Below are 112,092 nucleotides of genomic sequence, written 5' to 3' on the forward strand. Positions count from 1 at the left end.
AGTTTCGTTAAATTCTAATTCATAAACACGATTTTCATCATTATTGGAATTTGGCTCGTAAGTCATCAATCGTTACCTTTACCGTTTTTTGGTTTTGCCGTTCGTTTGCCAATTTGATGAGTTCTTGGTCGTCCAATGCGTCCAACATTTTTTCGTATAAAGACGCAGGTACGCAATAAAAAGCAGGGGTATTGCGATTTAAAATCGCCACAGGTTCGCCATTGGCGTGGGCGAGTGTGTCCATGGGGCTTTTCTTTAAATCGCTGATACTGGCAACATAACGGCTATGGATTTGGTTTAGCATAATGGTATTTCTTTATTAAAAATATTTTAAAAGTCTTTGTATGATATTTTTAAAAGTACTTTTTGTCAATCTTTTTCCCAAAATTGCCACCTACCCCAACTTATGCTAAACTATAACCTTTTGCAATTAGGAATTATCATGAAAAAACTCACGCTCATCATCGCCCTATGCCTACCCCTAACGCTTGTGGCGTGCAGTGCCAATAACGGTCAAGGTGTACGTCCTACTGCCAGCGTGTTGATTGGAAAATGACATTTTGGAACAAATCATGAAAAAAAATTTTTATCATCTTATTTTATCATTGGGATTGATGACGTTACTGACAGCTTGTCAGAGCAAAGTAACGCTCTACTATTATCCAGTACCGCCAGAACAAACTCAACCTACAAGCGAACTTCGCCTCCTACAAAACATCCACGAACACACCCTAGACAATGGCTTGCAAGTCGTCATCAAAGAAGACAAACGAGCCCCTGTGGTCATGACCCAGATTTGGTATGGCGTGGGGGCGAATGACGAGCCTGTGGGTAAGGGCGGACTGTCGCACTTTTTAGAGCATTTAATGTTCAAGGACACGCCCAAGGTATCCAGCGATGAATTTAGCCGTCTTATCAGTCATTATGGCGGTAGCAACAACGCCTACACCAGTTCGGATGTTACCGTTTATCATGAGATTTTGCCCGCCAATCGCTACGCCCTAGCGTTGGAGCTAGAAGCCAATCGCATGAAAAACCTGCTGTTTAAACCCGAACAGATAGAGAGCGAACGCCAAGTTGTCCAAGAAGAACGCCGTTCTCGTACGGACGACAACCCCATGGCAAAAGCGTGGGAGCGGTTCTTACCATTCGTCTATGGCGACACGCCACGGGGTCGCCCCATTATCGGGAGTATGGCGGACATTGAGAGCTTGACCATGGATGACCTAAAACACTGGTACGCCACATGGTACGTCCCCAACAACGCCACGCTTGTCATCGTGGGCGACGTGGACAAAGACGAAGCCCTAACCCATATCAAAAAATATTTTGGCGACATTCCCAAAGGCGACCCCGTACCCGCCCGAGACCCTGCCCAATTCATCCATGCCGATGACCTCAACGCAGGCAAAGGCGGTGTGAGCGAACGCCATGTCGTCATCAAAGAAGCTGTCCAAGTCCCCACGCTGATTTTGGCATGGCAAGCCCCGACTTTATCTAGCCTAAAACTCACCAACCGCCACACCGCCGACAATGAGCGAGAGCTGTTGGCATTGGGGTTGTTTGATGGCGTGCTAAGTGGCGGAGCGTCTGGGCGATTTGCCAAAAATTTGGTCAAAAAAGAACTCGTTACGTCTGTACATAGTAGTTACGACAGTACAGGCTATGGGGACGGCTTTTTTATGGTCATGGCAACGCCAAAAGCAGGGGTGAGCCTTGATGAAACCAAACGCCTTGTTCTGGACGAGATTAAACGCACCATGACCGACCCCATTGACCAAAAAGAGCTTGACCGTTCTATGGTTGCCACAAAAACCGCCTTGGTGTTTGCGTCCGAAGGTGTATCAGGGCAGGCAAGTTTATTGGGAATGCTAAAAAATGAAAATATCCCTTTTGGCAAAATCCAAGAAGAATTGGCAATCCTGCCCACCATTAGCACCGATGAAATTAAAAACGCAGGCAAAAAATACCTAAGCGATGAGCGTATGTATAGTGCCTATATTTTGCCAAAAGATGAATAATAGATTATTTTTGGGGTTTGAAAAGTTGATAAAAATTATGGGTAAAATTTAAATAGATTTCCTGCAAAACCCTAAATTAAAGAAAAAATCGTTCATGGTGAGCTTGTCAAACCATAAAGGTTTTCCGCACCCACAGGCATAGCTCAGGGCGAACGGAAAACTAGTTTTGCAGGAAGTTTAATAAAAAATTAAATTTTACCAAAATCATTTTATTTAAAAGATAAATTGATATTAAATTTGGATATTTAAAAAATGAAAATAATATTTTTCCAAAATTAACCATGACAATCAATTTAAATAAAAATGATTTATATAAAATCAACAATTAAAACCCCAACCCAATATCAGGAAATCTCATGAAAAAACTTACCCCAATTGCCTTAACCTTATTGCTTATCAGCCACACCACATGGGCGGACGGTCATCACCATGCCCCTGTCGCCCCAAGCGATAAGCCCTTGCCCATGCTTGACAGCCTAAAAGATGACAAGCCACTGGACTTAAAAATCCCACACATGGAGCGGTTTGACGTGGACGGCGTGCCTGTGATTTTTACGCCCATTGATGAGCTACCGATTTTGGACATCAGTTTGACCTTTAAGGGCGGTTCTGCCAAGGACGACACTATACGGGCGGACGGCTACGGCATTGCTGGCATGACCGCCACCATGATGACCCAAGGCACAACCCACCTAGATGAGAACACGTTTGCCGAAAAAGCCGAACTGCTCGGCGTGGTGTTTGGGGCGACTGCCTACCGAGACACGTTTGTTTATGCGTTTAGAAGTTTGTCGGACGACAAAGAGCTGTATCCTGCCCTTGATTTGTTTGTCGACATGATACAAAACCCCCGTTTTGATGAAACTATCCTAAAACGCAACCAAGCCCAAGCGGACATCGGTTTTGAGCGTGCCAAACAAAACCCAAGCCATCTGGCAAGTGTTGAATTTTTAAAAACCCTATACGGCACACACCCCTACGCCATCCCCACAGGCGGAACACAACAGAGCGTGGCGAGCATTAGCCGAGATGACCTAATCGCCTATAAAAACAAATACTTAACCAAAGGCAACGCCCACATCGCCATCACAGGCGACATCAGTGCCGATGACGCACGCACCATCGCCAAACGCCTGATAAATGCCTTGCCCCAAGGCGAGAGAGCCACCGACTTGCCCACGCCCATCGCCCCCAAGCCACAGCACGTCCATATCCCCTATGACAGCACCCAAACACACGTCTATATCGGACACATGGGCGAAAAAGAGACCAGAGACCCTGTGGAGCTACAAAATCGCACCAATTTTAGCCTTGCCAACAGCGTGCTGGCAGGGGGCGATTTTAATGCGTATCTCATGAAAGAAATCCGAGACAAGCACGGCTACACCTATGGTATTACGGGCGGTATGACGACATTTGATGAGCGGGGTTATTATCGTATCAGTTTTTCTACTCAGACCGACAAAGCCAAAGAAGCAATCATCAAAACCTTACAAGTCATTGAAAACACAAGAAAAAATGGCATAAAAGACAGCGAATTTAACCTAGAACGCACCAGTCGCAAATACGCCTATCCCATGAGCCTTGCCACCAACTCCGCCATTCACAGCACGGCAAGCCATTTGGGTTATGATAATTTGCCCGACAGTCATATCACTGATTATTTGGTGCGACTAGACAAGGCGACATTGGATACGGTCAATCAATCGCTAAATACCTATATCCGCCCTGATGAATTTATCATCGTTACCATTGGTAAAGAAAAACCTGATTTATCAAGTTTGTTTAAACAAGATAATAAAAAAGGGTTGAAAAAGGTTGATTAAAATATTGTTTAAAAAGAAATGAGTTATTTTTGGATAAATGCGTAGGGGAAAATTTAAATTTTTCTAATGTAACATATCAATTTGGATAAATTAAATTTACCCCATGTATCTAAATCGTAAATTAACCATACCTATTTTTTAAATAAAACAAAGATAAAATTGGCAAATAAAAATCAATAGAATGCTGAAATCATTTTATAGTTGCCAATTTATTTTTAATAAATCATTTAAAAGGCGATTTCATGCGTTTTTTTGTAGATATGCCCCTAGCCGTACATGATACGATAACCCTGCCTGATGACGTGTATCATCATTGGACGAAAGTTTTGCGAGCAAATATTGGCGATACTGCCACGCTCTTTAACGGGCAAGGGGGCGAATATACCGCCACGCTCACCCACATTGACAAAAAGTCCGCCCATGTGCGTATAGATGACTTTAACCCTGCCAATCGCACCCTGCCTTATCGTGTTACCCTAATCCAAGCGATGAGTAAGGGCGAGCGTATGGATTATACCATCCAAAAGGCGTGCGAGTTGGGCGTGTCCGCCATACAGCTCATCACCACCGAACGCTCCGAGCGACTCAGGTATGAACGTGATAACAAAAAACTTACTCATTGGCAAAAAATCGCCGTCTCTGCCTGTGAGCAATGTGGGCTAAATATTATCCCTGTCATTTTACCCCCTGTTACGCTGTCGAGCTATCTAGCAAGTTGTACCGATGAGCTAAAAATCGTCATGAGCCTATCAGACGACACGCACCGCTATGTCCCAAAAGCCCCCTTGCCGTCCACGATAGGCATATTGGTCGGTTCAGAAGGCGGGCTGTCTGATGATGAGATAGATGCGTGCCATAAGCATGGCTTTTTGTCGTGGACGATAGGCGAGCGGATACTTCGCACCGAGACGGCAGGGGTGGTGGCGTTGGCAGGATTGCAGGTGGTGGGGCAAGTGGGCTAAACTAAACCGTTGCCGTTACCACAATCTCAATAAGCCAGTTGGGATTGACCAAATTCGCCTGAACCGTGGCACGAGTGGGCGGAACATTGCCTGCTATCCAAGCGGTGTATTCGGCATTAAATTTGTCAAAATCATCTAGGTTTTTGATAAAGACTTGGGCGGTTAAAAGGCGAGATTTGTTCGTGCCTGCTTTGGCAAGGGCTTTGTCAATATTTGCCAAGACTTCACGGGTTTGCCCGACAATGTCAAGGCTGTCATCATCAGGCACTTGCCCTGCCAGATATACCACACCATTGTAAATGGCGATTTCGGTAATGGTTTCGTTGCTGTCTAGTTTGGTGATTTGATTCATAACTTTTCCTATTAAAAGTATTTAATTAAAATAAGTGACTAACATTAAACTCTGCCACACCCCACCATTCACCCCAATGGCAAAAATAAAGTTTGCCATTGTCATAAGTTATTGCACTTATTTTTGAATGAATTTCGCCATCGTCATTTAATTGTGGCTCATAATCTTTAATGACGATTTCTTTTTCAATTTGTCGTGTTTCTGCATTAAAAACATAATAACGAAAATTCATTCCATCAGAAAACAACCACAATGTATCGGTAATTTTTTCCAATCCATCATAATACATTTCATCGTCAAATTGATAAGTATGCAATACCTTAAAATCAGGATAAGAAGTAATATGAATAAAACTGTCATAAAAATTTAATAAAACCGCCTTTTGATTATTATCAAAACAAAATAAAAAGGACAAATCATCATCTAATGGTTTTTGGATTTGCAGTTTGCCATCAGCCCATTTTACCAAATAATCAAAACAACCATCTTGACCATAGGCAAAACTTAACATTATGGCATTGTTTTCTGGCAATTTGGTTATCAAAAACTCCGCCCAGCCATAATCATCATCAACACTTTGACTTGTCAATAAATTACCTTGATAATCATAAAGCAAAATGGTAATTTTATGTTGATGATTTCGCTCAATTAACCAAACCCATTGATTAGTAGGGCATAATTTAGCATAATAAATTGACAAATCTAGTTGCCACAATAAAGTTCTTTGAAACTTCGGTATGGTAAAGTCAAAAAACTTAACATACCCTACTTCTTCATTCCAAGTGATTGCTTTTTGATTGTGGTTATCCATATCAAAGCAATCTTGTTTTGGATGAAACTGATTGGGATTAGCCGCAAATTTTGGATTAAAATCCACTTTTTGATAAGCATTAATCACAATGGGCTTGAGCGAATGGTTCATAAATTATCTTATTTATAACGGTCAATATTTAACCCATCAATCTTAATCTCGGTTAGCTGACCCATAATAATATCACAAAGCAGTTTACCAGACCCACACGCCATCGTCCAGCCCAGCGTGCCGTGTCCTGTGTTGATAAATAGATTATCAAACTTGGTCGCCCCGATAATCGGCGTACCGTCTGGGGTCATTGGACGAAGCCCCGTCCAGAATTCTGCTTTTGGCAAATCACCACCATCAAACAGGCTTTTTGTGACCATCTCTAAGGTCTCACGGCGAGCAGGATTTAATGACAAATTAAAGCCCGACAGCTCCGCCATACCACCCACACGAATGCGATTATCAAAGCGGGTAATGGCGATTTTGTAAGTCTCATCGAGCACGGTAGAAACAGGGGCTTTTGTTTCGTCCACGATTGGCACGGTCAAAGAATAACCTTTGACAGGATAAACAGGCAAATCAAGCCCCAAATCCTTTGCCATCGCCCGAGAATAGCTTCCGAGTGCCAAGACAAAACCGTCTGCCGTCAAGGTTTCGCCCCCTGCAACCACGCCTGTCACTTTTTGATTTTCAGAGATAATTTTGTCAATGACGGTGTTAAATTTAAACTCCACGCCCAAAGTTTTAGAGTGTTCGGCAAGGCGTTTGGTAAATAAATTACAGTCGCCCGTTTCATCATTGGGTAATCTTAATCCACCCAAAAGCTCGGCACTGGCATAAGCTAGGGCAGGTTCGGCACGCACAAGCCCATCTTTGTCCAAGACTTCATAAGGCACACCACACTCGTCCAAAACTTTGGTATCCAGTTTCATCGCTTCAAGCTGGGCAGGTTTACGAAACAGCTGTACCGTGCCACCTGTACGATGTTCATAGCCAATGCCAATCTCATCACGTAAGGCACGGATGCAATCACGGCTGTACTCTGACACTCGCATCATGCGTTCTTTGTTGATTTCATACCGCTTTGCATTGCAGTTGGCAAGCATTTGTTTCATCCACGCCAGTTGAAAGCCTGTGCCATCAGGCGTGATGGCAAGGGGAGCGTGCTTTTGCATGAGCCATTTGACCGCTTTCATTGGAATGCTTGGGGCAGCCCAAGGGGTTGAGTAACCAGGGGAGATTTGTCCAGCATTGGCAAAACTTGTCTCCATCGCCACATCCGATTGGCGGTCTATGACGGTAACTTTTGTCCCTGCTTTGGCAAGATAATAGGCGGTGGTCGTGCCAATCACGCCCCCACCCAAGATAATGATGTCCATAAAATACCTTGATGATGACTTGTAAGTAAATTAGGGTGTGCCTACCTTTGGTATTTGCAATGAAAAATGCCTGTTTAAAAAAGAGCAGGGGAGTCGCACGTTTTTCAAGGAAAAAACCTGAGACTGTGAGTCTTCTATCAGACAAGTTTTTGACTTCGAGCCACAAGATTTAGCCATTTTTCATGCAAAAATTGATTAAAATTGTCAAATTTTCATCGTATTTTATAAAAATGTTATCAATGGTAGGCACGCCCTAGTATGTTTTGCCCAGTTAAAGTCTGTAATTAGGGTGTGCTTATAAATAGTATAACAAGCTCTGATGGCAAAGAAAAGGGCTTTTAAGTCAGCTTGCCAAATACACCGCCATCGCCATGCCATTATTGACCATGTGCATGAGTATTGCCATGATGAGTCCGTATTTGACACGAATATAGCAAAACAGCAACGCCATGGCAAAGATGACCGCCATGCCAAGCAGGTCGTATTGCAGATGAACGAGCGTAAAGAGCAGACTGCTTATGAGACTTGCCATGAGTGTGGACTTAGCGATGGTAAAACCGACCAGACGGATGGGGATTTGCTCGGCACGATGACGATGAAGCAGTCCGCCAAATATCAGTCCCCGAAACACCAGCTCTTCGTAGATGGGGGCGACCACCACGATGGCGAATATGAGCAGGGGTAGGGACTCATCTGTGATAAGCCCATCCAAAAAATCCATGGGTGAGCTGTCCAAGGCGGTCAAGACAATCTCACCTACCGCCATAAATGCTATCATGCCTATTAGACTGACGACAAAACCCCGAACGCCTATCGCCTTTATCCCAAAAAACTGCCAAACAGTCCCCCAGTGATGAGCTGATGGGGGCTGATGGGGCGTGCCGTGGCGTGCCGTTTTGCTTTTAAATAGCACCAAACCTACGGCAAACAGCGTAAAGGCTAGGGCAGTGATGACAACCGAGATGGCGACCACCACGCCGTTATTGGAGCCGAGCATGATGAGCGTGGCAACATCCAGACTGCCTGCCTGTTCATAATAAGCCAATGAGCCGATATACACGCCAATGATTTGTAAGGCAAACATGCCAAACAGGCAAAATAAGCACAGCCCCACCACGCCCACTGCCGAAAAAGAAATGGCAGGGCGTGGGGATGGCTTGGTCATCTGTGGGTCGGTTAGGTCATGATGGGGCATTTAGCGAGCCTTGATTTGTTGGGCGATGGTGTCTAGCACGAGATGGGCGGTGCTGTCGGGTGTCTCCAAAGGGAACATGTGCGAGCCGTCCACATAGATGACTGGCACACCCCAACGGTCGTGGATGGCGTGGTATGAACCCATGTGGGTGAAGTGGCTGTCCTTGCCAGCGATGAGCGTGGTGGGGCGGTAGATGGTCAGTGACTTCGCCCAGTATAGGGATGGAATGGTGCGAAAGATGGCAAGCTCGACCGCCTTGGGGATGGCGAGTATGAATTTGTCGTCTTTGGCGGTCAGTCCATGCTGAATGTAGCCGTCAAAGGTGCGTGCGTCAAAGGCTTTAAACAACCCTTTTTGACGTAGGCTGTCATGGGCAGTCTGCCTGCTGTTAAAGGTGTCTTTGCGGTATTTGGATTTGCTGGCAGGCGAGATTTTATCGACAAAATAGTGATGAAATCTGGGCAAGGGGCGTAGGGCGTTGTCCATGACTTTGGATAACTGATAAGCTAGGCTCATCTTGCCCATGAGTAGGGATGGGTCAAGGGCGATGACTTGACTGATGTGCGTAGGGTCTTTATCACACGCCTGCATGGTCGTCACCGCCCCCACAGAATGCCCCACGGCAACCAGCTGTGGCACGCCGTGTTTGTCGCACACCTCACGGATGTTGTCTAGCACTTGCTCGGTCAGTCCCTGCCAGTGGTTGTCAAGTGGATAATCAGGGTGCGTGCCAAAGAGCTCAATACACTCAATGCTAAACACCTGCTCCCAATGCTCAAATAGCGGTGCATAGACCTGACTGGGAAAGCCATTGGCATGGACAAAGTGCAGTACAGGCTTGCCTGTCAAGGTAGATGTGGGCAGGGTATCAAAAGGCGTGGTCGTCATGGGTCATCCTATCAAGTGTCATGGGATTGGGTCATTATTGTGTTTATGAGAATAAATGTCAAGAAATTTACACACAAAAAAACCCAACCGCTTTCACGATTGAGTTAAAACATGGTGGGGACGGAGAGACTCGAACTCTCACGGGTCGCCCCGCTGGAACCTAAATCCAGTGCGTCTACCAATTTCGCCACGTCCCCTTTTGGATGCCAATTATACAGTAATATAATAAGATGTCAAGCTTTTTTCAAAAAGATGGTCTGACCACAAAGATGTGCCTTGCAACGTGAATGACATGGTAATTTTCGTCCGTGGCAACCTGCTAAATTATAAAGAAATTGCTCCAAAGACATAATTTAGGTCAAAATGAAAGTTAATGTTGTAGAAAATCTATTAGAACCTCCAATTTAGCCCTACCATGAAATTACGTCCCATTTGTGGAATATAAGGCAAATAGGTTTCGTGGGCATAGACTTTTTGGTCTAACAAATTATTGGCTTTAAAGAAAATCGAATATTCTGATGCACCAATTGCATTTTGATAGTCCACGCCAATATTGACTAAATGATGTCCTTTGGTTGGGCTTTCAAAATTGGAAGTTTTCTTTTGTTCAAAAGTTCTGACATACTCCACATTGGCGGACCATTTTTCATCAAAATTGGCATTTAATTTTGCACCCAATCGCATCGGTGGCAAGCGTGGCGTATAACGGTCATCAGGTTTGATGTAGGTTTTGGTATCAGGATTGCCAAACCAACCCTTCTTAAAATCACTGACAATGGGTGGTAAATCGTGCAATTTTCCATTCACATAATCGCCAAAAATCGACCCATAATAAGTGTCATTAAATTGATAGCCGATTTTCCCTTCAAAGCCGTAAAATCTGGCAGGACTCTGGTCATAGCGATTGATGCGTAATTGTAATGGGTGAGCGACTTTGGCAGTGCCCAAGTACTCATTGATGGTATGCAAATAAATATAATTATCAAAATCATACAGATAGCCTGACAGTTGATAATCCAATTTATTGCCCTGATAGCTTAGCCCCAGTTCATAATGCTTGGCACGCTCTTTGCTTAAATGGCGATTACCAATTTCAAAGGAATTGGTTGCAAGGTGCATACCGTGCGTATAAAGCTCTTGGCTATTGGGTAGTCTCTCTTGCTTGCCAATATTTAAGGACAATTTATAATTAGGCAAAAATTGATAATGTACGCCCAACGCATAAGAATGAGCAGTTTGTTGATGTGGTTTGGCAGCATCTTTACCATAAGCAATCACCTGTTCTAATTTTTCTGGTGTGAGGCGAGTATGGCGACGGCGAGTTACCTCTTCAATATAATCCAAATCATAATCCATAGCCACTTTTTGTTTTTCAATACGGCTTGCCAATTCAACTTGTAATTTGCCTGTATCGTACTGCCCCATTGCAAAGATACTTTGATTTTTTAAATTATTTTGCGTTAATAACGGTAATTTTCGCCACTCGGTCTGTGGTGATAATCCTTGATTATCCTGCTGAATATATTGTACACCCCACAAGGCTTTTAGGCGGCTACTTAAATCGTGAGTTAATTCAAGGCGTGCCACTTTGCCTTTGTTGATGAACGAAGTACTCACCACATCGCCCTCTTTTTCATCGTGCTGATAATCTACATAGCCAATATTACCACGAATTTTACTCACCCAAGAGACAGGATTATTCCATTGTGTGCGTAAATCATAACGGCGAGTGGTTAAATCAATATAAGGTGGTGTGTTGTGGTCGTGTTTTTTGTGTACACCGTGTGAATGGTTAAAATTTTCGTGGGCGTGCGTGGCACAATCTGGACGAGGATTGATGTAGTTAATGTCATCTTCATCAAGCAATTGCGGATACCTTGCCAAATAAGGCTTATCTCGCAGACTGTCGTGGGTGGAAATCACACCACACCCTTCATATAGATGATTGTGGGCAGGCAAGCCATATTGGTCTTTGCGTTCGCTGATAGCAACGCCAATGTAGCCTTTATCGCCAATCCACGATAAGCCAACACTGCCTGCTTTGGAATCTGCCCAGCTTTCTGGTAAATTGTTGTGTGGCTCTTGTTTTAGACCTGCCAAATCTTTATCCAAAATGGCTTTTTGTTTAAGATACCCCGCCTCATCTTGAATAAAATAAGTCTTATCACGCCAAGATAAAGGTGTTCCTGTTTTTAGGGCATTCCATTCTTTTTCTAGGCTTGCCAAACGCTGTGGGGCTTTGACATAACGGTCTAGGGTTTCCCAAGTATCAAACTTTTGTGCAACATAATTGGGCGTATAATAGTTGCCTGCACTTTTGTGCAGACCCTCTGCATGCACCACCCAATGATTACCAAGCTGTGCACTAATACCGCCTGTGGCAAGTTTTTCGTTATTCCCTGTGTTAAATCTCACGCCAACTTCCCCCTCAATAGGCTTGGCAGGTAATTGTGTTGGAATTTTATTATCAACAATATTAACCGCCCCTGCCAAATTACCTGATTTATACAACAAGGTACTTGCTCCACGCACGACCTCAGCACGATTGGCAAGCACAGTATCCACCATTACAGCGTGGTCTGGCGATAAATGTGCCATATCAATGACATCTGCATTGTTTTGTAAAATGGTAATGCGTTTGCCCTCTTGCCCACGAATGATGGGGTTTGAAGCACCGCCACCAAATTGATTGGAATGAATGCCTAGCTCGCCATCTAAGGCATCGCCTAGCGTGGTTGCTCGTTGTTTTAGCGAGCCTTGTTTAATGAGTAAGTCGCTAATGCCCTTATTGCCAAAAGCTGAGCTTTGTAGATTGGTTCTGATGACGATGGTTTCATGTGCTAATTCTACAGTTGGCACGCCATCGTCGTCTTCTGGTGACGTGATTGTTTCATTAGCCATTGCTGTCTGACTTAAAATCAAGAAAATGGTTAAAGATAGGTTCTTGTAATTAAACATAATAAATCTCCTATATGATAGGATATATTATAACATAATAATAAATAATGTTACAGTGTGTATCTAAATATTTTTAGAAATTCTTAAGATTTAAATGTATACGAACATTGTGGTATAGGAGTTGTTTTTTTGATGCAAAACCTAAAATATGGTTAATTAAACTCAAGATGTACCATCTTAAGTTTTTCGTTCGTGGTGAGCTTGCCTGCCCATGATGGAAAACCGTTCTGCCTGCAGGCTTAGCTCAGGACGAACGGTTTTGGTGGTTTTTGAAGTTAAATAGCTATATTTATCATTTGCAAATAGTGCCATAAAGTCTCAGCACGCCCTAATGATTTGGAGTTTGTCATGAGACCCATTTGTTTGAACTTGGTCTTAAGCTTGCCAAAAAGTGGATTTTGTCATGATTTAATGAATTTGCTATGAACGAAAATTGCATTGCTCAATGGTGTGTTTTGTTGTAATTGGTAATTAAAAAGACCTATCATAAGATAGGTCTATAACAAAGGTTGGGCTTATTAGAATTCGTAGGTTAGCGATAATGCGTAGTTACGACCTGGTGAGGTGTATCTCTCCATGCCATCACCACTCACCATAGCATTGATATTTCTAGCACCCATAAAAGTTCTTAATGTCTCCCAACTATGGTATTTTTCATTGAAGATATTATAAACACCTGCTGAGACACTAAATCCATTGTTAAAACGTTTGGTACCATATAGGTCAAATAGGGTATAGGATTTACTGTATGGTAGGTAGTCGGAGACAGTAACGGTATTGTTTGGACCGTCAATTTTGGCATCACTTGCTTTCTTTGAGTCAACATAACGTAAACGTCCATGAATATCATAGCCATCGTCAGCGGCATAATAGTCAAAGCCGACGACACCGTTGGCTGGCATATTAGCGATAAGATTTGTTCCTCGACTGGTGCTATCTTTGCTAATGGCATACTCGCCCATTAGTTGCAATGTGCCATTTAGTTTGGACATTTCGGAAATATCCCATGTGCCACCGATACGTCCACCATAAGTCTTGGCAGAGTCCACATTATAGTAATTAATGGTGTCATAGCCAACGCCACCAAAATCTCTATTTTCAATTTTGATGTTAATAAAATCCTTATAATCTACATAGTATCCGCCTAACTTAACACTAAATGTATCAAACTCGCCTTTGAATTCTAATTCATGGTTTTTTGAGGTTTCGGGTTTAAGACCGTGTATAAATCCAGGTTCTTCACGTACACCCATACCACTAAACGCACTATAAAGCTGAGTAACGGTTGGCATTAGAAAACCAGTGGAATATTTATAACTAGCTTTCCAATTATCATTAAGCTGATAACCAAAGCCGATTTTATAAGTAACAGCATCTTCTTTGTAGGGGTGATTGTTTGTAAATGCTTGTTGGAATTTTTCTCGGTAGGACCGAAAATCAGCTACTTCTGCATAACACGCAGCTAATTTAGCTGGATTGTAAAACCATGAACTAAAACCATAGGATTGATCACAGATATTATTGTTGCGACCAGTATTATTCTGCAACAATCCATAACCTGCATCTGGGAATCTGCTAAATAATGATTTTTGATAATCTGTAAATTCTGGTTTGTATTTATAATTATCATACCTTACCCCAAGTTGTGCATCTAATTTGTCATTTAGTCGGATATCATCAGAGACCACAAATGAAAAAATATTACGCTCTATGTTGGGTATGTAGACAAATGTGTCATTAGCAAGACTATCAGAACCATTACACATCCATTTGCTACTACCTGGACAAATGTTTTTATTTTGGGGTGTTGCAGAATAGTCTTTATTAGCATACTGGAAACTGGTGCTAAATTTATGTGAGCCAAATTTATCAAAGTCGATTGGGAGAAAATCAGTGCTTAATCGAAATTGTTTGGTGGTGTCAGATGTTGGGCGATGTTCTGCGGTGTAAGCATCGTTTAAATCAACCAAGCCAGTACGCCAACTTGTAAAACGTACATCAGTATGAGCAATTCCTTCCACTTTTTGATGAGTAAATTCAATGTTTGTCTTATCTAGCCATTGGCTATATTCGGGTAGATAGCGATAGTTGATACCATAACTTTCCATATTTGCTTCGTCATAAGCCATACGGCGTTGGCTTGATAATGTGCCTTTGGTGATAGCATAACTATGGTCTTTTCGACTAAGATAATTGCCAAATATACCAAAGCGATGTTCGTCATTGACATGATAGTAGATTTTAGCCAGAAGATTATCGCTTTTATAATCGCTTGGGTCGGGGAGTAGTCCTCTTGTTCCTACTTCATTAGCAGGGAAATTGTAATCAATGGCTAATTTGTCAGAATTATGTCCCTCCATGCGATGATTTTTGAGCTCATGACCTTCACGGCGAACATAATTAACCAGTCCTTCTAGGTTTTCGGTACTAGCTGCTAGACCAACAGCTGCCATTTTTTCTTCATTTTTACTGGTATAACCAATTTTAGCATACCCACCAAAATTATTGCCACTTCCAATAAGATCGGAGGGTTCTTTTGAAGTGTAATTAACGGCACCTCCCAGCGAGCCATTACCTGAGGCAAGAGAGTCTGCCCCTGTCTGAATGCTAATATTTCTCATAATTTCAGGGTCAATTGCAAGACGACCACTATACATATAACCGTAAGGCATATATATTTGATTGACTTCTAATTCAGGTAAAGCCATGCCATCGACACTCATGGATACTCGGTTTTCATCAACGCCACGAATAGCAAAGCCCTTACTGCCAAAACGACCCGTCTCGGCAACTGCCACTTCGGGGTTGTAACGCACTAAATCACGGTTATCTTGCACCATCTGCTCATTGAGCTTGCGGCGTGTGACTATCTCTTCGCCCACTTCCTCTTGGGGTGTGCGACTAATGGTAATCGTCTCATGTCCAAGATGCACTTCGGGTTCTGGGCTGTCATCAGCATGAGCCTGTATGGTGTGGCACATCATGGTGGGAATGAGTAGGGCGAGCAATGATTTTTTGGGAAAGTTGTATTGACGCATAGAGTCATGCCTATAAAAATAAAACAAAAGTCCTGTGGGTATTATCAAGCTGTAAGAATACATACAAAATGACAACAAACAAGGCATTTTACCTTAAAAAATTATCTTTGTAAATAATAACAGTTATTATCTTTATATTTATTTGTAAAAATCTAGCAAATGCTTTTATTTGATGTTTGGGTGTTTATCGCTTAAAAAAATAAGCGTATGATGATGGATAAAAGGGAAATGCAGCTTGGCAGTTTACTTGAAATTTGCCGACATAACCGCCATAATATAAGGATGGTTTTTAATGATATAAAAGTACGCTAAGAGTAGGCAATCTTATGGCAAAGCAATCCGACAAGCAGGCAGAGCAGGGCGTGATGACAGATGATGTGTCTGTCTCTGCCCAAACGCCTAAGCAAGACAAACCCAAACGCACCCGCAAGAAAAAAGACCCAGCAGATGTCGCCCTTGATGTACAAGTAGGCGATGTGCCAGCGGTGAGCGACACCGCAGGTCAGCCAAAAAGCACAAAAGCAAAAGCTAAGGCAGACCAAAACAAGCCAAAACAAACCAAAGCCAGTCAGACCAAAAACACCGAAGATACTGACAATCAAGTCAAAAGCCAAACCGACAATCAAACTGCCAAGCCAAAACGCACCCGCAAAAAAGCGGTCAAGGTAGACATCAGTGAAGAAACTCATGCACAGCAGGGCGATGAGTCAACCACAGATGAGCGGGGTAGACCACGTTTTGGTGCCAAAGAAGCCATTTTGGAATTTGTTGAAGTGGAGAGTGGCTCGCTCGTCCTGCGAGAAGTGGGGACGGATGAAGCGTTGGTGAGCATTGCCTTTGCTGATAAGATCAAGGACATGGTTGGAGCCGAGCATATCCAAAGTATCGGTCAGCACATGATTTCGGCGGCGATAGCCACGGTCATGGAACGCCAAATGCGACAATACCATGCCCATGTCTATGACGAAGCTCCCAAACGATTTAGTTGATTGGTTGGTTAGGGCGTGCCTGCCCTTTATAACACTATTTACAACATAGAAATATTTTACAAATAAATCAATCGTTTTTGCATGAAAAATGGCTAAATCTTGTTTTTCATCGTCAAAAACTTGCTTGATAGAATAACTATCAACCTCAAGTTTTTTCCTTGAAAAACGTGCGATTTCCCCTATTTTCATTGCAAATACAAAAGGCAGGCACGCCCTAAAAGTGGGGCGGTTGTCCCATTTTGTTTTTATTCCTTGCTTTTTTCTTTATAATATCAGATTGTCCAAGAGATAATTTACCCAAATTAGGAACATCATGTCCAAGATTCATATCACACATCCCAAACCCACCCAAAAACCCAAAAAAGCACTCATTTGGATTGACCTAGAAATGACAGGGCTTGACACCCAAAAAGATGAGATTATTGAGATTGCGACCATTGTTACCGATGACAATCTTAACATTCTTGCCGAAGGTCCTGTGTTTGCCATCAAAGTCCCCGATACGGTGCTAAACGGCATGGACGAATGGTGTACTCGCCAGCACCGAGAGTCGGGTCTTACCGACCGTGTCCGCCGTAGTACGGTAACATTGGCAGATGCCGAGCAGGCGACCATTGAATTTTTGTCAAAGTGGGTGGATAAAGGGGTGTCACCCATGTGTGGTAACTCCATTTGTCAAGACAGACGGTTTTTGGCAAGACAAATGCCCACGCTTGAAGCGTTTTTTCATTATCGTAACTTAGATGTGTCTAGTGTCAAAGAGCTGTGCTATCGCTGGCGACCTGATGTCGCTCGTGGCTATCAAAAGGGCGGTACGCATTTGGCATTAGATGATATCCGTGATTCTATTCGTGAGTTACGTCATTATCGTGAGCATTTTTTTAAATTGTTGGATTAATCTTTAAATTGTTAGATGAATTTGGTGCGGTAGTCATTCTCTGCTTTGAATAAATAAATGACGTTGTTAAAAATCATTCGGCTGATGATATTGGCAGGCGTGGTGTTGGTGCTTGGGTTTTTCTCTTATCAGACCCACACCGAGCCACAGGTTCGCTACAACAGCTTGATTCATCGGCTGACTTATCCGACCGATTTGCGAGTGCGGTATCGCATTGGCGATGTGGACGAGCGTTTTGGGCTAAGTCATGACGAAGTCAAACGCCTTGCTCATGAAGCGGTGATGATATGGCATGACGGCACGGGTCGGCAGTGGTTTGTCTATGATGACAGTGCAAAAGTGAGTATCAATCTCATCTATGATGAGCGACAAATGGAAACCACGGCACGCCAACAAATCAAGCAAGAGCTTGACACGCTACAACAAAATCACAGGCGAGACTCGGACAATCTGGCACGCCAAAGACAGGCGTTGCACGATGAGTTTAGCCGTCTGCAAACCGAGCTGACCGCTTGGCAAGAGCAATATAACCACACCATTCATCTCATTAATCATACCCATGACCCAAACGAACGCCAACGCTTGCTAGGCATAGAAAAGCAGTTGCGAGCCAATCAGCAAGCCCTAAATGCCAAAATTGACGCTTATCAGCTCTCCCAAGACGCCTTTAACCAAGCGGTAGATGACATCAATCATAAGGCGGGGCATATCAATCACGCCATTGACCATGTCAATGCTCGCCTAACGCCCCGAGAGTTTCATAAGGGGCAGTTTGACGGGCATAAGATTGATATTTATGAATTTGAAAATATCGATGATTTGCGGTTGGTGCTGGCTCATGAGTTGGGTCATGCCCTTAGTATCGGGCATAATGATGACCCTACTGCTCTTATGTACCCCTATGCCAATGAGCAGGATTTGCATAATTTTGAGCTAAAACAGGCGGACATTGATTTGTTAAATGAGCGGACGTTGTATCGGTAGTTTATTGTTAGGGCGAGCCTACCATTGATAACATTTTTATACAATAAGTTAAAAACCTAACATTTTAAATTAATTTTTGCATGAAAAATGGCTAAATCTTGTGGCTCGAAGTCAAAAACTTGTCTGATAGAAGACTCACAGCCCCAAGCTTTTTCCTTGAAAAACGTGTGATTCCCCTGCTTTTTAAACAAGCATTTTTCATTGCAAATACCAAAGGCAGGCACACCCTAATTAAAAGAATTTTTGTTTAATATAATTCACTTTTGGCAAATTCACGTCATGACTGTCATGATACGCTTGCATGGTATGTATGATGTCGCCTACGATGTGATTTGCTCGCTCACCCATGCCAAATAGATTGCTTGCGTAACCAATCGTGCTTTTGTGCTTTTTGTAATAAAGACCGTCATCGCTAAATTCCACATAATACAACACGATTTTGTACCATGTTTGGGTGCGTTGTTTTAGCTCGGCATGATAAATCCTATCAAAACCGATGACCGTTTTTTTCACGGTCAGTATAATGCTTGACAAAAGCAATATACTCTTTATCAATCTCAATCATCGTATTATGATGTCGCCACATAAAAATATGAGCGTACAACAAAAACAAGGCAAATCTGGCAAGCAATAAATAAATCACCGTAAAGGGCAGGGCGTTCCAAAACGACTGATTGCCCATAAAGATATTGAGCCACACATTGCCAAGGCTGATTGCCAGTACACCAAATATCAACAACGTTGGTAAATGCTGTAACAATACCATGCTGTCATCAAAATCATGATAAATGGGGTAATCTCTGGGGTGGTTTGGGTAAAACTCATACATGACCGAAAAGCCGTCTTTGGCGATGTCGGCGGTTTTACCGTCCATGTGGGTGGGGATTGGCATGGTTGGATTAGGCGGTCTATGCTAGGTAGTTCAAAAGGTGGGTGGGCGGACATATCCACGATGACAATCTCATCATCAAAACGCTGATAATGCAAAATGTATTCACTGGTCATGTCGCCAAATTCGCCTGCATAATCAGGTATGCCGATATGGTAATGCCACAGGCGATAGGCTTGGGCATATTTGACTTTTTGTAGCCAATTTGGGTCATCGGTGGGGACGTTGTCTGATGATTTGTTGCGTCCTTGCAAGTTGTTAAGTCCAAACTGTTTGACGTGTTCTACGAACAAACCGATTTTAATTTGGTCGGCTTTTGGATAATTTTTTAGCCATAATTTAAATTGTGGGGTAAAAATAACTTTCATGAATTTACCCATGCCAAAAATTCATCCATATCATCAAAATCAGGCACATCAATACGTCCGCTTTTAATAGATTGGTCTATGCGTGCCAAATCAAAATTAAAATCGCCATTGGCATAACTTGGATTGACCGCCTGCTCTAAGGTTTTGACGGCAAAGGCGTGTGATGATATGCCTTGTTGTTTGGCACGGTACTCTATCATCACTTGTAATTCTTGGGGGATTTCTACAATCATGACATCTCCATGATAATAATATATCGCCCATTATACCAATATTTTTCACCAATAAAAACCCACTGCATGACAGTGGGCGTTGGTGGGGTAGGACGTATTATGCAAATAACTGCTTAATATCATCTTTGTCAAAACGGTATTCTCTGCCACAAAAACCACAATCGAGCGTGAGTGTACCGCCATGAGCGTCCACGACTTCTAGGGCCTCATCATGTCCTAGTTGCAAAATCGCCCCTTCGCTTTTTTCGGGCGAGCAAGTACAAGCAAAGCCAAGCGGGGTGGGTTCGGGCAGTACCACATCTTCTTCGTGATACAGGCGATATAGGATTTCATCGGCAGGCAGTTCGGTCAGCTCGTCCGCCTTGATGGTGCCAGTGAGTACGCTTAATCTGTCCCATAGGTCAGGGTCGTTCTCTTTGTCGGTGTCTGTTTGGGGCAACAGTTGCACGAGCAGTCCGCCTGCTGTGGTCTCATCGGTGGCAAGTTTGATGATGGTGGGGATTTGGGCGGATTGTTTTTGGTAGTGGGCTAGGCACTCGCCTAAATTGTTGCTCACACGCTCGACAATGCCTTGATAGCTCTCGCCAAAGTTGGGGTGAATGCTGATAAATAGCACGCCTGTTTTGATGACGGCAAAAGCGTCATCACTAGTGTCAAGCGACTGCCAAAACGCCTGTTTATCATCGCTGTTGTCAAAACTTGCCAACGCACGCACCGCCCCCAGCTCTTGTCCTGATGAGTGGTCGCACTCTGCCATGGCAAAACGCAGGGGCGAGCTGTCGTCTGATGATTGCAGTTGAATGGATAGTTTGCCGTCAATTTTGAGTGTGCCGATGAGCAGGCTTGCCGACACTAACATCTCGCCCAATAAGGCCTTGATGGCAGGGGGATAATCTTTTTGGCTAATCACGGTGGTAAAACTGTCGGACAGTCGCACCACATCGCCACGCACGGGCGAATGCTCAATAAAAAAGCGTTGGCGATAATCTTTATTTAACATAATGTTCTCTGTTTTGTTGAATTGAAAATAACACTTGCCATTAATGGGGGTGTGTTTTAAAATTTAAAGCGGTCTAGGTGATGGGTTGCTGGTGGGGGTAGATTTTTGTTTCATAAAATTGATTTAAAATATTATCAATGGTAGGAGTGCTCCAAGATGTTTTTTAAAATGATAAATGGGAAAATAAATTTACCCAAACTCACTGATTAATCATAAAATTGTTCAGTTGAAAGATACACTCTACAAAATGAAAAAGTGCTACGGTTTTTGTTCGTGGTGAGCCTGTCGAACCATGACGGAAAATAGCTTAGGGCGAACAGTTTCCGTGGTAAAATTCAATTTTGTTAGCTGTATATTGTAAAATTTGCCCCCTACAAAACCACCCATGGGTATGTTGAATTAACAATACCAATCATAATTTATCACACCTTATTTTTTACTTTTTAAATTTTTAAATTAACCTTTTTATTTATGATAAACATTCACCAAATCCACGCCTTAGCCGATGATTGCCATTATGATTTTAGACAAGGGGTGCAAACCTTATCTGATGACCAAGAGTGTTTGGGCGTGGGGGCGGATTTGTCGGTGGCAACGCTGTTGCACGCTTACCGCTCTGGGGTGTTTCCGTGGTTTCATGACGAGCCGATAACATGGTGGTCACCCAATCCCAGATGTGTGCTAACGCCCAGCGACTTTATCCCTAAAAAATCGCTCATTCGTAAGGCTCGCCAAACCACATGGACGCTGACGACCAATCACGCCTTTGCCGAGGTGATACAGGCGTGTAGTGAGCCACGAGCCTATGCCGATGAGACGTGGATAGGGCATGAGATGATACAGGCGTACACTGCACTGCACGAGCTTGGTGTGGCGGTGAGCGTGGAGATATGGCAAGGTGAGCCACAAGCTAGTGCGTTGATAGGCGGGCTGTATGGGCTAAATATCGGGGCGATGTTCTGTGGTGAGAGCATGTTTCATCGGGTAACGGACAGCTCAAAGGTGGCATTTTGGGGGCTCATGCAGTTATGCCAACGGCAGGGCGTGGCACTCGTGGATTGCCAACTGGAAAATTCGCATTTGATGAGTTTGGGGGCGAGCCTGATGGGTAGAGATGGGTTTTTGGGTCGGGCGGACACACTCATGCGTACGGACGTGGCAGGACTGGGCGGACGGCGATTTGTCATGGCGGTGCGTGAGCTGTGTTGATGGGTTGGTGTTTTTGTATTGCTATTTTTGTGTCCTGCTGTTTTATCAATTTTATACCACAAAATTTATTTGATAAATTTATTTTAATATGACAAAAATCATTCCGTCAATTAACTAACTTTCACTTTCACTTTTTAGCATTTTATCACCATGACTTTAATACAACTCTCTAAAACCGCCCCGACAACCTTACTGCTTATCATCAGCTTTGTGGCGGTGATGGGCGTACAGGTCGCAAATGGGATAAACATTGACGAGCAGACAGGGCAGGAGCTGATTCGCTATGGGGCGAATTTTTTGCCATTGACACTCATTGATGAGCCGTGGCGACTGGTGACGGCAGGTTTTTTGCATATTGGGGTGATTCATCTGCTATTTAACAGTTTTGCCATGTATTATTTTGGCATGGTCAGCGAGCAGATATTGGGATGGTGGCGGTTTTTGGTGGTGTTTTTGCTGTCGGTGGTGGCGGGCAATCTGTTAAACCTATACATGACCCTAAGACGGATAGAAGAAGAGGGCGTGCAAGGGGTGGGGCTGTCGGCAGGGGCGTCGGGCGGTATCATGGGGCTGGGCATGTTGCTTTTGACTTTATCAATGCTTGGCTCGGCAAAGAAGTGGCGACTAAATACCAAGAGCTTGGCACTCATCATGGGCATTAACTTTGTCATGACCTTTGCCATACCTGGTATCGATGTGGCAGGGCATCTTGGGGGCATGATGATGGGGGTGGTGTTGGGGCTGTGCCATGCGATGAGTCAGAAGTTAGGTCGCACCAGTCAGGGCGTGTTTGCCCTGTGTGCGGTGGTCAGTGCCATTGCCATGATGGGGGCGTGGCAGATGATGAATGGTGTGGTAATGGGGTGGTAAAACTGCCAAAACCATGCACTATTTATAAATGCACGTTATTTATACCATTTTAAAAAATCCGCCCGCTTGCCCCTTTGTCAAATTTGCCTATTTGCCCATCAATATTTTTGGCAATGTTTTCATAATACACCGCAAAATCATCACCTGCCATGACAGACGGCTCGCCTTTATCCATTTGCGTGCGAATATCGGTGGCAAGTGGCAGTTGCCCTAAAAGTGGCACTTGGTATCTCTCTGCCAACTCTGCTCCGCCGTCCGCCCCAAAAATGGCATCGACATGACCACAGTTGGTGCAGGTATGCAACGCCATATTCTCAACCACGCCAATGACGGGAATATCAGTTTTAAAGAACATTTCCATGCCTTTTTGGGCGTCTAGCAGGGCGATGTGTTGGGGTGTGGTAACGATGACCGCCCCTGTTACGGGGATACGCTGGGCGAGCGTGAGCTGAATGTCGCCTGTGCCGGGGGGCATATCGATGATGAGATAGTCAAGCGTGGGCCAGTTGGTTTGACTGTACAGTTGCATTAACGCCCCTGTCGCCTTGACCCCACGCCACGCCACAGGGGTGTTATCGCTCTCAATCAAATTACCAATGGAGAGCATGGCAATGCCGTGTGCATCTATCGGCACGAATTGGTCATATTCAACGGCAGGCTTGACCCCTGCCACGCCCAGCATATCAGGTACGGACGGGCCATAGATGTCCGCATCTAGGATGCCGACTTTTTTGCCGAGTTTTTGTAGGGCAAGGGCGATATTGACCGTGGTGGTGGATTTGCCCACACCGCCTTTACCGCTGGCGACCACAATGATGTGGCGAATGCGGGGGTGGGGGGCGATGTCTGATTGTTTGGGGGCGGATTTGGTGGGGGTGTCGTCTGTGGCGTGGCTTGGGATTTGATTTGACGACTGGGGCGTGTGGGTTTGCACGGCACTGGCGGTTGTGTCGGTGGGGGCGACTTTGTCGGATAAGACGACATTTAAATTCACTTCTGCCACACCAATGAGATGTAATCTGGCACGCAGGTCGTGATACACACGTTCAAGCTCGGCTTGGTCGGCATCCTTATGTACTCTTAGGGCGACGTCAAGGATGTCATCATGCAAGGATTTATCATCAATAAAAGTCGGCAGGGCTTGACCATACAGGCGAAAATCCTGCAACACCTTGTCAATGTCGCTCATATTAATGTGGATTTTCTTTTTAAAAGGGTTAAACATAATCGTCTCATTGCTCATATTTTCATTATTTTATCATTCTATCATGTTTTAAAATCCTTGCCTATCAGCCAAACAGTCCATCAGTGCGTGGTTTTGCCAAAATTCCCACATACGACACGCAAAACAGCCCAAAGGACAACACCCACGCCACTTGCGAGATGAGTACCCACGTCATATAATCACCGCCAAACATCGGCATGACCACACGGCATAGGGCAGAGATTGTCATCAGGATAAACATCGCACTCACGGTGTTTGGGGGCTGATGAATGTTTCGCCCCGTATGTCCAAGCGATACCCGAGCCATCATGGCAACGGTCATGAGTCCCACGCCAAACAGGGCAAGCCCATGCAAGCCGAGCGAATGCACGTTCACACTCGTATCAACAAAAGGCAATACGACAAAGAACAGCAAACTTGCGGTCATGCCTCCAAAGGCGATGATAAGCGACCACAGTAAGGGCTTTTGCCAAATGGCAGGGTGATACCAATTTTTAAGACGGCAAATGTTGGCAATCACGCAAACCAGAGCAAAGGCACTGGCGAGCATGAGCGATTTGACAAATAAATCAAACACGATAAAGCCAAAAAATCCGACTAGGTTCATTCTGTCTAATAGTGCCGAATTTTTTTGTTCTATATTTAAGCCATTGGGTTTGCCGTTGTTATCCACGCTAATGCCCTTGACGATAAAAAACGGCAATACCCGTCTGGCAATGGTAAATACCACGCCGATGACGAGATACAACGCCCCATACAGGGCGATTTGTTGTGTGGTGGTGCTGTCCAAAAACACCCCTGTATAAAAGGCGATGTTGGCAAGCATGAGCAGGGTAAGTTTGGCAACGATACCGATTTGGCGTTTTTGGCGAGCGACCCACACCGCCTTGATGACCGAGTAGGCGGTCATGCCCCAAAAGAGCAAGTCAAACACAAATGCCACACTAAGCATGGCAACGCTTGGCGTGGCATGCAGTCCAAGCCAGAGCAGGCGAGCGACCGCCCATGCCCCAAATATCGCCCCCAAATGCCAGCCGTAGGGCATGGGTTGGCTTGTCCACGTCTTGACGGCGGTCAATAAAAATCCCGCAATCACCGCCAACGCATAACCAAAAATCATCTCATGGGCGTGCCAATAAAAGGGGTTAAACGTGCCTTTAAACGGGGCAAATCCCTGCAAAATGGCAAGCCATAACAACATGGCAAGTATGGCAAAGACCGCCGACCCCACAAAAAATATGCGAAAACCTAAGTTTAAAATGGGGTGGGGCGATGTAGGACGTGGGGCGGTGTTTTGGATATTCATCAGCATGGTAAAACATTCATTAAAAATAATGGTTATATGATACGCCTTTTTTGCCGACTTTGCAATTTAGCCAAAAGGCTTAGTTTAGGAATGAGAAATACCAGTTTGCAAACATGAGAAATACAAGCAAATCGCTGGGCTTTTTGGTAAAATAACTCTTTTATTTAACCAAAATTTTATGAAAACACCCCTACTCACCGCTGATTTTGATTACCATTTGCCCGACGAACTCATTGCCCGTTATCCGCTTGCCGTACGCTCAAGCTCTCGCCTATTGCACGTGCAAGGCGACACGCTTGCCGACCTTAATTTTACCGATTTGCCTGATTTGTTAAACAAAGGCGATTTACTTGTTTTAAATGACACCAAAGTCATGAAAGCCCGTCTATTTGGGGTCAAGGACACGGGCGGAGCGGTGGAAGTTCTGATAGAACGCATTACCGACCATGATAACCACATCGCCCATTGCCATGTACGCTCTAGCCGTGCGTTAAAGGTGGGACAGGCGGTGAGCCTAGCGGACGGGAGTATGCGTGCGGTCATGTGCGGACGGGCGGAGAATTTGTTTGTCTTGCAATTTGATGCACCGATTTTGGCGGATTTGGAGCGTTATGGACAAATGCCGATTCCGCCTTATTTTGAACGCATGGCAGATGACACGGATGACACCCGCTATCAGACGGTGTTTCATGACCCTACCAAGCAGGCAAGCGTTGCCGCTCCGACCGCCAGTTTGCATTTTGATGATGAAACTTTGCAAAAGCTTGCCGATAAAGGGGTGGAAATTGCCTTTGTCACCTTGCACGTTGGGGCAGGTACGTTCGCCCCTGTCAAAACGGACGATTTGACTGACCACATCATGCACGCCGAATACGCCCACTTGCCCCAAGCAACTGCCGACAAAATCAATGCTACCAAGGCACAAGGCGGACAAGTCATTGCCGTGGGGACGACCGTAACTCGCACATTGGAGACCGCCCATTTGCACCGTGTGGACGGACAGCTTGCCGAGTTTGCTGGCGATACGCAGATTTTTATTTATCCGCCTTATGAATTTGGTGTGATGGATAGGCTGATTACCAATTTTCATTTGCCAAAATCCACGCTTCTGATGCTCGTATCTGCCTTTGCAGGGACGGATAACATCAAAAACGCCTATGCTCATGCCATTCATAAGAAATACCGCTTTTTTAGTTATGGCGATGCGATGATTTTGGATAAGGGTTAATAATTTTAGGTGATTTTAATTTATCATTATTGAAAATGATTAAAATTGTAGGGGCGAATTGCAATTTGCCCTATTTCTCATTCATAAATAAGGTTTTTTATGGGCGACAATAAAGACACCCAAAACGATGATGTTGAATTTAGTCAAGACGAACTTGATGAACTTAAAAAACAAGGCATTGATGACAATGAATTAGATAATATTGTCAAAACAGTCAATGATGAATTGTCCGATAATGCCAATGAGAAAGACGATGACAAAGAAAATCATGAAAATAACAATAAAAATACCGACCAAGAAAAAATTATAAATTCTGATAAAAGTAAAGATAATTTAAAACCAAATGATGAAATCAAAAACATCGCTTTAAATAACCAATCCAATAAAAAAGAAACTCACAAAACAGATGATTTAAAAAATAGCGAATTAAAAAACAATAGTTTAAAAACCGAAAAAGAATTAGACAAAATCGAACAACACCAAGCCGACATTGTTCGTACGCTTATCGCCAAAAAGCATGGCGAAAAAACCATCAATCACAAAGACGTGCGAATCAGCATAGAAGCAGGGGCATTGCCGACCAAAATGTTCTTTATTATGAATGGCTTGTCGGCAGTGATTGCAGGTTATGGACTGCTTGCCAACTCACCTGCGGTGGTCATCGGGGCAATGCTGGTGGCGATGATGCTCTCGCCCATTACCAGCATGGCGTTGGCGGTGATTGATGCACGGCTATCCTTGCTCAAAACTTCGTTCCAAACCTTAATCGGTGGGATTTTGCTGATTTTTGCCATTGGTATGGTGCTGGGCTTTTTATACCCCGACCATGTGATGACGGGCGAGATTTTGGCACGCACATCGCCCACGACCATGGATTTGGTGGTGGCATTGGCAGGCGGTACAGCAGGGGCGTATGCCATGGTCTCGCCCAACCTATCGGTGGCGGTGGTGGGTGTGGCGGTGGCGACTGCCCTTGTTCCGCCTTTGACGGCAAGTGGGATTTTGCTGTCGGCAGGGCATTTTTCGTTGGCAATGGGGGCGTTATTGCTTGCCGTTACCAACATGCTCGCCATTCAATTTACCAATGCTCTTGTATTGTGGCTGTTTGGTTTTCGTAGAACGCTCAATGATGATGACGTGGGCAAATTGGGGCAACTTGGGCAATTTTTAAAAAGAAATTTTGCCGTGTTAATGGCGTTGGTGGTGATTGGTGGGTATTTATCCTTTAATTTTAGCCATACTTTAAATGAGCAAAATTTTGAACGCCAAAGCAATGCCTTAATTGAAAAAAGCATAGAACATCAAGCCAATTATTTGGTATCATCAAGTATTAACAAAGAACAAAAAGTGCATATCTTGCGAGCGGTCATTCAAGGTAGCCAGCCTCCAAGCCAAGCCCAAGTTTATGAATTAGAAAAAGCCATTCAAAAAATCGCTGATGATACCTTTAAAAATCGCACGATTAAATTACAAATTCGCTTTGTCCCTGAAACAGTCATTGAATCCACGCCAAGCAATGAAAGCGAATTAAAATTAAGCCCCAATGATATTAAAAATTTGCAACGAACGCCGAATAACTAATATCTAACGCCATAAAAAAGAGAGAATCATCATGTCAAATAGAGACAATTTTATCAAACGTGAATTAAAACGTATGATTCAGTATTATATCAAGCCACGCATTCGTAGTTATTTATGGAAAATTGCAAGGTGTATTATTGATAAAATTGTGCGTTAAATAAAAAACCCACAACTTACCATTGTGGGTTTTTGCCATTTTTGATTTAGTCTTTATTTACGCCTTTATCCAGTCCATTTGTCAGTCCGTTAATGTCCGCCCCATTTAGCCCAATCTCCTTTAACAGATTGTCCACAAGCGGGGCTTGGCTACGATACCGCAAGGCAGAATTGACCATTTGGTCGGCAAGGCTAGCATTTGCTGTGGTATCGCTTGTCTCGCCACTTGCCCCAAAACCGCCCAAGCCATTGACCTGCAAAATCTTAATGTCATCAATGTTCTCCATGGGCTTGACACTTTCACGGATAATCTCGGGCAAATGTTTGAGCAGGGCAAGGCGAATTTGCATTTCAATCTGCTCGCTTGACAGCACGTTGGACGCTTCATTGACCGCTTTTGTCCCGTCTGCATCCACCTGATATTGACGCTCTTTGGCTTCGGCAAGCAGAATCTGAGCGTCCGCCTCACCTTTGGCTTGTAGGCGTAATTTTTCCGCTTCGGCTTCGGCACTGATACGCACCGCCTCAGCTTGGTCAATGGACGCTTGTTTTTGGGCTTCGGCGGCAACTGTAATGGCAATCGCATCTTTTTGAGCAAGCTCGGTTGCTGAGATGAGCTCCACCGCCTTAGCACGCTCGGCTCGCTCGGTCTCACGCACCGTAATCACGCTCTCTTCTTCTTTGACCGCTGCCGCTCGTGCCTTGTCGGCTTGGGCTTTGGCTTCGGATTCGGCACGGGATTTTTCAGCAACGGCAATGGCACGGTCTTGCTCGGCAAGCTCAATCGCCTTTTTACGTTCTACTTCGGCTTGCTCAATGCGTTGTTCTTTTTGGATTTTTTCGTTTTCAATGTCTCGCTCGGCAAGAATTTTTTTCAAATCCACTTCACGCTTGGCGGCAATTTGGGCTTCTTCGGCTTCACGCTGTTTGCTTGCTTCTTGACTGGCAATCTCAGCCGTCTGCTCGGCACGGCGAACGGCAATTTCTCGCTCTTGCTCGGCTTTACGAATTTCAATTTCTCGCTCCTGCTCTAATTTGGCGTACTCTTCTTCACGCAAGATTTGTAGGCGGGTGCGTTCGGCTTCTAGATTTTTGGTTTTAATCGCCAAATCGGTGTCTTGCTCAATGTCGTTTCGCTTTTTACGGCGAATCTCAATGGTCTCGGTCAAACGTGTCAAACCCTCAGCGTCAAAGGCGTTTTGGGGATTAAAATACTCAAATCCCGTCTGGTCAAGCCCTGTCAAGGACACGGTTTCAAGCTCCAAGCCGTTTTTGAACAAATCTTCTGAAACGACCTGCTGAACTTTTTGCACAAAATCCACCCGCTTTTCGTGTAGCTCTTCCATTGCCATTTCGGCAGCAACGGCACGCAGGCTATCCACAAATTTACCCTCTACCAAATCCTTTAAATCCTGTGGCGACATGGTTTTCATGCCCAAGGTCTGGGCGGCTGTGGCAATGGATTCGGCAGTGGGTTTGACACGCACATAGAACTCGGCGGTTACGTCCACACGCATACGGTCTTTGGTGATGAGTGCCTGCTCGGACGCACGGCGTACTTCAAGGCGTAGCGTGTTCATATTGACAGGAATCACCTCGTGCAAGACAGGCAGGACAATCGCACCGCCATTTACAATCACTTTTTCGCCACCAAAACCTGTCCGCACAAAGGACACTTCCTTACTGGCACGGCGATACAGGCGAGTCAAAATCAAGCCCAAGATGACTAGGGCAACCAAAATCACCCCTGCAGTGATAAGAATTGAGATTAGGTTCATAACTTTTCCTTTTTAAAAAGTAACATATCAATAAGGCGATGATTTGGCTTTTTGTTTATCCCAATCATTAGGGCTTTCATTGGGCAAAATCTTATCCATATGATAAACAAAGTTTTCATCTTTTGAATAATAACCGTGCAAATGCTCCCAATTAGGGTTATCCGACCTTGTTATTTTATTTGAAATATAATAAATATATTTATCATCTTTAATAAAATTAAATTTAGAACAAGGCATTGTTTGCACGGTATTTATGTCAATATTTTTAAATGCCCTTCCTTGCCAATAAATAAATTGATTATCTTTGGCAAAACAAAATCCCAATGGTTTTAATGATTTTGGATTTTGGCATTTTGTTAAGACACGAGCATAATAATAGGCTTGATAATCATCATACGCATAGCCATTATCCAATACTACAAAACTTTTAAAATCGTGATTTTTAACAGGCTTAATGCTACTTTCATATTCAAAATAAATGGCGTTTTTATCTTTAATATAGCCATAGCCTAATACTTCAAAAGTTTCTCGGTCTAATTTGGTTTTTGTCCAAGCCCAATAAATATGTGTTTTATCACGACCAAAAAATGGCGATAAAATCATGCCATGCTTATTATATTGAACAGCTGGATTGATAAAAACTTCAAAACTATCCACATCGGCATTTTTGTGAAGTCTGCCTTGATGATATACTTTGCCGTCTTTAATTTCCCAATAAACAATATTCATTGTTTTGTCTTTAATTGTTTGATTGGGTAAATTTTTTAATAATGTCCACATAATCAATCAACAAGCACCCCATTCATATTCTTTATCGCCCGAAAATTAACGCCCGTCTGCGACACCAATAGCACCGTCTCGCCTTGTGTTAGGGTCTCATCGGTATCGGCAAATGCCATGACATAATGCGTCTGCCCGTGCGTGTCTTTAACTCGTACTTGGGCAGATTGATTGACTGTGGCATTGCCCAGCACAATCACGCCCACACGCCCGACCAGCTCTTTGCTGTCAATGGCGGTTGTCTCATCTTTGGGTAGGATTTTGTATAGCCCTTTGGCAGATAGACGGACAATGGGCAAACTTAAAAACCACACCACAATCACAGCAATGATTTTTGGCAAATAAAATCCCAACAAGCTATATACCACCGACTGAAAAATAAATCCCGTCAATCCAAATACCGCCAAAAACACCACCATAAGCATAAGTAGCGGTATTTTGCCAACATATAGCCAGCTTAAAAAACGGATAAATACGCCCGTATCCACATTCGGGCTATCAATGCCAATCTCGGCATGGGCTTCGGTCAAACTGTCAGGCAAAAATCCGTCCACCCAATCATTTGCCCCACCAATCATCAATGCCACAATTTCTAGGATAAATAACAAAAACATCAGCGTAATTGCCACACCGAATATAAAGTTTTGGGGTGCAAAAATTAAATCAAGCATGATTATCCTTATAACTATTTATTGGCGATTTTTAATGGAATGGTTAAATAAAAATAGGTTTGAATTTAAATAAAAATTGATTTTAAAACTTGGGTGTAGGGGCGAATCACATTCGCCCAATGATTAAATTCACCCCCACCAAATATTCATTTTAAAAACAAACCCTATTTCATTTTTAATTGTGCCAACCGCTCGGCAATACGATTATTTCTGGCAAGCTCTTCAAGCTCTTTTAGCCCTTGGGCATTGCCATTACCGCTTGTGTTATGTGCCATGCCTGTTTGACGGCTCATGGTGCGGTCAAAGGCATTGGACGCTTTGTCGGCTCGTTGGGCAATTTTATCAAGACTGCTTACCCCAGCCGTCTGCCCATTTGCACCGCTTGTCGCTAAGGTCTGCTGATATTGCTCAATGGCTAGGCTTATCTCACGGCGTTTGGCTTGCAGGGCGATGATAAAGCCTTCTAGCTCTTTTTCTTTGTCGGTGCAGTCGGCAATGGTGTTTTCAAGCACGGGAATGCGTGCCTCAATGTCCATTTGCTCGGCAATACCCACCTGTGCCAAATCGTCTCGCCCCACATTGACCGCCGTCATGATACTGTCGTTTAGGCTTTCGTGGCGGGTGTTTTCATCGTTCAGTTTTTTGCTGGCTAGGTGCTTTTGGGCGACCACTTTGCCAAGCTCGCCACGCACTTCATCAATCGCCTTATCAAGCTCACGCAAGTTTTCGTTAAAGGCAAGCATGGGGGCTAGGTCTTCGGCTTTGTCTAGCATGGCATGAAATCCGCCACTGACTAGGCGACCGACACGGTAGGATAGGGTTTCGCTCATAACTACTCCTTTTGATTTGAGAATTAAATAAATTTTAAATAATAATCACAATATTGCTCCAAATATTTTGGCTTAACCATGTTATCATCTTTATCATAACAAAATTGCCAAATCATGTCGCCAATATCGTCATCATATTCAAATAAATCATAACAGATAAATTGACCTTGATTATCATACCAAGTAAATTTGTGTTTTTTATCCGCAATAAGCCACTCTTGTTTTGTGCTTAATAAAAGTTCAAATTTACCATTGATAAGTTTATAATCACGATAACCAAAATAATCTTGCTCGGAATAATATTCACGATACGCCACCAATGTTTGTGAATTATCATAAACACAGTCGCAAATTTTATTGCCCGATGTGTCATATTCGCATAATTCATCTTGCAAAACAATACCATTTAAATCAGTAATCACACTTCTAATAATTTTCTCATTAGAATTTCTATAAATGGTTATAAAATGTGTATCAAGGTCAAATTTTTCAGTTTTAATCATTTTGTGGTTTGTTTTGATAAATCAAATTTGCCAACTGTAACGTATTATCCAGCTCGTCCAGCACGCTGTCATCATAGCCCGCCCCCTTGCCTGTAATAGCAAGCTGTAACACGCTGTCCATCAGGCGAACCACTCGCCACATCGCCTGTTTTTCAAAATTGATAAGGGCAGATTTGTCGCACGTTTTGGGATAATCACTCATCATGGTCGCCACCAAATCGGGCAAAATCTCAAAAATTCTCGCCACAATGTGCGAATGTACACCCAGCTCTTTTTCAAGTGCCAAAATCTCATGGCGAGCGGTGTAAAGCTGTTGCTCGGCAAGCGATAGACTGGTTTCATAATCTTGCCCTTGGGTGTGCAAGGTGCGTGCTTGGCTCAGCAGTTCACGGATTTTGTCGGACGGTGTATTCGCCCCTTGTATCTGTAAACTGGCAATAAAATCAGCGTCTTCTTGGCTAATGCGGACACTTATCGGCACTCGGCTATTACTTGGCGTATTTGGCATGCAGACACCCTGTATTATTTTGTATTCATTTGCATACGAATATAATCTATCGTGGACGGTTTGTCAAGTGGTTTTGAGAAAAATTGTTATTTGGTAGATTTTTGGCGATAAAAAAGCAACCCAAACAGTTGCTTTTTATAAATATCAATCACTCTTCATCAAGCAAATCCCGCTCTCTGGCGGCAGTCAAAAGGTTGTTTGAGCGGTTGCCCGTACGGCAAAAGATGTGCAATGGGCGTTCGGTTTCATTAAAAAAATCAGCAAAGGCTTGGACGTGGTTCATGTCCATCATACCACCTGCAAAGGCAATTTGTTTATAGGCGATACCGTGAGCTTGGCACGCCTGCTCAATCTCAGCAGATGTCGGCTGTCCTTCTTCCTCAAAGTCTGGGCGGTTGTTTACCACGGTTTTTACTCCCATGCGGGCAAGCTCTGCCACATCAGCAGGGGTGATTTGACCTGATAGGGTAATGCGAAATTCGGGGGCGGTGTTACTCATAACTTTTCCTATTAAAATACTAAAAATCAAAAGGCATATTACCTGTTTTTGATATATTTGGCAAATGGATTTTTGGGATAATTTTGTTATAATAACACCTATTTGAGATGAATGATGACAAATACCGACCACCACACCCAAATCACCCACACCCTACACACCACTTGCCACGCCTACGCCACTACACCGCTACACGCCATAGAGAGCGGTAGTCGGGCATGGGGTTTTGCCAGTTTTGATAGTGATTTTGATGTACGGCTCATTTATCATCATACGCCTGATTGGTATTTGCAAATTTATGACGACAAAGACACGTTTGAATTTATCAGTCATGAGTTATTTGACGTGCCGTTTGATATTGGCGGTTGGGATATTAAAAAAGCGTTGGTACACATTCATAAATCCAATGCCGTGATTTTTGAATGGTTAAATTCGCCCATTATTTATCATAGTGATGATGAATTTATTAAAGAGATTAAACTTATCCAATCAGACTTTTTTAACCCCCAGGCAGTCTATCATCATTATCAAGGCATGGCAAAAAAGGCAAATGGCGAGCTAGACATATCACGCCCTATAAAACTTAAAAAATGGTGTTATCTGATTCGTGCATTGCTTGCAAGTCTATGGATAAAAGAATACCAAACCATGCCCCCTGTGTGTATGAATGAAATTTTTGGTTTGTTAAATCCTGATGATGTTAATGAATTAAATCATATTATTTATTTAAAACAATCACATGATGAAAAATATTTATATGAACTGCCTCTATCCATGCAAACATTTACCCAACATCTTTGGCAAACAACCAAAAATTTAACTTTTGATAAAAAACAAAAAGGCGATGTTGGTGTGTTAAATGACTTGTTTAGAAAAATTGTTTTTAAATAAATTTATCAATTATATATGTTAAAAATTGACAGATTGAAAATACATTTGTAGAGGTCAAATTGCAATTTGTCCTTCTATATTAAAAATCACATAAAATTAACGAGAATCCCCATGATAACCATTGATTACCTAAAAGCCAATAATCTGATTTTATTAGAATGTATCTCAGGCAGTCGTGCCTATGGATTAGGTGTGCCGTCATCAGATACTGATATTAAAGGCGTGTTTTATCTGCCCAAGCCTTATTATTATGGTTTGCACGATGATTATGTACCACAGGTGAGTAACCAAACCAATGACGTGGTCTATTATGAACTGGGGCGGTTTGTGGATTTGTTATTACAAAATAATCCCAATATCATGGAACTGCTTGCCACGCCAAGCGATAAGGTATTATACAAACACCCCATTATGGATAAGTTTAATCCTGATTGGTTTATTTCAAAATTATGCCAAAAAACCTTTGCAGGATTTGCCCTTAGCCAAATTAAAAAATCTCGTGGTTTAAATAAAAAAATTGTCAATCCGATGAGTAAAGACAAAAAGAGTCTATTGGAATTTTGTGTGGTATTTGACAATCAAAAAAGCGTGGATTTGATAAGCTGGCTAAATAAAAATAATCTTACCCAATCGCAAATCGGCTTATCCAAAATGCCCCACGCCAGCCATATGTATGCGATGTTTATTGGCGATTATCGGGGGATTATTCATGATGATAGTCAAGAGGTGTTATTAAGCTCTATCCCTAAAGATGTATCGCCCATTGCTTATTTGTCATTTAATCAAATGGGGTATAGCAAATATTGCCAAGATTATAAAGAGTATTGGGAATGGGTAGAAAAACGCAATCATGAACGTTATGAATCCACCGCCAATCACGGCAAAGGCTATGATGCCAAAAATATCATGCACACTTTTCGGCTGTTATATACCGCCTTAGATATTGCTAAATTTGGCAGGGTAATTGTCAAGCGTGATAATCGTGATGAGCTTTTGGCAATTAAATCAGGGCAATTTGATTATGATGACTTATTACAAAAGGCAGATGAGTTAATAAAAGACGTGGAATTAGCATTTGACCAAAGCGATTTACCAGAAATCCCCGAGCATTATTTGGCAATAAAAACGTTAATTGAAATACGAGAACAATTATATGGCTAATTTGCTAAAATTGGTAAATATGCTATAATACGCCACTTTTTTATTTGATGATGATATGAAATTCACGCTACATAAAACCGACACAAAAACCCGAGCCCGCCGCGGCACGGTACACCTAGCTCATGGCGATGTCGCCACGCCTGCCTTTATGCCTGTGGGGACGTATGGCACGGTCAAGGGCATGCTCCCGCGAGACATTCACGCCATTGGGGCGGATATTATTTTGGGCAACACCTTTCATCTGTGGCTACGTCCGACCACAAGTGTGATTGATGAGTTTGGCGGATTACATGATTTTATCGGTTGGGATAAGCCGATTTTGACCGATTCGGGCGGTTTTCAGGTGTTTAGCCTTGGTGCGATGAGAAAAATTACCGAAGAAGGCGTGCATTTTCGTTCGCCTGTGGACGGCTCTAAGGTGTTTTTGTCGCCTGAGATTTCCATGCAAATCCAACACTCCCTAAACTCCGACATCGTCATGCAGTTTGACGAATGCACGCCTTATCCTGCCACGCACACCGACGCCCAAAAATCGCTTGAATTATCGCTTCGCTGGGGGCAACGCTGTCTTGATGAACATCACAAACTAGGTAACAAAAACGCCCTGTTCGGTATCGTGCAAGGCAGTATGTACGAAGATTTGCGTATGCAGTCCTTGACCGCTTTGACCGAAATGCCCTTTGATGGTTATGCCATTGGCGGACTGTCGGTAGGCGAGCCAAAAGATGAGATGATAAAAGTATTAAACTACCTGCCAAACCGTATGCCGTCTGATAAGCCACGCTATCTGATGGGCGTGGGGACACCGTCCGACATCGTGGAAGCGGTAAGACGGGGCGTAGATATGTTTGACTGTGTCATGCCGACCCGTAACGCCCGTAATGGACATCTGTTTACCAGTACAGGGGCAGTCAAGATAAAAAATGCCGTTCATCGCCATGACAAAAACCCATTAGATAGTGAGTGCGACTGCTACACTTGCCAAAATTTTAGCCGTGCCTATTTGCACCATTTACACAAATGTGGCGAAATGCTCTCAGCCCAGCTAAATACCATTCATAATTTGCGTTATTATCAAAATCTCATGAAAGGCATTCGTGAAAGCCTAGAAAATGAGACGTTTGATGAATTTGTGGCGACATTTTATGCCAAGCAGGGGCTTGATGTGCCTGAGCTTGGGGTGTGCTAAAAATTAATGGTATTTTTATAAACATGACATACCAATGGTGGATGTCAGCCAAAACCCAGTTTAACAAAAACCCCTGCAATAGCAAGGGCTTAATTTGGCAAATAACTGATTTAAGCGTCATAATCTTCGGTTGGTGTTAGGTTAATCCCTGCCTGTGCTGCCAGTCCGTCAGGACTAAACACCCCTTCATAGACAAAGGATGTCAGTCCTGTCATCATCACCGAGTAGCCTTCTTGATAACGCACGGCAAGGCTGCCGCCATAGAGCTGAACTCGCACATCCACCCCTTCATCAATCCAACCTTCACGCACGCCCACAGCGACCGCCGCACATGCACCTGTGCCACACGCCTGCGTCTCGCCCACACCACGTTCATAGACACGCAAGCGGACATGACGTTGATTAACAATTTGGACAAAACCGACATTGACACGCTCGGGGAATGCTTCATGACTCTCGATGAGCCTGCCCAGACGTGCCACATCGGCAGTCAATACATCATCCACCAAAATGACCGCATGGGGATTGCCCATGTTGGCAAGGTAGAGCTGAACAGGCTCGCCATCGACATTTAGGCGGTAGGAATTGCCCACTTTGGTGATGGCTTGGGGAGCAAAAGGAATCTCGGCAGGCTCAAATTTGGGTTTACCCATGTCCACCTGCACCCAGCCATAACGGTCGGTGGTCAGCGTGATGACTCCGCTTGCCGTCTCCACACGCAAACGCTGTTTAAAGGAGAGTTTACGAGCCTGTACAAAGGACGCAAAACATCTTGCCCCATTTCCACACTGTGCCACTTCCTGTCCATCGGCATTAAAAATACGATATTTAAAATCCACATCAGGACGAGACGGTGGCTCAACGATAAGCAGTTGGTCAAAACCTACGCCCAAATGGCGGTCAGCAAGCAGTCGCACCAGCTCACTTGTTAGATTCATCCGCTGTGTCACTAGGTCAATCACCATAAAGTCATTGCCCAAACCATGCATTTTGGTAAATTCGATTAACATTGTCGTTTTCCTTTTGTTTTGGCTAAGTTATAAAGTCACACTGTCTATCTTAACATGATACGCCCAAATTGTTAATATTAAAACCAAAAATAAACGCCATAAAATCAGCCAACCCAACAAACCACCCATCAAATTACACACATTTCTCTGATTTTGGTGTAAAATTAGGGGAATTTTTGACATATAGACCTACAATGACTGATTTAAAAAACCCTGCCAATTTTAGCTTTCCCCACGCTCATCTTAGCGATGATGAACAGCACGCCCTGCTTGATTTGCCGACCCAATGGGTGCGGACAGATGATGAGTTGTATGAGCTGATTGACGAGATAGACAGCGTGGATGTGGTCGCCTTGGATACTGAGTTTATCAAACGTGATACTTATTATCCGATATTGGCATTGGTGCAGGTCAATACCGGCAAAGGGATATACCTTGTAGACGCCCCACGTCTTGATTTGACCGAGTTTTGGCAAGCCCTGTGCGAAGTGCCGAGCATGGTATGGTATGCGTGCGGAGAAGATTTGGGGATATTTTATCTGCTTGCCAATAATCCGCCCTTAACCAATGTCTTTGATGTACAAATTGGCGTGGCGTACCTGACTGGCAAATTGCAAGTGGGTTATAGCCAAGCGGTCAGTGAGATTCTGGGCGTGGCACTAGATAAAGGCGAGAGTCAGTCCAACTGGCTTGCCAGACCGCTCACGCCCGAGCAAGAACTGTACGCGGTCAATGACGTGCGTTATCTGCTCGCCCTACATCAGGCGGTTGTGCAGGCACTTAGTGATAAGCAGGTGCTGGACTATGTCAATGAAGACAGTAAGCTCTACGCCAAAGAGCTGTACGACACTCAGCACCTAAGCGATGATAAGCTCTATCTTGACCATGTCGCCCCGACCTATACCAGACAGCAACTGGCAGTACTGCGGAGCTTGACCATGTGGCGAGAGTCACTGGCTCGGGCAGTGAACGAGCCACGCAGTTTTATCATTGGCAAACAGCCGCTACGTGAGATTATTGAGATCCTGCCGACCAACATGAAAGATTTGGCACACACCACCCTAAACCGCTCCGCCCTACGCCGTTATGGTGCTGAGATAATCCGTGTCATCAAAGAAGCCAAAGCCCTGCCCCAAGCGGACATGCCTGTCAAAATCCCCGTTTATACCAGCAAAGCCAAGCCTTTTCGCCATGCCCTAGACGAAGCCACCGACGCCCAAGCTCGCCTGCTAAACATTCCTAGTAATCTATTGCTAAAAGGGCGTTGGATTAATGAGCTTATGTATCACGTCTATCAAGGTCTGCCCATTGATGACACGCACGCCTTATCGGGGGGCTTGCAAGGCTATCGGCAGGCGTGGGTCGTTGGCACGGTACTGCCCCTACTTTATGAGCATGAACAGTCCATTCGTGACGGGTTTGATTGTGGTGCTAAGATGTAGTGTGGTTAAGGAGGTAAATGCAAACGGCAAAATTACAACCGCTTTTGCACCGCTTTGGCTTGTGTGAGCATCATGTCCACCACCGTCATAAACTCAGGCAGATTCATGCCACGACTGGTCATGCTAACATAACGGTCGCCCGCCACGAACTCGCCATGATAATAGACATCACCCTTTTTATCGATAAGTTGCTCAAACCTTAGGGGCGTGCCGTTCATGTCTTCACGGTACAGCTCTTTGATGAGTGTTAAGGGCTTGTCGGGATGAATGTGGGTTTCGGTGATTTCAAGGCGTGCTTTGGTGCTAGGGTGTTCAAATAGGCGATACACCCCATCAAAACCCGTCTTGCCAAGCACCCCTTCATACGCTCGCCCTGTCAGCACAAAGCCTAACGGCAAAGCATCTTTGATTTTTACCATTTCAAAGGCAAGGGGCTGTTTTCGCCCAAAGCGATAAGACATTTTGGCATGCGTGGCGGATTTGAACTCATGGGTCAATACACCACCCGATGTACTGCCTGTGTGTTCTAAGTTCTTGATTTGGCGTGAGATGTCTTGTTTTTGGGCGACATCAAGCGTGGCATCAGCCAAGGCGACATAACTTACCGCTTGCGTTGTTTCTTTGTTGTTTTGAATATCAGGGTTGTCCACACTTGCTGTGGCAGGGGCGATAACCATGCTTGCCACGTCTGCTGACGATTCGGTATTAACAGAGTCTTTGGCGGACTTTTGGTTTCGAGATAGATTGCCCGACAGACTGCCCGATAAAACAATACCGCCGACCGTCAGACTAAGAGCAATGGCACCGATGAGCAGGGTTTTTTTATTGATAGGAAAATGGGTTAGGGTCATAGGGCGTTTTGAACCTTTATAACACAATCTACATTTTAGGGTGTTTATAGAAAGAAAATAATGTTTTTGCATGAAAAATGGCTATCCGACCACTTAACTGTGTAGATTTTTAAGATTTTTACTTAATTTTTTAGAATTAAGTGGTCGGATTGTGGCTCGAAGTCAAAAATTTGCCTGATAGAAAACTCACAGCCTTTGTTTTTTCCTTGAAAAACGGGCGATTCCCCTGCTTTTTTAAACAGGCATTTTCATTGCAAATACAAAAGGTAGGTACGCCCTAAGCAAAAGCACATGATCACATCATCCGTCTATTTTATAAAAAATCTGACGGCTAATGATAGATGTTTTTTGTAAATGCCAAGCCCCATCTGTACGCTGATGTTGCCATGATTTGTTTGGTTTGTCCGTATCATAGCTGACCACCATCGTCCCTGTCGGCACGCAACAGCACGCCAGCACTTCATCATCTAGGTGTGCCAGTGGGATTTGTTTGGCTTTGGGGGCGTCTGTTGCTCCTTTGACACGCATTTTACACGCCCCACAAAAGCCCTGACGACACATATAACGCACGTCTTTGTGCTCGGTGCGTAACATGCCATCAAGCAAGCTCTCGCCTTCATGCAGATAAAACCGCATTTCGTCTGTAAAAATCCACGGCATGATTGATACTTTTGTGATTAGAGTTCAAAATCGTCCAAATCCACCCCGTCCAAATCACTATCAATCTGACCGACCAGATAAGTGGTGATTTCGGTTTCTTGGGGGGCGACTTGCACGTTGTCCGATGATAGCCACGCATTTATCCAAGGAATGGGGTTGGATTTGGTGTCAAAAATGGCAGGCAGACCAATCGCCAACATGCGGGTGTTGGTGATATATTCAACATACTGGCACAGGATATCACGGTTTAGTCCGATGATTGAGCCGTCTTTGAACAGATAGCTTGCCCAGTCTTTTTCTTGTTCGGCGGCGACACGGAAAATCTCAATCGCTTCATCTTGGCATTCTTTGGCAATCTCGACCATCTCGGGGTCATCTTGACCGTGTCGCATGAGATTGATGATATGCTGTGTGCCGTTTAGGTGCAAGGCTTCATCACGGGCAATCATCTTGATGATTTTGGCGTTACCTTCCATAACCTTATTTTCGGCAAAGGCAAATGAGCAAGCGAACGACACATAAAAACGAATGGCTTCTAGGACATTGACCGCCACGATACATAGGTACAGCTTCTTTTTAAGCTCACGCAAATCGCCCTTGCCTGTCAAGTTATACAGCTGACTGGCTTCATACAAATCATCATAATACACGGCGATGTCTTTGGCACGAGCAAGGATATGCTCGTTATCCATAATGTCATCAAAAATCACGCTCGGGTCATTGACGATGTTGCGAATGATATGCGTATAACTACGGCTATGAATGGTCTCACTAAATGACCACGTCTCAATCCATGTCTCAAGCTCTGGCAAGGACACAATGGGCAATAGCACCGCATTAGGGCTACGTCCTTGAATGCTGTCAAGCAAGGTTTGGTATTTTAGGTTAGACAAAAAAATGTGCTGAGCAGGAGCGGATAATTCACCAAAATCAATCCTATCACGGCTGACGTCTATCTCTTCGGGTCGCCAAAAAAACGACAACTGTTTTTCAATGAGTTGTTCAAACACAGGATGACGCTGTTGGTCATAGCGAGAGACGTTCACCGCTTGCCCAAAAAACATGGGTTCTTTTAGGGGGTCATTTTTGGTTTGGGGAAAGATAGAATACTGCATGATACTCTCTGATGATTGATTTTTATAAATAAAGGGAAGGCTGGGTCTTGTTATCTAAATATGGTGTTATTTTAAAATAAAATCACTATATCATGTGTTTGATGGCGTGCCATTTTAGCATAATTTTTGTGTCTTGGCAGGACTTTTTTGGCAAAATGGGGAAAATTTTGGATAAGGAATTGATTTTTGTGAGATTTTAGCCAAAATAATGGTGGGATTGGTAAAGCCTGAAAAACCAATCTATTTTTCATGCAAAAGTGGTTGATTTATTTGTAAAATATTTCTAAATGGCAAATGGTGTTATAAAGGTCGGGAGAATGCCATGGGCAAACACTTGTTTAAAAAATATCCATAACCAACACCCAAAAATTGTGTTACAATAGCGATACATATAAATCATTCATTTTAAATCAATTTGTGTTTACACGGGGAGATTCTTATGATTTATGCAGTATCGGTGGTGTGGTATGCACTGATTTTTGCCCTTGGCATGGCGTTCATCAAAAAAATGCCAGACCGTGCCGAGCGGTGGGTGGGTATTTTGGTGTTTATCGGGTTTTGTACACAGATTTTGATTAATTATGTTGGGCTTGGGCATTTGGGGGCGTTTGAATCACTGGCTCATCTTGACCATGACCGCAGTGCCTTTAATTTGATGGTGCTGTGCCTTATTAGTATCTTTTGCTATTCGGCATTGTTTGTGATGCTCATCAAGGCTTATGATTATTATCAAGAATGATGATTTTATCTTGACATGAGATTGATGGTTGTTTTAAAATAAAACCCTAATATTTGTAGGGTTTTATTGCAGGCATAAAGTTGATTGGATTGGAGTGTTTCCATGATTTATTTAGTGTCGTTTATTGTCTATCTTATCGTATTTGCCATTGGTGTTTATTTTATTGTCATTCATTCCACAAAGGCAACCGCCATCACGCACGGGGTTTGTGCGGTGGGATTTGTCATACAGTTACTCATAAACTACCTGTTTTGGGGCAATGTATCGGCATTTGGTTTTTTGTCAAACATCATCAATAACGAGCGAACTTTAACCAATCTGCTGATATTGTTCGTGACCAGTGTGGTGTGTTATGGACTGCTTTTTGTGGTGTTTGCTAAGTTAAATGACTATTACCATGAATGATTGACTGTAAAAGTGTGGCAAGAAAACCGTCATTTGGCGGTTTTTTTTCGTGTGTTTAAAAAAGCCAAGAATTTTGCTATAATGTTTTGTCCTATATCATAAGAGAATAACATGTCGATTAAGTCAGACCGCTGGATTCGCCAAATGGCGACCGAACATGAGATGATTGCCCCGTTTGAGCCTAACCAAGTCCGCCATAATAGCGATGGCGAGAAAATCGTAAGCTACGGCACGTCAAGCTATGGTTATGATGTCCGCTGTGCTAATGAATTTAAGGTGTTTACCAACGTGCATTCTGCCATCGTTGACCCTAAGAACTTTGATGAGAAAAGTTTTATTGATATTGTTGGCGATGAGTGTATCATTCCGCCCAACTCATTTGCCCTAGCTCGCACGGTGGAGTATTTTAAAATCCCCCGTGATGTGCTGACCATTTGTCTGGGCAAATCCACCTATGCTCGCTGTGGCATTATCGTCAATGTCACGCCCTTAGAACCTGAGTGGGAAGGGCATGTTACCTTAGAATTTAGTAACACCACCAATCTACCTGCCCGTATCTATGCTGGCGAAGGCGTGGCTCAAATGCTGTTTTTCCAGTCTGATGAAGTCTGCGAAACTTCCTATAAAGATAGGGGCGGTAAATATCAAGGGCAAACGGGCGTCACCTTGCCAAAAACTTAACTTGTCATTTACCATTTAGCATTTATTATTTAAAAAAGAGAATATCATGTCTGATTTACGTATTGAAAAACGTCATAACTTTGACCTTGTCACTGCTCGCACCAAAGCCAAAGCATGGCTAGAAGAGGCAAAACAAGAGTTTGATTTTGAGGCGACCTACCAAGAAGGAGCGGACAGCGACACCGTGAGTATCACTAAGTCGGGCGTGGACGGACGTGCGTTTTTGGACAGTGATAAGGTCATTTTTGAGGCGGATTTGAACTTTTTGGCAAAGCCGTTTAAGGGTGTGATTAGTAGTGGTATCCAAGAGGGGTTGGATAAGTTTTTTGCTTAATCCATGCCTGCCATGACTATATCTTATTCACTTATCATTAGCACACTAAGTCTTAGCGTGCTTTGTGCGTTACCTGCATTTGCCAATACACAGCCTGCTACTCCTGCCAACTTACAGACATCGACCAGTCTGCCATCTGCCATCAGTGACAAGCTTAGCAAAAGCGGATTATCAAGCGATGACATCAGTATTTGGGTGATGGCAAACGATGGGTCGGCACCGCTCATCAGTCATCTGGCGGATACACCACGCACCCCAGCGTCCACCCAAAAGCTCATTACGACTGCCATCGCTTTGGATATGATGGGGGCGGATTATCGTTGGCAGACACGGCTATACACCGATGGCGTGGTGGTTGGCGATACTTTATATGGTAATCTCATCATCAAAGGCAGTGGCGACCCATCACTGACTCATGACCGCCTTAGTGCCATGTTTTCACAGCTGACGGCTCGGGGCGTGCGTCACATTAAGGGTGACATCATTGTGGATAATACTGGCTTTGTCAATGTTGCCCAAGATGTTAATGCTTTTGACGGGCAGGGACTGCGAGCCTATAACGCTCAGCCCAATGCCTTTTTGATAAATTTTGGTACGCTTGAAGTAAGTATGATACCATCGGGAAATTGGCAATTTGGGCAGTCGCCAGAGACAGTGCAGTTTAGTCCGACAGATGGTGCGGTTGCGGTACAGGTATTGCCAAAATTGGCGGATTTTCACGCACCGACCATGATGCAGGGCGATATCCAGTCATGTCGCACCAAGCCAAAATTTGGCTTATCTGCCGATACTTTGACCATTACAGGGCAAGTGGGTGTGGGGTGTGGGCAGGCGAGTGAGTGGCTAACCTTTGCTGACAGCGAAGCGTTTATTACCAAAGCGGTCAAAGGTGCATGGCAAGCCCTTGATAAGGACTTTGTTGGGCAGGTTAGGTTGCGACAGCCTTATGATGGGGCAGGGCGAACGTTATCGCCTTTGCTGTCCTTTGCGTCCAAACCTTTATCTGAGCAGATTTATCAGATTAACCAATACTCCAATAACGTCATGACCGAGCAGGTGGCTCTGTCTTTGCCCCTGATGATGGGTCAAAAAACCAGTGATTACCCCAAAAGTTTTGCCCTGATAAATACATGGTGGCAACAACATCTTACCACGCCTGCCCCCATCATGAGCCGAGCGTCAGGACTGTGCCGAGATTGTGTGCTTGCCCCTAGGGCGTTGGGTGAGCTTCTGGCATTTAGTCAGACCAAGCCGACATTTGAGGCGTTTAAAGCGTCTTTGCCGATTGTGGGGCAGACAGGCACGATGGCAACCTTTGCCAAACGCCGTCCCCATAGCCCTGCTATAGGACGTGCCTTTATTAAGACTGGCAGACTAAACAACGTCGCAAGCATTGCAGGTTATGTCATGGGGCAATCAGGCAAGATGTATGTGGTGGTCGCCATCATTAATGCCGATGGAGCAGGTAACAACACCCACGCCCATGATGTGTTAGATGAAGTGATAGAGTGGACGGCAGGACAGCCTTAATACAAATCACAAAAATAAAGCAGTCCCAAAACTGCTTTATTTTTATACATTTAACAAACCATTAACAGCGACGATTGATACTATCGGCAAAGACATAAGAGAACTCTTTGTTTTTGCCTTCAAAACGCCAGTGCCACGACTCTTCAGAAACGCCACTATATCTAGAATAGTCGGGGGTGAAAGTTTGGTAAAAACCGTACTCATGAGCATGTTGTTGTAACCAGCGATATCCTGCTGTTTTGGCAAAGCTGTGGTCAATCGGTGAGAAGTCCACCGCAAGCCCTGTATGATGTTCAGAATAGCCGGGGTGTGAGGATGTATGATAGATTTGCTTGGCACTTTGTCCTTGTTTTTTCTTATTGGCAACGATTTGGGCTTGACGGCTTGATGTGCGTAAGATAGAGCCAGGGGTTAGCGTAACCCCGTCAGCACGAGCCGCCTTAATCATCTCTTGTAAGGCAGGCTTGGCGGCACGATGAATCTTAAATTTTGGGTCACTGCCATAACCACTAGGTACAAGGTCACTGGGGTCGGCATCGGCATATCTAAAATGCTTGATACCCACTTTTAGGGCTTCGGGGGCACATATCGAGCCTGTGGTATTGGTATCATATTGGGGTGTTGGCGTGTTAAAATTGCCTTGCTCTACTTGATAGGCAGGACCTTGGTTTATCCCTTGCTGTGGCTGATTTTGATGATAACCTTGTTGGTTTTGGTTATACCCTGTATAAGACCGCCCACTTTGGTCGGCAATGGCGGTAGGGTTAGTGGGTTGACTGATGACGTGAACGGTGTTTTTGCTTGGGCTTGCGATATACCCCGAGCCTGATTGGTTGTTTGCAAACATCGCAATTGCACCAACCGTGCCAATCCCCAAAAGCCCTGCACCAATCAATAAATCTCTTGTGCGTTTTTTCATAAAATTACCTAAATCATTCATTATTGGATTACCATTACTAAGTGGATTGTTGTGGGTTTTTAAAATACCCAAATAAAAATAAAAATGATTGAATCAGATTGCAAAACGAGCAATGCAAAAAATGCATCGCTCGTCTTTTAAACATCATGGATTAACTGCAAATATAATCTGAGCGAGCCCAGCCGACACTGCGACCGAATTTAACTTTGTACCACACCCAGCCATTAGAGTTGCGTTCGCCAATGATATTAACATCACTGCCGTTAGGCATGCGGGCTAGAACTTTATAGTTCTGACCAGGACCTGAACGTAGTAGTACATTACCATTGGTTTGGTGAGTGCAAGCATATCCGTATGAGCCACCGCCGTTATAGGCAGGACCTACTTTGGCAGAAACGTTGGTAGAAAAACCGATGGCACTGGTCGCAATCAAAACGATAAATAATGATTTTAACTTCATCATCAATACTCCATAAGCAGATAAATATTGGGCGATACAGGTATTTTTAAAATACATTTGTATTCTATAAAATACTACCATGATTTCTTGTTTAAAACAACAAAATTATTGTAACAAATAAGCAACAATTAATCGCCAAAAAAAAACAACCGTTTATTCAACTGCTTATGATGGCTGATTAAAGCTGATTAAAGTTATTGGTCAGCTTTTTTACAGACATTTTCCAAGGCTTTTTCTATTAACTGCTCGCTGACGCCTTGTTCTTTGAGCTCGTTAATAAAGGCAACATCATCACTAAGAGAGTATTCGGAATTATCACGGTCAAGCCCTTGACGAATATAAAAGCGAATGAGTGGTTGAATGCACTCAAAGCCGTGCTCGCCCTTGACTTTTTCCAAATGTTCCACAATCTCGCCCGTCAAACGCAGATGAATGGGGCGTAAGGTGTGGTTGTGATTAAGATACATAAAACACCGTCTTTTTAAAATGATTAAAATGGGGGCTTATGTTACCAGTATTTGAGTGAAATTTCAATGAATATTCCTGATTGGCATTTATTTAACATTATTTAAAATCATTTAAAAGTTGGTGGTTGCTGACATTTGATTTAACCGATGATTTTGGTAAAATGGCAAAAGTTTTGATAAAAATGATAAAAACAAGCCAAAATTGATAAAATCACGGCATGATTATCAAGTTTAGCCAAAAATTAGCCACATAAACGCAACATTGCCCCCAAATTTTTTGCAAAACTAGGCTAGATTGCAACATAAAAACGTGGCACAATAACCCCACTTTCCAAGAGTGCCTTAAATTGCATTGATGGCTTTTTAAGAGCTTTTAATGGCTGTTTGATGATTTTATAGGACAATCAATTTTAATCAGTTTTAAAAAAGTCATAAAAAGTGGCACAAGGCATTAAAACCAACCATTTTATTATTTGGAGTTATTATGAATACAAAAATCGCCCTAAGCACATTGGCATTGACTCTACTTCCCATGACGGCGTTGACCGCTCATGCCAATGACACGGCAGTGACCAATTTAAATAACCTGCTTAAAAACACCAAATCAATGACTGCCAATTTCTCACAAACGACCAAAGCAGGCGGTAAAAGCCAAAGTTTTAGCGGTAGCATGGCACTAGAGCGTGGCAACAAATTCCGCTGGGACACCAAATCACCGTCAGAACAGCTCATCGTGGCAAATGGCAGTACCATGTGGGTATATGATAAGGACTTGCAACAAGTTACCAAGCAGTCGGTAAATAACCAAGTCGGGGATGCACCTGCCTTGTTATTGTCAGGCGACCCTAATCAAATCACACGCAATTTTACTGTCAGTCAGCCAAGCAAAGGCAAAAACTACTATGTCCTAAAACCCAAATCAAGCTCGGCTAATTTTAGAGATTTGTCCATCAGTTTTAATGGTGGTAAGCCTGTGATGATGGTGCTAAATGATAGTATCGGACAGACCACATCGATTCGTTTTAGCAATATTAATATCAATAAAAGCATTCCTGCCGGTCAGTTTAGCTTTACCCCGCCTAAGGGGGTGGATGTGATTAATCAGTAAGGTTAAAATACCAAACCGTCATCGTGATACAATGGCGGTTTTTGTAAAAATATCAAGATAAAGTAAAATCCCTAAAAATCAGCGTTTTTAGGGATTTGATTGCATAATATTTAATCAACTTACATCCATGCACCAGTACTTTGTGGTAAGATATTCATCCAAGCCGTATTTTGAGCCTTCACGCCCAAACCCTGACTGCTTAACCCCACCAAACGGAGCGACTTCGGTAGAGAGTAGTCCTGTATTTTGGGCGACCATCCCGTATTCTAAGGCTTCACTTACTCGCCATGCTCGTGCGTGGCTTTGGGTGTAAAAATAGGACGCCAAACCATAAGGGGTATTATTGGCATGGTTGATGACCTCTTGTTCATCATCAAACACAAAAATCGGAGCAATCGGAGCAAAAATCTCTTCGTGAGCGATGTCCATGTCGTCTGTGATGTCCGTGATGATTGTTGGTAAAAAACAGCGTGCGTGCGTGGGGTGAGATTTACCCCCTGTGATGAGTGTTGCTCCTTTATCTAGGGCATCTTGGAGTAGTTTTTGGGTTTTTTGCACGGCGGTGTCATTGATAAGACAGCCGATGTCCGTGTCATCTGACAGTCCGTCACCAACGTGTAAGTCACCAACTTCTTTGGTAAATTTGGCAATGAATTCATCTTTTATCGTTTGATGAACATATATGCGGTTGGCACACACGCACGTCTGCCCTGCGTTGCGATATTTGGACGCTATCGCCCCCTTGACCGCCTTATCAATGTCGGCATCGTCAAACACAATAAAAGGAGCGTTACCGCCAAGCTCCAAGGAGAGCTTTTTGACCGTGCTGGCACATTGCTCCATGAGCAGTTTGCCGACCCGAGTAGAGCCTGTAAAGGAGAGTTTTTTAATACGCTCATCGGACGTGAGTACGCCCCCGATAACGTCCGCTTGCCCTGTTACGATTTGCAAAACACCCTTAGGAATGCCTGCTTGAATGGCAAGCTCGCCCAAGGCAAGGGCGGAAAAGGGTGTTTGGCTATCAGGCTTGACAATCATCACGCACCCTGACGCTAGGGCGGGGGCGACTTTACGGGTAATCATCGCTGACGGAAAGTTCCACGGCGTGATACTGGCACACACACCCACGGGCTGTTTTAGCACCACATAGCGTAAGTTGGCGTTCGAGCTGGGTATCACGTCTCCATACGCCCGTTTGGCTTCATCGGCAAAAAAACGGATAAAGCTGTTGGCATAGCCAATCTCCCCACGAGACTCTTTTAAGGGCTTGCCTTGTTCTGTGGTCATGATGATGGCTAAGTCTTCACGATGTTCATCAATCAAATCCGCCCAACGGTGTAAAATGACTGCTCGTTCATTGGCGGTTAGGCTTGCCCATGATTTTTGGGCGTCATCGGCAAAACCGATGGCTTCTGCCACTTCATCGGCGGACAAATCGGGGATAGTGCCGATTTTTTCATCATTAAAGGGGTTAAACACGTCTATGGTGTTGGCGGATTTGGTGGATTGCCATGTGTTATTGATGAGTGCGTGTTCGTGGAATAATGTGGGGTTGGATAATTTCATAAAAACTCCTTGCCAAATGGCGGTTAGATTGTTCTATATATTGAATAAATGTTCAAAATACAGTACAATATTAGCACCATTTATCCGTTTAGACAAGTGATTTTGTTAAAAATAAAATCATGCCACGATAATCACACCACGAGAGCTACCATGACCGACCAAACTCCCAAGATCGCCAATGTCCCTGCCTTAGAAAAGGCGTTTGAGATTTTGGATTTTATTACCACAAGCCCCACGCCTGTTTCGTCAGCGACCATTGCCAGAGAGTTATCACTAGCTCGTTCTACCACGCACAATATCCTACAAGCCCTAACCAGCAAAGGCGTATTGCACAAGGATAATAATCATCTGTTCAGCCTAGGTTCTTATCTATTGTATTGGGCGGGGCGTTTTGAAGTGGAGCGGGGTGTGGTGGCACTGTTTCATGAATTGGCGGTGGGTTTTGAGACGCTTACGCCTTATACGATTACGCTGTCTACGTTGGATTTTGATCGGGGTGAGACGGTGTTTTTGAGCAGTCATCAGGGCAGTAGTGCCATTGATTTTGCGTTTCGCCGTGGGGTGCGTGTGCCTGCGGTATTCTCGGCAACGGGCAAGGCGATTTTAAGCCAAACGCCCTTTGATAGGGTGCTTGCCATGTATGAGACGTTCCCTGCTCCCTTGACGGATAAGGGGGTGGTGGATTTTGATGGGCTAAAAGCGGAGCTTGATAAGGTCAAAAGCACTCGTTTATCCTTGGATGATGGTCAGCTACGGCTTGGCATGACGTGTGTGGGGACTTATATTCGCAGTCAAGATGGGGTGCGACTGGGCATTGCGGTGTCGCTGTCGGACAGTGAGTACGCCAAGCAAAAAGACGTGGTGGGGCAAGCCATGATTGAGTTGGCGTTACAGATTGAAAAAGGGTTGGGGATGGGTTAATCTACTTGCACCCTCTTATCAAACCTATCTTATCAAACACCGCCCGATAAAACTGTACCTTTTTATCAAGGGCAAGCGGATATGCCCGTGATGATGACGGTAGGCGGTGCAAAATAACAATTTTATTGTTAAATGTTAAATTTACCGATTGTCCAACTTTGGGTATTTTAATATCAAAATCGGACAATAAAATCTCACTCGCCTTTTCGCCTGTGGTGATGATATGATTGCACTCGGGTAAGACGGATAATAAGCCTTCAATGTCGGATTTTTGGATAATGGTTAAAAATTTATCGGACGCATTATTATTTTCACGAATGACGATTTTGGCGGTGTCATAAATGGCAATGCCTTGTTTGTTTAAAAAATTTTTTAAAACTTCTTCTTTAAATCGTTTACCGTCAATAAAATAATCTTTATCATCAAAAAACACCAGTCCCATAATCCGCCACATGTCATTATTTAAATTGGGATAATAAAAATTCATCGCCCAGCGATTAGGCGGTGGCGGAAAACTGCCAAGCATCAGCACTTTGGCATTGGGTGGGGCAAATGGGGATAAGGGGTGGGATTCTTGCATAATATTCTATAATAAAACAAAATCGTTTATAATAAAACAAAACCTATGGGGGACTAATTAAACCTGCATAGACCAGACCAGAGGGCAAACCAAGCCCAAGCCATTGATGCACCTAAGCTGTGGGCAGGTGGGCGGTCAAGAATATGCAAAAACAACTTGATAAAAAATGATGAGAAATGATAGAAAAATGATAGAAAAATGATAGAAAAATGATAGAAAAATGATAGAAAAATGATAAAAATATGTGCATATTTGATAGGCGTTTAAACGACGTTTAAACAATTTTAAAAGCGACCTTAAATGGGTCGCTTTTTTTGTGGGGGTATCAGGGGCTAGTGGGGTAAGTCGTAGCTGATGTGGACGACCTGCCCATATACTTGTATGTTGCCGTGCGCCAGCTCCTGACGTGAGATGTCAAAGCTCTCATAGGTACTGTTATCACTGATGAGGCGAAGTCCGCCCGTAGGTATCCACTGTGTACGCTTGACATACAGTCTATCATCAATGCGTACCACATAAATCCTACCGTCTTTGGCGATGTTTTTGGACTTATCCACAAGAATGGTGGCGTTTTCAGGTATCGTAGGAAGCATACTGTCGCCGTCTGTATTAAGTGCCACAAGGTCTTTGGCGGTCAGGGATGTGCGGTTTATCCAGTCTTTGCGGAACGCCAAGAAGTCGTCTGTGCCGATGACGCCATCGCTGAACTTGCCACCACCAGCACTGGCGATGATGTCTCTATAAAAAGGAACGTAATAGTAGTCATCATCTGCCGAGCTGTCGGCTATGGGTGTAGGCACACTATCGCTGTCTGTGCCAAATATCAGGTGCTGGGGGCTGACGTGGTATAGCTTGGCGAGCTGTTCTAAGGTCTCTATTGAGGCTTCTCTATTGCCCACTTCCCACTGTTGGAGCGTGGTTGTGCCAATATTTACCGCTTTGGCAACTTCTGCCCTAGCTAGACCTGCCTTCTCTCTAGCTTGGGTTAGTCTTACCCCAATTTTTGCTCTGTTCATAGTATTTACCTTTTTACGGTTAGATATTTTTAACTGTAAAAAATATTACTTTTTAAAATTTTCTTTACGGTTATAATGTCCGCATTCGGTAAGCAATTTTGATAACTGAAAGGAGTAAGCGAATGCGTACACTACCAAGCCAACAAAAAAGCTCAATGGGTGAGCTTCAAGATTGGCATCAAGCTGATATTGTTGCTGGACTTAAAAAAGTCGGCACAAATATGTCGGCACTCTCAGAAAAACACGGGCTGTCTCGTGGTTGTCTGAGAAATGCCTTGTATCGTCCATATCCTAAGGCGGAACGTATCATTGCGGGGGGCAATGGGCGTTGAGCCACAGGACATCTGGCCCAGTCGTTACGCGTAACCCATTTAACCAAAAAGAGTAAAAAGTTATGGAAAAATGGTATTCAGCACAAGAGTTGGCAGACTTGAACTTATCTATTATACCAAATACGAAAGCAGGTGTCATCTATCGTGCGAAAAAAGAATGTTGGGAAAACCGAAAACGGTCAGCAAAAGGCGGTGGTCTTGAATATGCCTTTGATGGTCTGCCTAAAAAGGTACAAACAGAAATCAAAGCCCGTGAGTTAAAAGCTCTTATGGTTGCCGATATCCCAAAAGCTGTGATGGTGCGTGGCGAGCGAGACATTGATAGCCTAAACCACAAACAAAGACGTATCGCTGATAGCCGAGTGCTGATGGCAATGCTGGTGGAGTGTTATGCTGATGAGCTTGGCACGCAGGATAAAGCCATTAAGCATGTCAATAAGCTGTCTCGTATCGGGGCGTTGCCCATAGAGGGGACAACTGACTATAACACCGTCTGCGAAAATGCCAAAGCTCGCACCGACAAGACAGGCGTGGGTGTGCGAAAGCTCCATGAGTGGGTGCTAGAAGCTCGCCGATGTGGTAGTGCCAGTGAGGTGCTTGCGGTCATGAGTCCAAATAAGCAAGGTCGCTCAAAGATGAATGTGTTGTCGGCTTTGTGGCTCCCCGATTTTTTTAAAAATCTATCGTAACCCCAACGGCTTGTCCGTGTCTCGGTGCTATGAGCTGTGGCGATATGAGCATATCAAAGCACATGGCACGGATTTGGGCTTGCCTAGTCTAACACAGGTTAGAGCCATGCTCAAACGCATACCGCCCTTGGAGCGTGAACGGGGTCGGATTACAGGCTCAAAACTCAAAGAGATAGACAGCTATATCCGCCGAGACTGGAACGATGAGGGCTATGCCAATAACCACATCTGGGTAAGTGATGATCATAGTTCTAAAATGCTCGGTCAAGCACCACAAATCAGGGCAGGCGGTCATGCCTGAGATTACACTCATCATTGACGCTCCTAGCCGATATATCGTGGGTTATAGCTTGTCGTATAGCGAAAGCGGTATGGCGGTGCTGTCTGCCTTGCGGTATGCGTGGGCAAGGCATGGCGTGAATGCTGTGCATTATAGCGATAACGGCAGGGGTGAGAAAAACGTCATGCTAAGCGATGAAGTGGTGGGCGTGTTTGCACGGCTTGGCATAACCCATTTGACAGGCATTCCCGGCAATCCACAAGGTCGGGGTATCATCGAACGCTTGATGAAAGAGGTGCCAAAACGTGTCGCCCAGTCTTTTGAAACCTATCACGGTAAAGATGCCGACCCCGATACCGTCAGAAAAAGGCTACAAGCCAAAATCGCCCATAACAAGGCGAACATGGACGGCAAAGTAACTGGCGAGATGACCCCACTGCAACGCAAAGGGGCGGAGATAACACCAACCATGAGTGAGCTAAAAATGGTGGTAGAGGCTTTGATAGATGAGTATAACAACGTCCGCAAACACAGCTCTATCGGTATGACCCCCGCCCAAAAACGTGCCGAGCTTGACAAAAAACATGGTAGTGAGCGTGTGTGGCTCTCTGAGCTTGACCTAAGAGAGCTGGCGGTGGCTGTGGTGGAGCGGACGGTGTCTCGTGGGTGGGTACGTCATGACAACCGTTTTTATTTTTCACAGGCACTCGTGGATTGGCACGGCAAAAAGGTCTATCTATATGCCAATGATGACAGCGTGGCAGAGATGGCGGTGCGTGATAAAGATGGCGTGTACATCTGCACGGCAATCTTGGAGGGCAATAGCACCCCCGCCATACCGCTTGACCTACTAGAGCAAGCTGACCACAGACGACTTGACCGTGCGATAAAACGCAAAGAGAACCAAGTCAAACAGCTTGAACAGCAACGACATGGCAAGGCTATCATTGATGCCAAAGAGCAACTGCTTGAGCTTACTGGCGAAGTCATTGACGGACACTGGGTGGAAGTCAAAGATGACGATGATAACGGCTTTGAATTTTATGCCGAGCTTGATTGGGACGACCGCCAAAAGGCGATTTAACCCCTTTTAAACAACTTTTAATAACCTTTTAAGGAAACACCATGAGTCGTGAACTTTTACAACAATTTAAAGACAGCCAAAACCTACCCCAATCCAAACTGGCAACCATGCTGGGCGTGTCGTCCGCCACGGTAAGCCAATATCTGAGCGGTGTCTATGACGGTGATGTGGCAAAGCTTGACAAAAAAGTGTGTGAACTCATTGAACGTGCCAACAGCCGTAAGGTGGATATTAAGACGGGCTTTGTGCTGACTAAATCGGCACGCAAAACCCTGTCCGTCTGCGAAGACGCTCACACGCTTGGCGACATTCGCCTTGTGATTGGCGAGGCAGGGCTTGGCAAGACCATGGCAATCAAAGAGTATTCTGAGAAAATCAAGGGCGTGATACTCATTGAGAGCGAGCCGACATTTAGCCCAAAAATCTTGCTTGTACAACTATGCCACGCCCTAGGCGTTGTCCCTAGCCGTAGCAACCATGACAACCTAAGTGCGATTAAAGCCAAACTCAAAGACTCAGAACGCCTGATTATCATAGACGAGGCGGAGCTGTTGTCCTACAAATGCCTAGAAATCATCCGCCGTATCCATGACATGACGGGCGTGGGCGTGGTATTGGCAGGTATGCCTAGACTTGTGGCAAACCTAAAAGGCAAAAGCGGTGAATACAAGCAGTTGTATAGCCGTGTGGGTTTTGTGCATGATTTGGGGCGTGAGCTGACTGCCGATGATGTCGGTACACTTGCCACGCACTTACTGGGTACAGATGAGCATAACACCGCCCTAGTCAAGGCGTGTCAAGGCAATGCCCGCCGTCTATCTAAACTGATTCGCACTGTCAATCTGACCGCCAAACGCTCCAATAAGCCGATTAGTGATGAGATGATAAATGCGGTGGGACTGACATTGATTGGGTAAGGTGTAGACAATGAAAATCAAATTTACCGTCTATGTTGGAAACAAAGAATACAGCAAAGTTGTTGAGTTTGCTAATGATGTGAGTACAGATGAAATAGAGCAAGCGTTCTACGACTGGAAAGCTGGGTTATTCTACTCTTTTTGGGAGCAATGCGATGAATAAAGACGAAGCACAAACATTAGTCAATATCCACGGACTTGAACGGTCAAAAGATATTGTTGCCAACTGTCCAAAAGACTGCACGCATTACTCGTGGAAACTGGGCGACACAGGTGTCCTTGACAAAACGGTTTGTATTGCAGACTTAAAAAGAGCTTTGGAGATATTAGAAGATGACCACTAAGGAAAAACGCACACTCATCGCCAAAATCCATATCGCCAAAAAAGATTTGTGTATGGACGATGCCACTTATTGTGATGTCCTAATCCGTGTTACTGGCAAAAATAGCTGTAAAGACATGACTTTAAACGAACTTAAAAAAGTCATTCAAGACTTCAAACGGCTTGGCTTTAAAGTCAAACAAAGCTGGCAAAAGGTGACTCCCAAACATGGGCGTAAACCCACCACCACTCCAGACCGTGAGGCGATGCTCTCTAAAATCGAGGCAATGCTTACTGATATGAACCTGCATTGGCACTATGCTCACGGCATGGCTAAAAATATGTTTGGTGTGGACATGGTGCATTGGCTGGACGCCCAAAAGATGTACAAAGTCGTGCAGGCTCTGGCGGTGTATCAAAAACGCCATGCCAATAGCGACAGCCAAACGGCAGGCAAATAAAAACCCAAGTTGGCAGACTTGGGCAGACAGGGCAGACGAACCCTTGCCAATATTGTAGCAGAAAATTTAGCAAATACAAGCAGGGGTAGATGATGAAAGTAGATATACATACCATGACACACACCGACACCGTAATCGATATGCTACCAGAGCAAATCAAAGAGCTGGTTTGTCTGATTGGGCTGACAGCGACTTTGAGGCTGGTGGATAAGTTTGGTGGATTGTCGTTTGAGATGCCACACAGCACCGACACCAAAAATGGCAAATGGCTGGTGCGTGAGTTGGGGGCAGATGTCGCAGAGGTGCTGATTGACCGCTATCGTGGCGAGAAATTGTACATCAACAACTGCGATGCCCTGCGTGTGTATCTAAGGAATCAAGCTCTGGTTGGTGCTATCTTGGCGTGCATGGAGACGGGTACATCACAGCACAGAGCGATACAAGAGACCGCCCCTGCCTTTGGCATCACAGAACGCCGAGCCTACGACATCTTAAAAGAGATGACAGAAGGTAAGGCACAGCTCAACCTTTTTTGACTTTTTGACTTTTTGATTTTTTGATTTTGACATGAGAGATAACATGAACCACCCCATCAACCTATTAACCCAAACGTGGCAAGACATTGAGAGCATGTTAGACATGCAAGAGAAGATAACCGTCATGCTAGATGATGAACCTGTGGCGTTACAGGGTCGTCTGCAAGTATCTGCCTTTAAGCTTGGATTGCTTGTCGCTTATGCGTGTCTGCGGCAAGCTGTCAAAGACCAATTAATCAAGGAGAGCCCATGAAACCTAACGCTTATCAATCAGGCACTTATCAGTCCAGTGCCCATCAATCACCCCTAGCCCCACGCCCACACAAGCAAAGAGAAGCGAGCAAGCTGGATGAATGGCTAAAAGAACAAGGTCGCCGTCAGAGCTTGGAGCGTCTAGACAGACAGATGACGGACGTACTGGCACGCCAAGACAGACAAGCAAACTGGCTGTTATTCTTTATCGTGCTACACGTGATACATCTTATCATTGCTTTGACACGTTTTATTTAACCACCCCAACCCACGGAGAATGTTATGACCAACCCAACCCCAAACACCCAAACCGCCCCTGAGGGCTATGTAATGAACGCCAAAGGGCATTATGTGCCGTTATCGGCTGTCAAAGAGATTGACAGGCTGCGTGATGACGTTGTCCAAGACATCATCAGCCGTGCCAAAGAGCTAAGAAGTCAGATGATTGGTGTTAAAGACATCATGTTTAGCAATTTTTATGACTTTGTGGAGCTGTCTGCCCGTGAGTATGATACCAAGATTGGTGGGCAAAAGGGCAATGTTGCCTTGATGAGTTTTGATGGCAAATACAAAGTGCAAATGGCTGTCCAAGACAACATCGTCTTTGATGAGCGTCTGCAAGTCGCCAAATCACTCATTGATGAGTGTCTAAATGAGTGGACACAAGGCTCAGATGACAAAATCAAAGCCATCATCAATAATGCCTTTGACGTGGACAAAGAGGGTAAGATTAACACCCGCCGAGTGCTGTCGCTACGCAGTCTTGACATCAATGATGAGAAATGGCTACAAGCGATGGATGCCATCTCGGACGCCATCCAAGTTGTTTCATCTAAGGAGTATATCCGTGTCTATGAGCGAGACAATGACGGTAAATACCAACAAATCACCCTAGATTTTGCCAGTTTATAGAGTATTAAAACCCATTTAAACCCCAATAAAACACCGCCCAAAATCATTTTGAGCGGTGTTTTTTGTGGTTGGGCGTGGCTTACAAAACTTCGTCCAATGCTGGATTGGTAAAACAAGCGTCCAATTCGTCTAATGGGCCTTCCAAAAGTGCCAAAAAGTCGGACAATTCATAATAATCCAAAGCATCTTGATTGGCGGTTTTTGCCATAATCGCCAATAGTTTTAGCTGTCTGACGGCAGAGCCTGCACGGGCAAGCAGTTGTCTTTGTGTGGCAGTCATCATTATTCCCCCAATCCCAAAGTTAATTGACCTTTATTGTCCGCCATTTCGTAGCGTTCGCCAATCAAGCCCAATTTTCGCATTTTGGCAAGTTTTTTGCTGACGGTACTTGGAGCAAGTCCCACCGCCAACCCCATTTGCCAATTTTCAAGTCCGCCATCGTGCATTACTTGTAATGCCTTGTAGTCGTTATTGGCTTTTAGTAGTTCGTCTTTTAGGGCTTGGTTTTGGGCGATTAGGCTTTTAACTGTGCTTTGGTCTGCAAACAGAGCCTTTTCACAAGCAATAAAATACTGGCGAGCGGTTTTGCCTTTGTCGGAGCGTTCTACCATTGAAAGTTCCTTTGCCATATCTAGGGTGATATGATATTCGGTGGTTGGGCGACCGCCGTTGGGGGTTTTCAATAAATTTATTGAAAAGTCCTTACCGTTTACAAACCCATATTTTTCAATGCGTTTGGCAATCCAATTTGAAAAGTCTTGTTTGCTTTCCAAAAAGGCGTGCAGTTCACGAGCATTGACAAGGGGCTGGGTTTCGCCGTTAATTTTCCCTTGAAAAGTTTGGACAAGGGGGCGGATTTGTGGTAAAGTAGTCATTGCTAATTCCTTGTAAAGAGTGGTTAGTGATGCCCCTTGCGTGATTTGACCGTCTGCAAGGGGTTTTTTATACCCATTTGATATAATATCCTAATGGATATGTATGCCATTATACACCATTTTTTTAGCTTGTCAATATCCTTTTGGATATGATATAATAGTTTTATAAAATTTGATGGAGAACCCAATGACCGACACTCACAAAACCGTGCAATATCAGCTTAGGTTATCGCCAGAGCTTAGAGAAAAATTAAGGCAATCTGCTGAACAGCAAAATCGCTCTATGAATGCGGACATTGTGGCACGACTAGAAGATAGCTTTGAAGCAGAGAACCGCTCATCATTAGCCAATCTTAAAATCATACATTTACCAAATGGTAATAAACGATATGTTTTTGGTAAATTGGTAGGTGCTTTTGATATTGATTACACACAAAATTTGACTGATTTAAAAAAAGATGTAGAAAATTGCTTAGATATTCTAAGAAAATCCAAGCAACTTAAACATAGACTTATGTTTTTAAACAAAAATATTCATATACACCAAGGAGCAAACCACATTGATGTTGTAGAGAGTGGTGTTGGTACATTAAATTGGGTTGTTGTAGAAGACCATTGGCAACCCCCAAAAGAAAACTAAGGGACTAATGCTACACACCCCAACCCACACGGTTTGGGGTGTTTTTTGATGTTTTTTTAAAAATATGCTTGACAAATAGGACAAATTGACCTATAATAATCCCAACAAGCCAAGCAATTTCTGCTGTGGCAAAAACGCTTAGGAGCGATTTATGAAACAACTTACTAAGGAGCTGATGATGGCTCAAATCAACAAACTTAATGCCGAAACGAATAACATTCAATCCACATCGGAACTTAACAACACCAAAATACAAGCCGAATTATTAAAGCTCATTGCTGAAACGCAAAAAATCCAAAAAGAGACTAGGTATTACCCTTTAATTGGTGTTGTGATTGCAACCATTGCCTTAATCGCTGCCATCGCAAGTCCTATCATTACCCACCTTTTAACCAAATAACCCAAAAAGCCCTTGCAACGCAGGGGGTTTTTTAAAATAACAGGAAAATTCAATGAAACCCAATGCCGAAAACTACAATCCAGACCCCGATTATTTGCGTTCGCTCATTGCCAAAGCAGGACTCACCCAAGCCCAAACCGCTGAATTAATAGGCATTAACGCCCGTTCCATACGGCGGTATCTATCCTTTACCGACAGCCCCAATTATCAAAAAGCCCCCTATGCGGTGCAATTTGCCATAGAGTGCCTTGCCAGCCAATAAAATAACCCCTGAACCCCGTCATCTTACCCTAGTCTTAAACACCCTTTAAAATCCCCTTAAACCAACTTTAAGGGGATTTTTATGCCTTATGTCTTATCAAAACGTTCTTTGAACAACCTAAACGGCGTACATGACAGCCTTGTCGCCATTGTCAAGCGAGCCATTACCATCACAGGTCAGGACTTTGTGGTGATTGAGGGCGTGCGTAGCCGTGAGCAGTGCATGATTAACTATGGTAAGGGTCGTACAGTCGCCCAGTGCCTTGCCAAGGGCATACCCGCCAAATACGCCAATCCCAAGCACGCCAAAGTAACATGGCTATCCAACCCTTTTGCGTCCAAGCATTGCAAGCAAGCAGACGGCTATGGTCATGCGGTGGACATCTGCCCTTATCCTGTGGATTGGTCGGATTTAAAAAAGTTTGATGCGATTGCCAAAGCCATGTTTGATGCCGAGAGACAACTCATTGCCGAAAACGCCATTGCCAAAAACACCAAGCTACGCTGGGGAGCCGATTGGAACAGAAACGGCAAGCCCAGAGAGCGTGGCGAGTCGGACAGTCCGCATTTTGAAATTTTTTAAGAGGTCGGTATGAAACTACAACTTGTCGCAAACTGGCGTAAGGGTTGGCAATGGTTTAGCACATGGGCGTTTATGCTGATTGTGTTTTTGGCGACCACGCCCCTACCGCCTGAGCTAACGGCCATGCTACCGCCCGTCATGCAGGACAAACTCACCGCAGTCGTGGCGGTGTGTGGTCTGATACTGCGATTTGTCAGTCAAAGCAAGCCAAGCAGGGACGGACATGGGCGAGAGTATCGCACCCAAGCAGACGACCAAGACGATACAGGAGGTGTGCCATGACCGACCTAATCGACCGTGCCACCGCCCAATCCGAGCAAATCTTAGCCATACAAATCAAGCACGCCCAAAGCCACGCCACACCCAATGACATCACCGAGTGCATAGACTGTGGCGAGCCAATCGGCAAGGTGCGAAAGCAAGCCCTGCCCCATGCCGTGCGGTGTGTCGGCTGTCAGTGGACGCATGAGCGGACACACGAGACAGAAGGTAGACGATGAGCGATACCTATGTTGTCTTGACGATTAGCATTGTGGCGACCATTGTCCAAGCCATATTTTGGCGGTGGGTTGCCACGTTGTCATCAAGCCAAGACGAAAATCGTTTGCAAATTAACCAATTAAAATCAGACATTGCCGAACTTCGCTCCGAGATGTACAAAAATTATCAATCCAAGGCGGACAGCCATAAAGATAATGACCGCATCATGCAGTCTTTGCAAGAGATTAAAACCGAGCTGGGCAAGGTTAATGACAAACTAGACAAAAAGGCGGACAAATGAACGAGATAGACCAAGCAACACAGCAGGCAATCAATGCCAAAATACTCTCATCGCTAGACAGTATCCATAACCAAAACCGCCAAATCGCCCAAAAAATTGACGATTTGGAGCAAAGCGTTACCAAAAAAGCAACGGTTGCAGGGGCAATCGCAGGGGCGGTGGCAGGTACGGCAACCAGTGGTATGTTTAGCATTGGCATGGAGATTGTCAAAGCCAAATTTGGGGGATAGCGTGGCATATTCACAAGATGACAAAGACAAGGTGCGTAAAGCCTATATCTTTGACAAGTTGCCCCTTGATAAGTGTGCAAGCCTACACGGTATCAGCTATGCAACGGTGCAACGCTGGAAAACCCAAGCCCGAGCAAGGGGCGATGACTGGGACAAGGTCAAATCCGCCCAAACGCTGGCAGGGGGCGAGATTGAAGATGTGGCAAGGCAAATTTTGACTGATTTTATTTTACTCTTTCAAAATTTATCTGGCGAAATCAAGAGCGACACTGATACCCCGCCCATTGAAAAGGCAAAAATTTTAGCCAGCTTATCCGACAGCTATAACAAAACCATTGGGGCAAACCGTAAACTCATGCCTGTTACCGACCGTTTGGCGGTGGCGATGACCGTCATGGAACTCCTCGGCGAGTATATCAAAGAGCATAAGCCTGAGGCAATGGCAGTATTTGTAGAAATCCTAGTGCCGTTTGGTGAGTTACTAGATAGAGAATTGAAATGATGATTAAGGGGTGAATGATGAAAAAAAGACATGTTGCTATGTTGCTTGGTATTGATGATGATATTTTTTGTGTTTTTGTTTAGCGGTGTTTGGTGGCTTTACCACGCAGATAAGCATCTTGCCAAAATGGCTGATGAAAAAGGCTATGTGCATATTGACAACAAAACCTATGTCGTTAGTGAAATTAAAGTCAACCCTACCACAGAGCGGGCAAGTGAATAGTTGCTTGATAAGGTAAAAATACAACATGGCAAAATCCAAACTCTTACGTTCCAAAGACTTTTTAGAAAAACTCACCGAATTGGCGGCGGGCTATCGCACCGCCATTGAGTCGGTTGTAGATGGCTGGATGATAGAGCCTGAGTTTATTGCCGAGCGCATCAAACGGGTTAATGACCCATTCACAGGCTTTGAATATTTTGTGAGTGTCTATTTTCCGCACTATGTCAGAAGCCCGCACAAGTCCGAATTGCACAAATATCTATTTGATAAATTGCCAAAGGTGGCAAACGACCCTGACAGCCGATTTTTGGCGATTGCCGCCCCTCGTGGCGAAGCCAAATCCACGCTTGTCAGCCAGCTTTATAACTTGTGGAAAATCGTGCGGGGCATTACCAAATACTCACTCATTGTGATGGATAGCCTAGACCAAGCCTATCCAATGCTAGAAGCGATTAAGGCGGAATTGGAATTTAACCCCCGTTTAAAGTCGGATTTTCCCGATGTCGCAGGCGTAGGAAGAGTGTGGCAAGCAGGTACAATCGTTACCAAAAATGGCATTAAAGTGCAAGTGGCAGGTGCTGGCAAAAAACTGCGTGGCTTACGGCATGGACCTTATCGCCCCGACACCGCCACACTTGATGACATTGAGAATGATGAAAATGTTAGAAACCCCGAACAACGAGATAAGCTGAACTCGTGGCTCACCAAAACAATTATGCCACTTGGGGCGGCAGGGGAGAAGTTTGACATCATCTACATTGGCACGATTTTGCATTATGACAGCGTACTAAATCGCACCCTAAATAACGCAGGTTGGGAGTCGGCAAGGTTTAAAGCCATTATCCAAATGCCTGAAAACATGGCACTGTGGGACGAATGGGAATGCCTGTACAAATCTAAGCAAATTGACGAAGCCAATGACTTTTATCAAGCTCATAAGGCACAAATGGATAAAGGGGCGGTGGTGTCGTGGCAAGCTCGCCCCATACTTGCCCTGATGAAAATTAGGGCCCGTGACGGACACGAAGCCTTTGATAGTGAATATCAAAACGACCCAACGGCAGGCGATGACGCACCTTTTGCCAAAGCGATGAATTTTTGGCACGAATTGCCCAATAATCTGATTTATTTTGGGGCAGTAGACCCGTCACTCGGCAAGGCAGGGGCAAGCCGAGACCCGTCCGCCATTGTCGTGGCGGGACTAGAACGAGCCACAGGCAAAATCTATGTCGTAGAAGCCAACATCAAAAAACGCCTGCCCGACCGTATCATCAGTGATGTGATTGCAATGCAAGCAAAATATGGGTGTGTGAAATGGGCGGTAGAAGCGGTGCAGTTTCAAGAGTTTTTACGCACCGAGATAGTCAGACGGGGAGCAGAAAGTGGCGTGCCCATTCCTGCGGTGCCTGTAAAACCAACAAGCGATAAACTTTTGCGAATAGAGAGTTTACAACCTTATATGGCAAATGGGCTATTACTGCTACATACTTCCCAAAGCACGCTGATAGACCAGTTTCGCCATTTTCCAAAGGCAGACCACGATGATGGAGCGGACGCTGTGGAGATGGTGTATAAATTTGCCAGCACTTATGTTAGACAAGCCGAAATTACCCCTATTCATATTCCCACACCAAGTATGTATTCATAAAAGGAAAAGTGATGATAACCCTACAAGATTTGATAGACCGATTTGGCGAAAACGAGCTTGCCAATTTAACTGACAAAGAAAATTACACGGTGATTGATGAGACCGTGATTAACCACGCCATATCAGACGCTACCGCCGAAGTGGTGGGCTACCTTAATCCCACAGGGCTGATTGTGGGTGGGGCGTATCTTGGCACACCGCCAAAATCACTTATTTTAAAGACTTGTGATATTGCCCGTTATTATCTGTATGAAAATGGCGTAACAGACATTGTAGAAAAACGCTACCAGCAAGCGATAGATTGGCTACTGCTTGTCCAAAAAAACCCATCAATGCTAACAGGACTGTCAGAGACAGGGGCGAATAATGGCGTTAAAAGTGGCATTGCGGTCAAACCCAATCCTGTGCCTAGCTTGTGGAGCGAATGATGACCCAAATGACCCTCAATGTCAGTGATGATTTACCCCTATTGCAGGGCAATGTAGAAGCACTGCGTGAAAAACTGGGCGATTTAACCCCTTTAATGGACGCCATCGGCAGTCTGTTAGAGAGCAGTACACGCCAACGATTTGCTGATAAAAAAGCCCCAGACGGCACATCGTGGGCAAATCTAATGCCGTCCACGCAAACCCAAAAAGGCAATAACAACATTTTGGTTAAAAGTGGCGATTTACTTCGCTCAATTACCCACCACGCTGACCCTTATGGCATCAGTGTTGGTACACCTGAGAGTTATGGCGTCTATCATCAATTTGGCACGACACAAATGACTGCCCGACCCTTTTTGGGGCTGTCCAATGACGATCAAGCAGAGATTTATGAGTTAATCAATGAGATTTTAATGGGTGATTAACACTGCTTTAACCCACTTTTAAAGGATAATAAAATGAGTAAATCCCCCCTTTGGCACGATGATATGTTGGTCTGTTACCCTGCGTTGCTTGACCGCCTAAAATCCATCTCACAAATCAAAAAAGTGCTAGAAATCAAGGAACTTAGCGAGATGGATAATCAAGCAGTCGCCCCCTTAGATGGGGCGGTCTATGTCATCTTTGATGGGCTGACCCCAACCGACCCTAATCATGGCGGACGTGAGCAGGTCATGGAGCTGGGCTTTACGCTGATACTTGCCAAACAGCAGTACAACCCACGCCCACGCATGGACGGGGTGGGGGCGAGCCTGACCGCCATTTGTAAGGCACTGCAAGGCTACGAGCCTGAGCAGGACGGACGAGCCTTGACCTTATCGCCCTTTGTGCAAAAACAAGCCTTGGCGGTGCGGTATTTTAAAAACTATGCCCTATTCCCACTCCGTTTTACCACCACCGTGGCTGTCATGGGGGACTGATATGTTAGGACTACTAAATAAACTCAAAAGCAACACCGCCCCAAAAGAGACCAAGCCTTTTGACAAAACGGCACTGTTTAGGGCGATTAACACCGCCTTTGATGACTTTGCCAGCGAGACGGCAGACGAGAGCTTGGAGCGACTCATCGCCCAGACGGGCAAATCACGCACCCAGATATTAGACGCTATCCTAAATGACGATGAGATAGAGGCGTGCCGTGAGGATATTGAGAGTGCTATCAGAGCCACGCCTTTTGTATTGTGGGGCGACACACTGGACGAGGACACCCAAAACGAGCTTATCAAATGGGTAACGCCCCACATCAAGACCTTTGCCGAGCTTGCCATGCTTGCCAAGTGGAACGGACACGCCATCGCCGAATATGTCTATAAGCATGATGACAAGGGGCGGATTGTTATCGATAAGGTGCTAAACCGTGAGGGCGAGCTTGGGCATTATAAGTTTAAAAGAGACGGTACGGTGCTGTTTGATGACCATGGGCGTGATGTGCCGATAAATACCGCCGTCAAAAACTTGGTGCTGACCCACAGAGCCAGTCCTGCCCGTCCTATGGGGCAGATGATGATTATCAAGGCGTATCCATCCGTATTGCTACGGGGTAAAAATTGGGCATTTTTAGGGCAGTTTATCAAACGCTACGCTCAGCCGTATGTCGTGGGGAAGCAAGGCGGATTTAGCATGATTGAGAGCTTTACCAGTCGTCTGTTTGAATTTATCAACGGTGGGGCGACTGGCATTGGGGCAGATGATGACATTAACATTCATCAGCTAAGTGCGGACGGTTCGGCATTTGAAATGGCGGAGCGTATGGCAAACAGTCGTATCCAAAAACTCCTATTGGGACGTGTTAAAACGTCCGAGTTATCTAGCGGTAGCCGTGCGTCCCAAGAGACGGACGATAAGACCCGTATTGACCGTATCGGCTCGTACTTAGAACTTGCCAAAGAGGCGATAAATCACGCCCTAACTGCGATGCTGGCGGTAAATAGCCACTTTGGCACGCCCCTTGTGTCAAGCGGGCAGGTGTGGTTTGATTGGAAAAACGAAAAGGCGGTGGATAAGATGCGAGCCGAGCGAGACAAATTGTATCTGGACACGGGGACGATAGTCTTGACATCGGACTACTACAAAGACGTGGTGGGCTTTGAAGAACATCATTTTAAGATTGTAGAGCCTAGCCCTACCGCCCAACCGCAAAATATGCCGTTATCTATGCTGTTATCAGATACACATGATGATACAAGCCATGACCACGACCATGACGATGATGAGCCATTGAGTGATAGGCAGATTAGGATTGCCAATAAACAGGCTGATAAGGTAATGGCATTATTTGATGATGTGAACGACTTTACAGACTTTCAAAAAAGACTGGCAAGCCTTGATTTGACTGATGATGACTTTGTAGATGAGCTTGCCAATCAGAACTTAACAGCTTATGTGGACAGCTTGACAGGCAAGACCAACCAAGACGGGCAGACGGGGGTGTGATATGCCAGAGATTAACCATGAGCGATTACCAAACCGTGAGGCTATCGCCAGCTTTAATGGCAAAGTCCTACTGACTACCCAGCACTATGCAGAATTAAAAGCGTATGAACACGCCCTTGCATTTACCGTGGCTCGTATCGCTGATAAAGACATGCTAACCGAAGTCCACAAGGCGATGAAGCAGGCGATAGAGAACGGCACAAGTTTTGCCGACTTTAAAAAGGCTTTAAAGCCTTATCTTATGGCAAAAGGTTGGCTTGCCCCGACTTTTAAAAATGACAACGTGGACGATGACAAAGAGGCGTTTAGAGATTATCAAAAACACCTAGGTCATCGCCTACGGACGATTTATCATACCAACAAAGCCACCGCTTATGCAGGCGGACAATGGGAACGCATACAGCGTACCAAGGAGCTATTGCCTTATTTGCAATACATGCCTAGCGTGTCGGCAAATAAACGAGACAACCATAAACAGTTTTATGGCATGGTACGCCCTGTGGACGACCCCATTTGGGCAAGTATCATGCCCCCCAATGGCTTTGGGTGCAAGTGCTGGGTTAAACAGCTCACTAAAACCCGTGCCAAAAAAATCCTAGATGAGCAAGCCGAAAAAGGCATCGTCTATGACATTGACATGGAGCAGGTCAAACACCCCCTAACAGGCGAGATGATGACTGTGCCAAAGGGCGTGCATTTTAGCTTTAATCATAATCATGATAGGCTGACGGCGTTGTTGAAGTTGGCAGAGGAGAAGCATGGTAAGGAATTTGCGGATGGCTTGGCTTTTGAAAGTTTAGAGAAATATACCAATATTGATAAAGCTGTCTTTTTTAAATCTGATGGCAAAGATGGCGAGTTTTATCCCAAAGAAAAATTGGCAAAACTTATAAAAGTCTTTGACAAACAGGGCATTCCCTATTTGATTGGCGAAGAAGGTGGGCGTTTTGCCAAACAAATGGGGGCGGAAGCAGTTTATTTTCCAACCGAAGTGGGAATGTCTGGTTTTTTTGCCTTTCCTGAAAATCCAACACGCACGCAAGTTATTGAAGAATTACTGCATTATGGACAGCACAAAAGTACAAATTTTGCTAGCCTTGAATGGCAAGATATAGTACAATTTGAAATACAAGCTCAGAAAAAATTACTGACGGTTGGGCGACTGCTTGGCTGGACAGTCGCAGAACTAGAACAAATTGAGCGAGCCTTAGCCCAATGGCAACAAGAATGGGAAAAACTCAAATGATAACTGACACACAATTTATACAAGTGGGCGGTCATATTATTGTAACAGGCAAAACCAACAACAAAATTGCCCTAAATGATATGCTAACTTGCCAAGACAATGATAGCGTTTGGCAGGTTGTTGGTTTGGGTCGCAAAGAGCTGACCACACCACAAAATCAAGTGGGCTTGACCCTAAAAAATATTAAAGGTGAACTGCCCAATAATGGGGCGGTGTTGATTTGATTGGTTTTGTATTGCCACCACCTAATCAAGCCCCCTGTTGGGGGGTTTTGTTTTGGGTTTTTTTTAAAAATCAATCACTTAACAAAAATATGCACATATTTTTATAAAAAACCCTTGCAAAAAAACCTGCATACGCTATAATGTCCCCCAACAGGTGTCGAAACCTGACAAAACACAAAGCGTCCCCTAGCCCACGAAAGATTGGCTATAAAGTCATATCCAAAATTTGCCTTTAACCGCAATTTTGGGTATAATGTCCTTGTTATGCCGACAGGGCGGAGAATACAATACCCTTTCGTGGGAAATAATCCCAGCCGTTTCTTTGTGTCGGCTTTCGAACCTGTTGGCACCCTATTTTTAGGGTAAATCTCGAAATCAAACACAAGGACATCACTATGTCAAATATCACTCTCCCCACCAGTGCGACTGCACTTGTCCCCACCTTTGACGGTGTCATCAATGGCGAACGCCAACTGCTTGTCAATGCTCGTGAATTGCACGCTTTTTTGGGTAGTCGTCAAGATTTTTCTACTTGGATTAAATCACGCATTTTTGACTATGACTTTGTAGAAAATCAAGATTACCTGCTCCATAAATTTATGGAACAGCTCCCAAGTGGTGCAAAACACAAAACCGACTACCACCTAACCCTTGATATGGCAAAAGAGTTGTCTATGGTAGAGCGAAACGAAAAAGGCAAAGAGGCTCGCCGTTACTTCATTGACTGCGAAAAACGCCTATATGCCCTAGCGGTAAGTGGGGCAACAGACCCTTTGACCGTCATTACCGCCCATCTCCAAAAAATGAGCGACAATATGCAAATACTGGCAAATGCCACAACAGCAACAATGGCAAAGCTAGACCATACCGAACGCTACATAAGCCTACTAGAACTTAACCAAAAAGGACACATCAAAGTAACCCCCGAAGTGGTAGAGCAAGTCAAAGCAATGAAAGCAGACGGATATAGCCAAGCGAACATCGGGCGTATGCTTAGAATTAGCCCTGCCACCGTCTCGCAGATAGTCAATGGTGCTTACAAGGGCAACAGCCTAACCCGTGATGACAACATCGCTCGCATGGTAGAGACCGCCAAAAGCGTACTGGAACAAGGAGAAGAGTGATGATGCACATTGACAACGTTCAGCACCTAAATCAAGCCCAAACCGCCGTCTATCAACTAGAACTGGTGCAAGAGATGGCAAAAACTCATCAAGATAATAAATTCCCTATCCAAGAATATGCTTTTTTGATTGACGGTTTGGTGCAAACCATTAAAAACAATCTAGAAGCCATGAGTACAATCAAATAACCATAAAAATCCCCCATTTCCCCCAAATTGGGGGATTTTTATGGTTATTTGACCCCACCGCCAAAACCTGCCCCCAATACCCCCTTTAAAAACGTTTAAAAGGCGTTTAAAAACGTTTAAAAAATTCGTTTAGTAGCTTTACCCTACTCACAATCAAAAGCCGATTATGACCCCCTAGCGTGCGTTCTTGGGCGTAATCGCTTTTTACCCATTTTTAGCCCTTAAAAATCCCTGAACCCCGTCATCTTATCGCCCTTGGTGTCATCTGTCATAATCGCCAAAAAATTGACATAACAAGGCGACCATGCACTACCTACTCACCGAGACCACCCCCGCCATGATTGCCCCTGCCGACCAAACGGACAAGGCAGTCAAACGCACCTTTAATGGCATTGCCAACAGTGGCAAGCCCTTTGTATATCATGGCGTGCGTGCCATTGCTGATTTATCCGACATCACTTTTGCTGACAAAGTGCCTACTTTATTGCTCCACGACCGAGACAAGCGAGTGGGCTTTGGCGTGCTGTCTGTGGCTGACAATCAGCTCATCATCAAAGGTGAGTTACTAGATAACGAGCATGGGCAAGCCTTAGCCCGTGAGTCTGATGACGGTTTTCCGTTCCAAATGTCCGCCCACATCATCGCCGACTGCGAAGAGAAGCTGTCGCATGGGCAGACGGCAGTGGTCAATGGGCAGACACTGACAGGTGAGATTACCATTTTAAGAAAATGCCGAGTGTCGGAAGTGTCTTTTACGCCCACAGGTGTGGACAATCAGACCATGGCGATGATTTTATCCCAAACCCACAACCAAAAGGAAAATGCAATGAGCAATCCAAACCCACCCCAAAAAAAGCGGAACTGTTGATGAAGCGGTTTTGGCACGCATGACTGAGCTTACCAACCAAGTTCAAGAGCTGACCAAAGAAAGAGATGAGCTAAAAGCACAAAAAGCCAAAGCAGACGAACAAGCCAAAACTGCCGAGATTGAAGCTCAGCTATCACAAAAAGGCTTTACCAAAGACAACAAAGGCGACTGGCAAGGCATTGATAACGCAACCGTGCAGGTGCTGTTGTCGCTTGATACAGACAAAGCCAAAACCATGATTGGCTCGCTGTCTGCTCCCAAGCAGGGCTTGCCTGAGTACCTACTATCCGAACAACACGGCACGGGCACAGGGCAATCTGCCAATCCTGCCCCAACCAATCCCTTGGTTGCCAACGCCAAAGCACGCAAATAGGAGTTTATCATGTCCGATACCCAAGCAGCCCCAGCCGTCCCTACCCCTGAGCCTACCACGCTCATCACCATAGGCGACATTCTAAAATCCGAAGCCGACCGCCATAGCCGTGAGAACATCAAGGCGGATAACATCAAAATCGGTCAATTGGTTCAGTACCCAATCCGCAAAAAGTATCTGGTGGCACTGTCAAACACAAATGCCAGTGGGCTTGTACTGGTGCAACCGCATAACTGCGTGATTAACCTAGCCGCCATCAAAGAAGCCGACATCAAGGCGGTGGCAACGTCTGTAGATGCCTTTATCAAACAAGGCGATGAATACGGCATTAAGTACATCGGTAAGCCAATCACCGATGCGTCCGTTTGACCGATTAAACCTGATTTAAACCCATTTTAAGGAGCATTTATGCCTTTATCTGATAACTGTATTTTTGGCGTGGAGTCTTTGACCGAAGCCATTAACGAGCTACCTGCCACCCCGTCCATTTTGGGGGATTTGGGTATCTTTAAAAAAGAATTTAAAACCACAACACACGTTACAGTGGAGCGAAAAGAGCATACTCTCTCGCTTGTAGAAAATAAGCCCCGTGGTAGCGTGGGCGACCCTGTACAATCAAGTCGCCTACCACCAAAGACCTTTCACATGATGCACCTGCCACAAGATGATGTGGTGCGAGCCGAAGATGTGCAAGATGTGCGAGAGTTTGGTTCCAATAATAACCTTGCAACTGTTTTGAGTGCGGTCAATGACAAAATGGCAATGTTCAAAGAAAACATTGACTACACCATTGAACACGCACGCTTAGGAGCATTAAAGGGTAAGGTTTTGGACAAAGACGGCAAAACAGTCATTGCTGACATCTACAAAGAGTTCGGCTTTAATCGCAAAACGATTAACTGGGAGCTGTCTAATGCCAACACTAAAACGCACACGCTCATTGACAACTACAAAAATGACATGAAAAAACTGCGAAAAGGCGAATCCATTTCAGGTTTTGTGTGTCTGTGTTCGCCTGAGTTTATGAATACATTGACTTCGCATAAGTCAGTCATGGATGCGTATTTGCGTTTTCAAGAATCTGAACTGTACCGCAATGGCGATACTGACGTGGAATTTATCCACAAGAAAATCAAATTTATCGTCTATGGTGAAGAATTTGAAAGTGGGCTAAAAATTGATGATGACGAAGGCATTATCCTGCCACTTGGCACACGCCAAACTTTCCGTGAGTACTACGCCCCTGCCGATATGGTGCAAGCGGTCAATACTAAGGCATTGCCATACTATGCTAGCCGTGAACCATTAAAGCATGGTAAAGGCTGGGAGCTACACGCCCAATCCAATCCCTTGCCACTGGTGCTGCGTCCTGACCTTGTGCAGACCATTAAATTAACCTAATCGTGATGTCGGCGAAATTCGTTTCGCTGACATATCCCAACCTATTATTTTAAAAAGGATAACTTATGACACAACAAACACAATCCCTGCGGGGGCGTAAATATTCGGGCGATTTGTACGCTCGTAAATATGGCTCGTCTGATGGCTTTGCCAAAATGGGCAATGTTACCGAATTTACGACCAAAAGCGAAACCGAAAAAGACGAACTGAAAAGCACAGGGCGAGACGACTTTGGACAAGCCATTGAAGTGGAAACCGTGCCACAGCCCATTGAAATCAGCCTAAAATTTAACACTTTTGACAAGCACGCTTTGGCAAGAGTGTTGATGGGTGAAGCGGTGGACATTGGCGGTGCACCACAAACCATTGAAGAAACTGCTGTCAAAGCCAATAAAGCAGGCTGGATTAAACTTGCTCATAATGACATTGACCCCGAAAACTTTACCCTAAAAAATAAAACCAAGCAAGAAATTGAAAAAGCCAAATACGAATTAAACCCCCGCTTGGGTATGGTGCGTTTGCTTGACAGTACAGGCATTAATGATGGCGATAATTTGCATTATGAAGGTAAAACAAAGGGGCGTAAAGGGTTTAGTATTGACGCTAATACCCTACAATCCATTCCGCTTGAAATTTACCTAGACGGCAAAGACCGCATTAGCGGTAATGACGGCGTGCTGGAAGTGGCTCACGTTGTTTTGTCGGCTGATGGTGATATTAACTGGTTTGAAGATGGCTGGTGGGAGTCTGGGCTAACAGGCACAGTGGTCAAAGACGAGGGTAAACCTGCCATGCGGTTTACGGAGTTTGTGGGCTAATCCACGCCTGCCAAAACAAAACCCCATAGAAATGGGGTTTTGTTTATTTTTCAAGATTATCCAAAAAGTAATTAATACTCGCTCTCTTGGTTGTTTGAGTTTTGACGTATTAATTTAGCAATCTCCAAAATAAGTGTTTGCCCCTGCAAATCAGACTTTCTAAAATTTGAGATTAACTGCAATTCATCATCTGTAATATCCACCACAATGTTGGCATTATTTGGTTTGGGAAAAATGCTCAGTTGGATTTTCTCTGCCTTACTATCTTTCTGTTGTTGATAATATAATGCACTTAGTTCTAGATATTCATCTTTTGCTCTGATGATTTGTTGGTGGTAGTCGCTATCCCCAGTAAGAATGTATTCCACGTCAAGATTTAAATCCCCATGTTTGGCTGCCACAAGCCGTAATTGTTCGTCTGGAAAGGAATTGCGTTTTTTCCTGCCTGCAAAGGCAGACTGTTTCATTTCAAGAAAATCTGCCACTTCACTATCCATTGAGACACCAAGAGCTAACTTCAAGCGATTTAGAATATCAATAAAATTTTTCATAAAAATCCTTGACAATGCAATTTATATGATTTAAAATCACATTTATTACATGAAGACACTATTAATCATGTTATTTTAGCATAAAAATCACCTTTTTTCCATTTTATAGGAGTTTTATGAGTAATTTTATCAACATTGCCAATCGGCTTAAATTAGCGTTAGGCGTAACTACGGATATGGAGCTTGCAGAGTTTTTGGAGTTAAAACCAAATGCTTTTGCGGGGCGGAAAAAACGTAACTCTTTTCCAACCGAGCGTTTATCAATGATTTTGCAAAAACACCCACGGCTTGACATAGATTTTGACTATGTTGTCAATGGTGCAAAGTCAAAAACCAATGCTGAACAAATCCCTATTATCATCACCTTAACACAAGGAGAGCTTAATGCCCTAAATAGCTTACTAACCCAATGTGTTGCCAAACACGCACAAAAAAGCCTTGACCACACTACCAATGACAATCAAGGCTTAGATATCAACCACGTTAAGGAGAATATCCTATGACTACTTTACCACAAACATCGCCACTTGTCCAAACTTTTCAAGGGGAAATTAATGGCGAAATGCAACCGCTTGTTAATGCTCGTGAACTTCATGCCTTTTTGGGTAGTCGTCAAGACTTTTCCACTTGGATTAAATCACGCATTTTTGATTATGATTTTGTTGAAAATCAAGATTACCTGCTCCATAAATTTATGGAACAGCTCCCAAGCGGTGCAAAACACAAAACCGACTACCACATCACCCTAGATATGGCAAAAGAGCTTTCTATGGTAGAACGTAGCGAAAAAGGCAAACAAGCTCGCCGTTATTTTATTGACTGTGAAAAACGCTTGTATCAACTTGCCACCATTGGTGGAAACGACCCCCTACACCAAATCAACACCAACATACAAAAAATGGCGGACGGCATGGCGGTATTGGCACAGGCAAGCCAAGTCCAATTAAGACAGCTTGACCGCACCGAACGCTATATCAACCTGCTAGAACTCAACCAAAAGGGAAGTATCAAAGTAACCCCCGAAGTGATAGAGCAGGTCAAGGCGATGAAAGCGGACGGATATAGCCAAGCCAATATTGGGCGTATGCTAAGAATTAGCTCTACAACCGTCTCGCAGATAGTCAATGGCACTTACAGGGGCAACAGTTTAACCCGTGATGACAACATCGCTCGCATGGTAGAAACCGCTAAAAGCGTACTAGAACAAGGAGAATAAAAATGATGACCCGTGAAAACATTGAACGCCTAGAAAATGCCCGAGTTGCCCTATATCAACTAGAACTGGTGCAAGACATGGCAAAGACTCATACAGATAACCATTACCCCATTCATGAGTATGCTTATCTTTTGGACAATTTTGTAAAAGTCATCAAGGATAACTTAGGAGATATGACGACCACAAAATAAATTAATGACCAACAGGCTTTAACTCATATTAAAAAGCAGTTTAATGACAAGTTAAACTGCTTTTTTATCAAATTCATCAAATAACCCTTGACAAATTATAACCCTAGAAGTATAATATACACATCAACAACGAAGCAAGGTGATGAAATGGCAAGCAGTAGAGAAGTCATTAAAATCATAAAAGCTGACGGTTGGTATCGTGTTAAATCAAATGGCGGTAGTCATCAGCAGTTCAAACACCCCGCCAAAAAAGGTCGAGTTACTGTTCCTCACCCCAAAAAAGACTTAGCACAACCCACCATTGACAGCATTATGAGACAAGCAGGGCTAAGCGATTAGCCCTTGCATTACCTTGATAACTAGGAGACGATGATGTTATACCCCATTGCAATCTTAAAGGGCGATGATAAAACCGCCCACGGTATCTTTTTTCCCGATGTGCCAAATCTTGCCAGTGCGTGCGATGACTTGCAAGACGTACACAAAATGGCACTAGAATGCCTTGATGTGCATTTTAGTGGCTTGGTAGAAGACGGTGAAGAAATCCCATTACCCACCAGTTTTGACGCACACACCCAAAACAGCCAATTTGACGGCATGATGTGGGCGTGGGTAGATGTGGATTTGTCAAAATATGACGTAAAAAGCCATAAAATCAACATTACCTTGCCTAACTATCTGATTGCCAAAATTGACGAAAAAGTCTCAGCTCATAAATCGCTATACAAAAGCCGTTCTAATTATTTGGCACAATTGGCGATGGCAGATTTAGGGTAGGCTCTGAACCCTGTCATCTTACCCCAACCGTAAACCCCCTTTAAAATCCCCTTAATCAAAACTAAGGGGATTTTTTTATGAAAAGTTTGGATACCGCCTTAACCATACATGCAGGCGTGAAAGGCATTAACGAGTTAAAACGCCTATCTGATGAGATAAAGGCGACAGGCACGGCAACCGACAGTTTGGACAAAGCCACCAATGAGCTACAAAAGTCATGGAAAGGCTTATCCGCCGATGAGCAGACCAAAAAAGTCAAAGCATTGGGCGATGAGTTTAAACGCTTAAAAAGCATCAGCGATGCCAAAATCTCCCTAGGCATTGATGAAGATAATAAAGCCAAAAAACAACTAGAAGAAGTCCACAAAGCCTACGAACGCCTTAAACTCTCAGGCAAGCTAACAGGCAGTGAGCTTGCCCGTGCCAATGAATTACACACCAAAAAAGTCAAAGAGCTAGAAGAACAGCTGGGCAAAACCACACTCACGGCAAGTGAGATGGTAGGCGAGCTTGGTAAAATCGCAGGCAGTGCAGGTAGCATGGCGGTGGTCACCAAAGCCGCCATGGAATTTGAGACCGCCATGGCAGGGGTTAAGAAAGTCGTGGACGGCACGCCCGAGCAGATGTCTAGACTCTCCAAAGAAATCAAAGATTTGTCGGTAGAGCTTGGCATGACTGCCACCGAAGTGGCACAGATAGCCACGATGGGCGGTCAGCTTGGCGTGCCGATTGACAAATTGGGCGAGTTTACGACCATGGCAGGCCAGATGTCAGTGGCATTTAGCATGAGTGCTGATGAGGCAGGTAATGCCGCCGCCAAACTTGCCAACGTCTTTAACATGCCCATCGAACAGGTGGGTGAACTTGGTGATGTCATCAACACGCTGGGCAACAATATGGCAGCCAAAGAGCGAGAGATAGTCGATGCCATGCTCAGAGTGGGTGGCACCGCCCGCCAGTTTGGGCTTGCCAAAGAAGAAGTGGCAGGACTGACCGCCGCCATGATTGCCCTAGGCAAACCGCCAGAAGTGGCAAGCGCCGCCATTAATGCCTTACTGACCAAACTACAAACTGCTCAAAACCAAGGGGCGGGGTTTGCCGATGGCTTGCAGATGATAGGCACCAGTGCCGATGAGATGGCAGACAACATCGCCAAAAACCCACAACAGGCCCTATCAGGCTTTTTAGAAAAGCTAGGACAGCTTGATGACCGTCAACGCTCTATGGTGTCCGTCAAGCTCTTTGGGGCGGAGTACGCCGATGACATTAACCTACTGGTCGGCTCGCTTGGCACTTATAATCAAGCCTTGGGGCTTGCCACGGACAAGACCGCCACGGCAGGGGCGATGCAAAAAGAATTTCAAGCCCAGATGGACACCGCCGCCAAAAAGGTGACCCAAGCCAAAGCCGAACTCATGGCACTGGCGATTAACATCGGTCAGCACCTACTGCCCATCATCAGCACCACGGCCGAAGCGGTGGGTGATATGGCAGGTACACTTGCTGATATTGCCCACGAATACCCGGCCATCACTCAGCTTGTTACGCTCATGGGTGGGGCGGTGGTGGCTGTCAAGGCGTTAAATAGCGTGATTGCTCTGACGGGTAGTTTGGGTGGTAAGTCTGCTTTGCAGATAACAACAGGCTTTTTGGGTGCAAAAAGTGCCATCGATGCGACCGCTGTTAGTGCTGACAAATTAAATACCAACCTAAAAGTAACAACCGACAATACTCGCACATTGGCAGGCGATTTTATCAATTTAGGCAAGCACATGACCAGCTTAAATGGGCTATTTGCTGCTTCTGCCAGTTGGGCGGTGGGTACAAGTATCGGCGAGTGGGCTTATGAAAGCAGTGAATTGGTTCGTGTTCTTGGTGACCGTTTGGCAAGCGTGCCAGCCGCCATCCATTCCATTGCAACAACAGGCAGTCTAGACCAATTTTTACAGAATTTTGAAATGGGGACAAGTCATGCCAACTCACTTGCCCAAGCAACCGATAACGCCAAGACAGCTACCGACAGTCTTACCCAAAGCCAAGACAATGCCACAAACACCGCCCTTGCTCAGTCCCAAGCCAATACCGAACTCATCAACAGCCTTGCCATTGCCAAAGCAGAGCTAGAACAGCTTGAAATACAGCTTGCCAATATGGGCATGGCAGGGCAAAAGAACACGCAGGATTATAAAGACTTACAAACCCAAATCGAAGCGACCAAGACGACCATTAAAAACTTGACCGATGAAGCCCAAAATCAGGGCTTGGGCGAGGCGATTAAAAGCGACCTTGAAAAAGCCAGTGGGGCATTTGACGCCCTAGGTCTTGACATGGACGAATTTGCCACGGGCATTGACGGCAAAACCAAATCCGCCTTGCAAGGGTTTAGTACGGTCATGAGTTTGGCAGGCGATGATGTCAATAAAATGGCAATGGCTTATAACGCTGTTAAGGCTCAGGTTGGCGACAATGCCAAAGCTCAAACCGAGTTAAACGGGCGACTACTTGAAGCGGTGAACGGCAACAAAGAACTCGCTCAATCCGTCAAAGACACCGCCACCGCCCAACAAAATGCCAAAAAGTCTGCCGATGAACAAGCCCGTGCCCTAGACGCTCTGGGCGTGTCCATGTCCGCCATCAACGCAGGCATGAGCAAATCAGGCAAAGACATGGCGGACAATTTAAAAGTAGGCTTGTCGGTCATCAAAGACACTGCCAAAGGAGCAGATGAGCTAAAAGTCGCACTCACCCAAGCCCTAGATACTGCCCTAGCATCCGCCAAGACCAAAGAAGACTTTAAAGCAATACAAACCGAGCTACAAAAAGCAGGGCTAACAGCGTCCGTCTCTGCCGAACAAATGAGACAGCTACACGCAGGGGCAACGGGCGGGGCGAAGGGTGTCCAAGAGCTAAATGACAAGCTAAAAGAGCAGTCAGAGACTTTGTCTAATAATGATAAAGCCCTAACCCAATCTGCCACTGCCACCAAAAAGTTAGGCGATGCCCAAAAAGAGACCGCCAAAAGTGCCGATGAGATGGCAAAAGCAAGTGCAAAAGCAGGCTCTGCCATTAAAAGTAACAATAGTGATATCAAAATACAAAGTGTGGGCTTATCGGGGCTTGGTATAGAAGCAGAAAAATTAACAAAAATCTTTGAAAATTACAGATTGCGAGGAGGGGGATGGGCAGGCTACATAAGAGCTTTTGGTCGGATGTTGTATGACCAAAAGAAATCCCGTGAGAGTATGCTGGCACTCAGACAAGAGCTGTCTGAGATGGATGAGGTCTTATCGAGTAGTACAGTTAACGCTAATGACTTGGCAAAAGCACAAGCACTGCTACACAAAGCGTCTGAGTTTAGTATTGCTGGCATTAAAGCCATGGATAAATCCACGTTAAACAACCTAAGTGGGCAAATCAAACGAATACAAAATCAATGGGACGGTCTGACCGCCACCGCCAAAACCACCATGCAAGGCCTAGATGCCGAGCTTGCTAGCCTACAAGGGCGAGAGATGGACAGCCAGCGTATCAAGCAAGCCCAAAAACTTGCCGATTTGCAGGCAAAAACGGCAGAAGCAGTGGCGCGGGGTAACAGCGATGAGATTGCTCATTATTCAAAAGCCCTATCTTTGCAACGACAAATCAATGATGAGCAAAACCGCCAAGCCACCGCCAAATCCACCGAGCAAAGCATTAAAGCATGGCAAGAGAGTAGTAGCAACAGTACTGGCAATCTTACCGCCCAAGATGTCGCAAACGGTTGGAATGCTCGCCTTGAAGCGGTCAGAGAACAAGCAAAAATCGAGGCAAAGCAAGAATTTGCCAAAGAACTCATGGACGCATCGAAACGACAGGCTTATTAATCCCCTGCCAGTCCCCCTGAACTCGTTCCCCTAATGCTTTGGGGCAGTCTTTGGCATAATGACAAAAAAAAGGATAATGTATGTGGCAACTCACCAACCAAACCGACACACTCACCCTGCACGCCCAATTTGTCTGGGCGGACGAATTTGACTGGCAAGCCCTTACTCAGTCTGACCCTGTTTATACTTTGACAGGAGCGATGGACATACAACAAGGCACCAAAAAGGCGGGCAGACCCATCACGCTGAATGGCGATGACACCCGCACCACACGGGCGGATTTGGCAAAACTGCAAGCATGGGCGGACATACCAGAGCTTACGATGACCCTAACCCACCCCAAAGGTAAGAAATATCAAGTCATCTTTGCCAGACCAAATATTACCAATATCAATTTTATCAAGCAATATAAGCCCGAAGATGAAGAAGATGACGATAAATGCACGCTGAATCTGCATTTTTTAACCATCGCATAAACACTCTTTAATCATCTATTAAATCCAATTTAAAAGACGATAACATGACAAAACGCACCAAACTCAACAAATCCGACCTAAAAATTTACCCCTCTGAACGCCTAACTGACAACGATGACGGCGGTGGACTGGCACTGGGTACACCGCTCACGGGGGCGGACAATGAACTCTTTGACCCTATCTCGTCCATACAACGCATTAACGGCGGTATGATGACACGACTGGTCTATGCAGGGGTACAACGTGCCGATGACGAGCCACTTTTGGGGGCGTTTACCGCCATCACCAAACCGCCCAAAGACCCTAGTGTGTCTTACCTACTCACACGAGCAAACAAATTTGGCGAAGTGCGAGGCGAGATTATCAAATCTATCGAAGCGTATAGTGTCGCCACGATAGAATCCCGCATGACCCTGCTCTCTACTCAGTCCAAGAATAGCCGTATTGTGCAGGCTTATCAAACGGTAGGTGAGCCATTGCCTTTGGTGGGCGATGTCTATTGCCTAAGACAAGACAAAAGGGGCTATGAGACTGCCGAGCAGTACATCAAGGTCATCAGCGTATCAAGCGAGGAACGCACCTTTTATGCGGGCGAAAAATCGTTTAACAAAACCGTCATTAAAATGGAGATTAGCCAGCCCTTAGAACACAGCTTTGTGGGTGTGGAATATCCTGTGCAGGGCCATACTGATGCCCCTTGTAAAATCCGTGAAACTCATGTGGCGGACGCAGGGCAATACTATGGCATTAAACCGCTTGCCAAAGCCATCAAGGCGGGCATGATGAGCGTGCAAGTGCCATCACTCATGGAGAAACTGGTGCCAACGACCCAAAGTGAGACCTTGCTTACCGATTTGACCGCCAGCGGTCTGACCACCGCACTCTTTGACGGGGCAAAGGAGAGTATCACACTGACCATTAACAGCACCCAAAACAGTCTATATACAGGCTCGGCTATCTTGCCAAACTCTCTTATCATCAGCACAAATGGCGATAACATCACCGACGCAGACGGCACGCTTACCCAAAACGGACAAGCGGTGGGAGCGGTGGATTATGCCAGTGGATTGGCAACCTTTAACAGTACCTATGTACGCACGGCAACATTTACCCCTGCCAGCAGTGCTGATGTGGTCTCGGACACCGCTAAAATTATCGTGAGTGAGAATAACCGCTCACAAAACTATATTGTTAATCTGCCAAACCCAAGCAACGTATCAGTACAATACCGCTCACAGGGTAAATGGTATAGGCTCACCCAAGGCTCACAAACGCACGGCTCTATCAACCTAAACCCCCAAACAGGCACGCTCTCCATCACGTGTAGCGAACTGCCCGACATCGGCTCGGCAATTGTCATCTATTGGGGGTCATCTGCGACATTTATCAAGCGAGCCGACCTTGTGCCGAGCGTTAAAAGTGTCATCAGACTGCCCACCACGCCCGACCCATCGTCCATCACGTTATCGTGGAGCGGTGGTAGCGCCACGGTCAATGCCCAAGGGGTCATCAGTGGTGATGTGACGGGGCGTTATATTGACGGTGTACTGACTTTGGACAGTGCCATCAAGGGTGTCACTGTCGGCTATAACACGGGCGATAAAATCACCCAAAATCACCCAACCCCTGCCCGAGACTTGCAGGGCAATGTCAGTATTGACATTGGCGATTTTGTCGCAGGGACGTTGCAACTGACATACCCACTGACAGTGGAGGGCTATGATGAGATTGCCCTAGGGGCAGTGATTAGCACCAGTGGGCGTAAAGGGCGTAACACTACCCAATCAGGTGACGGCTCGCATGGCACTTATGGGGCGGGGACGGTCTTTATCACGCTGACCGATGATGGTAAGGGCAATCTGATAGACAGCCACGGCAAAACCGTCGGCACGGTCAAAAATGGCAAAGCGTTGTTTAACCCTGATGCCACGGTCTCTATCCCTAAAGCTAATTACACCAAAGATAAAATTGGCGAAAAAGTGTACTCGCAAACAGCGACAGAGCTAACCTGGAATAATATTACCTATGCCACAAAGACGTATCAAGACATCTACCGTACGAGCTTTGCAGGCTTTGACTATGTGCCAGCAGGGGCAACGCTTGCCTCTAATGCCGTCATCACAGCCAGCTATTATGACACACACCCTGCTACCGCAAAGTCTGAGCCTTTGGCGGTTAGCACATCTATTAAGTTTGTCATCAATACAGGTGAGCTGATTACACCCAACTCGGTGCGATTTACCATGAACGGTAAGAGCTACTTTGACAAAGACGGCTCTATTTATACCAATCTTAACACCGCCACAGGGCAGGCGGACAAAGTGGGGAGCATTGATTATAGCACAGGCGAGCTGATACTCTCCGACCCCATTGGGGCGGTGTCGGTACAGTCTTTGACCACGAGCGTCAATGCAAATCGTACTGATTCTATCAGTTTTATCACGCCCTCTGCCCCCATTCGTCCCTCATCGCTGACCATCTCGGCAACCACCCTAGATGGCAAAAAAATCACTGCCACTGCCAACGCAAAGGGTGAATTTGAGGGCGAGTACATCTCTGGTCTTGTCGATGTGGAGTATGGCTTGGCAAGTGTTAAGTTTGGTAAATGGGTGGCGGTGGCAGGCAATGAGGGTGAGGGTTGGTACAATGCCGATGCGGTGGTAGATGGACAAATTTTTAAGCCCACTCATGTGTTTAGCTCGTCCATCACATACAGTGCAGTCGCTTATTCTTATCTGCCTGTCGATAGCACGACCATCCGTATCGACACCGTCCGCTTGCCACAGGACGGGCGAGTGCCGATATTTAGACGAGGTGATACTATCCTTATCACTAATAGTCTAAAACAAGAACTCGGCTCGGCTCACAAGGCAGGTCAAACCATACAGCTTGACCGCACCGACCTAGACCGCTTGTGTATCACGGATAATAACGGCAAGGCGGTCAATGCCGAGCTGTGGGATTATGATTTGGAGGCGGGCTCTATCACATGGACAAGCCCCTTAGATTTATCCGCTTATGCTTTGCCCCTACACGCCACATGTACATGGGAGGAGAAAAACCGCATTCAAGGCGTGGACATTGACGGCACGCTGACCCTCATCTTTCCGACCAAACGGGATTACCCATTGGAGGGGACTTATGTGGCAAGTGTCTTGATTGGTGGAAATCTACAAGTGCGAGCCTCTGTGCCGTTTACCCAACGCAACTGGACGAACGTGTGGCAAGACACACGCATTGGCGATGAGCCACTTAACCGCTTAAATGTCAAAGATTACCCTATTATCTTGACCGATGATGGGGCGATTGAGGAAAAATGGCTCATCAAGTTTACCAGTAGCTCACAGTTTGAGCTATACGGGCAAACGCTCGGCTTTGTGCTAAAAACCGACACTTTGCAAGACTTAGCTCCGATTAACCCAGCGACCAAAAAGCCGTATTTTACCATACCTCGTGAAGCCTTTGGCACGGACACCCCGTGGAGCGTGCAAGAGGTGGTGCGGTTTAACACTTGGGGGACACTGTTGCCTGTGTGGGTCATCTGTGCCGTGCAACCGTCAGCAGACAACCCCAAAGGCTCGGATGGTTACACGCAAGTACTCTTTGGCGATACGATTGAAAATTAGGAGAACTAATGGCTACTTTTTACACAAAAAAAGATAAAGATGCGCCGGCAGTTAGCACAGCAGTAGATGTGATTAACTTTATCAAAGCAGCGTTGGTTGTTGGCTACGGCGATAAACCAGCAGCTGGTTGGCGGCTATTATATGACAGCAATGCCGAACAAAATCAAACAACAAGACGCATTATTATTCGTTCAGATTCTGCTGCAAGTGAGCAAAAAATTTATGAGTTTGCAATAAGCGGATCACAGCTAATGCTTAATGCTTATCACACTTACGATGAAACACAAAAAACCGCAGTTGGACTTTGGCATAGTATTGTCGTCAATTTAGCAGCAATCAACGGAGATAGGATGGAAGTGTGTGCTGATGAGAAATTCTGTTTATTTGGGCTCCATGGCATGTGGCAGGGTTTTGGTGATTATATCTCAGACAATACACAATATACACAAAGCATCTTGTTTGGCTCAAATATAAATTTTTTTGGTGCAGAGCGGCAATCTACATTGTCAAGTACAAATAATCCCAACAATATTTTAATTAAAGACGCAGATGGTAATACGTATGTTTGCCGCTCATACTCACGAGAAGAGGCAGGTTATGGCTCACGCATCGGCTGGTCAAACGCTGTTATACATGCAAATGTACTAAGAGAGGGTAGTACGCCGAGGCTCTTAAAAACAGAATTGATGTTAAAAACAGATAGAGGTTATGCATTCGCTGGTTATATGCCGTTTCTATACTATGCTGATTACAACATCACAGACTTTAAAAACGTTAAAAATATAAAAGTGATTGATGCAAACTGGTATCACAGTGGCGGGCTATATTTGGTATTATGATGATTGTTGATAATGAATTAAAGTTATATGTACACAGCGGTTATATCGCAGGTGCAGATGATGGTATTGTGACTGTAGGCGGAGTGCCTGCCTCGCGAGCAATTTATTTGTATGAAGTATCGGAGGGCATGTCGCTCATGAAATTGCTTGCAAGACAAGCAAGTTTAAAAAATGGTCGCTATCTTTTTAACAATCTTGACCCTCATAAAAAATATCTCATCATGGCACGAGACTTACCACCCACCGATGGCGTAGAGCGGTATGAACCTGCCGTCTGGGATTATGTAACCCCCATGAGCGACAAAACCATCGATGAGCAAATGGAGTTGTGGCAGTCATGGCAGACCTAAGCAGTGACAAATTGCCCTTGCCACTGACACGGCGGATAAGCAATAAACCGCCGTCCAACCGCTTGCCATTATCACTTAATCGCAAATTAGGCACGCTTGATGTTGTCTTGCCACCGCCTACCGAGCCAGCCCCAGTCCCCAAAAGACAAAACCCTGTCATGGCGGAGTTTGATAGCTTAACATCTGGCTCATGGACTGTGAATATGGGCAGACGAGTAGGCATGGCAAGTGATGAGGTGGCACGGGCGTATGGCGTGTTATATGGCGATGTGCAAATGATAGCCCATGGGCGTGATATGTCCACTCGGCACTTTGTCCATATCGCTCATGGGGCAGATAGTGCTATGGGTACCCCTTATCTGATTGGCAGTGTCTATCGGCACACATGGCAAGCTCTCATGGCACTTCACCACGCTCATCACATCAGCGTGGGCGATGGTGTGGGACTGTTTAGTTGCCATGCGGTTAAATATGGGGCAAAGGGCTATTTACAAAGTTGTACGCAGGGCAATTTATCAGACGTACTGGGGCTATTTGGTGATAACACACACCAAGCGGGCAGTACGCTGATTGCCCACGACAGCATGCACACGATAACTCACAGCACCCCTGTACCTTGTCGTTATTACCTCATTCCTGAGCCAGAGCCTGACAAGCCCGTCTCGTATTGTAGTATCAGACCACCATCTGACCGCCTGCCACTGGCATTAAGACGCAGATGGGGGCAACACGCATCAGACGCTCTACCGCTTGCCATGGTGTGTTGGCATGAGACGCCCCCTGCCAGCACCCCCAATCTTAGGAGTTATATCGTGCATAATACCATCACCGCCACTGTGGGCGGTATTAACGTCAATCCCTTGTCATTTGGCATTAAGACCGACATGGATAGCTTTTGTTGGCAAGGACAAATTGAAATCCCCACCAAAGACTTTGCCAAAATCAAAGACAAGCTAGGCAGCCGTGGTAATGAGCCGATGATTAGCGTGGTCATTAATAACCACCGCTTTGTCATCATGGGCGAGGAGCTTAGCAAAAACCGCTCATTTGTCAATCACAGCTACACCCTATCAGGGCGGAGTGTTACCGCTCGCTTGTCAGCAGACTATGCCACCAACAAGCAAGGCGGATTAAATCAAGCCTTGTTTGCCAGTCAATTATGCCAACAAGCATTGGCAAATACAGGTATGACGGCAACCCATCAAGCCCCTGATTGGCTGATTAAAGAAGGGGTGTATAGCACCGATAAGACGCCGATTGTGATACTCTCCGATGTCGCTCATGCGTGTGGGGCGTTTGTATCAAGCCATGTTAGCGAGCCACAGCTTATCATCAAGCCACGTTATAAAGTCCCTGTTTGGGAACTGGCGACAGCAGAGCCTAATCTTATCTTGGGATTAGACCCCATTAAACATATCAGCGAGCAACAACGGGTAAACCCTGTTTATGATAATGTTTGGCTAAGTAGCATCACACGCTTGGATAACGTCTATCGCAAACAGTCGGCACGCACAAAAGAAGCCCCAATACAATCCGATGAGCTATTTACCGACCAAATTGCCACCATTGCCAAAGGCGTGCAAATACTGTCAGAATCAGGCACGCACATGGACGTGACGGTAACAACACGCTGGGCGGATAAATACGGCTTGCCCCTTGCCACGCTAGGCGATATCTGGCAAATCAATGATGACGGCGGATATAAAGCAGTAGTAGTCAGCATAGAAGTGCAGGTCAAGATGGAAAATGAGGTGCCAACCATCTGGCAGGTGGTGGGGCTAGATAGGTATATGGGACATTAAAACCCAATTATATTATACATTAATGCTCTAAAAAGTCAATAATTCAAAGGCAAAAAAATGAATTTATATCAAACATTTAACAAGCTCTTTGCCACACCCAAAGGCGTGGCACAAATCACAGGCCAAAAGGGGCAAGGCGTAGTGGTCGGGCAGACGCTCGGTGGGGTGTTTGTGGTGCTAAGCGGACAAGCAGAGGTGGGCGATATGGTCTATTATGACCGACAGACCCATGAAATCACAGGGCAAGCTCCGCAGGGGGAGCGAGGGGAGTTTGGGGTGTAGGTTTGTTAGATTAATATCTGCATACTGTGATAAAAATATCTGCATAATTGGGTTTTCTTTATGCAGATATTTTTGCGATTTTATGCAGATATTTTTGCGATTTTACAAACCTTCTGCCCGACTTGCTTTTTTATCAAAGGTATAAACAGGCAAATTATCCAAACTGCGACTTTTGCACGCTATCAATAAATCAGATAAATCAAAAGTATTATTTTGGGCGTATAGTAGGGTTTGTTGTAGATGATTGGCTTGTTCAAACGTTAAAAAAGGAAAATTTAATAAAGTTAATAGCGAATGGATAATTTCATTTCTAGGAATTTTATAACTAAATGCCAATACCTAATTTACTTCCAAAACTACCAATAAAGAGATAAAACCTTGTTCATTATCCGTATGTAATTTTTGAAATAACGCCACCACTTTTTGATATTGTACGGTATCATCTTTGGTTAAATAACGCACCAAAATATTAGTATCAAGGCTAATCATAACTCCGCCTTATTCATTTGTGAAAAATGGTGGTTTATACCGTCATTCATCTCATCAATGGTTAGCGGTTTTTTGACATAAGGGGCAAGCAGTCCGCCTGCATTTTCAATCATGGCAAGAACGTCATCTTCTTTGGTGGTTTTTTTGATTGTTTTTAAAACTTACCAAGCGATGAGAATGGGTTAAGTCATCAATCAACCACTTAGGAAACACCACACTACCGTCCGCATTGAGTGGCAACATGATAGACAAACTGCTGTCGGTGGGGCTATTGATGATGATTTGGGTCATGGTATGCTCCTTAGGTTGTCCGTTAAGTGTACCACAAAAAGGCGTATTTTACAGTTTGTTAAATTCATCTTTTAACGCCAGCATGGTATCACGCACTCTCATCGCTTCTTCAAATTTTAGCTCGCCTGAGAGTTTTTTCATTTGTTTTTCTAGGCGGTTAATCTCTTTTATCATCAGCTCAGGACGGCGTAAGATTTCCACATCAATGTCATTTAGGACAAATGGTACGTCAATTTTTGGGGCGTCCACGCTCTCAATCTCGCCCGTGTCAATCTTATCGGTGATGGCACGGCTTGCCGATTTTGGTGTAATGCCATGCTCGGCATTAAAGGCGATTTGTTTGGCTCGTCTGCGTTCGGTCTCATCTATCGCCTTTTGCATACTGGGCGTAATGCTGTCAGCGTATAAAATTGCCTTGCCATTGACATGGCGTGCCGCTCGCCCAATGGTCTGAATGAGCGACCGCTCCGAGCGTAAAAATCCCTCTTTATCCGCATCAAAAATCGCCACAAGCGACACCTCGGGCATATCCAAGCCTTCACGAAGCAGGTTAATGCCTACCAGCACATCATGCACCCCTGTTCTGAGTTCATGAATGATTTTCATGCGTTCTACCGTGTCAATGTCGCTGTGCAGATATGCCACACGCACGCCATATTCTTTTAAATAACTGGTTAAATCCTCCGCCATGCGTTTGGTGAGCGTGGTAATCAGCACTCGCTCGTTTAAGGGCTTACGCAGGTTTATCTCGCCCAGTACGTCATCGACTTGGGTGAGTACGGGGCGTATTTCTAGTATGGGGTCGATGAGTCCTGTGGGGCGAACGACTTGCTCGACCACTTGCTCACTATGCTCTAACTCATAGGAGGCGGGGGTTGCCGATACAAAGATACGAGTTGGCACGACCGCCTCCCATTCCTCAAACATCATGGGGCGGTTATCCATGGCGGACGGTAAGCGAAAACCATAATTAACCAAGTTTTCTTTGCGACTTCTGTCGCCCTTGTACATCGCTCCGATTTGGGGAACGGTAACGTGGCTTTCATCCAAAAACACCAACGCATCAGACGGCAGATAGTCAAACAGTGTGGGTGGTGCCTCGCCTGCCTGTCGCCCTGACAGATGACGAGAGTAGTTCTCAATGCCGTTACAGTAGCCTAACTGTTGTATCATCTCCAAGTCATATTGGGTGCGTTCTTTGATACGTTGGGCTTCTAGTAGCTTATCATGTGAGCGAAAATACTCTAACCGCTCGGCAAGCTCTTCTTTAATCGTCCCCATTGCCACTTCTAATTTTTCTCGTGGGGTAACGTAGTGAGATTTGGGGTAGATGGTAATGCGTGGCACGGATTTGATGTTTTTTCCCGTCAAAGGGTCAAACCATGTGATTTTTTCAACTTCATCATCAAACATACTAATCCGCACCGCCAACTGTTCACTCTCAGCAGGGTAGATGTCCAAGGTCTCGCCATGTAAGCGATAAGTGCCACGCCCAAAGTCCAGCTCGTTGCGTTCGTACTGTAACTCAACCAAGCGTTTGATGAGAGCGGTTCTGTCCACGACATCGCCCACGACCACGTGCAGGAGCATTTTTAGGTAGCTCTCAGGGTCGCCCAAGCCATAGATGGCGGACACGCTCGCCACAATGATGGTATCACGGCGTTCGAGCAAGGCACGAGTGGCGGACAGTCGCATTTGGTCGATGTGGTCGTTGATGGCGGAGTCCTTTTCGATAAAAGTATCGCTTGCCACGACATACGCCTCAGGCTGATAATAGTCATAATAACTGACAAAGTACTCTACCGCATTATGGGGGAAAAATTCCTTAAATTCGCCATAAAGCTGTGCCGCCAGTGTCTTGTTGTGAGCCATGATGATGGCAGGTCGCCCCAAGCTCTCAATGACCTTTGCCATGGTATAAGTCTTGCCTGAGCCTGTCACACCAAGCAAAAGTTGGTCTTTTTTGCCTGCCTTGACCCCGTCCACTAGGGACTGTATGGCGGTCGGTTGGTCGCCACTGGGAGTAAAGGGCGTAACCATTTTAAAGACTTTATCGTCATCGCCTAGTTGTTTGGTGAGCTGACTTTTGGTGATTTTGGCACGAGTGGTTTTGGGCTGTTGCATGGTGTTGTTTTTATAAAAGAAATCCTTATCATAATGGGGGTCATGATAAGGATTTGCAAGTGATGGTAGGCGCGCCCTATTTATTCAAAATCTTTTTAACATCATCCTGCATTTTTTTAAGGTGTTTGTTTTCGTAGGCTTCTACGGTTTTTTTGTTGCTCTCGCCTGCACTTTTCATATAGGACTCAAAGACGGCATCTTGTTTTTTTAAGGCACTTTGCCCGTCTTTACTGCCATAAAAAGCAATCATGGCGTCCACTTCGGCTTGGCTAAACGATTTGGCGGCGTTAAGGTAGGATTTTTTAAGTCCGTCTTTGGTCGCTTTGGTGTCTAGGCTTTTAATGAGTCCTTCGGCATAGTCATCAAAGGCTTTTAGGGCTTTTTTGCGTTGGTCGTCGGTGAGTGTGTTGTCCTGTGCCATGCCCTGAGCGATTGCCATGCGTTCCATTTCAAGGGGGGCAACGACCGCTTGGTAAAACGTGGATTCGTAAGGCATGATTTGGGCAAGCTCTTCTAGTGATTGATTGCTCGGTGTGGCAAAGGCACTGGCACAAAATAGGGTGCTAAGCAGTAGTAGGGATTTGATTTTCATAACAGCTCCAAAGGTTAAAAATGCTATAATCTAACAGATTTTTATCAAGATGAAAAGTTTTAAATTGTTATCATTTGCAACAATGACTTAACCGCATGATGAATGATTTAAATAAAAGTCGGTACATCACGCACCGACTTTATGTTACCAGACCAAGCCACGTACCGAGTTTTGGGTGATAAAACCGTCAGGAATGCGTCCGTTATCCGCCTGCCAGCGAGCAAAGGCACGAGAGGTGTTCGCCCCTGCCACACCGTCCGCTTTACCGGCAGAGTAGCCTTTGGCGTTTAGGGTTTCTTGCAAACGAATGACTTCTGAGCGAGACAGTGCTTGTTCGTGGCGTGGCCAGTTGCCACTAATGCCAGCACCGCCAGCGATACGTTTGGCAAGGGTTGCCACGGCTAGGGCGTAGCTAGATGAATTGTTATAAACCTTGATGACATCAAAGTTGGGTGTCAGTAGTAAGGCAGGACCATTTACGCCGGCAGGGAGCCAAAGCTCGGCTTGGGCATGACCGCCAAAGTACTCGCCATTGGCAGAGACCACGCCTAAGGATTTCCATGATTCTAGGGATTGTTTTTGTCCTAAGAGTTGGTAGTTAAAGCCAGTCGGCAGGCGAACTTCATAAAAAGCGTCCACGCCTGACACCCAACCGCTCGCCCCTAGATAATGGGCGGTGGAGGTGAGGGCGTCCGAGATTGTCCATGGGTTTTTTTGTCCATCGCCGTTACCGTCCACGCCATATTTTATCCAAGTGGAGGGGATGAATTGGGTATGACCCATGCCTCCCGCCCATGACCCACGTAGTTGTGAACGACTGACATCGCCACGCTCAATCATCTGTAACATGGCAAGCAGTTCGCCTTCGGCAAAACTGCGACGGCGACCATCAAAGGCAAGGCTAGATAAGGCATCGACTAAGTCGGTTGAACCGGTGCCTGCTCCATACGAGGACTCAATACCCCAAATGGCAACCATTACCTCTCTGGGGACACCATACTGACTTTCAGCTCGTGAGAGTAGGGAAGGGTATTCACGTAATTTGGCTCTACCGTTAGAGACACGCCCTGAGGTAACGGCGGACTCGACGTATGACCACGGCATTTTGGCAAATTCGGCTTGGCGACCGTCTAGGCTGATGACCTGTGAGTTAAGACTGGCACTGCCCATCAGCCCATGCACCGCATGAGAGGCATGACCGCCAGCGATGGTGCGAGTGATAAAGTCGCTTTTCCAGTCGCCGAAACTGCCATAGTAGCGATTTTCTACCGATGGGGCAGGCGTGGGCGTGGGGGCGGTTGGTGTTTGGGGCTGAACAATGACCACACGAGAAGGTACAGGCTCGCTAGGGGGTGTTGGGGCGGTCGGTTGGGTGGTGGTCGGTGGTGCTGTTGGGGTGGTGGACGTGCAAGAGATAACCGTCAAAGTGGCAAAAGCGACTGCCGATAAGCGAAACAGGGGGTGTTGTAGCATGGTCATAAGGTAATAAATCTAAATAATAATGGCTTGATATATGGTTGCCATTGTACACAGTTATGGGGATTTTGGCAATGATATTTGGCAAAAAACTAGATGAGAGGTGGGCGTGGCGTGATAGGGCTAGCTTGATGTCAATAACGGCACGCCCTAATTATATTATCGTAGGAGAATTATCATAGGGCTTAAAATGTCATGTCAATATCATTGATTATCATGTCTTTTAATATGATTTCGCCAACAAAAGATGATGAAGTTGCGGCAATATGCTCTTTGGGTAATGCTTTTAAGGTTTGGTAAGCACGAATAAATTTGCCTTTATAGCCACTAGATTTGATATAATGAATGATAAATTCATTGATTTGTGCTTTTGTGCCTAGCCCTAATATAAAATAAACAGGGGAGTAGTCTAGGGTTTTGATGTGAGCATGAAATTTTGTGCCATGATTAATTAAAAATTCAATGGCGGATTGTGGATTTTCAAATAATTCAAAAATCGGTAGGACGTATTGTTTAATTTGCTTGCTAATCTCATCAACCGAATGATGAAAACTTGCCCCTGCTAAATTCCATTCATAATATTCTTGTCTAGGATTGATATATCCTAAATGATTAGAATAAAAACATAAGTCATCATCAAGCAGTTGATAAGAGGATAGTTGCTCTTTAAAAGCCTTAGTAGGGCAAATGGCAATATAAGGCATGATGGTAACGCTACCACTATAATTTCGGCGTGATGTCTCAAAGCTGATGGAAAATTCAAGTAAATGATTTTGGCTTTTTCGGCTAAGTGTTCTACCTTGCCTTGTGGCTTTAAAATCAGGAAACTGACTGGCGATGGTTTGACAGCCTTGTATAAAAATTTCCTTTGGGGTCATGGTTTGATTGGATTTGGTATTCATAAGCTATTTACATTGTACAAGTTCATCGTCCTAGTACGTAAGCTAGGACGAAATGACACCTTAACACTGGCTAAATCCCACGCCCACATGACCGACCACTGCCACAGGAATGCGGTTATCGGCATGAATGGCAAGTCCGCCACGAGCGGTTTCTTTGTATTTGTCCATCATGTCAAGCCCAGTCTCTTTCATGGTCAAAATGGCTTTATCTAGTGAGACGTGGTGCGAGCCATCGCCACGCAGAGCAAGGCGAGCGGCGTTAATCGCCTTGACGGACGCCATCGCATTGCGTTCAATACAAGGCACTTGCACCAGTCCTGCGATGGGGTCGCAGGTCAGCCCTAAGTTGTGTTCTAGTCCAATCTCGGCGGCGTTTAGACATTGGGCGACCGTACCGCCCATGACGTGAGCCAGTCCTGCTGCTGCCATCGCACAGGCAGAGCCAACTTCGCCTTGACAGCCAACTTCCGCCCCTGAAATGGAAGCATTTTGTTTGATTAACGCCCCAATCGCCCCTGCCACGAGCAAGAATTCACGCACGCCCTGATAGCTAAATGACGGAATAAAGCCTTGATAATAATGCAGTACCGCAGGGATAATACCTGCCGCCCCATTGGTGGGAGCGGTAACGACCCGTCCGCCTGAGGCGTTTTGTTCATTGACCGCCAGAGCATACAGGTTTACCCAATCCATCGCAAGCAGTCCGCCATCGGCTTTACCATACTCTTTACTAAGTTGGTCATATAAGGCTTTGGCACGGCGTTTGACGTTAAGACCGCCGGGCAGGATACCATCTTTTTGGTAGCCGGCATTGACGCACGCCTGCATGGTCGCCCAGATGTCATTAAGATAATCTTTAACTTCTTCTTCGTCTCGAATGGCGGTTTCGTTGTGGAGCATAAGCTCGCTGATGCTAAACCCATGCGTGTGGCACAGCCGTTCGATGTCTGCTCCTAGCTCAAAGGGATAAGGGTAGGGCGATTTTTTGGGTTCGTCTGTCTGCTCTTGTGCGGTTTGGGCTTTAAACTCATCATTATCCACGACAAATCCGCCCCCGATAGAAAAGTAGGTTTCGCTGATACAAGTGCCATCAGCTAATGTGGCGATGAGCGTCATGCCGTTAGGGTGTTGGGGCAGGGTAACATCGCTATACCACAAGATGTCAGTAGTTTCATCAAAATCAATAACATGACGACCGCCCAAGTTCATCTTTTGGTGCGTGCGTATGTCTGACAAATATTCGTCCGTGCGTTCGGTGTCTATCGTGCGTGGGGCGTGTCCGAGTAGCCCAAGCAAGGTGGCGGTATCGGTGGCGTGTCCTTTGCCTGTGGCGGACAGCGAGCCATATAGCTCTATGGTAATGCCTGTAATTGGACTAAAATCGCTATGCAGTCGTCCATCTAACAGTGCCAAAAACCGCCCACTGGCAACCATCGGGCCGACCGTGTGCGAGCTTGAAGGGCCAACACCGATTTTAAACATATCAAAAATACTAATCATAAAAATTCCTTTAAAGTTATTTTACCGTGTGACAAAATGAATTGTTAAATGGGATGGTCTGACGGGCAGAGTGTGCAAACAATCTTATTTTAAAAAATGCACAGATAGCCATATCAGATAAGTTGCTATTTTATCATGATTGATGGGGTTTTGGTACAATGGCGTATTTTAAAATCAAAAATCCTAACAAGTCACATTGACCCCTTGCGAATTGATACACAGCTTGTCGCCATTGTTTAGATTACCAATCCATGCCTTGCCATTTTTAAACATCAGTGGTTCGGGCAGTTCAGGATTTCTGGTGCTGTCCAAGATAAACCCGTCTTTATGAAAACGAAAATCGATGACCAGTTGCCCGCTTTTATCAATAAAGCCCCAATTATCGCCCATGCGTACCCCTGCCAGATTCTCACTATAAGCTCGGACATCATCAAAGGCGTAGATAATCATCGGTACGCCCTTATCATCGACAAAGCCCCATTTGCCGTCTTGTTGTCTTGGCGTGAGTGTTAGGTGCGTGCTCGGGTTTGGCAGACTGCCTTGGGTAAGTGTCGGCTCTGGGGTGGGCGATGGGTTGAGGGCTTGCTGTGTGCGATTGCCGTTTTTGTCGATGGTGTAGGTGCTACCGCCAGCGGTGACGGTGGCAAGACCTTGGGAGAAGTCGCTGATGTGGCTGATGGCTCGCTCGGGACGGACGATGACCTTGCCCCGAGTGTCTAGCACGCCAAAGCCACGGTTTTGTTTGACGATGATACGTTCGCCTCGCACGCCCCTTGCCCATTGGTTGCCATTCATGCGGTCGTAGTTAAAGGCGATGATGGTTTTGCCTTTGTCATTGATGTAGCCGACTTTACCGTTTTTTAGGGCGGGGAGTAGCCCACTTCTAAACTCCGAGCCCAGCACCGCGTCATAAGCGAACAAATCGGCTGTTTTGTTGCCTTTTTTGTCCAAAAGTGCCACGGGCGAGCCATTGTCTTTGACCGCCAAAAACACGCCTGAACGTGCGGTACAGCTGACGTTTTTATAATGGCTTTTGGGTAGGGCACAGGCATAAGCTAGGGGTGTGAGCGAGCCGAGCAATAAGGCGGTGACTAGGTATTTTTTCATAAAAACAATGCGTGAGAATTTGGGCTATTTTATCATAAGTGGCAAGATTATCATGCCAAAAAAATTTTTCCAAAAAGTTAAATAAACCATAAAAATTATAAATTATTGTTATTTTTAAAGTGTGTTATAATCTTTTAAAATTTACCATACCCAGACCATTTTACATTTGGAGAATAACAATGGCAGGCAAAACCCTATACGACAAACTTTGGGACGACCATTTGGTCAAACAACGAGATGATGGTTCGTCTTTGATTTATATTGACCGTCAATTATTGCACGAAGTAACCAGCCCCCAAGCCTTTGAAGGCTTGACTTTGGCGGGGCGTACCCCTTGGCGTTTGTCGGCAAATATTGCCACCCCCGACCACAATGTCCCCACATCAACCAAAGAACGCTCGCAGGGCATTTCGGGCATTGAGGACGACACTTCTCGCATTCAAGTCAAAACGCTTGATGATAACTGCAAAACCTTTAATGTCGTGCAATTTGGCATTAACGATGACCGTCAAGGCATTGTCCATGTTGTTGGTCCTGAACAAGGTTTAACCCTACCGGGTATGACAGTAGTTTGTGGCGACAGTCATACCGCCACGCACGGGGCATTGGGCTGTTTGGCTCACGGCATTGGTACAAGTGAGGTAGAACACGTGCTTGCCACCCAGTGCCTTGTACAAAAGAAAATGAAAAATATGCTGGTGCGTGTGGACGGCAAATTGGGCAAGGGCGTAACGCCCAAAGATGTGATTTTGGCGATTATCGGCAAAATCGGCACGGCAGGCGGTACAGGCTATGCCATTGAGTTTGGTGGACAAGTGTTCCGTGATATGTCCATTGAAGGGCGTATGACCGTGTGCAATATGGCGATTGAAGGCGGTGCAAGGGTGGGTCTTGTGGCGGTGGATGATAAGACGATAGATTATGTCAAAGGTCGCCCTTATGCTCCGACTGGCGATGAGTGGGAGCGTGCGGTTGCCTATTGGAACACCCTAAAATCAGACGATGACGCTCATTTTGATGCGGTAGTTGTGTTAAATGGCGATGAGATTGAACCACAAATTTCGTGGGGAACTTCGCCTGAAATGGTCATTCCTGTGTCCGCCAATGTGCCAACCTTAGATATGGCAAAAGACGATGTGCAAAAAAATGACTGGATACGAGCCTATCAATATATGGGCTTGACGGCAGGGCAGTCTTTGAGCGAGATTACACTTGACCGTGTGTTTATCGGCTCGTGTACCAATTCTCGCATTGAGGATTTAAGAGAAGTTGCCAAAATCGTAGAAGGCAAAAAAGTCGCCCCAACCATTAAACAAGCAATGGTTGTAGCAGGCTCTGGGCAGGTCAAAAAACAAGCCGAAAGCGAAGGGCTTGACAAAATCTTTATTGATGCTGGATTTGAGTGGCGGCAGCCGGGCTGTTCTATGTGCCTTGCCATGAATGCTGATAAACTACAATCGGGCGAGCATTGTGCCAGCACTTCCAACCGTAACTTTGAAGGTCGTCAAGGCAACGGCGGTCGTACGCACCTTGTGAGTCCTGCAATGGCGGCGGCGGCGGCAATTTATGGGCATTTTGTCGATGTGCGAGCGGTGGCGTAAGGCGTGAAAAATAAGACAATCTGTGGTATGATGGGTTGTCTTGTTTTAAAATTGGAAGAGAAATGCACATACAAAGAAATTCTGCTCAAATCAGAAAATATATTGAACCTACTCAATATTTTCAATTGCAAAAAGAGCAATTATCCAAAACCTATATTTATAAAATTGGTCGTGGAAATTGTTATCCAGAAGATATTTTGAAAAGAATTTGGGAATTGGAAGTTTTAGAAAAGCAGGGTTTTGTGTATTTGGGTGAGAAAAATTGGTTGCAAGATTGTTTAAAAGAGCGTGGTTTTGAAAATTTAAACGATGAGAAAATACAACAAGATTGTTTGGCAATTAAGTATGAGTATCCAAATTTCAAATACCCAACTTATGACAGATGGATTATTGCCTATTTGTCAAAATATCTGAATATCAATTTTGTCAAAACTGAGCATAATAATATTATTGATTATGACACAACATATAGAAATGTTGTGTCTTATGTGGGTACTTTCATACCTGAATTATTCTTAAATTTTAGTCAATTATATAACCCATCTTATGAATTTAACTATGAAAAATTAGATTTATATTTATTGGGAGACGAACAGGGTATATTCTCAAATTCTGTATGTAAACTGTTTGAAGTCTTGCATAATTTAGAATACTACATAGCAATGTTGCCCGAACATTCAGAAGAGCCACTTGAGATTAATTCGTTGGTTTTTGATAATTTGATTAGTTCAGAAGAGTTTATGATTAACACTTTATCTGTGTATGGTGCAGATATGGATTATTTTTTTTGTTGGTAATAAATTTCGTTCTTGGTAAAAAATGACAACCTATTCCGAACTAGTCAAAACCCTAATTACCAACCCCATAGAAGTGGGCGATGAATTATGGGTGTTTAAGATTGAAGTTTTTAAACACTCAAATGGTTATTTTGCAAGCCTTTGGCGACTGGATAATTATAATATCAATCCTACTTTTCCAACAGTAGCAGGGCATATTGCCAGTGAAAGTTTCTTTGTTGATGAGAGTTTTCGTTTTGATGGCTTGGGATTATATGGCGATGATTTAAAGTATTTTAAAACGCTTGATGATTGCCAAAATTATGTGTTAAAGTGTCTTAATGATGAATTTAATTGTTAAAAGGAAAATTGTATGAATGACTTAACCCAAAACCCTTATTTAGAAGTCCGCCAACCCGCCCAAATTCAAGGCGAAATGATATTATTGTGCGATGACATTGCCCTAGACAGTACGCTGTCTAATGATTATGTCGCCAATATTTGGGGGTATGCAGGCAATAATATCAGCCCCAATCTGAAATGGCAAAACGCTCCTGCTGAGACCAAAAGTTTTGTGCTAACAATGTACGACCCAGATGCACCAACAGGCTGTGGCTTTTGGCATTGGAATGTGTTTAATATTCCTGCCGATTGGAGCAAATTGCCAAAAGGCAAGTCCAATGAGTTTGGCAATGGCATTGTGGAATTAAAAAACGATGCAGGACTTGATGGTTTTATTGGGGCATTTCCACCCAAAGGCGATAAACCGCACCGCTATATTTTTACCCTATATGCCCTAAATGAAATACTGGATTTACCCAATAGCATAAGCCCTGCGGTACTCGGCTTTAATTTAAATGGCAAGGTATTGGCAACAGCAAGTTTGACGGCTTATTATCATTGGTAAAATAGGAGTGTTAAAATGCCTATTTCAATCGTAGAGCATTATTATCAAATGATACAGCATTTGGATAATGCCGATAAAATAGCATTGGTTGAAAAAATCAATCAATCAATAGAAAATGATTATTCGCATTACAATAAATTATCACGATTAAAATCTCGTCCAAACGCTGTGAATGGTAATTCCGATGATTTGGTAAATATCAGTTGGGAAGGGGAATTAAATCTTGATTTTCCAAAATGATGTTTATTTAGATACTCATGCGGTAGTGTGGCTATATACGGGGCAATTAAAAAAATTTTCCAAAAATACCTTAGATATTTTAGAAAACAATAATCTTTTTATTTCACCTATGGTCAAATTAGAATTGCAATATCTGTATGAAAAGCAAAGAATTACTGATACGGCAGAGCAAATTATCAATGCCTTAAATAATGAAATTGATTTAAATATTTGTCAAAAGAATTGGATTGATGTTGTCAATGTTGCATTAACTTGTGATTTTACCAGAGATGCTTTCGACCGTCTGATTGTTGCCCATGCGATGTTAGATGATAATATTTTAATCAGTAAAGATACCAATTTAACCGAACATTGCAAAAATTGTGTTTGGTAATATAAGGAAAAGCTATGAAAAAATACACCACCGAAATTGGCATTGTTGCCCCGCTAGACCGTGCCAATGTAGATACCGATTTGATTATCCCTAAGCAGTTTTTAAAATCCATTAAACGCACAGGCTTTGGCGATAATTTATTTGACGAATTGCGTTATTTGGATGAAGGCTTTTTGGGGCAGGACATTGCCAAACGCCCAAAAAACCCTGATTTTGTGTTAAATCAAGAACGCTATTCTGGTGCAACGATTCTCTTGGCTCGTACCAATTTTGGCTGTGGTTCATCTCGTGAACACGCTCCTTGGGCATTAAATGAATATGGCTTTCGCACCGTGATTGCCCCAAGTTTTGCCGATATTTTTTATAATAACTGCTTTAAAAACGGTATGCTTCCTGTGATATTAACAGAAAGTGAAGTTGATGAATTATTCCAAGAATGTTTTAATAATGTCGGCTATCAATTAACCGTAGATTTACAAAATCAAAAAGTAATTTCGCCATCTGGCAAAGAATATGCTTTTGAAGTGGACGCATTTCGTAAGCATTGTTTATTAAATGGCTTAGATGATATTGGTTTGACTTTGCAAAATAGTGATGATATTAAGGCTTTTGAGGAAAAAGCTAAAAATGAGCGTCCTTGGGTGTTTAAGGAATTGACGGCTTGATTTTTTATAATTTGATAGTTGGTGATAAATGTAGGGGCGAATTACATTTGCCCAAAATGAATATTAACAGGGCAAATATAATTTGCCCCTACCAATCTTTTTTAAAATGCCATTTATTTATCATACTTTTTAATTTTGAATAAATGTAAAAAGGAAACCCTTATGAAACACATCGCAATCCTAAATGGCGACGGTATCGGACCTGAAATTGTCGCCCAAGCGGTTAAAGTCTTGGATAAACTCATTGAACAAGGCTTGGAAGTAAGTTATGAATACGCCAAACTGGGCGGAGAGGCTTATGATGCTTATGGTGTGCCATATCCTAGCCAAACCCAAGAAATCGTACGAAAAGCCGATGCGGTGTTATTAGGTGCGGTTGGCTCGCCCCAATATGACAACCTTGACCGCCCACTGCGTCCTGAGCGTGGACTTTTGGCGATTCGTAAGGATTTGAATTTGTTTGCCAATTTGCGTCCTGCGATTTTGTACAAAGAACTAGCCAATGCGTCCACTTTAAAGCCCGAAGTTGTATCGGGATTGGATATTTTGATTGTGCGTGAGCTGACGGGCGACATTTATTTTGGCGAGCCACGGGGCATTCACACCAACGACAAGGGCGAGCGTGAAGGCTTTAATACCATGCGTTATAGCGAAAGCGAGATTCGCCGTATCGCCCATGTGTCGTTCCAATCCGCCCAAAAACGTGGCAAAAAGCTGTGTAGCGTGGACAAGGCGAATGTATTGGAGACGACCGAGCTGTGGAAAGAGATTTTTACGGACGTTGCCAAAGAGTATCCCGATGTTGAGCTGTCGCATATGTATGTGGACAACTGTGCCATGCAACTGGTTAAAGCTCCCAAGCAGTTTGATGTGATTGCTACGGGCAATATTTTTGGCGATATTTTGTCCGACCAAGCCTCTATGCTGACAGGCTCAATCGGTATGCTACCGTCAGCAAGCCTTGATGAAAATGGTAAGGGCTTATACGAGCCTTCGCACGGCTCTGCCCCCGACATTGCAGGACAGGACAAGGCAAATCCTTTGGCGACCATTTTGTCTTTGGCAATGTTACTTCGTTATAGTTTAAATGATGAAGCTCGTGCGGTGCAGGTGGAGCAGGCGGTGCAAAAGGTGCTGGCAGACGGACTGCGTACGGCAGACATCTATGAAGACGGCACGACATTGGTTGGTTGTACGGACATGGGCGATAAAGTGGTGCAGGCGTTGTAAGCGTTGTTAATTTGACACAAAAAGCCCATGATTGTGGGCTTTTTTATTTGCCAAGTGATTGATTTTGCTTTACAATGCTAGGGCGTGTTGAGCATTGATAACATTTTATTTAAATTCGGTAGAGATTTAAAGCCTTGATTGATTTTTGCATGAAAAATGGCTAAATCTGGTTTTTCTCATTTTTCATTGCAAATACCAATCTTCAGCACGCCCTATCGTTTTAATTTAAAAAGGGGTAAGATGATGAAAAAAGTATTGGTGCTGGCTTTGGCGGTGTTGATGACTGCTTGTGGTCAAGATGAAACGGTCAAAAACAATCAAGCAGAATATCTAGAAACTCAAAAAAGCCAAGTCATGCCAAGTGGTGAGCTAACCCCAAGTGAGACCATTCAAGCCCTTGATCAAAAACTTGCCAATGCAGGCAAGATTACCAAGCCTGAACAAATTAAATTTAGCACGGTTGCCTATGAGTATGAACTGCCCGATGAGATGAAACAGGCGTGCAATTTTGACCCAAAAACACCCAAAGATGACAAAGGTTTTTATGAGGGGGATTTTTGCACGAGTATCAACATCAAATTGGCAAAAATTGAGCCACGTTGGATAGAGCAGATTGTCAATAAAAAAATTACCAATGATGATAATCCCAAACTGTTTAAATTTAAGCAAAATGTTGATGAATTTGTGGGCGAGCATTTGGCACTTATCAATGAGATGAAGGAAGTTGCCAAAGAAAATGGCGAGCCCTTTGAGTCGGCACCGAGCTATGCTTGGACGGTTGCCCCAGAGTTTGTCCCTGCTCACAAAAACTTAGCTCAGGTTGCCATTGCTGGCGATGTTTATATGGGTGGGGCTCACGGTATGCCATTTATGGAATATCTGATGTTTGATATGGATTTGCAGACGCAGATTGAGTTTTCTGATGTGATTGTGGCGGATAGGGCGAGTGATTTTCATGAGCTGGCTTATGCAGGGTTTAAAGAATATCTAAAAAACGAGCTACAAATCACAACCAAAAAAGACATTCAAGAATACGAGCAAACGTGGCAGTTTGAGATGACCGAAAATGTGTATTTTGGTAAAAATGGGGTGGTGTTGGTGTATCAGCCTTATGAAATGGGAGGTTTTGCACAGGGTTTTGTTGAGATTGTGGTGCCGTATGATGGTTTACAAGGCATTATCCGAGAGGAATACCTGCCTAAGCAGACAGCCAAAACAGCGAACCAAGAGACAGTAAGCCAAGAGTCGGCAAGCAAAGAGACAGCAGGTCAAAAGACGGAGTAGGCAAGCCAAACGGATAAACCTTGATGTATCATTAACCAAACATTAACAATGCGTTTCTTAATCGTGCTTGTTTTTCCTAATCAGTCTTGTTAGAATTTATCGCATTGGTGTTGTGCCAATAACATTATTCATCAAACCCAAGGAGTTGTTATGAAAAAGCTAGCCCTACTGTCTCTTGTCGCCCTAGCAGGCATGGCAAATGCCGCCACTTATGAGATTGACCCATTTCACACCAATGCCCGTTTTGCCATTGATCATTTTAAAACCAGCACCAATGTGGGCGGTGTGTATGGTCTGACAGGTGAGATGGAGTTTGATAAAGCCAAACGTACGGGTAAGATTGATATTGAGTTGCCATTGGCAAATCTACAATCAAGCTCTAAGGAGTTTACCGAACATCTGCTGAGTGCCGATTTGTTTGATGCTGAAAAATACCCCACCATGCGTTTTGAATCTACCAAATTCAACTACACAGGCAAGGGCAAAGCACGCAAACTAAGCTCGGTGGATGGCAAACTAACTCTACTTGGTCAAACGCACCCTGTTCGTCTGCACGCCAATAAGTTTAACTGTTATGACAGCCCTATGGCAAAAACCGAAGTGTGTGGCGGTGATTTTAGCACGACCATTGACCGCACCAAATGGGGCATGGATTATTTAGTGAATGTTGGCATGGCAAAAAATGTCCGTATTGACATTCAAGTAGAAGCCGCTAAGAAATAATTTGTTTTAACCAAATCTTAACCAAAATCAAAAATCACCCCAAATTGTTTTGGGGTGATTTTTTTATGGTTTTATAAAAATAAAAAGCAAATGATATGGGCGGTATTTAGAGTTATCACAATTTAACCATGTGGACGTAGGGACGTGCTGAGCACGTCCTTTGATGTGCCTTTAAGGGTTATAACACTTTAAAAAATACGGTTCATGCCATTTAACGCTGCCACACGATAGGCTTCTGCCATGGTAGGGTAGTTAAAGGTGGTGTTGATGAAGTATTCTAGCGTGTGACCGCATTTCATCACCGCTTGTCCGATGTGGATAATTTCGGATGCGTGGTTGCCGTAGCAGTGAATACCTAGGATTTGCAAAGTTTCACGGTGGAACAAGATTTTTAGGACGCCTGAACGTTCACCGATGATTTGGGAGCGAGCCAGATGTTTGAAAAAGGCTTGTCCGACTTCATAAGGGATTTGGTCACGAGTTAAATCTTCTTCGGTCGCTCCAATGCTTGAAATCTCAGGAATGGTATAGATGCCAGTAGGCACGCTATTGACAAACTCAGCGTGTTTGTCACCCACCATAAAGCCGGCGGCATTTCGCCCTTGGTCGTAGGCAGCGGACGCTAAAGACGGCCAGCCGATGACATCGCCCACGGCATAGATATGCTCAGCTTTGGTGCGGTAGGTTTGGTCAACTTCAAGCTGTCCACGACTGTTAGCAGATAAGCCAACCGCTTCTAGGTTAAGCCCGTCGGTGTTACCCGAACGTCCGTTACACCAAAGGATGGCGTCGGATTTGATTTTTTTACCGCTTTTTAGGTGCAAGACCACGCAGTCATCAAAGGTTTCTAGGCGTTCAATCTCTTCGTTGCTACGAATACGCACGCCAAACTGACGAAAGTCGTGCGATAGGGCGTCTGAGATTTCATCATCAAGGTAGCTTAGTAGTTGCTCTTTATTATTAATCAAATCAACGACATAGCCCAGACCTGTAAAGATGGACGCATACTCACAGCCAATCACGCCCGCCCCATAGATGATGATTTTGCGAGCGACATAGTCCATTTGCAAAATCTTGTCCGAATCAAAGACACGGGGATGGTCAAAGTCAAGCAGGTCAGGACGGTAGGGGCGTGAACCCACGGCAATGACTGCCTTTTCAAAGGTAACTGTCTTGGCACCTTCGCCATGAACCTGTTCAACTTCTAGGGTGTTTTTGTCAATAAAACGCCCCCAACCTTGGATAATCTCAACACGGTTACGCTCATAAAATAGCTTGTGGGTATTGACTTGACTGGCAATTACTCGCCGTGCTTTGCTTAGCACCTTATTTAGGGGAACCTGAAAGTTGTCGGTAAATGAGCTAAAAATGGGGTCACGTCTCATGCTGATGATGTTAAACACCGATTGGCGAAGTGCCTTACTGGGAATGGTGCCGACATGAGCACAGTTACCGCCTACTTGGTCACGGGGGTCGATGACTGCCACTTTGAGTCCTGATTTGGCAAGTTTCATCGCCGCTGCTTCACCAGCAGGCCCTGCCCCTAGTACCACGGCGTCATATTCAAAGCCGTGACGGGCTTTGCGTTTTTGGGGAGCGATGGCGATACGCTGACCGTCAAGAGGGCTAATTAGCAGGTGACTGAGGTCATGCTCTTCATGAGCTGGCGTGTTTGTGCTGTCAGGGGTTTTGATTTCTGCTTCGGGTAGGGCGGAACGTTTGGCTTGTTCTTTGATGGCGTGTTCCGCCTTGGTCTCATTTTTGGCAGGGTTTGGGGATTTACCTGCCGTCTCGGTGGGGTTGGTTTTGGTCATGATATTACCTTTTTGTTTATTTTAATTAACGAATGTTTTGCGTTAAAATCTCATCTAACTGCCACAGTCCTGTGGGTTTGCCAGTATTTTGGTCTATCTCTTGACGCACCTTGATGGTGTAGGCAGTGCCAACAGTTGGCGTAAAGCCAATGATGTCATTATAGCCAATACCGAACAGCTTATCATCATCTGCCCCAACGGGCTTGACCAGTAGGCACTGCATGGGTGTGGCAGAATGGCAGGCACTGCGATAAGGCATGACTTCTAGCGTTTCACTGGCGTTTAGGGTGACATTAGGGATGTAACGTGGCTCAGGCACTGGCGGACGACTTTGGCACGCACTCAAAGAGATGATGAGTGTTAGGGGTAAGAGCAACAAAGAGCGATGTTTCATATTTTTCTCAGGGTTTATCAGTTTTAAATATTTTAAAAATCAGCCAATCCGCCGTGCCAAACCTGTAATTTGTAAAATCCGTGTGGCAATCTCTTCAACGCTCATTTCTGATACATTAAGGTTGGGGATTTTTTGGGCGGTGTAGATGGCTTGGATGGCACGCTGTTCTTCTTGGCACTGGGCAAGGGAGGCATAGCGAGAGCCTGCTTTTCGCTCTTGGCGGATGCGCACCAATCGTTCGGTGTCAATGGTCAGACCAAAGAGTTTGTGGCGATAGGGCTGTAACACTTTGGGTAGATTACTACTATCTAGGTCATCTTCGGTCAAAGGATAGTTGGCGGCACGAATGCCAAACTGTAAGGCAAGATATAGGCTTGTGGGGGTCTTGCCTGAGCGTGATAAGCCAACTAGGATGATGTCTGCCCCGTCATAGTGATTGGTTCTTGCCCCGTCGTCATTATCCAAAGCAAAATGCACCGCGTCAATCCTTGCCTTATAGTCTTCGCTGTCCACTTGTCCGTGTGCCATGCCTGCATGGGGGTCGGGGGTCTCACCGATTTCATTGGCGATGCGGGTAATTAACCCTTCATAGATATCAAGATTGGTGGCGTCCGCCCCGTTGATGATGGTGCGAATCTCATCACTGACGATGGTGTCAAAAACTAAGGGTTTAAGTCCTGATAAACGATGAGCTTCGTTGATGCGTTTGACCGCTTCATGAGCCAACTCGGGGGTGTCCACATAGGGGATGATTTTGACGTCAAATTTGACATTACCAAACTGGCTAAGCAGTGATCGTCCAAGTGTCTCGGCAGTGATGGCGGTGCCGTCAGAGACAAAAAAAGCACTGCGAAGTAGCTCGGGGGCTTTAAACTGCTTGGTTTGCTTCGCCTGCTCGTCTTGTTGGCTGGGTGTGGGGGTGTGAACGTACATGGCTATCCTTTATGTCCTGTGCCATACATGGGTAAACTTAAATGAGAGTATAGCACAAAAATAGGGGGTTTTGTAGGAAAAATTATCAACTGTGGCATGATAATAAGAAACAGGACAAGTAAATGACAATGATTAAAACAGCATGAAAAAGCGGATAAAATCCCATTGTGCATTTGTGGTAATTTTGTTAAAATGAACGACCTTTTTGTCAATATAAAAAGTGTAGGTTGGATAAAAGGGCGGTGCTAACCATAATAACAACAATCACATCTTTGGGTGGGGCGTATTCATGGTTTCTCAGATGGTTTATGGCTAAGGAATGCAATGTTTTCATTTTTATCGGTAGAATTTGCGTTATTGTTCATGGTGTTTTTCATGCTTTATTGGGCATTTAAAAAAAGACCAGACATTCAAAATATGCTGTTGCTCATTATCAGCTATGCCATTATTTATTTAATGGCAGGCTTGATGGCAGTTGGCATGCTGTTTATTTTTAGTATTGTCATTTATTTCATTGCTCGGCAAATCATCATCAGTCACCACAAAAAATCATGGATGGCGATGGGTGTTATCATCACTTTGATAAATCTATCAGTGTTTAAATATTATGAATTTTTCCGTGCCAATATTAGCCGTGCTTTGGAGATGTGGCAATTAGATAATACGGGACTTATAGCAAATATTATTTTTCCATTGGGTGTTTCTTATTATTCATTTCAAGCCATTAGTTACTTGGTAACGCTTTACCGACAAAGCGTGGTTTATGAGAAAAATGAACAAAATAAACAAAGTGAGCAAGAAAAACAAGATGAAAATAATGAAAATCCTATTTCTTATTTATATTTTTGGCAAGCATTAACGCACTTTTCGTTTTTTGCCACAATTTCGGCAGGTCCGATTACCCGTGTTAATGACACTAAAGGTTTGATTGACATTATGGGTAAGCCTTGTGGGATGTATGACCAATTAAATGAGCCAGAGTCACGCCAATTATTATACCCAAAAATCGCCTTTGCTTTGATTGTGCTTGCCCTTGCCAAAAAATGGTGGCTGGCAGGATATTTGGCGGATAATTGGGTCAATCCCGTTTTTGCCAATCCCACAGGATTCCACAGCTTGGAAGTATTGACTGCTATTTATGGTTATACCTTGCAATTATTTTTGGATTTTTCAGGATATAGTGAGATGATGGTGGCATTTGGGTTATTGCTTGGTTTTCGCTTACCCATGAATTTTAATGCTCCCTTATTGGCACATAATATTAGAGATTTTTGGGGCAGATGGCATGTTAGTTTATCAACATGGATACGAGATTATATTTACATTCCCTTAGGCGGAAGTAGAAAAGGTTTTTGGTTTACCCAGTTCAATCTTATTATTGCAATGGTATTATCAGGGATTTGGCATGGCTCAACCTTTAACTTTTTCTTTTGGGGGTTGTTACACGCCTTAGCCATTGTTTTATTAAATATTGGAGATTTGGCTTGCCAAAAAATAAGCGGTCATGCCAAAGGGCGTAATTTTTTGGCAAATACAGGCATCATTGGTAAAACGCTGGGCGTATTAATTACTGTGCATTTTGTGGTATTTGCTTTTGTGTTTTTTAGAGCGACCACATTAGATGAAGCATTATTGGTTTTTAATGCTTTATTTTTTAATCATATTAATGTGGCATGGACAAATAATCCGCTTTATCTATTGGTGATATTGGCATTGGCATGGCTGATTTATCCATTATTTCATCGTCATCAAAAAAATGTCGGTCAGCTGATACTTAAAATGCCAAGTATGATTTTTTATGTGTTGTGCTTTATGATATTTATGGCGGTGGTAATTTTGGCTCCGTCTGGCATTCCCGGTTTTATTTATGCAAACTTCTAAAAGATAAGATAAAGGGTATTATCATGAGTGAACACAAACAAGATGAGATTAATCATATTGACAAGGCTGATATTGATTGTCAAAATGACATTAATCAAGAAAATAAAAATATTGATACAAAAATCATTGATAAAGAAAATACGGATGAAGAAATCATTTATCAAGAAGATGGCGATGATTGGGATGATGAATTAATTAACCCAGATGATGATTTTAAACAATCTTTTATTAACACGCTCATTTTTTTGGTATTATCTACCGTCATGGGTATTTGGATAATGCAAAAATCAATCAATGCCTATTATCTGCAAACTTATCATCAGCCTAGTCCATTAAATCTAATCAATCACCCTTTATGGCAAAAAGGGGGCAATATTGGCGATGGGTTATATACCTTGCATGATAATATTGCCAATAATATCGACAATATGAATAAAAGTATGATTGATGAGTTTAATGATAATTATGCCTATACCCCTGCTTATAAAGCCAAAATGGCAGAAAAAGCGCGCCAAGAGCAATTACGCCAAGAGCAAGAAAGGCAATTAAAAGCCCAAGTCCTAAAAGAAAATCAAGCCCAAAATGAATTAGAACAATCCTTAACGTTAAATAAAAGCCAAAAGGTATTTTTTGCTGGCGATTCGATGATGCAGGGCATTGCCCCACATATGCAAAAATATTTACAGGGCTTAGGCGTAGATTCGGTCAATCTTAGCAAACAAAGTACCGGCTTGGCATATCCTAAATTCTTTGATTGGAATAGCACCATTAAAAATACTTTGAGGTCAGATAGCAATATTAAAGTACTCATCATCATGCTTGGGGCAAATGACCCTTGGGATATGCCAGATAAACAGGGAAAATACCTAAAATTTAATAGCGAAGAATGGATAGCAGAATATCAGGCACGCATGAAAGATATATTGGATTTTGCCAAAGAAAGACAGGTGGGTGTGATTTGGGTAACGCCGCCAAATATGAAAAAAAATAAATTAAATGAACAAATGGTTCAGCTCAATGATGTGATGATGAACGAGCTGGCTCGTCATAATGTTAAAGTGATTGATGCACGTCCTATTATGGGTGGGTGCAATAATATTTACAATGATTATCTTGAAAAAGATGGCAAAAATATTAAAATGCGTAGCACTGATGGCGTTCATTTTTCTGGCGATGGTCAGCGGATTCTTGCCAAAGAAGTGCAGTCTTATTTAATCATTGAGTGATATTATCATTTGATAACTAAAAAGAGTATTCATGAATTTAACAAAATTTAGCTTTAAGCCTACCTTATTAATCATGGCGTGCGTGTCGGTATCGGCTCATGCCAATCTGGCCAACTTTGGTGAACCCAACACCAATGCCCTAGCACAGGCAATGGCAAATCACTCGGTGCATATCGTCCAACTGGGCGACAGCCACACCGCAGGCGATACCATGACGGACGCTCTAAGAAATCGCTTGCAGGGCGTGATGGGCGATGGTGGCATGGGCTGGGCGATGCCGATGTATTTTAGCGGTCAGCGTATGACACGGTTTAGCTATGATAATGTCGATTTTTCACCAATTTCTAGCCGTACCAACCAAAGCGAGTACTATACGCTGGGCGGACTGATTGCCAGACCCAAGGTCAATGGGGCAAGCCTCACTCTAAAACCAAAAAAAGGGGCAGAACCTGCTCAGCGTATTTGGGTGAGCATTCGTCAGCAACCGACAGACGGCAGATTTACAGGGGTGGACGCTTATGGTAAGCGGTTTGTGTTAGAGACGGCACGTAAGGATGGTACATGGCAGATGGTGAGCGTGGATGTGAATTTGCCGTTTACCATTTATAATGACAATGCCACAGGCTCGGCGATTGGCGGTTGGTGGGCGTTTAATCCTAGTGGGCGTGGGGCAGTGGTGTCGGCATTGGGTATCAATGGGGCAGAGCTGTCGCATTGGAATAGGTGGAATACGCAGGCGTGGCAAAGCGAGCTTGCCACCATTCGCCCCACGCTCATCGTACTCGCCTATGGCACCAATGAAGCCTATAATGGTGTGTCAGGCGAGAGCGTGCGTACGACTTTGACCGAAAAAATCCGCCAAATCCGTGCCGCCAGCCCACGTTCGGCGGTCATGGTGCTAGGCTCGCCAGAAGCTCTAAAAAGCACGGGCGGAAGCTGTGGCACACGCCCTGCCACGCTCACAGACGTACAGACTGCCCAACGGCAAGTTGCCCAAGCCGAACGTACGCTCTACTGGGATTGGCAGGGGGCGATGGGTGGCTCTTGCACCATGAAATCATGGATAAATCGTGGGCTTGCCAGTAAAGATGGCGTGCATTTTAGCCAGTCAGGTTACACTCGTCTGGGCAATGAGTTGGCAAATGAGTTATTGGCATTACAAACGCAAGCCCTCACGCAGTATCCCAATGCCACGCATCCTAACACCGCTCCGACATACAGCCCCAATGATGTGCCGAGTATTAGCTCAGGGCAGGGCGGTCAAGGGCGGGGGTTTATCCGCATTGAACGAGCTAATTAGTCTTATTAAAAGGTTAAAATGGGTGTATTTAGATAATAAATAGACCCATTTTTATAAAAAATAACATTGAGTATTGGCAAATTTATCGTTATAATTTGACAAAATTTTTATAGATTAAAAAAGGTGTTCGTATGGCACAAGTTATCCCCTTTAACAAACTTGGTAAAGACGATGTTGAGATTGTCGGTGGTAAAAATGCGTCTTTGGGCGAGATGATTAGCAATCTTGCCAATGTTGGCGTGTCTGTGCCAAACGGCTTTGCCACGACCGCAGAGGCGTTTAACCGCTT

The 112,092-nt window shown here is 44.6% G+C and carries 133 protein-coding genes and 1 tRNA gene (2 of these 134 cut by a window edge); 84 read left to right on the plus strand and 50 right to left on the minus strand.

All coding sequences use genetic code 11. The features are described from left to right. Both DX073_RS11245 and DX073_RS11250 read right to left on the minus strand, forming a co-directional pair. Window positions 1–66 carry the beginning of a type II toxin-antitoxin system RelE family toxin gene (locus DX073_RS11245; RefSeq protein ID WP_115008130.1) on the minus strand. Its footprint begins 243 nt before the window's first position, so only the first 66 of its 309 coding nucleotides appear in the window; the start codon lies at window positions 64–66; its stop codon lies off the left edge, out of view. After that, entirely contained in the window at window positions 41–304 is a 264-nt protein-coding gene (locus tag DX073_RS11250; protein WP_065255890.1) for a type II toxin-antitoxin system Phd/YefM family antitoxin, read from the minus strand. The genes DX073_RS11245 and DX073_RS11250 overlap by 26 nt, the downstream gene beginning before the upstream one ends. A gap of 268 nt (window positions 305–572) precedes the next feature. Here DX073_RS11250 and DX073_RS11255 point away from each other — a divergent pair, with 268 nt between their 5' ends. The 3 genes from DX073_RS11255 (at window position 573) to DX073_RS11265 (ending at window position 4,809) form a co-directional block, all read left to right on the plus strand. Then, a complete protein-coding gene (locus DX073_RS11255) occupies window positions 573–2,021 on the plus strand; it encodes a M16 family metallopeptidase (RefSeq protein ID WP_115008131.1) in 1,449 nt (482 codons plus the stop codon). Between the two features lie 356 nt (window positions 2,022–2,377). Next, window positions 2,378–3,847, plus strand: coding sequence for a M16 family metallopeptidase (locus DX073_RS11260; RefSeq protein WP_115008132.1), 1,470 nt, complete (start codon window positions 2,378–2,380; stop codon window positions 3,845–3,847). A gap of 242 nt (window positions 3,848–4,089) precedes the next feature. Further along, the gene (locus tag DX073_RS11265) at window positions 4,090–4,809 is read left to right on the plus strand and encodes a 16S rRNA (uracil(1498)-N(3))-methyltransferase (RefSeq protein WP_115008133.1); all 720 of its coding nucleotides are present in this window, start codon (window positions 4,090–4,092) and stop codon (window positions 4,807–4,809) included. Window position 4,810: 1 nt separating this feature from the next. On the opposite strand, the gene DX073_RS11270 is transcribed toward DX073_RS11265, so the two are convergent. The 9 genes from DX073_RS11270 to DX073_RS11305 form a co-directional block, all read right to left on the minus strand. Continuing rightward, complete coding sequence (locus DX073_RS11270) at window positions 4,811–5,161, minus strand: RidA family protein (RefSeq protein ID WP_115008134.1); 351 nt, start codon at window positions 5,159–5,161, stop codon at window positions 4,811–4,813. A 25-nt stretch (window positions 5,162–5,186) separates the two neighbouring features. Continuing rightward, entirely contained in the window at window positions 5,187–6,083 is an 897-nt protein-coding gene (locus DX073_RS11275; RefSeq protein ID WP_115008135.1) for a hypothetical protein, read from the minus strand. A gap of 8 nt (window positions 6,084–6,091) precedes the next feature. Then, window positions 6,092–7,342 carry a D-amino acid dehydrogenase gene (locus DX073_RS11280; RefSeq protein WP_115008136.1) on the minus strand — a complete coding sequence of 417 codons (1,251 nt, stop codon included), beginning with the start codon at window positions 7,340–7,342 and terminating at the stop codon, window positions 6,092–6,094. 343 nt (window positions 7,343–7,685) lie between these two features. Beyond that, window positions 7,686–8,537, minus strand: a complete 852-nt coding sequence (locus tag DX073_RS11285; RefSeq protein ID WP_115008137.1) for a CPBP family intramembrane glutamic endopeptidase — start codon at window positions 8,535–8,537, stop codon at window positions 7,686–7,688. After that, entirely contained in the window at window positions 8,538–9,425 is an 888-nt protein-coding gene (locus tag DX073_RS11290; RefSeq protein ID WP_115008138.1) for an alpha/beta fold hydrolase, read from the minus strand. A gap of 112 nt (window positions 9,426–9,537) precedes the next feature. Further along, window positions 9,538–9,622, minus strand: a tRNA-Leu gene (locus DX073_RS11295). Window positions 9,623–9,815: 193 nt separating this feature from the next. After that, window positions 9,816–12,383, minus strand: coding sequence for a TonB-dependent receptor (locus DX073_RS14940; RefSeq protein WP_115008139.1), 2,568 nt, complete (start codon window positions 12,381–12,383; stop codon window positions 9,816–9,818). Between the two features lie 177 nt (window positions 12,384–12,560). Continuing rightward, window positions 12,561–12,695: a hypothetical protein gene (locus tag DX073_RS14775; protein ID WP_258556938.1), complete on the minus strand. Its 135-nt coding sequence runs from the start codon at window positions 12,693–12,695 to the stop codon at window positions 12,561–12,563. Between the two features lie 206 nt (window positions 12,696–12,901). Then, window positions 12,902–15,421, minus strand: a complete 2,520-nt coding sequence (locus tag DX073_RS11305) for a TonB-dependent hemoglobin/transferrin/lactoferrin family receptor (protein WP_181814436.1) — start codon at window positions 15,419–15,421, stop codon at window positions 12,902–12,904. A 326-nt stretch (window positions 15,422–15,747) separates the two neighbouring features. Between DX073_RS11305 and DX073_RS14780 the strand changes: the two genes are divergently transcribed. From DX073_RS14780 to DX073_RS11320, 3 genes are all read left to right on the plus strand, one after another. After that, complete coding sequence (locus DX073_RS14780) at window positions 15,748–16,410, plus strand: hypothetical protein (protein ID WP_258556939.1); 663 nt, start codon at window positions 15,748–15,750, stop codon at window positions 16,408–16,410. Window positions 16,411–16,723: 313 nt separating this feature from the next. Further along, window positions 16,724–17,308 carry an oligoribonuclease gene (orn, locus tag DX073_RS11315; RefSeq protein ID WP_062499725.1) on the plus strand — a complete coding sequence of 195 codons (585 nt, stop codon included), beginning with the start codon at window positions 16,724–16,726 and terminating at the stop codon, window positions 17,306–17,308. A 57-nt stretch (window positions 17,309–17,365) separates the two neighbouring features. Next, entirely contained in the window at window positions 17,366–18,292 is a 927-nt protein-coding gene (locus tag DX073_RS11320) for a matrixin family metalloprotease (protein WP_115008141.1), read from the plus strand. A gap of 231 nt (window positions 18,293–18,523) precedes the next feature. Here DX073_RS11320 and DX073_RS11325 read toward each other — a convergent pair whose 3' ends face one another. The 5 genes from DX073_RS11325 to hslO all read right to left on the minus strand — a co-directional run bounded on the left by DX073_RS11325 (window position 18,524) and on the right by hslO (window position 20,782). Then, on the minus strand, window positions 18,524–18,805 hold the full coding sequence (locus DX073_RS11325) for a hypothetical protein (RefSeq protein ID WP_115008142.1): 282 nt from the start codon (window positions 18,803–18,805) through the stop codon (window positions 18,524–18,526). After that, entirely contained in the window at window positions 18,780–19,058 is a 279-nt protein-coding gene (locus tag DX073_RS11330; RefSeq protein ID WP_115008143.1) for a hypothetical protein, read from the minus strand. The genes DX073_RS11325 and DX073_RS11330 overlap by 26 nt, the downstream gene beginning before the upstream one ends. After that, window positions 19,025–19,549: a hypothetical protein gene (locus tag DX073_RS11335; RefSeq protein WP_220186747.1), complete on the minus strand. Its 525-nt coding sequence runs from the start codon at window positions 19,547–19,549 to the stop codon at window positions 19,025–19,027. Before DX073_RS11335 ends, DX073_RS11330 begins: the two co-directional genes overlap by 34 nt. Next, entirely contained in the window at window positions 19,546–19,782 is a 237-nt protein-coding gene (locus tag DX073_RS11340; protein ID WP_029102278.1) for a hypothetical protein, read from the minus strand. Before DX073_RS11340 ends, DX073_RS11335 begins: the two co-directional genes overlap by 4 nt. A gap of 97 nt (window positions 19,783–19,879) precedes the next feature. Further along, window positions 19,880–20,782, minus strand: coding sequence for an Hsp33 family molecular chaperone HslO (gene hslO / locus DX073_RS11345; protein ID WP_115008144.1), 903 nt, complete (start codon window positions 20,780–20,782; stop codon window positions 19,880–19,882). Between the two features lie 471 nt (window positions 20,783–21,253). On the opposite strand from hslO, the gene aat reads away from it, so the two are divergent. Further along, a complete protein-coding gene (aat, locus tag DX073_RS11350) occupies window positions 21,254–21,991 on the plus strand; it encodes a leucyl/phenylalanyl-tRNA--protein transferase (RefSeq protein ID WP_115008145.1) in 738 nt (245 codons plus the stop codon). A 150-nt stretch (window positions 21,992–22,141) separates the two neighbouring features. Further along, complete coding sequence (locus DX073_RS11355; protein WP_115008146.1) at window positions 22,142–22,861, plus strand: rhomboid family intramembrane serine protease; 720 nt, start codon at window positions 22,142–22,144, stop codon at window positions 22,859–22,861. 49 nt (window positions 22,862–22,910) lie between these two features. Here the strand turns inward: DX073_RS11355 and DX073_RS11360 are convergent, their stop codons facing one another. After that, a complete protein-coding gene (locus tag DX073_RS11360; protein ID WP_115008348.1) occupies window positions 22,911–24,086 on the minus strand; it encodes an Mrp/NBP35 family ATP-binding protein in 1,176 nt (391 codons plus the stop codon). Between the two features lie 64 nt (window positions 24,087–24,150). Further along, window positions 24,151–25,398 carry an NnrS family protein gene (locus DX073_RS11365; protein ID WP_115008147.1) on the minus strand — a complete coding sequence of 416 codons (1,248 nt, stop codon included), beginning with the start codon at window positions 25,396–25,398 and terminating at the stop codon, window positions 24,151–24,153. Window positions 25,399–25,570: 172 nt separating this feature from the next. Between DX073_RS11365 and queA the strand changes: the two genes are divergently transcribed. From queA to DX073_RS14785, 3 genes are all read left to right on the plus strand, one after another. Then, a complete protein-coding gene (queA, locus tag DX073_RS11370) occupies window positions 25,571–26,620 on the plus strand; it encodes a tRNA preQ1(34) S-adenosylmethionine ribosyltransferase-isomerase QueA (protein ID WP_115008148.1) in 1,050 nt (349 codons plus the stop codon). A 99-nt stretch (window positions 26,621–26,719) separates the two neighbouring features. Beyond that, a complete protein-coding gene (locus DX073_RS11375) occupies window positions 26,720–28,201 on the plus strand; it encodes a DUF389 domain-containing protein (protein WP_115008149.1) in 1,482 nt (493 codons plus the stop codon). Between the two features lie 31 nt (window positions 28,202–28,232). After that, window positions 28,233–28,358, plus strand: a complete 126-nt coding sequence (locus DX073_RS14785; RefSeq protein WP_258556940.1) for a hypothetical protein — start codon at window positions 28,233–28,235, stop codon at window positions 28,356–28,358. Window positions 28,359–28,404: 46 nt separating this feature from the next. On the opposite strand, the gene DX073_RS11380 is transcribed toward DX073_RS14785, so the two are convergent. From DX073_RS11380 to DX073_RS11410, 7 genes are all read right to left on the minus strand, one after another. Beyond that, entirely contained in the window at window positions 28,405–30,135 is a 1,731-nt protein-coding gene (locus DX073_RS11380) for a flotillin family protein (protein ID WP_062500942.1), read from the minus strand. Window positions 30,136–30,162: 27 nt separating this feature from the next. After that, window positions 30,163–30,864 carry a DKNYY domain-containing protein gene (locus tag DX073_RS11385; RefSeq protein ID WP_181814437.1) on the minus strand — a complete coding sequence of 234 codons (702 nt, stop codon included), beginning with the start codon at window positions 30,862–30,864 and terminating at the stop codon, window positions 30,163–30,165. 53 nt (window positions 30,865–30,917) lie between these two features. Further along, window positions 30,918–31,586 carry a YqiJ family protein gene (locus tag DX073_RS11390; protein WP_115008151.1) on the minus strand — a complete coding sequence of 223 codons (669 nt, stop codon included), beginning with the start codon at window positions 31,584–31,586 and terminating at the stop codon, window positions 30,918–30,920. 164 nt (window positions 31,587–31,750) lie between these two features. Next, entirely contained in the window at window positions 31,751–32,416 is a 666-nt protein-coding gene (locus DX073_RS11395; protein ID WP_115008152.1) for a PspA/IM30 family protein, read from the minus strand. 23 nt (window positions 32,417–32,439) lie between these two features. After that, entirely contained in the window at window positions 32,440–32,919 is a 480-nt protein-coding gene (locus tag DX073_RS11400; RefSeq protein WP_115008153.1) for a hypothetical protein, read from the minus strand. Then, window positions 32,912–33,427: a hypothetical protein gene (locus DX073_RS11405; RefSeq protein ID WP_115008154.1), complete on the minus strand. Its 516-nt coding sequence runs from the start codon at window positions 33,425–33,427 to the stop codon at window positions 32,912–32,914. The genes DX073_RS11400 and DX073_RS11405 overlap by 8 nt, the downstream gene beginning before the upstream one ends. A 148-nt stretch (window positions 33,428–33,575) precedes the next feature. After that, entirely contained in the window at window positions 33,576–33,926 is a 351-nt protein-coding gene (locus tag DX073_RS11410; protein WP_115008155.1) for a protein tyrosine phosphatase family protein, read from the minus strand. A gap of 111 nt (window positions 33,927–34,037) precedes the next feature. On the opposite strand from DX073_RS11410, the gene DX073_RS11415 reads away from it, so the two are divergent. The 3 genes from DX073_RS11415 (at window position 34,038) to tgt (ending at window position 37,167) form a co-directional block, all read left to right on the plus strand. After that, entirely contained in the window at window positions 34,038–34,817 is a 780-nt protein-coding gene (locus tag DX073_RS11415) for a nucleotidyltransferase domain-containing protein (RefSeq protein ID WP_115008156.1), read from the plus strand. Between the two features lie 111 nt (window positions 34,818–34,928). Further along, window positions 34,929–35,978 (plus strand): DNA polymerase beta superfamily protein, encoded by a 1,050-nt coding sequence (locus DX073_RS11420; RefSeq protein ID WP_115008157.1) that lies wholly within the window; start codon window positions 34,929–34,931, stop codon window positions 35,976–35,978. A gap of 55 nt (window positions 35,979–36,033) precedes the next feature. Then, the gene (tgt, locus tag DX073_RS11425; RefSeq protein ID WP_115008158.1) at window positions 36,034–37,167 is read left to right on the plus strand and encodes a tRNA guanosine(34) transglycosylase Tgt; all 1,134 of its coding nucleotides are present in this window, start codon (window positions 36,034–36,036) and stop codon (window positions 37,165–37,167) included. A gap of 110 nt (window positions 37,168–37,277) precedes the next feature. On the opposite strand, the gene dapF is transcribed toward tgt, so the two are convergent. Next, on the minus strand, window positions 37,278–38,177 hold the full coding sequence (gene dapF, locus DX073_RS11430) for a diaminopimelate epimerase (protein ID WP_115008159.1): 900 nt from the start codon (window positions 38,175–38,177) through the stop codon (window positions 37,278–37,280). Window positions 38,178–38,371: 194 nt separating this feature from the next. Between dapF and DX073_RS11435 the strand changes: the two genes are divergently transcribed. After that, on the plus strand, window positions 38,372–39,619 hold the full coding sequence (locus DX073_RS11435) for a ribonuclease D (protein WP_115008160.1): 1,248 nt from the start codon (window positions 38,372–38,374) through the stop codon (window positions 39,617–39,619). A 32-nt stretch (window positions 39,620–39,651) separates the two neighbouring features. Here the strand turns inward: DX073_RS11435 and DX073_RS11440 are convergent, their stop codons facing one another. From DX073_RS11440 to nrdB, 3 genes are all read right to left on the minus strand, one after another. After that, on the minus strand, window positions 39,652–40,470 hold the full coding sequence (locus DX073_RS11440) for a hypothetical protein (protein ID WP_147279729.1): 819 nt from the start codon (window positions 40,468–40,470) through the stop codon (window positions 39,652–39,654). 300 nt (window positions 40,471–40,770) lie between these two features. Further along, window positions 40,771–41,130, minus strand: a complete 360-nt coding sequence (locus DX073_RS11445; RefSeq protein WP_115008162.1) for a 2Fe-2S iron-sulfur cluster-binding protein — start codon at window positions 41,128–41,130, stop codon at window positions 40,771–40,773. A gap of 17 nt (window positions 41,131–41,147) precedes the next feature. Continuing rightward, window positions 41,148–42,245 carry a class Ia ribonucleoside-diphosphate reductase subunit beta gene (nrdB, locus tag DX073_RS11450; protein WP_115008164.1) on the minus strand — a complete coding sequence of 366 codons (1,098 nt, stop codon included), beginning with the start codon at window positions 42,243–42,245 and terminating at the stop codon, window positions 41,148–41,150. Between the two features lie 439 nt (window positions 42,246–42,684). Between nrdB and DX073_RS11460 the strand changes: the two genes are divergently transcribed. The 5 genes from DX073_RS11460 to dacB all read left to right on the plus strand — a co-directional run bounded on the left by DX073_RS11460 (window position 42,685) and on the right by dacB (window position 45,934). Continuing rightward, the gene (locus DX073_RS11460) at window positions 42,685–42,984 is read left to right on the plus strand and encodes a hypothetical protein (RefSeq protein ID WP_115008166.1); all 300 of its coding nucleotides are present in this window, start codon (window positions 42,685–42,687) and stop codon (window positions 42,982–42,984) included. Between the two features lie 102 nt (window positions 42,985–43,086). Then, window positions 43,087–43,389, plus strand: a complete 303-nt coding sequence (locus DX073_RS11465) for a hypothetical protein (RefSeq protein WP_029102257.1) — start codon at window positions 43,087–43,089, stop codon at window positions 43,387–43,389. Between the two features lie 111 nt (window positions 43,390–43,500). Continuing rightward, window positions 43,501–44,070, plus strand: coding sequence for a dCTP deaminase (gene dcd, locus DX073_RS11470; protein WP_115008167.1), 570 nt, complete (start codon window positions 43,501–43,503; stop codon window positions 44,068–44,070). A 46-nt stretch (window positions 44,071–44,116) separates the two neighbouring features. After that, complete coding sequence (locus DX073_RS11475; RefSeq protein WP_115008168.1) at window positions 44,117–44,404, plus strand: polyhydroxyalkanoic acid system family protein; 288 nt, start codon at window positions 44,117–44,119, stop codon at window positions 44,402–44,404. A 12-nt stretch (window positions 44,405–44,416) separates the two neighbouring features. Then, a complete protein-coding gene (dacB, locus tag DX073_RS11480) occupies window positions 44,417–45,934 on the plus strand; it encodes a D-alanyl-D-alanine carboxypeptidase/D-alanyl-D-alanine endopeptidase (protein WP_181814438.1) in 1,518 nt (505 codons plus the stop codon). Window positions 45,935–45,995: 61 nt separating this feature from the next. Here the strand turns inward: dacB and DX073_RS11485 are convergent, their stop codons facing one another. The 3 genes from DX073_RS11485 to DX073_RS11495 form a co-directional block, all read right to left on the minus strand. Next, complete coding sequence (locus DX073_RS11485; protein ID WP_181814439.1) at window positions 45,996–46,853, minus strand: M15 family metallopeptidase; 858 nt, start codon at window positions 46,851–46,853, stop codon at window positions 45,996–45,998. 151 nt (window positions 46,854–47,004) lie between these two features. Next, a complete protein-coding gene (locus DX073_RS11490) occupies window positions 47,005–47,370 on the minus strand; it encodes an SH3 domain-containing protein (RefSeq protein WP_181814440.1) in 366 nt (121 codons plus the stop codon). Between the two features lie 137 nt (window positions 47,371–47,507). Then, window positions 47,508–47,780, minus strand: coding sequence for a hypothetical protein (locus DX073_RS11495; RefSeq protein ID WP_029102250.1), 273 nt, complete (start codon window positions 47,778–47,780; stop codon window positions 47,508–47,510). A gap of 484 nt (window positions 47,781–48,264) precedes the next feature. Between DX073_RS11495 and lolA the strand changes: the two genes are divergently transcribed. Next, window positions 48,265–48,888, plus strand: a complete 624-nt coding sequence (gene lolA, locus DX073_RS11500; protein WP_079324433.1) for an outer membrane lipoprotein periplasmic chaperone LolA — start codon at window positions 48,265–48,267, stop codon at window positions 48,886–48,888. 114 nt (window positions 48,889–49,002) lie between these two features. On the opposite strand, the gene DX073_RS11505 is transcribed toward lolA, so the two are convergent. Further along, window positions 49,003–50,454, minus strand: coding sequence for an NAD-dependent succinate-semialdehyde dehydrogenase (locus DX073_RS11505; RefSeq protein ID WP_115008172.1), 1,452 nt, complete (start codon window positions 50,452–50,454; stop codon window positions 49,003–49,005). Window positions 50,455–50,604: 150 nt separating this feature from the next. Here DX073_RS11505 and DX073_RS11510 point away from each other — a divergent pair, with 150 nt between their 5' ends. Next, complete coding sequence (locus DX073_RS11510; protein WP_115008349.1) at window positions 50,605–51,375, plus strand: IclR family transcriptional regulator; 771 nt, start codon at window positions 50,605–50,607, stop codon at window positions 51,373–51,375. Window position 51,376: 1 nt separating this feature from the next. On the opposite strand, the gene DX073_RS11515 is transcribed toward DX073_RS11510, so the two are convergent. Together DX073_RS11515 and DX073_RS11520 are read right to left on the minus strand one after the other, a co-directional pair. Beyond that, window positions 51,377–51,955 (minus strand): uracil-DNA glycosylase family protein, encoded by a 579-nt coding sequence (locus DX073_RS11515; RefSeq protein WP_115008173.1) that lies wholly within the window; start codon window positions 51,953–51,955, stop codon window positions 51,377–51,379. Between the two features lie 332 nt (window positions 51,956–52,287). Beyond that, window positions 52,288–52,971, minus strand: a complete 684-nt coding sequence (locus DX073_RS11520) for an XRE family transcriptional regulator (RefSeq protein WP_115008174.1) — start codon at window positions 52,969–52,971, stop codon at window positions 52,288–52,290. Between the two features lie 122 nt (window positions 52,972–53,093). Between DX073_RS11520 and DX073_RS11525 the strand changes: the two genes are divergently transcribed. The 12 genes from DX073_RS11525 to DX073_RS11570 all read left to right on the plus strand — a co-directional run bounded on the left by DX073_RS11525 (window position 53,094) and on the right by DX073_RS11570 (window position 58,756). Beyond that, window positions 53,094–53,303 carry a helix-turn-helix domain-containing protein gene (locus DX073_RS11525; RefSeq protein WP_220186748.1) on the plus strand — a complete coding sequence of 70 codons (210 nt, stop codon included), beginning with the start codon at window positions 53,094–53,096 and terminating at the stop codon, window positions 53,301–53,303. Between the two features lie 62 nt (window positions 53,304–53,365). Continuing rightward, entirely contained in the window at window positions 53,366–53,992 is a 627-nt protein-coding gene (locus DX073_RS11530) for a DNA-binding protein (RefSeq protein ID WP_115008175.1), read from the plus strand. A gap of 16 nt (window positions 53,993–54,008) precedes the next feature. Next, complete coding sequence (locus tag DX073_RS14125) at window positions 54,009–54,293, plus strand: hypothetical protein (RefSeq protein WP_147279730.1); 285 nt, start codon at window positions 54,009–54,011, stop codon at window positions 54,291–54,293. Beyond that, window positions 54,232–55,356 (plus strand): Mu transposase C-terminal domain-containing protein, encoded by a 1,125-nt coding sequence (locus DX073_RS11535; protein ID WP_115008176.1) that lies wholly within the window; start codon window positions 54,232–54,234, stop codon window positions 55,354–55,356. Before DX073_RS14125 ends, DX073_RS11535 begins: the two co-directional genes overlap by 62 nt. 41 nt (window positions 55,357–55,397) lie before the next feature. Next, window positions 55,398–56,273: an AAA family ATPase gene (locus DX073_RS11540; RefSeq protein ID WP_115008177.1), complete on the plus strand. Its 876-nt coding sequence runs from the start codon at window positions 55,398–55,400 to the stop codon at window positions 56,271–56,273. A 10-nt stretch (window positions 56,274–56,283) separates the two neighbouring features. Next, window positions 56,284–56,436 carry a hypothetical protein gene (locus DX073_RS14370; protein ID WP_181814441.1) on the plus strand — a complete coding sequence of 51 codons (153 nt, stop codon included), beginning with the start codon at window positions 56,284–56,286 and terminating at the stop codon, window positions 56,434–56,436. After that, on the plus strand, window positions 56,429–56,617 hold the full coding sequence (locus tag DX073_RS11545; protein WP_115008178.1) for a hypothetical protein: 189 nt from the start codon (window positions 56,429–56,431) through the stop codon (window positions 56,615–56,617). Before DX073_RS14370 ends, DX073_RS11545 begins: the two co-directional genes overlap by 8 nt. Then, complete coding sequence (locus DX073_RS11550; RefSeq protein WP_115008179.1) at window positions 56,607–57,056, plus strand: gp16 family protein; 450 nt, start codon at window positions 56,607–56,609, stop codon at window positions 57,054–57,056. The genes DX073_RS11545 and DX073_RS11550 overlap by 11 nt, the downstream gene beginning before the upstream one ends. An 89-nt stretch (window positions 57,057–57,145) precedes the next feature. Further along, window positions 57,146–57,592, plus strand: coding sequence for a hypothetical protein (locus DX073_RS11555; protein WP_115008180.1), 447 nt, complete (start codon window positions 57,146–57,148; stop codon window positions 57,590–57,592). A 43-nt stretch (window positions 57,593–57,635) separates the two neighbouring features. Continuing rightward, entirely contained in the window at window positions 57,636–57,845 is a 210-nt protein-coding gene (locus DX073_RS11560; protein ID WP_115008181.1) for a hypothetical protein, read from the plus strand. Then, a complete protein-coding gene (locus DX073_RS11565) occupies window positions 57,842–58,102 on the plus strand; it encodes a hypothetical protein (RefSeq protein WP_115008182.1) in 261 nt (86 codons plus the stop codon). Before DX073_RS11560 ends, DX073_RS11565 begins: the two co-directional genes overlap by 4 nt. A 24-nt stretch (window positions 58,103–58,126) precedes the next feature. Next, on the plus strand, window positions 58,127–58,756 hold the full coding sequence (locus DX073_RS11570; RefSeq protein WP_115008183.1) for a DUF3164 family protein: 630 nt from the start codon (window positions 58,127–58,129) through the stop codon (window positions 58,754–58,756). Between the two features lie 79 nt (window positions 58,757–58,835). On the opposite strand, the gene DX073_RS11575 is transcribed toward DX073_RS11570, so the two are convergent. Together DX073_RS11575 and DX073_RS11580 are read right to left on the minus strand one after the other, a co-directional pair. Next, window positions 58,836–59,039, minus strand: coding sequence for a hypothetical protein (locus tag DX073_RS11575; protein ID WP_115008184.1), 204 nt, complete (start codon window positions 59,037–59,039; stop codon window positions 58,836–58,838). Next, entirely contained in the window at window positions 59,039–59,632 is a 594-nt protein-coding gene (locus DX073_RS11580) for an antA/AntB antirepressor family protein (RefSeq protein WP_115008185.1), read from the minus strand. The genes DX073_RS11575 and DX073_RS11580 overlap by 1 nt, the downstream gene beginning before the upstream one ends. 187 nt (window positions 59,633–59,819) lie before the next feature. Between DX073_RS11580 and DX073_RS11585 the strand changes: the two genes are divergently transcribed. The 24 genes from DX073_RS11585 (at window position 59,820) to DX073_RS11690 (ending at window position 74,002) form a co-directional block, all read left to right on the plus strand. Then, window positions 59,820–60,272 carry an Arc family DNA-binding protein gene (locus tag DX073_RS11585; protein ID WP_115008186.1) on the plus strand — a complete coding sequence of 151 codons (453 nt, stop codon included), beginning with the start codon at window positions 59,820–59,822 and terminating at the stop codon, window positions 60,270–60,272. 151 nt (window positions 60,273–60,423) lie between these two features. After that, a complete protein-coding gene (locus tag DX073_RS11590; protein WP_115008187.1) occupies window positions 60,424–60,672 on the plus strand; it encodes a hypothetical protein in 249 nt (82 codons plus the stop codon). Between the two features lie 52 nt (window positions 60,673–60,724). Further along, a complete protein-coding gene (locus DX073_RS11595; RefSeq protein ID WP_115008188.1) occupies window positions 60,725–60,934 on the plus strand; it encodes a helix-turn-helix domain-containing protein in 210 nt (69 codons plus the stop codon). An 81-nt stretch (window positions 60,935–61,015) separates the two neighbouring features. Further along, a complete protein-coding gene (locus tag DX073_RS11600; RefSeq protein WP_115008189.1) occupies window positions 61,016–61,516 on the plus strand; it encodes a M15 family metallopeptidase in 501 nt (166 codons plus the stop codon). 9 nt (window positions 61,517–61,525) lie between these two features. Beyond that, on the plus strand, window positions 61,526–61,798 hold the full coding sequence (locus tag DX073_RS11605) for a DUF7940 domain-containing protein (protein ID WP_115008190.1): 273 nt from the start codon (window positions 61,526–61,528) through the stop codon (window positions 61,796–61,798). Then, entirely contained in the window at window positions 61,795–62,016 is a 222-nt protein-coding gene (locus DX073_RS11610) for a TraR/DksA C4-type zinc finger protein (RefSeq protein ID WP_115008191.1), read from the plus strand. The genes DX073_RS11605 and DX073_RS11610 overlap by 4 nt, the downstream gene beginning before the upstream one ends. Beyond that, a complete protein-coding gene (locus tag DX073_RS11615) occupies window positions 62,013–62,297 on the plus strand; it encodes a hypothetical protein (RefSeq protein WP_115008192.1) in 285 nt (94 codons plus the stop codon). The genes DX073_RS11610 and DX073_RS11615 overlap by 4 nt, the downstream gene beginning before the upstream one ends. Continuing rightward, window positions 62,294–62,527: a hypothetical protein gene (locus tag DX073_RS14375; RefSeq protein WP_181814442.1), complete on the plus strand. Its 234-nt coding sequence runs from the start codon at window positions 62,294–62,296 to the stop codon at window positions 62,525–62,527. Before DX073_RS11615 ends, DX073_RS14375 begins: the two co-directional genes overlap by 4 nt. 1 nt (window position 62,528) lies before the next feature. Next, window positions 62,529–63,029, plus strand: a complete 501-nt coding sequence (locus DX073_RS11620; RefSeq protein ID WP_181814443.1) for a DUF1804 family protein — start codon at window positions 62,529–62,531, stop codon at window positions 63,027–63,029. A gap of 57 nt (window positions 63,030–63,086) precedes the next feature. Continuing rightward, a complete protein-coding gene (locus DX073_RS14380) occupies window positions 63,087–63,251 on the plus strand; it encodes a DUF4913 domain-containing protein (RefSeq protein ID WP_220186749.1) in 165 nt (54 codons plus the stop codon). A 25-nt stretch (window positions 63,252–63,276) separates the two neighbouring features. Further along, complete coding sequence (gene terL / locus DX073_RS11625) at window positions 63,277–64,899, plus strand: phage terminase large subunit (RefSeq protein ID WP_115008194.1); 1,623 nt, start codon at window positions 63,277–63,279, stop codon at window positions 64,897–64,899. Window positions 64,900–64,910: 11 nt separating this feature from the next. Then, window positions 64,911–65,327, plus strand: coding sequence for a gp436 family protein (locus DX073_RS11630; RefSeq protein WP_115008195.1), 417 nt, complete (start codon window positions 64,911–64,913; stop codon window positions 65,325–65,327). After that, window positions 65,327–65,752 carry a phage virion morphogenesis protein gene (locus DX073_RS11635; RefSeq protein ID WP_181814445.1) on the plus strand — a complete coding sequence of 142 codons (426 nt, stop codon included), beginning with the start codon at window positions 65,327–65,329 and terminating at the stop codon, window positions 65,750–65,752. Before DX073_RS11630 ends, DX073_RS11635 begins: the two co-directional genes overlap by 1 nt. A gap of 33 nt (window positions 65,753–65,785) precedes the next feature. Then, the gene (locus tag DX073_RS11640; protein WP_115008197.1) at window positions 65,786–66,247 is read left to right on the plus strand and encodes a phage tail terminator protein; all 462 of its coding nucleotides are present in this window, start codon (window positions 65,786–65,788) and stop codon (window positions 66,245–66,247) included. 1 nt (window position 66,248) lies between these two features. Further along, window positions 66,249–67,760, plus strand: coding sequence for a phage portal protein family protein (locus DX073_RS11645; RefSeq protein ID WP_115008198.1), 1,512 nt, complete (start codon window positions 66,249–66,251; stop codon window positions 67,758–67,760). A gap of 1 nt (window position 67,761) precedes the next feature. Beyond that, on the plus strand, window positions 67,762–69,006 hold the full coding sequence (locus tag DX073_RS11650; RefSeq protein WP_115008199.1) for a phage head morphogenesis protein: 1,245 nt from the start codon (window positions 67,762–67,764) through the stop codon (window positions 69,004–69,006). After that, a complete protein-coding gene (locus DX073_RS11655) occupies window positions 69,003–69,230 on the plus strand; it encodes a hypothetical protein (RefSeq protein ID WP_147279731.1) in 228 nt (75 codons plus the stop codon). Before DX073_RS11650 ends, DX073_RS11655 begins: the two co-directional genes overlap by 4 nt. Before the next feature lie 395 nt (window positions 69,231–69,625). Further along, window positions 69,626–70,354: an antA/AntB antirepressor family protein gene (locus DX073_RS11660; protein WP_115008201.1), complete on the plus strand. Its 729-nt coding sequence runs from the start codon at window positions 69,626–69,628 to the stop codon at window positions 70,352–70,354. Beyond that, entirely contained in the window at window positions 70,354–70,542 is a 189-nt protein-coding gene (locus DX073_RS11665; protein WP_115008202.1) for a hypothetical protein, read from the plus strand. Before DX073_RS11660 ends, DX073_RS11665 begins: the two co-directional genes overlap by 1 nt. 304 nt (window positions 70,543–70,846) lie before the next feature. Further along, window positions 70,847–71,410 carry a hypothetical protein gene (locus tag DX073_RS11670; protein ID WP_115008203.1) on the plus strand — a complete coding sequence of 188 codons (564 nt, stop codon included), beginning with the start codon at window positions 70,847–70,849 and terminating at the stop codon, window positions 71,408–71,410. 19 nt (window positions 71,411–71,429) lie between these two features. Beyond that, on the plus strand, window positions 71,430–71,783 hold the full coding sequence (locus DX073_RS11675) for a hypothetical protein (protein ID WP_115008204.1): 354 nt from the start codon (window positions 71,430–71,432) through the stop codon (window positions 71,781–71,783). A 9-nt stretch (window positions 71,784–71,792) separates the two neighbouring features. Continuing rightward, window positions 71,793–72,152, plus strand: coding sequence for an oxaloacetate decarboxylase alpha chain (locus DX073_RS11680; protein ID WP_115008205.1), 360 nt, complete (start codon window positions 71,793–71,795; stop codon window positions 72,150–72,152). A gap of 39 nt (window positions 72,153–72,191) precedes the next feature. Further along, window positions 72,192–73,184 (plus strand): major capsid protein, encoded by a 993-nt coding sequence (locus DX073_RS11685; RefSeq protein WP_115008206.1) that lies wholly within the window; start codon window positions 72,192–72,194, stop codon window positions 73,182–73,184. Window positions 73,185–73,249: 65 nt separating this feature from the next. Further along, window positions 73,250–74,002: a phage tail tube protein gene (locus DX073_RS11690; RefSeq protein ID WP_115008207.1), complete on the plus strand. Its 753-nt coding sequence runs from the start codon at window positions 73,250–73,252 to the stop codon at window positions 74,000–74,002. A gap of 71 nt (window positions 74,003–74,073) precedes the next feature. On the opposite strand, the gene DX073_RS11695 is transcribed toward DX073_RS11690, so the two are convergent. Then, the gene (locus tag DX073_RS11695) at window positions 74,074–74,553 is read right to left on the minus strand and encodes a helix-turn-helix domain-containing protein (RefSeq protein ID WP_115008208.1); all 480 of its coding nucleotides are present in this window, start codon (window positions 74,551–74,553) and stop codon (window positions 74,074–74,076) included. Window positions 74,554–74,669: 116 nt separating this feature from the next. Here DX073_RS11695 and DX073_RS11700 point away from each other — a divergent pair, with 116 nt between their 5' ends. From DX073_RS11700 to DX073_RS11755, 12 genes are all read left to right on the plus strand, one after another. Further along, window positions 74,670–75,056, plus strand: coding sequence for a helix-turn-helix domain-containing protein (locus DX073_RS11700; RefSeq protein ID WP_115008209.1), 387 nt, complete (start codon window positions 74,670–74,672; stop codon window positions 75,054–75,056). Next, a complete protein-coding gene (locus DX073_RS11705) occupies window positions 75,053–75,769 on the plus strand; it encodes an antA/AntB antirepressor family protein (RefSeq protein WP_258556941.1) in 717 nt (238 codons plus the stop codon). The genes DX073_RS11700 and DX073_RS11705 overlap by 4 nt, the downstream gene beginning before the upstream one ends. 2 nt (window positions 75,770–75,771) lie before the next feature. Further along, window positions 75,772–75,960: a hypothetical protein gene (locus DX073_RS11710; RefSeq protein ID WP_115008210.1), complete on the plus strand. Its 189-nt coding sequence runs from the start codon at window positions 75,772–75,774 to the stop codon at window positions 75,958–75,960. Between the two features lie 147 nt (window positions 75,961–76,107). After that, entirely contained in the window at window positions 76,108–76,299 is a 192-nt protein-coding gene (locus DX073_RS11715; protein ID WP_115008211.1) for a type II toxin-antitoxin system HicA family toxin, read from the plus strand. Between the two features lie 33 nt (window positions 76,300–76,332). Continuing rightward, the gene (locus tag DX073_RS11720) at window positions 76,333–76,737 is read left to right on the plus strand and encodes a type II toxin-antitoxin system HicB family antitoxin (RefSeq protein WP_115008212.1); all 405 of its coding nucleotides are present in this window, start codon (window positions 76,333–76,335) and stop codon (window positions 76,735–76,737) included. A 77-nt stretch (window positions 76,738–76,814) separates the two neighbouring features. Continuing rightward, window positions 76,815–80,600, plus strand: coding sequence for a phage tail tape measure protein (locus tag DX073_RS11725; protein ID WP_115008213.1), 3,786 nt, complete (start codon window positions 76,815–76,817; stop codon window positions 80,598–80,600). A gap of 80 nt (window positions 80,601–80,680) precedes the next feature. Further along, on the plus strand, window positions 80,681–81,076 hold the full coding sequence (locus DX073_RS11730; RefSeq protein ID WP_115008214.1) for a hypothetical protein: 396 nt from the start codon (window positions 80,681–80,683) through the stop codon (window positions 81,074–81,076). Between the two features lie 44 nt (window positions 81,077–81,120). Next, window positions 81,121–84,702, plus strand: a complete 3,582-nt coding sequence (locus DX073_RS11735; RefSeq protein ID WP_115008215.1) for a hypothetical protein — start codon at window positions 81,121–81,123, stop codon at window positions 84,700–84,702. 8 nt (window positions 84,703–84,710) lie between these two features. Next, complete coding sequence (locus DX073_RS11740; RefSeq protein ID WP_115008216.1) at window positions 84,711–85,541, plus strand: hypothetical protein; 831 nt, start codon at window positions 84,711–84,713, stop codon at window positions 85,539–85,541. After that, window positions 85,541–85,891, plus strand: coding sequence for a hypothetical protein (locus DX073_RS11745; protein WP_115008217.1), 351 nt, complete (start codon window positions 85,541–85,543; stop codon window positions 85,889–85,891). The genes DX073_RS11740 and DX073_RS11745 overlap by 1 nt, the downstream gene beginning before the upstream one ends. Beyond that, window positions 85,879–87,693, plus strand: a complete 1,815-nt coding sequence (locus DX073_RS11750) for a hypothetical protein (protein ID WP_115008218.1) — start codon at window positions 85,879–85,881, stop codon at window positions 87,691–87,693. The genes DX073_RS11745 and DX073_RS11750 overlap by 13 nt, the downstream gene beginning before the upstream one ends. 57 nt (window positions 87,694–87,750) lie before the next feature. Beyond that, the gene (locus DX073_RS11755) at window positions 87,751–87,975 is read left to right on the plus strand and encodes a DUF2190 family protein (RefSeq protein WP_079325562.1); all 225 of its coding nucleotides are present in this window, start codon (window positions 87,751–87,753) and stop codon (window positions 87,973–87,975) included. Between the two features lie 102 nt (window positions 87,976–88,077). Here DX073_RS11755 and DX073_RS11760 read toward each other — a convergent pair whose 3' ends face one another. The 9 genes from DX073_RS11760 to DX073_RS11790 all read right to left on the minus strand — a co-directional run bounded on the left by DX073_RS11760 (window position 88,078) and on the right by DX073_RS11790 (window position 96,456). Beyond that, window positions 88,078–88,311 (minus strand): PIN domain-containing protein, encoded by a 234-nt coding sequence (locus DX073_RS11760; protein ID WP_115008219.1) that lies wholly within the window; start codon window positions 88,309–88,311, stop codon window positions 88,078–88,080. A 3-nt stretch (window positions 88,312–88,314) separates the two neighbouring features. Beyond that, on the minus strand, window positions 88,315–88,464 hold the full coding sequence (locus DX073_RS14130; protein WP_147279732.1) for a PIN domain-containing protein: 150 nt from the start codon (window positions 88,462–88,464) through the stop codon (window positions 88,315–88,317). Between the two features lie 123 nt (window positions 88,465–88,587). Then, on the minus strand, window positions 88,588–88,755 hold the full coding sequence (locus tag DX073_RS14385) for a hypothetical protein (protein ID WP_181814446.1): 168 nt from the start codon (window positions 88,753–88,755) through the stop codon (window positions 88,588–88,590). 48 nt (window positions 88,756–88,803) lie between these two features. After that, window positions 88,804–90,879, minus strand: a complete 2,076-nt coding sequence (gene uvrB / locus DX073_RS11765; protein WP_115008220.1) for an excinuclease ABC subunit UvrB — start codon at window positions 90,877–90,879, stop codon at window positions 88,804–88,806. A 76-nt stretch (window positions 90,880–90,955) separates the two neighbouring features. Next, on the minus strand, window positions 90,956–91,471 hold the full coding sequence (locus tag DX073_RS11770; RefSeq protein WP_115008221.1) for a DUF2059 domain-containing protein: 516 nt from the start codon (window positions 91,469–91,471) through the stop codon (window positions 90,956–90,958). Between the two features lie 144 nt (window positions 91,472–91,615). Next, on the minus strand, window positions 91,616–92,944 hold the full coding sequence (locus DX073_RS11775) for a lytic murein transglycosylase (protein WP_258556942.1): 1,329 nt from the start codon (window positions 92,942–92,944) through the stop codon (window positions 91,616–91,618). A 188-nt stretch (window positions 92,945–93,132) separates the two neighbouring features. Then, the gene (locus tag DX073_RS11780; protein WP_115008223.1) at window positions 93,133–93,849 is read right to left on the minus strand and encodes a DUF4304 domain-containing protein; all 717 of its coding nucleotides are present in this window, start codon (window positions 93,847–93,849) and stop codon (window positions 93,133–93,135) included. Between the two features lie 60 nt (window positions 93,850–93,909). Further along, a complete protein-coding gene (locus tag DX073_RS11785; protein ID WP_115008224.1) occupies window positions 93,910–95,349 on the minus strand; it encodes an L-serine ammonia-lyase in 1,440 nt (479 codons plus the stop codon). Between the two features lie 183 nt (window positions 95,350–95,532). Next, complete coding sequence (locus tag DX073_RS11790; RefSeq protein WP_115008225.1) at window positions 95,533–96,456, minus strand: WG repeat-containing protein; 924 nt, start codon at window positions 96,454–96,456, stop codon at window positions 95,533–95,535. 179 nt (window positions 96,457–96,635) lie between these two features. On the opposite strand from DX073_RS11790, the gene leuC reads away from it, so the two are divergent. From leuC to DX073_RS11840, 10 genes are all read left to right on the plus strand, one after another. Then, entirely contained in the window at window positions 96,636–98,057 is a 1,422-nt protein-coding gene (gene leuC / locus DX073_RS11795; protein WP_115008226.1) for a 3-isopropylmalate dehydratase large subunit, read from the plus strand. 62 nt (window positions 98,058–98,119) lie between these two features. Then, entirely contained in the window at window positions 98,120–98,854 is a 735-nt protein-coding gene (locus DX073_RS11800; protein ID WP_115008227.1) for a hypothetical protein, read from the plus strand. A gap of 22 nt (window positions 98,855–98,876) precedes the next feature. Then, window positions 98,877–99,194 carry a hypothetical protein gene (locus DX073_RS11805; RefSeq protein ID WP_115008228.1) on the plus strand — a complete coding sequence of 106 codons (318 nt, stop codon included), beginning with the start codon at window positions 98,877–98,879 and terminating at the stop codon, window positions 99,192–99,194. Between the two features lie 12 nt (window positions 99,195–99,206). After that, the gene (locus DX073_RS11810) at window positions 99,207–99,740 is read left to right on the plus strand and encodes a YbhB/YbcL family Raf kinase inhibitor-like protein (protein ID WP_115008229.1); all 534 of its coding nucleotides are present in this window, start codon (window positions 99,207–99,209) and stop codon (window positions 99,738–99,740) included. A gap of 15 nt (window positions 99,741–99,755) precedes the next feature. Next, the gene (locus DX073_RS11815) at window positions 99,756–99,980 is read left to right on the plus strand and encodes a hypothetical protein (RefSeq protein WP_115008230.1); all 225 of its coding nucleotides are present in this window, start codon (window positions 99,756–99,758) and stop codon (window positions 99,978–99,980) included. Beyond that, window positions 99,964–100,353, plus strand: coding sequence for a type II toxin-antitoxin system VapC family toxin (locus DX073_RS11820; RefSeq protein ID WP_220186750.1), 390 nt, complete (start codon window positions 99,964–99,966; stop codon window positions 100,351–100,353). The genes DX073_RS11815 and DX073_RS11820 overlap by 17 nt, the downstream gene beginning before the upstream one ends. Before the next feature lie 14 nt (window positions 100,354–100,367). Then, the gene (leuD, locus tag DX073_RS11825) at window positions 100,368–101,018 is read left to right on the plus strand and encodes a 3-isopropylmalate dehydratase small subunit (RefSeq protein WP_115008231.1); all 651 of its coding nucleotides are present in this window, start codon (window positions 100,368–100,370) and stop codon (window positions 101,016–101,018) included. Window positions 101,019–101,180: 162 nt separating this feature from the next. Further along, entirely contained in the window at window positions 101,181–102,248 is a 1,068-nt protein-coding gene (gene leuB / locus DX073_RS11830) for a 3-isopropylmalate dehydrogenase (protein ID WP_115008232.1), read from the plus strand. A gap of 240 nt (window positions 102,249–102,488) precedes the next feature. After that, window positions 102,489–103,532 carry an RsiV family protein gene (locus DX073_RS11835; protein ID WP_181814447.1) on the plus strand — a complete coding sequence of 348 codons (1,044 nt, stop codon included), beginning with the start codon at window positions 102,489–102,491 and terminating at the stop codon, window positions 103,530–103,532. 150 nt (window positions 103,533–103,682) lie between these two features. Continuing rightward, window positions 103,683–104,255, plus strand: coding sequence for a YceI family protein (locus tag DX073_RS11840; protein WP_062498330.1), 573 nt, complete (start codon window positions 103,683–103,685; stop codon window positions 104,253–104,255). A 188-nt stretch (window positions 104,256–104,443) separates the two neighbouring features. Here the strand turns inward: DX073_RS11840 and sthA are convergent, their stop codons facing one another. The 3 genes from sthA to ppsR are packed head-to-tail and all read right to left on the minus strand — an operon-like array spanning window position 104,444 to window position 107,396. Next, a complete protein-coding gene (gene sthA, locus DX073_RS11845; RefSeq protein ID WP_258556943.1) occupies window positions 104,444–106,069 on the minus strand; it encodes a Si-specific NAD(P)(+) transhydrogenase in 1,626 nt (541 codons plus the stop codon). Window positions 106,070–106,094: 25 nt separating this feature from the next. Continuing rightward, the gene (locus DX073_RS11850; RefSeq protein WP_115008234.1) at window positions 106,095–106,463 is read right to left on the minus strand and encodes a DUF4377 domain-containing protein; all 369 of its coding nucleotides are present in this window, start codon (window positions 106,461–106,463) and stop codon (window positions 106,095–106,097) included. A 39-nt stretch (window positions 106,464–106,502) separates the two neighbouring features. Continuing rightward, on the minus strand, window positions 106,503–107,396 hold the full coding sequence (gene ppsR, locus DX073_RS11855; RefSeq protein WP_115008235.1) for a posphoenolpyruvate synthetase regulatory kinase/phosphorylase PpsR: 894 nt from the start codon (window positions 107,394–107,396) through the stop codon (window positions 106,503–106,505). 324 nt (window positions 107,397–107,720) lie between these two features. On the opposite strand from ppsR, the gene DX073_RS11860 reads away from it, so the two are divergent. From DX073_RS11860 to ppsA, 4 genes are all read left to right on the plus strand, one after another. Then, window positions 107,721–109,277, plus strand: a complete 1,557-nt coding sequence (locus DX073_RS11860; protein ID WP_115008236.1) for an MBOAT family O-acyltransferase — start codon at window positions 107,721–107,723, stop codon at window positions 109,275–109,277. A 23-nt stretch (window positions 109,278–109,300) separates the two neighbouring features. Beyond that, a complete protein-coding gene (locus DX073_RS11865) occupies window positions 109,301–110,503 on the plus strand; it encodes an SGNH/GDSL hydrolase family protein (RefSeq protein ID WP_115008237.1) in 1,203 nt (400 codons plus the stop codon). A gap of 31 nt (window positions 110,504–110,534) precedes the next feature. Further along, window positions 110,535–111,803, plus strand: a complete 1,269-nt coding sequence (locus DX073_RS11870; protein ID WP_115008238.1) for a GDSL-type esterase/lipase family protein — start codon at window positions 110,535–110,537, stop codon at window positions 111,801–111,803. Between the two features lie 131 nt (window positions 111,804–111,934). Further along, window positions 111,935–112,092, plus strand: partial view of a phosphoenolpyruvate synthase gene (ppsA, locus tag DX073_RS11875; protein ID WP_115008239.1) — the beginning only. It continues 2,203 nt past the right edge of the window; 158 of the gene's 2,361 nt are visible here — the first part of the coding sequence; it begins with the start codon at window positions 111,935–111,937; its stop codon lies off the right edge, out of view.

The sequence above is a fragment of the Moraxella lacunata genome (assembly GCF_900453205.1).
Lineage (GTDB): Bacteria > Pseudomonadota > Gammaproteobacteria > Pseudomonadales > Moraxellaceae > Moraxella > Moraxella lacunata_B.

Excerpts from the sequence above, each read along its gene's own strand:
- DX073_RS11250 (WP_065255890.1), bottom strand. The coding sequence starts at position 304 with ATGCTAAACCAAATCCATAGCCGTTATGTTGCCAGTATCAGCGATTTA.
- DX073_RS11255 (WP_115008131.1), top strand. The coding sequence starts at position 573 with ATGAAAAAAAATTTTTATCATCTTATTTTATCATTGGGATTGATGACG.
- DX073_RS11260 (WP_115008132.1), top strand. The coding sequence starts at position 2,378 with ATGAAAAAACTTACCCCAATTGCCTTAACCTTATTGCTTATCAGCCAC.
- DX073_RS11265 (WP_115008133.1), top strand. The coding sequence starts at position 4,090 with ATGCGTTTTTTTGTAGATATGCCCCTAGCCGTACATGATACGATAACC.
- DX073_RS11270 (WP_115008134.1), bottom strand. The coding sequence starts at position 5,161 with ATGAATCAAATCACCAAACTAGACAGCAACGAAACCATTACCGAAATC.
- DX073_RS11275 (WP_115008135.1), bottom strand. The coding sequence starts at position 6,083 with ATGAACCATTCGCTCAAGCCCATTGTGATTAATGCTTATCAAAAAGTG.
- DX073_RS11280 (WP_115008136.1), bottom strand. The coding sequence starts at position 7,342 with ATGGACATCATTATCTTGGGTGGGGGCGTGATTGGCACGACCACCGCC.
- DX073_RS11285 (WP_115008137.1), bottom strand. The coding sequence starts at position 8,537 with ATGCCCCATCATGACCTAACCGACCCACAGATGACCAAGCCATCCCCA.
- DX073_RS11290 (WP_115008138.1), bottom strand. The coding sequence starts at position 9,425 with ATGACGACCACGCCTTTTGATACCCTGCCCACATCTACCTTGACAGGC.
- DX073_RS14940 (WP_115008139.1), bottom strand. The coding sequence starts at position 12,383 with ATGTTTAATTACAAGAACCTATCTTTAACCATTTTCTTGATTTTAAGT.
- DX073_RS14775 (WP_258556938.1), bottom strand. The coding sequence starts at position 12,695 with ATGGCACTATTTGCAAATGATAAATATAGCTATTTAACTTCAAAAACC.
- DX073_RS11305 (WP_181814436.1), bottom strand. The coding sequence starts at position 15,421 with ATGCGTCAATACAACTTTCCCAAAAAATCATTGCTCGCCCTACTCATT.
- DX073_RS14780 (WP_258556939.1), top strand. The coding sequence starts at position 15,748 with ATGGCAAAGCAATCCGACAAGCAGGCAGAGCAGGGCGTGATGACAGAT.
- orn (WP_062499725.1), top strand. The coding sequence starts at position 16,724 with ATGTCCAAGATTCATATCACACATCCCAAACCCACCCAAAAACCCAAA.
- DX073_RS11320 (WP_115008141.1), top strand. The coding sequence starts at position 17,366 with ATGACGTTGTTAAAAATCATTCGGCTGATGATATTGGCAGGCGTGGTG.
- DX073_RS11330 (WP_115008143.1), bottom strand. The coding sequence starts at position 19,058 with ATGGTATTGTTACAGCATTTACCAACGTTGTTGATATTTGGTGTACTG.
- DX073_RS11335 (WP_220186747.1), bottom strand. The coding sequence starts at position 19,549 with ATGAAAGTTATTTTTACCCCACAATTTAAATTATGGCTAAAAAATTAT.
- DX073_RS11340 (WP_029102278.1), bottom strand. The coding sequence starts at position 19,782 with ATGATTGTAGAAATCCCCCAAGAATTACAAGTGATGATAGAGTACCGT.
- hslO (WP_115008144.1), bottom strand. The coding sequence starts at position 20,782 with ATGTTAAATAAAGATTATCGCCAACGCTTTTTTATTGAGCATTCGCCC.
- aat (WP_115008145.1), top strand. The coding sequence starts at position 21,254 with ATGATAAACATTCACCAAATCCACGCCTTAGCCGATGATTGCCATTAT.
- DX073_RS11355 (WP_115008146.1), top strand. The coding sequence starts at position 22,142 with ATGACTTTAATACAACTCTCTAAAACCGCCCCGACAACCTTACTGCTT.
- DX073_RS11360 (WP_115008348.1), bottom strand. The coding sequence starts at position 24,086 with ATGTTTAACCCTTTTAAAAAGAAAATCCACATTAATATGAGCGACATT.
- DX073_RS11365 (WP_115008147.1), bottom strand. The coding sequence starts at position 25,398 with ATGCTGATGAATATCCAAAACACCGCCCCACGTCCTACATCGCCCCAC.
- queA (WP_115008148.1), top strand. The coding sequence starts at position 25,571 with ATGAAAACACCCCTACTCACCGCTGATTTTGATTACCATTTGCCCGAC.
- DX073_RS11375 (WP_115008149.1), top strand. The coding sequence starts at position 26,720 with ATGGGCGACAATAAAGACACCCAAAACGATGATGTTGAATTTAGTCAA.
- DX073_RS14785 (WP_258556940.1), top strand. The coding sequence starts at position 28,233 with ATGTCAAATAGAGACAATTTTATCAAACGTGAATTAAAACGTATGATT.
- DX073_RS11380 (WP_062500942.1), bottom strand. The coding sequence starts at position 30,135 with ATGAACCTAATCTCAATTCTTATCACTGCAGGGGTGATTTTGGTTGCC.
- DX073_RS11385 (WP_181814437.1), bottom strand. The coding sequence starts at position 30,864 with ATGAATATTGTTTATTGGGAAATTAAAGACGGCAAAGTATATCATCAA.
- DX073_RS11390 (WP_115008151.1), bottom strand. The coding sequence starts at position 31,586 with ATGCTTGATTTAATTTTTGCACCCCAAAACTTTATATTCGGTGTGGCA.
- DX073_RS11395 (WP_115008152.1), bottom strand. The coding sequence starts at position 32,416 with ATGAGCGAAACCCTATCCTACCGTGTCGGTCGCCTAGTCAGTGGCGGA.
- DX073_RS11400 (WP_115008153.1), bottom strand. The coding sequence starts at position 32,919 with ATGATTAAAACTGAAAAATTTGACCTTGATACACATTTTATAACCATT.
- DX073_RS11405 (WP_115008154.1), bottom strand. The coding sequence starts at position 33,427 with ATGCCAAATACGCCAAGTAATAGCCGAGTGCCGATAAGTGTCCGCATT.
- DX073_RS11410 (WP_115008155.1), bottom strand. The coding sequence starts at position 33,926 with ATGAGTAACACCGCCCCCGAATTTCGCATTACCCTATCAGGTCAAATC.
- DX073_RS11415 (WP_115008156.1), top strand. The coding sequence starts at position 34,038 with ATGATGACAAATACCGACCACCACACCCAAATCACCCACACCCTACAC.
- DX073_RS11420 (WP_115008157.1), top strand. The coding sequence starts at position 34,929 with ATGATAACCATTGATTACCTAAAAGCCAATAATCTGATTTTATTAGAA.
- tgt (WP_115008158.1), top strand. The coding sequence starts at position 36,034 with ATGAAATTCACGCTACATAAAACCGACACAAAAACCCGAGCCCGCCGC.
- dapF (WP_115008159.1), bottom strand. The coding sequence starts at position 38,177 with ATGTTAATCGAATTTACCAAAATGCATGGTTTGGGCAATGACTTTATG.
- DX073_RS11435 (WP_115008160.1), top strand. The coding sequence starts at position 38,372 with ATGACTGATTTAAAAAACCCTGCCAATTTTAGCTTTCCCCACGCTCAT.
- DX073_RS11440 (WP_147279729.1), bottom strand. The coding sequence starts at position 40,470 with ATGACCCTAACCCATTTTCCTATCAATAAAAAAACCCTGCTCATCGGT.
- DX073_RS11445 (WP_115008162.1), bottom strand. The coding sequence starts at position 41,130 with ATGCCGTGGATTTTTACAGACGAAATGCGGTTTTATCTGCATGAAGGC.
- nrdB (WP_115008164.1), bottom strand. The coding sequence starts at position 42,245 with ATGCAGTATTCTATCTTTCCCCAAACCAAAAATGACCCCCTAAAAGAA.
- DX073_RS11460 (WP_115008166.1), top strand. The coding sequence starts at position 42,685 with ATGATTTATGCAGTATCGGTGGTGTGGTATGCACTGATTTTTGCCCTT.
- DX073_RS11465 (WP_029102257.1), top strand. The coding sequence starts at position 43,087 with ATGATTTATTTAGTGTCGTTTATTGTCTATCTTATCGTATTTGCCATT.
- dcd (WP_115008167.1), top strand. The coding sequence starts at position 43,501 with ATGTCGATTAAGTCAGACCGCTGGATTCGCCAAATGGCGACCGAACAT.
- DX073_RS11475 (WP_115008168.1), top strand. The coding sequence starts at position 44,117 with ATGTCTGATTTACGTATTGAAAAACGTCATAACTTTGACCTTGTCACT.
- dacB (WP_181814438.1), top strand. The coding sequence starts at position 44,417 with ATGACTATATCTTATTCACTTATCATTAGCACACTAAGTCTTAGCGTG.
- DX073_RS11485 (WP_181814439.1), bottom strand. The coding sequence starts at position 46,853 with ATGAAAAAACGCACAAGAGATTTATTGATTGGTGCAGGGCTTTTGGGG.
- DX073_RS11490 (WP_181814440.1), bottom strand. The coding sequence starts at position 47,370 with ATGTATTTTAAAAATACCTGTATCGCCCAATATTTATCTGCTTATGGA.
- DX073_RS11495 (WP_029102250.1), bottom strand. The coding sequence starts at position 47,780 with ATGTATCTTAATCACAACCACACCTTACGCCCCATTCATCTGCGTTTG.
- lolA (WP_079324433.1), top strand. The coding sequence starts at position 48,265 with ATGAATACAAAAATCGCCCTAAGCACATTGGCATTGACTCTACTTCCC.
- DX073_RS11505 (WP_115008172.1), bottom strand. The coding sequence starts at position 50,454 with ATGAAATTATCCAACCCCACATTATTCCACGAACACGCACTCATCAAT.
- DX073_RS11510 (WP_115008349.1), top strand. The coding sequence starts at position 50,605 with ATGACCGACCAAACTCCCAAGATCGCCAATGTCCCTGCCTTAGAAAAG.
- DX073_RS11515 (WP_115008173.1), bottom strand. The coding sequence starts at position 51,955 with ATGCAAGAATCCCACCCCTTATCCCCATTTGCCCCACCCAATGCCAAA.
- DX073_RS11520 (WP_115008174.1), bottom strand. The coding sequence starts at position 52,971 with ATGAACAGAGCAAAAATTGGGGTAAGACTAACCCAAGCTAGAGAGAAG.
- DX073_RS11525 (WP_220186748.1), top strand. The coding sequence starts at position 53,094 with ATGCGTACACTACCAAGCCAACAAAAAAGCTCAATGGGTGAGCTTCAA.
- DX073_RS11530 (WP_115008175.1), top strand. The coding sequence starts at position 53,366 with ATGGAAAAATGGTATTCAGCACAAGAGTTGGCAGACTTGAACTTATCT.
- DX073_RS11535 (WP_115008176.1), top strand. The coding sequence starts at position 54,232 with ATGATCATAGTTCTAAAATGCTCGGTCAAGCACCACAAATCAGGGCAG.
- DX073_RS11540 (WP_115008177.1), top strand. The coding sequence starts at position 55,398 with ATGAGTCGTGAACTTTTACAACAATTTAAAGACAGCCAAAACCTACCC.
- DX073_RS14370 (WP_181814441.1), top strand. The coding sequence starts at position 56,284 with ATGAAAATCAAATTTACCGTCTATGTTGGAAACAAAGAATACAGCAAA.
- DX073_RS11545 (WP_115008178.1), top strand. The coding sequence starts at position 56,429 with ATGAATAAAGACGAAGCACAAACATTAGTCAATATCCACGGACTTGAA.
- DX073_RS11550 (WP_115008179.1), top strand. The coding sequence starts at position 56,607 with ATGACCACTAAGGAAAAACGCACACTCATCGCCAAAATCCATATCGCC.
- DX073_RS11555 (WP_115008180.1), top strand. The coding sequence starts at position 57,146 with ATGATGAAAGTAGATATACATACCATGACACACACCGACACCGTAATC.
- DX073_RS11560 (WP_115008181.1), top strand. The coding sequence starts at position 57,636 with ATGAACCACCCCATCAACCTATTAACCCAAACGTGGCAAGACATTGAG.
- DX073_RS11565 (WP_115008182.1), top strand. The coding sequence starts at position 57,842 with ATGAAACCTAACGCTTATCAATCAGGCACTTATCAGTCCAGTGCCCAT.
- DX073_RS11570 (WP_115008183.1), top strand. The coding sequence starts at position 58,127 with ATGACCAACCCAACCCCAAACACCCAAACCGCCCCTGAGGGCTATGTA.
- DX073_RS11575 (WP_115008184.1), bottom strand. The coding sequence starts at position 59,039 with ATGATGACTGCCACACAAAGACAACTGCTTGCCCGTGCAGGCTCTGCC.
- DX073_RS11580 (WP_115008185.1), bottom strand. The coding sequence starts at position 59,632 with ATGACTACTTTACCACAAATCCGCCCCCTTGTCCAAACTTTTCAAGGG.
- DX073_RS11585 (WP_115008186.1), top strand. The coding sequence starts at position 59,820 with ATGACCGACACTCACAAAACCGTGCAATATCAGCTTAGGTTATCGCCA.
- DX073_RS11590 (WP_115008187.1), top strand. The coding sequence starts at position 60,424 with ATGAAACAACTTACTAAGGAGCTGATGATGGCTCAAATCAACAAACTT.
- DX073_RS11595 (WP_115008188.1), top strand. The coding sequence starts at position 60,725 with ATGAAACCCAATGCCGAAAACTACAATCCAGACCCCGATTATTTGCGT.
- DX073_RS11600 (WP_115008189.1), top strand. The coding sequence starts at position 61,016 with ATGCCTTATGTCTTATCAAAACGTTCTTTGAACAACCTAAACGGCGTA.
- DX073_RS11605 (WP_115008190.1), top strand. The coding sequence starts at position 61,526 with ATGAAACTACAACTTGTCGCAAACTGGCGTAAGGGTTGGCAATGGTTT.
- DX073_RS11610 (WP_115008191.1), top strand. The coding sequence starts at position 61,795 with ATGACCGACCTAATCGACCGTGCCACCGCCCAATCCGAGCAAATCTTA.
- DX073_RS11615 (WP_115008192.1), top strand. The coding sequence starts at position 62,013 with ATGAGCGATACCTATGTTGTCTTGACGATTAGCATTGTGGCGACCATT.
- DX073_RS14375 (WP_181814442.1), top strand. The coding sequence starts at position 62,294 with ATGAACGAGATAGACCAAGCAACACAGCAGGCAATCAATGCCAAAATA.
- DX073_RS14380 (WP_220186749.1), top strand. The coding sequence starts at position 63,087 with ATGATATTTTTTGTGTTTTTGTTTAGCGGTGTTTGGTGGCTTTACCAC.
- terL (WP_115008194.1), top strand. The coding sequence starts at position 63,277 with ATGGCAAAATCCAAACTCTTACGTTCCAAAGACTTTTTAGAAAAACTC.
- DX073_RS11630 (WP_115008195.1), top strand. The coding sequence starts at position 64,911 with ATGATAACCCTACAAGATTTGATAGACCGATTTGGCGAAAACGAGCTT.
- DX073_RS11635 (WP_181814445.1), top strand. The coding sequence starts at position 65,327 with ATGACCCAAATGACCCTCAATGTCAGTGATGATTTACCCCTATTGCAG.
- DX073_RS11640 (WP_115008197.1), top strand. The coding sequence starts at position 65,786 with ATGAGTAAATCCCCCCTTTGGCACGATGATATGTTGGTCTGTTACCCT.
- DX073_RS11645 (WP_115008198.1), top strand. The coding sequence starts at position 66,249 with ATGTTAGGACTACTAAATAAACTCAAAAGCAACACCGCCCCAAAAGAG.
- DX073_RS11650 (WP_115008199.1), top strand. The coding sequence starts at position 67,762 with ATGCCAGAGATTAACCATGAGCGATTACCAAACCGTGAGGCTATCGCC.
- DX073_RS11655 (WP_147279731.1), top strand. The coding sequence starts at position 69,003 with ATGATAACTGACACACAATTTATACAAGTGGGCGGTCATATTATTGTA.
- DX073_RS11660 (WP_115008201.1), top strand. The coding sequence starts at position 69,626 with ATGTCAAATATCACTCTCCCCACCAGTGCGACTGCACTTGTCCCCACC.
- DX073_RS11665 (WP_115008202.1), top strand. The coding sequence starts at position 70,354 with ATGATGCACATTGACAACGTTCAGCACCTAAATCAAGCCCAAACCGCC.
- DX073_RS11670 (WP_115008203.1), top strand. The coding sequence starts at position 70,847 with ATGCACTACCTACTCACCGAGACCACCCCCGCCATGATTGCCCCTGCC.
- DX073_RS11675 (WP_115008204.1), top strand. The coding sequence starts at position 71,430 with ATGACTGAGCTTACCAACCAAGTTCAAGAGCTGACCAAAGAAAGAGAT.
- DX073_RS11680 (WP_115008205.1), top strand. The coding sequence starts at position 71,793 with ATGTCCGATACCCAAGCAGCCCCAGCCGTCCCTACCCCTGAGCCTACC.
- DX073_RS11685 (WP_115008206.1), top strand. The coding sequence starts at position 72,192 with ATGCCTTTATCTGATAACTGTATTTTTGGCGTGGAGTCTTTGACCGAA.
- DX073_RS11690 (WP_115008207.1), top strand. The coding sequence starts at position 73,250 with ATGACACAACAAACACAATCCCTGCGGGGGCGTAAATATTCGGGCGAT.
- DX073_RS11695 (WP_115008208.1), bottom strand. The coding sequence starts at position 74,553 with ATGAAAAATTTTATTGATATTCTAAATCGCTTGAAGTTAGCTCTTGGT.
- DX073_RS11700 (WP_115008209.1), top strand. The coding sequence starts at position 74,670 with ATGAGTAATTTTATCAACATTGCCAATCGGCTTAAATTAGCGTTAGGC.
- DX073_RS11705 (WP_258556941.1), top strand. The coding sequence starts at position 75,053 with ATGACTACTTTACCACAAACATCGCCACTTGTCCAAACTTTTCAAGGG.
- DX073_RS11710 (WP_115008210.1), top strand. The coding sequence starts at position 75,772 with ATGATGACCCGTGAAAACATTGAACGCCTAGAAAATGCCCGAGTTGCC.
- DX073_RS11715 (WP_115008211.1), top strand. The coding sequence starts at position 76,108 with ATGGCAAGCAGTAGAGAAGTCATTAAAATCATAAAAGCTGACGGTTGG.
- DX073_RS11720 (WP_115008212.1), top strand. The coding sequence starts at position 76,333 with ATGTTATACCCCATTGCAATCTTAAAGGGCGATGATAAAACCGCCCAC.
- DX073_RS11725 (WP_115008213.1), top strand. The coding sequence starts at position 76,815 with ATGAAAAGTTTGGATACCGCCTTAACCATACATGCAGGCGTGAAAGGC.
- DX073_RS11730 (WP_115008214.1), top strand. The coding sequence starts at position 80,681 with ATGTGGCAACTCACCAACCAAACCGACACACTCACCCTGCACGCCCAA.
- DX073_RS11735 (WP_115008215.1), top strand. The coding sequence starts at position 81,121 with ATGACAAAACGCACCAAACTCAACAAATCCGACCTAAAAATTTACCCC.
- DX073_RS11740 (WP_115008216.1), top strand. The coding sequence starts at position 84,711 with ATGGCTACTTTTTACACAAAAAAAGATAAAGATGCGCCGGCAGTTAGC.
- DX073_RS11745 (WP_115008217.1), top strand. The coding sequence starts at position 85,541 with ATGATTGTTGATAATGAATTAAAGTTATATGTACACAGCGGTTATATC.
- DX073_RS11750 (WP_115008218.1), top strand. The coding sequence starts at position 85,879 with ATGGCAGACCTAAGCAGTGACAAATTGCCCTTGCCACTGACACGGCGG.
- DX073_RS11755 (WP_079325562.1), top strand. The coding sequence starts at position 87,751 with ATGAATTTATATCAAACATTTAACAAGCTCTTTGCCACACCCAAAGGC.
- DX073_RS14130 (WP_147279732.1), bottom strand. The coding sequence starts at position 88,464 with ATGATTAGCCTTGATACTAATATTTTGGTGCGTTATTTAACCAAAGAT.
- DX073_RS14385 (WP_181814446.1), bottom strand. The coding sequence starts at position 88,755 with ATGACCCAAATCATCATCAATAGCCCCACCGACAGCAGTTTGTCTATC.
- uvrB (WP_115008220.1), bottom strand. The coding sequence starts at position 90,879 with ATGCAACAGCCCAAAACCACTCGTGCCAAAATCACCAAAAGTCAGCTC.
- DX073_RS11770 (WP_115008221.1), bottom strand. The coding sequence starts at position 91,471 with ATGAAAATCAAATCCCTACTACTGCTTAGCACCCTATTTTGTGCCAGT.
- DX073_RS11775 (WP_258556942.1), bottom strand. The coding sequence starts at position 92,944 with ATGCTACAACACCCCCTGTTTCGCTTATCGGCAGTCGCTTTTGCCACT.
- DX073_RS11780 (WP_115008223.1), bottom strand. The coding sequence starts at position 93,849 with ATGAATACCAAATCCAATCAAACCATGACCCCAAAGGAAATTTTTATA.
- DX073_RS11785 (WP_115008224.1), bottom strand. The coding sequence starts at position 95,349 with ATGATTAGTATTTTTGATATGTTTAAAATCGGTGTTGGCCCTTCAAGC.
- DX073_RS11790 (WP_115008225.1), bottom strand. The coding sequence starts at position 96,456 with ATGAAAAAATACCTAGTCACCGCCTTATTGCTCGGCTCGCTCACACCC.
- leuC (WP_115008226.1), top strand. The coding sequence starts at position 96,636 with ATGGCAGGCAAAACCCTATACGACAAACTTTGGGACGACCATTTGGTC.
- DX073_RS11800 (WP_115008227.1), top strand. The coding sequence starts at position 98,120 with ATGCACATACAAAGAAATTCTGCTCAAATCAGAAAATATATTGAACCT.
- DX073_RS11805 (WP_115008228.1), top strand. The coding sequence starts at position 98,877 with ATGACAACCTATTCCGAACTAGTCAAAACCCTAATTACCAACCCCATA.
- DX073_RS11810 (WP_115008229.1), top strand. The coding sequence starts at position 99,207 with ATGAATGACTTAACCCAAAACCCTTATTTAGAAGTCCGCCAACCCGCC.
- DX073_RS11815 (WP_115008230.1), top strand. The coding sequence starts at position 99,756 with ATGCCTATTTCAATCGTAGAGCATTATTATCAAATGATACAGCATTTG.
- leuD (WP_115008231.1), top strand. The coding sequence starts at position 100,368 with ATGAAAAAATACACCACCGAAATTGGCATTGTTGCCCCGCTAGACCGT.
- leuB (WP_115008232.1), top strand. The coding sequence starts at position 101,181 with ATGAAACACATCGCAATCCTAAATGGCGACGGTATCGGACCTGAAATT.
- DX073_RS11835 (WP_181814447.1), top strand. The coding sequence starts at position 102,489 with ATGATGAAAAAAGTATTGGTGCTGGCTTTGGCGGTGTTGATGACTGCT.
- DX073_RS11840 (WP_062498330.1), top strand. The coding sequence starts at position 103,683 with ATGAAAAAGCTAGCCCTACTGTCTCTTGTCGCCCTAGCAGGCATGGCA.
- sthA (WP_258556943.1), bottom strand. The coding sequence starts at position 106,069 with ATGACCAAAACCAACCCCACCGAGACGGCAGGTAAATCCCCAAACCCT.
- DX073_RS11850 (WP_115008234.1), bottom strand. The coding sequence starts at position 106,463 with ATGAAACATCGCTCTTTGTTGCTCTTACCCCTAACACTCATCATCTCT.
- ppsR (WP_115008235.1), bottom strand. The coding sequence starts at position 107,396 with ATGTACGTTCACACCCCCACACCCAGCCAACAAGACGAGCAGGCGAAG.
- DX073_RS11860 (WP_115008236.1), top strand. The coding sequence starts at position 107,721 with ATGTTTTCATTTTTATCGGTAGAATTTGCGTTATTGTTCATGGTGTTT.
- DX073_RS11865 (WP_115008237.1), top strand. The coding sequence starts at position 109,301 with ATGAGTGAACACAAACAAGATGAGATTAATCATATTGACAAGGCTGAT.
- DX073_RS11870 (WP_115008238.1), top strand. The coding sequence starts at position 110,535 with ATGAATTTAACAAAATTTAGCTTTAAGCCTACCTTATTAATCATGGCG.